A 110,745-nucleotide genomic window follows, 5' to 3' on the forward strand; every position below is an offset into this window, starting at 1 on the left:
GGCTTCGACGAGTGGGGCCTGGACTCCCTGGGGCTCCTCGGCATCGTCGGCGAACTGGAGAACCGGCACAGCCAGCCGCTGCCGGCCGACGCGGACCGGTGCAAGTCCCCGCGCGAGTTCCTCGACCTCGTCAACAACTCCCTGATGTCGGGAGCGTGACGTCCGGCGCGTGACGCCCGGCGCCTGATGCCCCGCGCGCCGACGCCCCCGAGACCGGCTCCGTGCCGGTCTCGGGGCGTTCGGGTGGCGGCCGGCGAGGCGGTGCCGCTGGTCCGGCGGCCGGATCAACCGGGCACGGTGCACTCGAATGCGTGCAGGTACGCGTTGACCGGACGGATCTCGTCGATCACCAGACCGGCGGCCTCCAGGCGCGTGCAGAGGCTCTCCCTGGTGTGCTTGGCGCCCCCGACGTTGAGCAGGAGCAGCAGGTCCATGGCCGTGGTGAACTTCATCGACGGGGTGTCGTCGACGAGGTTCTCGATGACGACGACCCTGGCTCCCGGGCGGGCCGCCGCGACGACGTTGCGCAGGGTGCGGCGGGTGCTGTCGTCGTCCCATTCCAGGATGTTCTTGATGATGTACATGTCGGCCTCGACCGGGATGGACTCGCGGCAGTCCCCCGGGACGATGCCGGTCCGTGCGGCGAGCGGGCCGCCCTCGCGCAGCCGGGGATCGGCCTTCGCCACCACCGCGGGCAGGTCGAGCAGGACTCCCCGCACGGCCGGGTGCCTCTCCAGCAGGCTCGCCAGTACGTGCCCCTGGCCGCCGCCGATGTCCGCGACCACCGCGACCCCGCCGAGGTCGAGGAGCTCCGCGACGTCCAGCGCCGACTGCGTGCTGGAGGTGGTCATGGCCCGGTTGAAGACGTGGGCCGACTCGTGCGCGTCCTGGTGCAGGTAGTCGAAGAACCCCTTGCCGTACAGCTCCTGGAAGACGTTCCCGCCGGAGCGTACGGCGTCGTCGAGCCGTGGCCACGCCTCCCAGGTCCAGGGCTCGGTGCACCACAGGGCGATGTAGCGCAGGCTGTGCGGATCGTCCTCGCGCAGCAGCCGGGACATCTCCGTGTGGACGAACGTCCCGTCCTCGGTCTCCGCGAAGATCCCGTAGCAGGACAGGGCGCGGAGCAGGCGCCGCATGGGCTGCGGCTCGCAGTCCACCGCCGTCGCGAGCTCGGCCGCGGTGGCGGGCGAGTCGCCGAGGGCGTCGGCCACCTTGAGGCGGGCGGCCGCCCGTACGGCCGCGGCGCACGCCGCTCCGAAGACGAGCTCGCGCAGCCGCATGGCCGGCTGGGGGGAGGCCGCGGTGGGGGCGGGGATGGGCGCGGGGGTGGGAGGGGGTGTGGAACTTACCGTGGTCATACGGCCTCGATTCTCCTGGTGAGGGGGAGCACGGTCAGCACATCCCGGCCGGCACGGAGGTCCCGCACTTGTTGCGGAGGAACTCGTTGCCCGTTCCGGTCCCCTGGTTGGCCAGGTCCGCCGGCTGGTTGTCACGCACCACGTTGTCCCGGATGACGTTGTCGGTGTTCTGCGCTCCGACGAAGCTCTTGAAGAGCAGGATTCCGCCCGACAGCGGGGAGGAGCCGACGTTGCCGCGGATGGAGTTCGAACGCACGATCGTCTGCTCCGCCCCGGTGAGGACGATGCCCACGCCCTGGATGTCGGGGAGGCGGGTGTTGCCCTTGCAGAACTTGTTGTTCTCGTGGATCCGGTTGCCGCGGATGGTCATGTCGCCGGCGCCGGGCTCGCCCTCGTCGCCGACGACGAACACGCCGCCGCAGTTTCCGGTGAGGGTGTTGCCGCTGACGGTGAGGTTCCTGACCCGCCTGACCGTCACTCCGATCCGGTTGCCGGTCAGGGTGTTGCTGCGGACGACGGCGCCCAGGGTGTCGGTGGCGCCGCCCTCGCGTTCGACGGTGTTCGCGATGAAGATCCCGGACTCGGTGTTGTCGCGTGCGACGTTGTCGCGGAACGTCCCGCGGGTGGAGCGCTCCTGCGCGATGCCCCAGGTGCCGTTCCTCTCGGAGATCACCCGCTCGACGCTCAGCCGGTCGGTGTAGGAGGCCCAGATGCCGTTCCGCTTGAAGCCGGAGACGGTGAGCGAGCGGATGTTCACCTGGCTGACGGCGTTCTGCGCCGTCCCCATGACACAGATTCCGGTGTCGGCCTGCGAGCAGGCGGTGCCAGCCGCCCGTGCGGGCTTCGCCGGCGTGCTCGGCGGCTTGATCACCGTCTTGGCGCCCCACCCGCGCAGGGTCAGCGGCTTCGTGATCAGCACGTTCTCGTAGTAGGTCCCGGGCAGGACGGTGATGATGTCGCCCGGCCTCGCGGCGTTCACCGCGGCTTGGATGGATTCGCCCTGGTGCACGCGGTGTCCGGCTGCGGCGGCGGGTGGCGCGACGGCCACGCCGAGAGCGGCGGCCATGACGACGGCGGTGCAGGTGAGGGACTTGAGTTGTCGGTTCGTCACGATGCCGAAGTTATGGGCGATTACGACCGCTCGCCACACCGGGTAAGCGGATGGATACATCCCGTGGGCAAACGGTGGCATTTTGAGGTCCGGAGGAGTGGATCGGCGAGTCGGTGGTTGACGGCCGTACGCCATGACGCCGGATCAGCTCCGGCGCGGCGGTGGGCACACGGCGCGGCCGTTGCCTCCCGCTCGGTGATCGCGCAGGTCACAGGGGGTTTCCCGGGTCCTGCCGCGACGGGCAACGGGCAACCCGTCGACCCCGGTGCGCGGCCGGGGCAGCCTGAGAGCGTCCGCTCGATCACGGCAGAACCACAAGGGGAAACCATGCTCAAGATGTTCCGCGGCGCCGCCGCCCTCGCCACCTCGGCCGTCGCCGTCCTCGCGCTCAGCGGTCCCGCCGCGGCCCAGCCGGCCGACGCGTGGGCCGGGTGCCCGGACGGGGCGGTCTGCATCTACCCCCAGAACCAGAACCCCGCCGTCAAGCCGACCCACGTCTTCTACAGCTACGGGGCCCACAACCTGAGCAACCAGTTCGGCAACCACTGGGTCCTCAACAACCAGTACGGCGGTGCGACCGCAAACCTGTGCACCGGCTTCGGTGGCGCGGGCTGCGGCAACCCCATCGCCGCCAAGACCGGTGTCTACGCCGACCTGACACCGATCAACTCGATCCGCCTCAACCCGTAGCACCTCCCCCGGGAGGGCTTTCGCAGCCGCCGTCCGCAGCCGCCCTCGCGACCTGCGCACGGCGGCTGCGGCCGTTCCTGTGCTCGTCATACCGGCCCGAAGAGCGGGCCTGCCGTCCGACCCCCGCTGTAGCCTGGGCACTGCCGTCTCGCTGCCTCGGCGTGCTTGCCATGGGGGATGTTGTGGGGGATCCGGACCGCCCGCGGAAGACCGATCACGAGCCCGCGCCCGACGACGCCGCGATGGCCTTTCCCACCCGGCTGCGACGTCTGCGGGTGCAACGCGGCCTGTCCCTGGCGGACCTCGCCCGGCGGACCCACTACAGCAAGGGCTACCTGAGCAAGATCGAGACGGGTGCGAAGCGTGCCACCGCGGATGTCGCGAGGCGCTGCGACGAGGTCCTGGGCGCGGGGGGCGAACTCGTGCGGATGGCCGGGGAGACGGGACCGCCCGACGGGGACGGCGCCGGCGGCGCCTCCGGCAGCGCGGGCGACGCCGTCGGCGGGCCCGGCGCGCCAGCGCGAGGAGACGGGGCGTGTCCCTACCGCGGACTGGCGGCCTTCACCGCGGGCGACGCGCGGTGGTTCTTCGGCCGCCGGCGGGCGACGGCCGAACTGGCCGAACGGGTCTTCGAGCGGATCGGCAGCGGACCGCTGATGGTGGTCGCCCCGTCGGGCGCCGGCAAGTCGTCCTTGCTGAACGCCGGCCTCGTACCGGCCCTGCGGCGGCGCGGCGGCTTCCCGATGCCGGGCGCCGACGCGTGGCCGGTGGTGCGGTTCACCCCCACCGCTCACCCGCTCGCCGAACTGCTCGACCGCGCCGCCAAGGTCCTGGGCGGCGATCTGGGCATCGGCGCGCGCGAGTTGCGGGAGCGGCCCCACGCCCTGCTGGAGGCCGTCCACCGGGTCTGCGGACCACCCCCGGCCTCCTCCCCCGACCGGCGGCCCCCGCCCGTCCGTCCGGTGCTGATCGTCGACCAGTTCGAGGAGCTGTTCACCCTGTGCACCGACGAGGACGAGCGGCGCGCGTTCGTACGGGTGCTCTGCGCGCTGGCGGTCCCGGGCCCGGCGCCGACGGTTCCGGCTCAGGCGCCGGCCCTCAGGGGCCCGGCGCCGGCCGGTCACGATCCCGCCGTCGTGGTGCTCGGCGTACGGGCCGACTTCTCCGGGAACTGCCTGGAGCTTCCGGAGCTGGCCCCGGTGTTCACCGGCGGCCTGTTCGTCCTGCCCCCCATGTCACCGGCGGAGCTGCGGGAGTCGATCGTCCGCCCGGCGGAGCTCGCGGGTCTGACCCTCGAACCGGGTCTGGTCCCGCTGCTGCTGCGCGACCTCGGGCTGGGCGACGATCCCCCCGCCCGGACGCCGTCCGGTGCGCTGCCCCTGGTCTCCCACGCCCTGCTGGCCACCTGGCGCCACCGCGAGGGGGCCACGCTGACCGTCGCCGGATACGAGCGCACCGGCGGCATCCGGGGGGCGGTGGCCCGGACGGCCGAGGAGGTGTTCGGCCGCCTGTACCCGGCCGAGCAGCGGACGCTGCGCCGCGTTCTCGTACGGCTGGTGCACGTCGCCGAGGGCGCGGGGGCCACCCGGCGCCGGATGAGCCGCACCGCCCTGATGGAACAGCTGGTCGACGCGGGTCCCGCCGCGGCCGCGCTCGACGCCTTCGTACGCGCCCGGCTGATCACCACGGACAGCGACACCGTCGAGATCACCCACGAGGCCCTGCTGCACGCGTGGCCGCGGCTGCGCGGCTGGATCGACGCCGACCGGGCCGGGCTCCTGATCCACCAGCAACTGGCCCACGCGGCCGCCGAATGGGAGCGCGAGGGCCGCGACCCGTCGGCCCTGTACCGCGGGACCCGGCTGGACAACGCCCGTTCCTGGGCCGACGAGCTCGACGGCAGGAGCCGCCTCGGCCCCTCGGAGGCGGCGTTCCTGCGGGCGAGCCAGAGCGCGCAGGACAGCCGCGAGCGGCAGGCGGAACGCCAGGTGCGGCTGCGGCAGCGGATGCTGGCCACGCTCGTCGTCCTGCTGGTGCTCGCCTTGGGCGCCGGGGGTCTGGCGTACCAGCAGCGCGCGGGGGCGCTCGGCCAGGAGCGCACCGCCCGTTCGCGGGCGCTCGCCCTGCAGTCCGCCGCGCTGGCCGCGGGCCAGCCGGAGGCCTCGATGCTGCTCGCCGGTGAGGCGTACCGGACCGCGGCGACCACGGAGGCGCGCGGCGCCCTGCTGAGCACGCAGTCCCAGCCCTTCATCGCCCGCCTGCGCGGGTACGACGGGCCGGTCAACGCCGTGGCCTTCGCGCCGGGGAACGCGTCCCTGGCGACGGCCGGCTCCGACGGCACGGTGACGCTGCGGCAGGTGGCCGACCGGCGCACGACCGCGACCTTCACGATGCCCGGGCGCCTGCGCGCGGTCGCCTTCAGCCCCGACGGCCGGACCCTCGCGGCCACCTCCGAGGACGGGCCGGCGCGGCTCTGGGACGTCTCCGGCCACCGTGCGGCGGCGGTGCTCCCGTCCAGCACGACGGGCGCGCGGGCGGTGGCCTTCGCGCCGGACGGGCGCACGCTGGCGGTCCCCGGCCCCGACGGGACGATCCGGCTGTGGGAGGCCGCCGGGGAGCACCGCGCCCTGGCCACGCTGGCCGGTCACAGCGGGAGGGTGAACGCCCTGGCCTACGCGACGGACGGCTCGACCCTGGTCTCGGCGGGCGCCGACCGGACCGTACGGCTGTGGGATCCGGCGGAGGCCCGGCCGCTGGCCGTGCTCACCGGACACACCGACGAGGTGCTGGGGGCGGCGTTCGCCCCGGACGGCCGTACGGTCGCCACCGGCGGCGTCGACCGGACCGTGCGGCTGTGGGACGTGGCCGGGCGCCGGATGTCCGCGACCCTGACCGGGCACAGCGACGACGTCAACGGCGTCGCCTACACCCCGGACGGAACGACGGTCGTCAGCGCGGGCGGTGACGGGACGACACGGCTCTGGGACGTGGCCGGCGGCCGCCTGACGGCCACCCTCGCCGGGCACACCGACTACGTCCTCGGGGTGGCCGTGGACGGCGCGGGCGCGGTCCTGGCCACCGCCGGTTTCGACCAGTCGGTGGTGCTGTGGGACCTGCGGGGCGCGGTGCTGGCCTCGCGGCCGTTCACGGAGGTCTGGCACGCCGCGTACAGCCCGGACGGAAAGCTGCTGGCCACTGCGGACTCGGATCACTCGGTGCGGCTGTGGGACGTGGCGGGGCGCCGGGTCGTGGCCACGTTCCCGGGGCGCGGCGAGACGGTGCTCTCGGTGGCGTTCTCCCCCGACGGGCGCACCCTGGCCGCGGCCGGCTCGGAGGGCACGATCCGGCTGTGGGACGCCTCCGCGCGCCCGCCGGCCGCGTCCCCGACATCGGCCGTGTCCGCGACGCCGGCCACGCTCGCCGGGGCGGCCGGGACCGTGTTCTCGGTGGCGTTCTCCCCCGACGGGCGCACGCTGGCCTCGGCCGGTTCGGACGGGGCGGTGCGGCTGTGGGACGTGCCGGGGCGCCGCCCCCTGGCGGTCCTCGCCGGGCACACGGACTTCGCCAACGACGTGGCGTTCAGTCCCGACGGGCGCACCCTCGCGAGCGCCGGCGACGATCTGACCGTCCGGCTGTGGGACGTGGCGGGGCGCCGCCCCCTGGCCGCCCTGACCGGCCATACGGGCGCGGTGCGGGGCGTGGCCTTCAGCCCGGACGGGCGCACCCTGGCCAGCAGCGGCAACGACGGCACGGTCCGGCTGTGGGACGCCCGGCGCCAGCGCTTCGAGGCGGCGCTCGCCGGGCACACCGGCTCGGTGCGGGGCATCGCCTTCTCCCCCGACGGCCGGACGCTCGCGAGCAGCGGGAACGACCGTACGGTGCGGCTGTGGGACGTGGCCGGGCGCCGGCCGGTGGCCGCGCTGTCCGGTCACGCGAACGCGGTGTGGGGCGTCGCCTTCGCCCCCGACGGGCGGACGGTGGCCAGCAGCAGTACGGACGGCACCGTGCGGCTGTGGGACCTGGACGTGGGGGCGCGGCTGGCGGTGATCGACCGGCTGCGGACCAACCCGTAGGCGGCGGCCCGGCGTTCGGGGACTACGCGTTCGCGATGACGAGCAGGGTGCGCGCCGGTTCCGGGCCCGAGAGGCGGCAGCGGTGCGGGACCTCACCGCGGTGGTGGGCGCTCTGCCCGGCGCGCAGGGTCAGCGGCTCCTCGCCCTCGACCTCCAGGACGATCTCGCCCTCCAGGACGTAGAGGAAGTCCTCGCCGGGGTGTTCGAACCAGCCGCGCTCGCCCCGGCCGGGCTCGAAGTGGTGCTCGTACGCCTCCATCAGGGTGCTGCGCCCGCCGGGGATCAGCACGCGCGCGACCTGCCCGGCGGCCTCGTCCACCCGGATCACCTGGGGGTCGGCCTCGTGGCTGACCGCGCCGGGACGGCCGGGGGGCCGCAGGAAGGTGCCGGGGGTGACGTCCAGGGCCTCGGCGATCCGGTAGATCGAGCTCAGGCTGGGCGTGGCGAGTCCGCGTTCCAGCTGGCTGAGGAAGGGCTGGGAGAGGCCGGAGCGGGCGGCGAGTACGGCCATGGAGACTCCGCGCTGTTTGCGGCAGCCGCGGATCACCCGTCCGACCTCGATCGCTTCGGGTGTGGGTTCGGGGCGGGACACGCAGGTGAACGTACCTCATCGCGCCGCGCGGGCCGTGGGGTCCCGGAAGGCTCCCGGAAGGCTTCGCACGGCTGCAACACAGCCTTCATAAGCCTGGTCAATTATTGACCTCACTTATCAACGCGCCAGGAACCGACCGAGGAGCCGCCCCGTGCCCGCCACCACCTCACCACCCGGCCAGGCCCCCGGCCGGCTCGGCCGCCTCGGCCCGGCCCTGGGCGCGGCCGGCGTCGTACTAGCCCTCTGGTACCTGCTCGCCCGGTACGGCGGGGTGGCCCCGGGGCTGCTGCCCACCCCGGGCGAGACCGCGGCCGCCCTCGTCGACAGCGCCCGCGGCGGCACCCTGGCCACCGACCTCGGCGCCAGCCTGGCCCGCGCCGGACAGGGCTTCGCGCTGGGCGCCGTCCTCGGCGGCGCGCTCGGCTTCACCACGGGCTACCTGCCGCGGCTGTCCGCCGCCGTCACTCCCGTCATCTCCTTCCTCCGCCCGATCCCGGCCATCGCGCTGGTGCCGCTCGCGACCGCCTGGTTCGGCATCGGGGAAACCGCCAAGCGCCTGCTCATCGCGTACGCCGTCCTGCTCGCCGTCTGGCTGTACGTCCACGACGGGGTGTCCCGGGTGCCGGTCTCCCACCTGCGGGCGGCCCGCTCCCTGGGGGCCCCGCTGCACCGGCGGTTCGCCGAGGTGCTGCTGCCGGCCGCCGCACCGGCCCTGCTCGCGGCGCTGCGGTACGGGGCGTCGGTGGCCCTGCTCGCCCTGGTCGCGGCCGAACTGGGCGGCGCGGACAGCGGGCTGGCGTACCGGCTCCAGGTCGACGGCCAGTTCCTGCGAGTGGACCGGATGTTCGCGGGCCTGCTCGTCCTCGGGCTGCTCGGGGTGGCCGTCGACCTCGTCCTGGCCGCGATCGGCCGGCGGGTCGTGCACTGGAGCGCGTCGTGAGCCTCGGGGTACGGCTGGAGGGGCTGGCGCTGGGCTACGGCGCCTCCGCGCCGGTGCTGGAGCCGACGGACCTGGACCTCCCGGCTGGCTCGTTCACGGCCCTGCTGGGGCCGAGCGGATGCGGCAAGTCCACCGTGCTCAACGCCGTGGCCGGGTTCGTACGTCCCACCGCCGGCCGCGTCACGGCGGGCACCGAACCGGTGCGCGGCCCGGGCCCGCAGCGCGGCGTGGTCTTCCAGCACTACGCCCTGTTCCCCTGGCGCACGGCCCGCGGGAACGTCGAATTCGCCCTCAAGCGTCTGCGCCTGCCGCGTGCGGAGCGGCGCCGGCGGGCCCTGGCCGCGCTGGCCGGGGTGGGACTCGCGGACGGCGCCCACAAGTACCCGGCGCAGCTGTCGGGCGGCATGCAGCAACGGGTCGCGCTGGCCCGCGCCCTGGCCGCCGAGCCCGAAGTGCTGCTGCTGGACGAGCCGTTCGGCGCGCTGGACGCACTGACGCGGACCCGGATGCAGAGCCTGCTGCGGGAGCTGTGGCAGCGCAGCGGCGCCACCGTGCTGTTCGTCACGCACGACATCGACGAGGCGCTGGCGCTCGCCGAGCGCGTGGTCGTCCTCGGCGGGAGCCCGGGGCGGGTGGTCGCCGACCACGCCGTGCCCCCCGGTCCTCCCGATCCGGAGCTGCGCTCCCTGATCGCGCGGCACCTCGGCTCCGCATGACTCCCCCGGAAAGGACCTTCACCATGATCAGACCCCGCGCACTGGCCGTCGTACTCCTCGCGGCCCTGTTCGCCCCGCTCGCCGCATCCTGCGCGGCCCCGTCCGGGCCCGGCGCCGCGCGGCCCGCCGTCACCCTCGCCGCCAGCGACCATCTGGGCGGGGCCCCGCTGTACGTGGCCCAGGAGCGGGGGCTCTGGTCCGCCGAGGGCGTGCGCGCCGCCGTCACCACCCATCCCACCGGCCGCGACGCGCTGAACGCGGTGCTCGGCGGCCAGGCGCAGCTCGGCGTCGTCGGCGACCTGCCCGCCGTGACGGCCGTGCTGGGCGGGCGCGAACTGCGGATCGTCGCCGAGCTGTCCCGGTTCTCCGACTGGCGCCTGCTCACCCGCACCGACCGGCAGATCCCGGATTTCGGCGCCCTCAAGGGCCGCCGGGTGGGGGTCCCGCAGGGCACGAACGTCGAGTACGCCCTGGCGCGGATGCTCGCCTCGGCGCACCTGACGGCGGCGGACGTGCGGGTGGTCAACCTCGCCCCGAACCAGGTCCCCTCGGCGCTGGCCCGCGGGGACATCGACGCCGGTGTCACCTTCCCCGGCTTCTACGGGGCCGCGCGCACCGCCCTGGGCGCCTCCTACGCGGAGCTCCCCTTCACCGGATACACGGCCCGGACCCTCCTGGTCGCGGGTGAGTCCGCGAGCGAGGAGGGCGTCACGGCGGTGCTGCGCGCACTGCTGCGGGCGCAGCGCGAGCTCGCCGCGGATCCGGCGGGCGCGCGCTCGGCCGTACTCGCCCAGTCCAAGGGAGTCCTCCAGGCCGACTACGTCGAGGACTTCCAGCCGCGTTACGCCTACGGCCTCACCCTCACGCCCGAGCTGCCGGCGCAGCTGGAGGAGGAGGCCGCCTGGGCCAAGGCCGCGCAGAAGCTGCCGGGCTCCGCCGACCGCGCCGCACTGCTGCGGCACCTGGACGCCGGACCTCTGACGGCGGTCGACCCGAGCGCCGTCACCCTTCCCTGAACCACCCCGCCCCGCGAACCCGCCCCACTACACCAGGAGACCCTCATGAGCGTCGTCGACCAGAACACCCTGCGCCGCCGCGGCGTGGGCCTGATCGCCCACGACCCCGAGCGCAGCTACGGCGGTTACACCCTCTACACGCCGATCACCAGCGCCGGCGAGATCCACCTCGTCGACATCGAGGGCCGGCCGGTGCACACCTGGAACTCCCCGCACCCGCCCGGCCGCCAGGCCCAGCTGCTGCCCGGAGGAAACCTCTTCTACGCGGCCAAGGACACCACCGGCCCCAGCCTCTTCCCCATCTGGGACGTCTACCACGGCGGCATCCTCCAGGAGCTGGCGCCCGACTCCACGGTGCTGCGCGAGGTCAGGCACCCCTTCCACCACCACGACGCCTCGGTCCTGCGCAACGGCAACCTCGTCATCACGGCGGTCGAGCCGCTGGCCCCGGCCGACGCCGCCCGGATCCGGGGCGGCATCCCCGGCTCGGAGGCACCGGGCGGCGTGATCTACGGGGACGTGGTGTACGAGCTGACCTGGGACGGGGAGGTGGTGTGGCGCTGGGCCGCCATCGAGCACCTCGACCCCGAAGCGGTCGCCCTCGACCCGCACTTCGCCCGCGAGCACTGGCCCATGGCGAACACCGTCAACGAACTCGCCGACGGCGGGCTGGTCGTGGGCTTCCGCAGCGCGTCCACCACCGTGGCCGTAGACCGCACCGACGGCTCCGTCCGCTGGCGCATCGGCCCCGACGTGCTCGCCCAGCAGCACCATCCGCACGAGCTGGCCGACGGGACCATCCTGGTCTTCGACAACGGCACCTACCGCGACACCACCTCGGTGCCGTACTCGCGGGTGCTGCAGCTCGACCCGCGCACCGGCCGGGAGGTGTGGTCGTACGAGGACAACCCTCCGCAGAACTTCTTCAGCCCGTACATGTCCAGCGCGCAGCGCCTGCCCAACGGGAACACCTTCGTCGCCGAGGGCTCCTTCGGCCGGCTCTTCGAGGTGACCCCCGGCGGCGAGGTGGTCTGGGAGTTCGTGGTCCCGCAGTTCCGGTCGTTCGGGGAGGGCGTGGGCCTGGAGTCCTCGGCCGGCGCGCAGAACGCGGTCTTCCGCGCCTACCGGTACGGCGCCGAGGAGCTCCCCTGGCTGTGACCGGGGCGCCCCGCCGGCCGGCGGGGCGCCCCGGTCCGGGCGGGCTCAGGACAGCGTGACCCGGTACTTGGCGAGGGCTTCCGGCACCGGCTGGTAGAACGTCGTGCCGCCGACGGAGCAGTTGCCGCTGCCGCCGGACGTGATGCCGAGGGCCTTCGTGCCGTCGTACAAGGCGCCCCCGGAGTCGCCCGGTTCGGCGCACACGGTGGTCTGGATCATGCCCCGGACCGTGCCGCCGCCGCTGTAGTGGACGGTGACGTCCAGCGCGGTGACGGTTCCGCTGCGCGTGCCGGTGGTGGAACCGCTGCGCTTGACCGCCTCGCCCACGTAGGCGTCCGCGGCGGTGTAGCCGCCCGGGTGGCTGAGCGAGGTGTTGTCGTAGCGGACCAGCGCGTAGTCGTTTCCGGGGAAGCTGGAGCCGACGGTCGGGCCGGCCAGGGTGGTCTGGGAAGAATTGGTGTACCAGGTCTTCACGACGTTCCCGCAGTGGCCGGCGGTCAGGAAGTAGTTCGTACTGCCGCTGACGACGTTGAAGGCCACCGAACACCGGTACCCGCTGCCGTAGATGGCGTCGCCCGGCCCCAGCAGGGGGGTGAAGGTCCCGGCGGTCCGCTCGATCCTGAGGGCGGCCGCGTCGGCGCCGGCCGCTTTCCTGATCTTCGTGAGACCGGCCTCGCTGACGGTGCTGTCGGCGGTCACCACGACCTTCCCGCTCGCCCGGTCCACGTGCCACGCGGTGCCACCGACGTCGGCGCCGAGGACGGCCTGGTCCACCTTGGCGAGCCGGCTCTCGCTGAAGGACTGCGGGGCGGCCGCCTGGGCGGACGGCAGGGGGAGCGCGGCGGCCGCCAGCAAGCCGGCGGCGACGGCGGCCAGGGTGAAGCGTCGTGTGGTGCCGGTGCGGGGAGTGGTGCGCGTGATCCTCACTGGTCTCCTCCTCGGAGCATGGGGGCCCGGTGGGTGGTGGGCCCTGTGAGGCACGGTCAGGACATGGCGTGTTCCTGACAAGTGCGCTGCCGTGAGTATGCGGAGACCGGCGCTGGCGCACAAGACCGACGGGCTCAGCCCCCGTCGCGGACCGCGACGATGCCGTTGAAGACGCCGACGTAGGCCGTGCCGTCGGGTCCGAGGGTGATCGGCGCCCAGTTGTTGTCGTACAGCGGGCCGGTGCCGGTCAGCTGCCGCCAGCGGCGCTCACCGGTGCGGAAGTCCACCGCACTGAGGTACCAGGCGTCGATCCCCCAGGCGTTGGGCTCCTTCTCGTAGAAGTAGAGGAGCCCGTTGGCGGTGGACAGCTTGGGGACGGTGGAGGGGGAGCGGATCGCGCTCTGCCACACCGTGTCACAGCCGCTGCCGTCGGCGCGGACGTCGATGCGGGTGACGCCGCCCACGACGGACTTGCCCAGCAGCAGGGTCGTGGGGTTCTCGTAGCCGTAGTTGTTCTCGACGACGATGCTGTTGCCCCAGGTGATCAGCGAGTTGTCGGTGGTCGAGGCGCCGGAGCCGAAGACGGGCACCTTGCAGACCTGCCGCCGCTCGGCCGGGACGTCGGCGCCCCGCCAGAAGACCAGGACGTTCATCCGGTCGTCGGCGTTGTCGGTGATGGCGACGTAGCCGTCGCCGAAGAGGTCCGGGGTCGTTCCCGAACCCTGGTTGACGGAGCCCGGCTTGGCGGCGCTCCCGCGGTCGTACGTCTGGCGCCACTGCACCTCGGGGGTGCCGTCGGCTGCGGCGCGGAAGCCGTAGAGCGCGTGGTCGGAGACGATGGAGACGCCGTCCGCGGCGACCGAGAAGGAGTTCTGGATCTCCTCCCCCGCCAGCCGGACCGACTTGATCCGCGAGGTCGCCGGGTCCACGGTGCCGACCCGGCCCTGCCGGGTGACCCACCAGATGCGGCCCTCCCAGTCGGGCATCACCGAGGTGACGGGGTCGCACGCGCCGCTGGGCCGCAGGTTGGTCCAGCTCACGCAGTCGTGCGGGACCTGGCCGGTGAGGTCCCAGTCGTCGTCGACGGTGAACTGCCAGCTGCCGTCCGGGCGCTGTGCGTGCGAGAGGCGCAGGACGTGCTGGCGGGAGTCGGCCAGCACGGCCCGGTCCTGGTCGTCCAGGTAGAAGTAGGCGCCGCCCGAGGTGTCCTTGAAGATCTTCGAGAAGTCGAGCGAGGTGATCGCCTCGACCGTCGAGGAACGCTGCGGGAGCCGGTACTCCGCGAGGGTGGCGAGCGTACGGGGCTCCAGGAGCTTGACCTGGAAGCCCGAGAAGGTGCCGCACACCGTGACCAGCCGGCCGGCCGAGTCGAAGGTGGCGGTGGCGCATTCGCCGCCGAGCGCGGCGATCCTCTCGCTCGTCACGCGCGGGTTCCTGCCCAGCGGCCCCGGCCAGGGGGAGGTGGCGCTGCCGCCGGCGTCGGAGTGCATGCCGCTGCGGCCGTTGGGGGCGAGGAAGGGGTGCTGCGCCGGCGCCTCACCGGGCAGCGGTGCGGCCTGCGCCGGGCCGCCCTCGTAGTGACTGATCAGGCGGTGGCCGGGGGCCTTGGGTATCTCCTCGGCCTGGGCCCCGGGGCCGCCGTACATCACCGTGAAGGCGGCGACGACCGGCAGCACGGCGCAGTTCAGCGCTCTTGGGAACATCCGGACTCCTCCGTGTCTCTTCCGTTCTGCTGACGTCGCATCCGCTCGCGTCCGATGGCGTCCAATGACGTCCGATCGCGTCCGGCACCGCGCCGCGGCCAGACGCTAGATCGCCCGGCCGGAGGAGTCCATGGAAGGGCCGGATGATTCACGCGGGCGCAACAGTCGGTCAGGGATCGAGACTGGAGACCACGTTCGCGGTGGCCGTCAGGCCGTTGTGGATGGTCGCCGCCATGCTGCTGCTCGCCAGGTAGAAGCCCAGCAGCACGCAGACGACGGCGTGCGAGAACTTGAGCCCGCCGCTGCGCAGGAAGATCCAGGCGAGGATGAGGAGCAGGACGACCACGGAGAGGGAAATCACCATCGAAACCTCCTTGCTTCGGCGTCATGGTGGCGCAGGAGGGGGTGCCTTCGGGCGAAACACGTGTCCGCCGTACGGGTGTTGACCGTCCGTGACGGTCGTTCGGTCCTTGACGGCCTCACTCCCGCGGCCCGTTGAGGCCGCCAGCCGCGAGCCCGCCGCACGGGGGTTGCCCGGCCCGCCCCCCGCGTGCCATATATGTCTAGACCTTTACGCGGAAGCGGAGGAAGCCACCCCCGTGCACCCCACCCGACGCACCGTCCCGCTCCTCGCCCTCTGCCTGTGCCTCGGCGCGGTGCTCGGCGGCGCGGCCGCGTGCACCGCGCCCGACACCGAACCTCCGCCCGCCCCCGCCGGGCTCACCGCCCAGGCCGGCAGCGCCACCAGCGTGCACGTCATGTGGGACACGGCGGCGGCCCGGGACGGGGTGCGCGGCTACCAGGTCTTCGAGGCCGACCGCCTGGTCCGCGAACTCCCCGCGGACAAGACCATGGTGGACGTCACCGGCCTCGCCCCGCAGACCGGTTACGTCTTCACGGTCCGGGCCAAGGACGCCGCCGGGAACCTCTCCGGCCCGGGCCCCGCCGCCCGGGTGACCACCCCGCCGGCCAGGGCCGAGGACCAGGAGGCCCCCACCGCCCCGGCCACCACCACCGCCCGGGCCACCGGGCCGCGCTCCGCCCAGGTGTCCTGGTCTGCGGCGACGGACGACACGGGCGTGACGGCGTACGACGTCTACCAGGGCGGCGTCCGGATCCACACCGCCGGCCCCGGCGAGAGCGGCACCGTGCTGAGCGGACTGCGGCCCGACACCGTCTACACCTTCACCGTCCGGGCCCGGGACGGGGCGGACAACTCCTCCCCCGACGGCCCCGCGGTGGACGTCACGACCCCGCCCGCCTCCGGCGACGGGCCCGGCACCGCGCCCGCCGGATTCACCGCGGCCGCCTCACCGGGCACCGTCACCCTCGGCTGGAGCGCCCCGAACACAGGCCGCGAGACCACCGAGTACGAGCTGTACGTCAACGGACGGCCCACCACCGTCATCCAGTTCGGCGCGGGCGCCGTGCCCGCCGGCCGCGTGGAGCACCGGCTCACGGTGGCCGAGCCGGCCGGCACCGTATGGGCCGTGAAACTGCGGGCCCGGCTCCCGGACGGCACCTGGGGTGCCTTCTCCGCGGAGCGGCGGATCACCCTCATCGCGTGAAACGAGTCGGCGATCCGGCCTGAACGGCACGGTCGGATAAGAAGATCACGCACAATACATCCGTGTTCGGTGAGTACTCGGTCCATGACAATCAGGCAGATCCCGCGGACGGCGATCCCGGGCCGTGCTCCGGCGCCGCGCTCGGCAACCTGCCCACGGAGCCGGCGAGCTTCGTCGGGCGGGAGCGTGAACTGCACCTTCTCGACGTCCTGTTGCGCGAGCGCAGACTGGTCACCCTCACCGGGGTGGGCGGTGTCGGCAAGTCGCGGCTCGCCCTGCGGGCCGTCACCGACCCCCGGCAGGCGCGCCCCGACGGCGTCTGGTGGGTCGATCTGTCGCCGCTGCGCGATCCCGGTCTGCTCACCGCGACCGTCGCCCACGCCATCGGTCTGGCCGACCACTCCGCCCGTCCCCTCGACGAGGAGCTGTGCGCGTGGATGGCCGACAAGGAACTCCTGCTGGTCCTCGACACCTGCGAGCACCTGGTGGCCGACTGCCGCCACCTCGTCGGTGAACTCCTCCAGTCGGCCCCCGGCCTGACGGTCCTGGTCACCTCCCGGGAACCGCTCGACTGCGCGACGGAAGAGCTCGTCGACGTCCGGCCGCTGCCCTGCGAGGGCCCCGACAGCGACGCCCTCGCCCTCTTCCGCGCCCGCGCCCTCGCCGCGACCCCGCAGGCGGCGGCCGCCTTCGCCGACCCCGCGCGCACGGCGGTCGCGGCCGACGTCTGCCGACGGCTGGACGGCATCCCGCTCGCGCTGGAACTCGCGGGCGCCCGGATGCGGTTGTGGACTCTGGAGGAGATGGCCGAGCGGATCGGCGAGCGCTTCGAGGTCCTGTCGGACCTGCGGGCCGCCCTACCGCCCCGGCACCAGACGATGCGCACCACGATCGGCTGGAGCCACGAGCTGTGCGCGCCGCTGGAGCGCCTGCTGTGGGCCCGGCTCTCGGTCTTCACCGGTGACTTCGACGTGGCCGCGGCCCGCGCCGTGTGCGCGGGCGGTCCGCTGCCCGCCGCCCGCGTGGAGCGCGTACTGGCGGGCCTGGCCGCCAAATCGGTGGTCCTGCACACCACGGAACGCGGGGCCGGCGCCCGCTACCGCATGCTGGACACGATCCGCGAGTACGGGCACGACTGGCTGGACGAGCTCGGCGAGGTCCGGATCGTCACCGACCGGCACGCCCACTGGTACGCGGCCCTGTGCCGAGCCGCCGACCAGGGCTGGCTGGGCCCGGGGCAGGTCGACTGGTACCGCAGGATCACCGCCGAGCACGCGCAGCTGCGCACGGCCCTGGAGCACCTGCTCACCGCGGACCCGACGGCCGCGCTGGAGATGGCCGGGGCGCTGTGGTTCTACTGGTTCGCGTGCGGGCACGTGCACGAGGGCCGGGCCTTCCTGGAGCGGGTCCTGCGGGCCGCCCCGCCCACGGGGGCCGCGTACAACCAGGCCGTGTGGGCTCTGGGGCTCACCGCGCTGCTCCAGGGCGACATGGACACGGCCCAGCGGCTCGGCGAGGAGTGCACCCGGGACGCGGCCCGGCTCGCGGACCCCGAGCGGGAGCTGCGCGCGGCCTACCTCCACGCGGTGTCGGTCCTCATGCCCGGAGACGCCGTACGGGCCCTCGCGCTGGCCGGTCCACGGGCCCGGGCGAGCCACGGCGGGCGGACCAGCGCGCCGGGCTGGCTGCTGTGCAAGCTGGCTTCCGGATACGCCCTGTGCGACCTGGGCCGCTTCGAGGAGGCCACGCAGGAGGCGCGGGCCCTTCGGGAGGCCTGCGCGGAGCTCGGCGAGCGCTGGCTGCGCGCGTACGCGGACTACATCCTGGCGGTGGCCGCGCTGGGCATGGGCGACCACGGCGAGGCCGCCCGGCACGTGCGGGCGATGCTGTCCGGCAAACGGCTGCTCGGGGACCGCTTCGGCATCGCGCTGGGCCTGGACCTGCTGGCGGCGGCGGTGGCGGGGCTCGGCGACGGGGAACTGGCGGCGCGGCTGCTGGGCACCGGGCACGCCTGGTGGCGCACGGTGGGCCGGCCGCAGATGGGCTCGCCCTCGCTGACGGCCCTGCGGGACCAGGGCGAGCGGCAGGCCAGGGCGGCGATCGGCGACGCCGCCTACGAGACGGCGTTCCTGGGCGGTGCGGCGTCGTCCACCGGCTGAGGACCAGCCGATGGACCACGTAAGGCGCGTGCTCCCGTCAGTACGGGAGGGGTCTGCCCGACGGTGTGCGCAGGTCCAGGTCTCGGGGGGCGGGCTTGGGGACGGGCTTGCGGATCAGCTGCTGGCGCATGCTGCCTCCTCGCTCAGACCAGGGCCGGGCGGCGGGGTTCCACCGTACGGCGGTCGGGGAGCAGTTCACCGGTGTCGTCGAAGACCACCACTCCGTTGCACAGCAGGCTCCAGCCCTGTTCGGGATGGGAGGCCACGATGCGGGCGGCGTCGTGATCGGCGCTGTCGGCGGCAGGGCAGGGGGGCTGGTGGGAGCACATGGCGCACCTCCTCGCGTAGTGGGGCGGGAAGGCCGGTGGTCACCCGGTCGAATCCGCGATCCACGGTGGCGGTGAGTATTACTGATCGCCACCCCCGGATGGAACCCATAATCGCCGTCCAGTTCACGGTGTGTATGCCCGCTTACCATGCGCTCATGCCCGTTATCCGGATCATTCACCGCACCTCTCTGGCTCCCTCCGAGGCCTGGCTGCGGCTGACGGACTGGGAGCGCCACGGCGCACAGGTCCCCTTCACCCGGACGGTCATCGAGACGGCGCCGCCGACGCACGTCGGGACGATCTTCACGGCGCGCACGGGAGCGGGAAGGATCACCTTCGACGACCCCATGGAGGTCGTCGTCTGGCGGCCCCCCGCGCCGGGGCCGGCGCACGGACCGGGGGCCGGCTCGGCGGGACTGGTCCGGCTGGAGAAGCGCGGCCGGTCGGTGACGGGCTGGGCCGAGATCGAGATCCGCCGCTCCCCCGCCGGGGGCAGCGAGGTCCACTGGCGCGAGGACCTGCGGGTACGCGGCCTGCCCCGCGCCCTGGACCCCGTGGTCGCGGCGGCGGGCCGGCTCCTCTTCGGGCGGGCCCTCGCCCGGCTGCTGCGCCCCTGAGCCGGGAGGCTAGGGTGCCGTGATCACCGCGCCGATGATCACTACGCGACCGAGGAGATGTCCGTGGCCACTCCGCCACCGCCGCAGCAGGGCGCCGGCCCGTACGGCCCCTACGCCCCCCAGCAGAGCGGCCCCTACGTCCCGCAGCAGGGCGGCCCGTACGGCCCCGCCCCCGCCGGACCCCAGCCGTACGGCGCGTACGGCGCGTACGGCGCCCACCCGGAGCCGGGCCGCTACGGGTGCCGGCTCTGCGGGTCGTGGCCGGCCGCGCCCGCGACCGTACGCGGGCACCAGGGCCTGATCGTGCTGATGCGCTTCCTGAGCGTGCCCGGGCCGCTGTGCCGCGACTGCGGGCTCGCGACGTACCGCCGGATGTCCTCGGACACCCTGTGGCAGGGCTGGTGGGGTCCGCTGTCCTTCTTCATCACGCCGGTGACCCTGCTGCTGAACCTGGGCCCGCGGGCGGCCTTCCGCAAGCTCGCTCCCCCGGCGGGAGGCTTCCGGCCGGCGCTGGACCCGGGCAAGCCGCTGTGGCGCCGGCCGCCCGTGCTGATCGTCCTCGTCCCGCTGCTGCTGCTCTTGCTCGCGATCCCGGCGCTGGCCGTGCTCGGGGCGGTGGTCGGCGACGACGCGCCGCACCCGCTGACCTCCGGGCAGTGCGTGCGCAACAAGGGCGACTGGAAGGACCAGAGACTCGTCGTCGTCGACTGCCTCTCCGTGGCCGCCGAGTACCGGGTGCGCCGGCCGACGGCCACGGCGCCCTGCGGCCCCGGCGACTACCTGGCCCGCCCCGAGTACAGCCCCGACGGCACCCTCAACTGCCTGACCCCGCTGCACTGACGCGCCGAAGGCCCGGACCCTCGCGGGTCCGGGCCTTCGGACGGTGCTAGCGGATCGGCATGCCGGAGAGGGTGCGGGCTATCACCAGCCGCTGGATCTCGCTCGTGCCCTCGAAGATGGTGTAGATGGCGCTGTCCCGGTGCATGCGCTCCACCGGGTACTCACGGGTGAAGCCGTTGCCGCCGAGGATCTGGACCGCCTGGGCGGTGACCTTCTTGGCGACCTCGCTCGCGAAGAGCTTCGACATCGAGCCCTCCGCCGACTCGAACGGCCGGCCCGCGACGGCCATCCAGGAGGCGCGCCACACCAGCAGCCGGGCCGCGTCGATCTGGGTGCGCATGTCGGCGAGCTGGAAGGCCACGCCCTGGTTGTCGATGATCGGGCGGCCGAACTGCGTGCGGGTCCTGGCGTAGTCGAGGGCGACCTCGTACGCCGCACGCGCGGTGCCCACGGCCATGGCGCCGACCGCCGGCCGGGAGGCCTCGAAGGTGGCCATGGCGGCGTTCTTCACGCGCTCGCCCCCGCCGTTGCGGGCCCGCTCGTGGGCGCGGGCCAGCCGCTCGTCCAGCTTCTCCTTGCCGCCGAGCAGGCAGGATCCGGGGATCCTGACGTCCTCCAGCACCACCTCCGCGGTGTGCGAGGCGCGGATGCCATGCTTCTTGAACTTCTGGCCCTGGGACAGGCCCGGGGTGTGGGGCGGCACGATGAAGGAGGCGTGGCCCTTGGTGCCGAGCTCCGGGTCGACGACGGCCACGACGATGTGGACGTTGGCGATGCCGCCGTTGGTCGCCCAGGTCTTGGTGCCGTTGAGCACCCACTCGTCCTTCGCCTGGTCGTAGACGGCCCGGGTGCGCATGGCGCCGACGTCGGAACCGGCGTCCGGCTCGGAGGAGCAGAAGGCGGCGAGCTTCACGTCGTTCTGGTCGCCGTACATCTGCGGGATCCAGGTGCCGATCTGCTCCTCGGTGCCGTTGGCGACGACGCCGATGGCCGCGAGGCCGGTGCCGACGATCGACAGGGCGATGCCCGCGTCACCCCAGAAGAGCTCTTCCATGGCCATCGGGACGCCGAGGCCGGTAGGGTCGAAGAACTGCTGGGCGTAGAAGTCCAGCGAGTAGATGCCGACCTTGGCGGCCTCCTGGATGACGGGCCAGGGAGTCTCCTCGCGCTCGTCCCATTCCGCGGCGGCCGGGCGCATCACATCGGCGGCGAAGCCGTGGATCCAGTCCCGTACCTGCTTCTGGTCGTCGTTCAGCTCCATGGTGAACTCCGCCATGTCCCCTCCACCTGTCTGTGCTCGTACCTGCGAAAGTTACTAGCGGTAACCCCCACCGGGGCACAGTCTGTTACCGGCGAGTAGCCACTGTCAAGCATCAGCCGCACCGGCGGCGGCGACGGGCTGCGGCGACCGTCGACGGCCGCCGAGTCGATCGGCGGGGTGTGCCGGGTGTTACGTTGCGTGTGCGTCAGGCACATCGCAAGGGCGGGGAGAGAAACACGTCATGGAGACCACTCAGCAGGGCGGCGAACCGGGAGCGGGCGAGCGCCGCCGGCGGGAACTGCTCGAGGCCGCCGACCGGGTCGTGCTCAGGGACGGCCCCAAGGCCTCCATGAACGCCATCGCGGCGGAGGCCGGCATCACCAAGCCCATCCTCTACCGGCACTTCGGGGACAAGGCGGGCCTCTACCAGGCGCTGGCCGTCCGGCACACCGACGCCCTGCTCGACTCGCTGCGGGCGGCGCTCGACGCCCCCGCGGAGCGCCGCCGCCGGGTGGAGTCCACCCTGGACACCTACCTGGCCGCCATCGAGGCCCGGCCGCAGGTCTACCGCTTCCTCATGCACCCGGCCGAGGACTCCCACGCGGAGCGCGGCTTCGACGTCGGCCTGCACTCGGCGCCGCTGCTGCGCCGGCTCGGCGAGGAACTGGCGCAGGTGATCGGCGAGCGGGTGGACCTCGGCCCGGGCGGCGAGCGGCTGGCGCGGATCTGGGGCCACGGCATCGTCGGCATGATGCACGCGGCGGGTGACTGGTGGCTCGGCGAACGGCCCTGCGAGCGCGCGGAACTCGTCGCCGGCCTCACGGACCTGCTCTGGGGCCGCCTGTCCACCGCCGGCAACCGCCTGGACGGCCCGGGCTTCTGACCCGGCCCGCCCAGCGGGCCCGGGCTTCTGCCCCGGCCCGGCCAGCCGGACGGGCGGGCGGCGGGGAGAGCCGTCAGGCGCGCGGGGCCTCGGCTCCCCACGGGGTCTTCCGGATGGCCCGTCGCAGGCGACGGGCCCGCAGCCCGGTCACGCGGTCCGCGTAGACGGTGCCGTCCAGGTGATCGCACTCGTGCTGCAGGCAGCGCGCGAAGAACCCGGTGCCCTCGATCCGAACGGCCGCGCCGTCCGAGGTGACCCCTTCCACCACGGCCCGGTCGAAGCGCGCCGTGCCCGCCTCCAGCCCCGGCAGCGAGAGGCAGCCCTCGGGACCGACGAACTCGTCGCCGTCGGCGGCGACCAGGCGCGGGTTGACGACGTGCCCGACGTGGCGGACGTCCTCGTCGTCGGGGCAGTCGTAGACGAACACCCGTTGCCCCACGCCGATCTGGTTCGCGGCGAGGCCCACGCCCTCGGCGGCGTACATCGTCGCGAACATGTCCTCGATGAGCCGGTCGAGCGCGGGGCCGAACGCGGTGACCTCCGCGCAGGGCGAGTGGAGCACCGGATCACCCAGCAGGCTCATGGTGCGGACGATGCCGGTGGTACCGGGGATGAGGCGCTGTCGCATGGCCGTAAGGGTACGACGGGCGACTATATGAGGAGATCTGCGGCGGGGCGGGGGCGCCGCGGTCAAGGCTCCGGCAGGTACTGGATAGGCTGGGGCCGACCGACGCAAGGAGGACAAGGGACGATGGCAGGCAACACAGAGCCGCTTTCGCCGCGGGCCAAGCTGGCCGTGACGGCGGGCAAGGCCGCGGCGGCGGTGTCGCGGGCCGCGGGACGCGGAAGCGGATCGGTGATCGGTGGCAAGGTCGCACTCAGGCTGGACCCCGATCTTCTCGGCGCGCTGGCGCAACACCTCGACGTCGTCCTCGTCTCCGCGACGAACGGCAAGACCACGACGACCCGCCTGATCGCGGAGGCCCTGCGGGCCAGCGGTCCGGTCGTCTCCAACGCGCTGGGCGCCAACATGCCGGCCGGCATCACCTCGGCGCTCGCCGGCGGCTCGGACGCCAAGTACGGCGTCATCGAGGTGGACGAGAAGTACCTGGCCGGAGTGGCCCGGGACGTCACCCCCAAGGTGATCGCCCTGCTCAACCTCTCCCGCGACCAGCTCGACCGCGCCGCCGAGACCCGCATGCTCGCGGAGAAGTGGCGCGAGGGCCTCTCGGGCTCCAAGGCCGTCATCGTCGCGAACTGCGACGACCCCCTGATCGTGTGGTCCGCCTCCTCCTCGCAGAACGTGGTGTGGGTCGCCGCCGGCCAGGAGTGGAAGGACGACGCCTGGTCGTGCCCCTCCTGCGGTGGCGTCATGCAGCGCCCGGGCGACGACTGGTTCTGCGGCGAGTGCGGCTTCCGGCGCCCGGCGCCGAGCTGGGTGCTCTCCGGCGACCACGTGCTCGACCCGCACGGCTCGGCCTGGCCGATCCACCTCCAGCTGCCCGGCCGCGCCAACAAGGCGAACGCCGCCACCTCGGCCGCCGTGGCCGCCGTCTTCGGCGTCCCGCCGCAGGTCGCGCTGGAGCGGATGTACCAGGTGCAGGCCGTCGCCGGCCGCTACGACGTGGTGCAGTTCCTGGGTCGTGAGCTGCGCCTGCTGCTCGCGAAAAACCCGGCGGGCTGGCTCGAAACGTTTTCGCTGATCGATCCCCCGCCGACCCCGGTGGTCCTCTCGGTGAACGCGCGCGGCGCGGACGGCACCGACACCTCCTGGCTGTGGGACGTGGACTACACGCGCCTGGCCGGCCACCCGATCTTCGTGATCGGTGACCGCAAGCTGGACCTCGCGGTCCGCCTCGAAGTCGCCGGCCTGGACTTCCGGGTGTGCGAGACCCTCGACGAGGCCGTGCAGCTCGCGCCGCCCGGCCAGATCGAGCTGATCGCCAACTACACCGCCTTCCAGGACGTGCGCCGCCGCGTCGGCAACTAGTACCCATAAAGGACAAGAGCATGAGCGACAACAGCCTGCGTCTGGTGTGGGTCTACCCCGACCTGCTGAGCACGTACGGAGACCAGGGCAACGCCCTCGTGGTGGAGCGCCGGGCGCGCCAGCGCGGCCTGGACGTGCAGCGCGTGGACGTGCGCAGCGACCAGCCGATCCCCACGTCGGGTGACATCTACCTGATCGGCGGCGGCGAGGACCGGCCCCAGCGGCTGGCCGCCGAGCGCCTGCTGCGCGACGGCGGTCTGGAGCGCGCCGTCTCGAACGGGGCGATCGTCTTCTCCGTCTGCGCCGGCTACCAGATCCTCGGCCAGGAGTTCGTCAACGACCAGGGACAGCGTCAGGAGGGCCTCGGCCTCCTGGACGTGGTGACCCTGCGCGGCGAGGGCGAGCGCTGCGTCGGCGACGTCCTCGCGGACATCGACCCGCGCCTGGGCCTGCCGCAGCTGACGGGCTTCGAGAACCACCAGGGCATCACGCACCTGGGGCCGACGGCGAGGCCGTTCGCCCGGGTGACGATGGGCCGCGGCAACGGCACCGGCGACGGCACCGAAGGCGCGTACAACGACACGGTGTTCGGCACGTACATGCACGGTCCCGTGATGGCCCGCAACCCGCAGATCGCGGACCTGCTCCTGAAGCTGGCCCTCGACGTCAACGCGCTGCCGGCCATAGACGACCGGTGGTACGAGGCCCTGCGCGCGGAGCGCATCGCGGCGGCCACGCAGCCCGCGTAGCGCCCTGCGGGCCGCTCATCGGGGCGACCCCGCGATCATGTGTTCGGCCCGGTTTTCCCTAGGGGGAACCGGGCCGACCTCGTTTCGTACGACGAGTACGACCAGCATGTGGAGGATGGTTCAGGGCACCGCTCCACCGCTTGTAGGGTGGCCGTAGTTCCCACCGGACGACGTGGTCCGGTCGCCGGCCCACGTTGCAAAGGTCTCCCCTGCCATGCGCATAGGTGTGCTCACTTCCGGTGGCGACTGCCCCGGCCTCAACGCCGTCATCCGCTCCGTCGTGCACCGCGCCGTCGTCGACCACGGCGACGAGGTGATCGGCTTCCACGACGGCTGGAAGGGCCTGCTGGAAGCGGACTACCGCAAGCTCGACCTCGACGCCGTCGGCGGCATCCTCGCCCGCGGCGGCACCATCCTCGGCTCCTCCCGGGTCCAGCCCGCGCACCTGCGCGACGGCGTGGAGCGCGCCCGCGGACACGTCGCCGACCTCGGGCTCGACGCGATCATCCCGATCGGCGGCGAGGGCACCCTGAAGGCGGCGAACCTGCTCTCGCAGGCGGGTCTGCCGATCGTCGGGGTCCCGAAGACCATCGACAACGACATCGCCTCGACCGATGTCACCTTCGGCTTCGACACCGCCGTCGGCGTGGCCACCGAGGCGCTGGACCGGCTGAAGACCACCGCCGAGTCCCACCAGCGCGTGATGGTCGTGGAGGTCATGGGACGCCACACCGGGTGGATCGCCCTGCACTCCGGCATGGCGGCCGGCGCGCACGCGATCGTCGTGCCCGAGCGCCCCTTCGACATAGAGGAGCTCACCGCGATCGTCGGCGAGCGCTTCTCGGCGGGCAAGCGGTTCGCGATCGTCGTGGTCGCCGAGGGCGCCAAGCCCCGCCCCGGCTCGATGGACTTCCAGGAGGGCGGCACCGACATGTACGGCCACGAGCGGTTCGCCGGCATCGGCAACACGCTCGCCGTGGAGCTGGAGAACCGCCTGGGCAAGGAGGCCCGGCCGGTGATCCTGGGCCACGTCCAGCGCGGCGGCACGCCCACCGCGTACGACCGGGTCCTGGCCACCCGCTTCGGATGGCACGCCGTGGAGGCGGCGCATCGGGGCGAGTTCGGCATGCTGACCGCGCTGCGCGGCACGGACATCGTGATGGTGCCGCTCGCCGAGGCGACCTCGACCCTCAAGACGGTCCCGGCCGAGCGGTACGACGAGGCCCAGACGGTTCTGTAGCCGTTTGCCCCTTACGGCCGCCCCCGCGCGCAGGAGCGTACGGGGGCGGCACTACTGTGGTGGAGCGCCACAGTCAAGGGAGTGAAGAGATGGACCACAGCGGGCACGGCATGGACATGGACATGGACCTGCCGCCCTTCACTCTCGGACGCGGGCTGGAGTTCTCCTTCGACGCCTTCTTCCTGATCGGCTCGCTGGTGGGGCTCGCCCTGTACGCGTGGGGCGTGACGCGGCTGCGCCGGCGGGGGGACTCCTGGCCGCTGGGCCGGAGCGTGGCGTTCACCCTGGGCGTGCTGACCGTGGTCCTGGTGATGTGCACGAAGCTGAACGACTACGGCATGGTCATGTTCAGCGTGCACATGGTCCAGCACATGGTGATCAGCATGATCACCCCGATCCTGCTGCTGCTCGGCGCTCCGGTGACGCTGGCCCTGCGGGCGCTGCCGCCGGCCGCCCGAGGTCACAAGGGGCCGCGCGAGCTGCTGCTGATGCTGCTGCAGAGCCGCTACATGCGGGTGATCACCCACCCGGCCTTCACCATCCCGATGTTCATCGCGAGCCTCTACGCCCTGTACTTCACCCCGCTCTTCGACTTCCTGATGGAGAGCCGGACCGGGCACGTCGCGATGATGGTGCACTTCCTCGCCGTCGGCCTGATCTTCTTCTGGCCGATCATGGGCATCGACCCGGGCCCGCACCGCCCCGGCTACGTGATGCGGATGCTGGAGCTCTTCGCCGGCATGCCCTTCCACGCCTTCTTCGGCATCGCCCTGATGATGGCGAGCGAGCCGATGATCAAGACGTACGCGCACCCGCCGGCCTCCCTCGGCATCGATGCGCTCCTCGACCAGCAGTGGGGCGGCGGCATCGCCTGGGCGTTCAGCGAGATCCCCTCGGTCCTGGTCCTGATCGCCCTGGTCTACCAGTGGTACCACTCCGAGCAGCGGGCGGCGAAGCGCTCGGACCGGGCCGAGGACCGCAACGGCGACCAGGAGCTCGCGGCGTACAACTCGTATCTCGCCTCGCTGCGCGCGCGTGGCCAGTAGCGGAAAACCGCCTTCGCGCGCCACCATGGGGCATGACCGGATCCGCTAAGGCGATGGCTGTCATGACCTTCGCCGCACTGGTGGCCGTCGCCACGTACTCCGTGGTCCTCGGCAGCAACGGCTGGCTGTGGTTCGGCTGGGTGGTGCTGGGACTGCTGACCGCCGGGATGGCCGCGTCCCGCAATGTCTGAGGGAGCCGGGAAGGTGCCCGCCGCCGCCCCCTCCATCCTGTGACTCACGGTCCGTAAACTGGACGTGACAACGGGACATCGACAGGAGCGGCCTGGTGTTCTACCACTTGCTCAAGCACGTGTTGCTCGGCCCTCTGCTGCGGCTGCTGTTCCGGCCGAGGATCGAGGGCCTGGAGAACATCCCGGAGCACGGCGCCGCGATCATCGCGGGCAATCACCTGTCGTTCTCCGACCACTTCCTGATGCCCGCGATCCTCAAGCGGCGGATCACCTTCCTCGCGAAGGCCGAGTACTTCACCGGACCGGGGATCAAGGGCCGCCTCACCGCGTTCTTCTTCCGCAGCGCCGGCCAGATCCCGGTGGACCGTTCCGGCAAGGAGGCCGGCCGGGCGGCGCTGCGCGAGGGGCTGGCGGTGCTGGCCAGGGACGAGCTGCTGGGCATCTACCCGGAGGGGACGCGCTCGCACGACGGGCGGCTCTACAAGGGCAAGGTGGGCGTGGCCGCGATGGCCCTGGGCGCCGGGGTGCCGGTGGTGCCGTGCGCGATGGTCGGCACCTTCGAGATCCAGCCGCCCGGGCAGAAGATCCCTAACATCCGGCGGGTGACGATCCGCTTCGGCCGGCCGCTGGACTTCTCCCGGTACGCCGGGATGGAGGGGGAGCGGGCCGTGCTGCGGGCGGTCACCGACGAGATCATGTACGCCATCCTCGAACTGTCCGGCCAGGAGTACGTCGACCGGTACGCGGGCGAAGTCAAGGCGGAGCAGGAGGCCGAGCGGAGGAAGGCCGAACGGAAGAACGCCCGGCGCACCTCGCGCTGAGCCTCCTCCCGTTCGCGTGGGCCGGTCCTAGCGGACGGCCGGCAGCTCCTCGGCCGCGGGGAGCGCCGAGGCCTCGGCCTGGGCGTCGGCCGTCAGGGCCTTCGCGGTGGCCGCGGCGGGGGCGACGGGGGTGGCGTGCGGAGCGCACGTCACGTCCTGGGCGTCGACCTTGCCCGTCAGCAGGTAGGTGTCCACCCGCGTGTTGATGCAGGGGTTCAGCAGACTGGTGACACCGTGCGAGCCGGCGTTCTGCTCGGTGATCAGGCGCGAGCCGGCGAGGCGGTTGTGCAGCGAGACCGCGCCCGCGTACGGCGTGGCCGCGTCACGCTCGGACTGCACGATCAGCACGGGCGGCAGCCCGCGCTTGGAGCGCACGTCGATCGGGGTGCTCTGCTTGGCCTTCCAGGTCGCGCAGGGCAGGTTCATCCACGCGTTCGACCAGGTCAGGAACGGGTACTGCTCGTGCAGCTTGGTGTTGTCCGCGTCCCACTTGGTCCAGCTGGTGGGCCACTTGGCATCGGCGCACTCGACCGCGGTGTAGACGGCGTTGCTGTTCTCCGACGCCGCGTTGCCCTTGAGGTCGGACATGTCCGGGGCGATCGCGTCGACCAGCGCCTGCGTGTCACCGGCGACGTAGGCGGCCCAGGTCTTCGCGACGGGCACCCAGGAGGAGTCGTAGTACGGGGCGCCCTGGAAGAAGCCGATGAGCTCGGCCGGGCCGACGACCCCGCCGATCGGGTTGGCCTTCGCCGTGGCGCGCAGCTCCTGGTACTTCGCCTCGACCTTGGCGCGGGTGTCGCCGATGTGGAAGACCGCGTCGTTCTTGGCGACCCAGTCCTGCCAGTCGTTCCAGCGGGTCTGGAAGGCGACGTCCTGGCCGAGGTTGGCCTCGTACCAGATGTTGTCCTGGGCGGGGTCGACCACGCTGTCGACGACCATGCGGCGCACGTGGGTCGGGAAGAGGGTCGCGTAGACCCCGCCGAGGTAGGTGCCGTAGGAGACGCCGAGGAAGTTCAGCTTCTGCTCGCCGAGGGCGGCGCGGATCACGTCGAGGTCGCGCGCGGTGTTCGGCGTGGTCATGTGCGGCAGCATCTCGCCGCTGCGCTGCTTGCAGCCGTCCGCGTAGGAGGCGGCGAGCTTGCGCTGGGCGAGCTTGTCGGCCTCGCTGTCCGGGACCGGGTCCGCCTTGGGGGCCTTGACGAACTCCTGCGGGTCGATGCAGGAGATGGGTGCGGAGTGGCCGACGCCGCGGGGGTCGAAGCCCACGAAGTCGTACGCCTTGGAGGCGTTGACCCACAGCGGGCTCTTGGTGGTGACCCGGCGCGGGAAGCGCATGCCGGAACCGCCGGGGCCGCCGGGGTTGTAGACGAGCGCGCCCTGACGCTCCTCCTTGGTGCCCGTGCTGCCGATCCGGTCGACGGCGATGTCGATGGTCTTGCCGTACGGCTTCGCGTAGTCGAGCGGCACCTTCACCCAGCCGCACTGGATGGGCTTCTCGAAGCCCCAGTCGGCGGGGCAGTCCTTCCAGTCGACCCCGGTGCGGGCGGCGCGGGCGGCGGCGATCTGCACGCCCAGCACCTCCGGGAGGCGGGAGTCGTTGTCGTACGAGGCCGCCGCGGCCGACGGGGCCAGCAGCAGGCTCGCCGCCAGCGTTCCGGTGATCAGTGTGGCGGCGCTCCCCAGCGCCGCGTTGCGTATCACGTGGTTGTTCCCCCTGCGTCAAGTGCCACCATGGGTGGCGGGGTTCGGTCGGGTTCCGGTCATCGACCCGCAGGGGGGATCTTGTCGGCTGACCGGACCCGGCGACAGAGCGGCGCCTACTTCTTTGCCAACCCGATAACCGGAAAGGCGTGTACCGCTGAGCGGTGCCCGATTCGTCGCCCCTTACCGGTGGTAGGTGCGGCAGGCCGCGTCGAGCAACTCCCGCAGCCGCAGGGCGTCCGGGGCCAGGGCCGTCACCAGGACGGCCGGACCGGCCAGCGGCGTCACCGCGGCGAACTCCCCCAGTACCGCGGCCGTCGGCGGGTCCTCGGCGAAGGCGGGATCCACCACGAGGAGTTGGCCGAGGGCCCGGTGACCGGCCAGGCCCGCCGGGCCGTCCCAGCCGCCGGGTGCGCCGGGGCCGCAGGCGAGTTCCTGGTCGAGCAGCGGACGGCCGCCGCGGGTGACGGTGAGTCGGCTGCGCAGCAGGCCGGGGGCCTCGCCCGCGCGCCCCAGGACCTGTTCCTCGCGCAGCAGCAGGCGCGCCGTGGGGGCCAGGTGGACGCGGGTGTGCGCCCGCAGGTCGCTGCCCCGCACGGACACCAGCGGCTCCGGCATCCACCGCACCGACGCCCCGTCCTCCAGGGTCAGGTGTACGTCGTACCGCGCGCTCTCGCCGCCCCGCCCGGGCAGGGCCAGCGTGGCCGCCGCCGAGGCGAGGGCAAGGCGGGCGCCCGGTCCGGCGGTGGCCTCGACGGCGAGGTGGTCCCCGCCGAGCGGGGCGCTCATCGCGCCGACCAGCGTCACCCCGGCCTCGGCGCCGTTCCCCCGGGTGCGGCGCAGCGCGAGCGGCCCCTCCCCCGCCAGCAGCGGCAGGGCGGTGCCGCCCCGCCCATCGGCGACGGCGTGGATGCGGGCGGTGGCCCGCACGGCCGCCGCGGGCGGGGTGACGGGGGGTGCGCTGGTCACCGTACGGTCCAGGCGGCCATCCGCTCGCGCACCCAGGCGGCGACCGGGGCCACTGCCTCGGCGCTGCGCAGCGACTGGAAGACGACGGGGAGTTCACCGCGTTGCTCGGCGGCGTCGCGGGCCATCCGGTCGAGGTCGGATCCGACGTGGGGGGCGAGGTCGGTCTTGTTGACGACCAGCAGGTCGGCGGTGGTGACGCCGGGGCCGCCCTTGCGCGGGATGTCGTCCCCGCCGGCCACGTCGATGACGAAGATCTGGGCGTCGACGAGTCCGCGGGAGAAGGTGGCGGTGAGGTTGTCCCCGCCGGACTCGACGAGGATCAGGTCGAGCGGGCCGCTCTCGCGGAAGGTCTCCTCCAGTTCCTCCACGGCCTCCAGGTTGGCGGAGATGTCGTCACGGATGGCGGTGTGCGGGCAGGCCCCGGTCTCGACGGCGGTGATCCGCTCGGGCGGCAGGACGGCCTCGCGCAGCAGGAACTCGGCGTCCTCGCGGGTGTAGATGTCATTGGTGACGACGGCCATGGAGAGGTCGCCGCGCAGCGCCCGGCACAGGGCGGCGACGGTGGCGGTCTTGCCGGAGCCGACGGGTCCGCCGAGGCCGATGCGCAGGGCGCGCCGGGTGCCGTCGGGCCGTAGCGGGCCGGGGCTGTGGGTGTGCCGGTGGGGGTAGGTCACGGCGTGGTCGAGGTGCACGGGGTGGGTCTCCTTCGGGGGTCAGGAAGCGAAGAGGCGGACCGGCCAGCCGGCATGGGCCTCGGCCGCGATCTCCAGCAGGGGGGAGGAGGCGGCGGGCAGCGCCTGCGTGCCCTCGGTGCGGGCCCGCAGCGCGGCCCGGCCCGCCCGGGCCGCGACGGCGTCGAGGTCGGGGGCGAGCCGGGCCAGGACCCCGCTCGCCTCGAAGGGGTCGAGGCCCAGCAGCCGCACGGTCGCGGTGGCGGGCCCGCTGACGCTCTCGTACGCCGCCACGTGCGCGGCCTCGCGCGGCCCGAGCCCTGCCGCCCGCGCGGTGAGGCCGAGCACGACGGGCTGGTGTGCGCCGCGTGGGAAGCCCGCGGCCAGCGCGTCCAGTTCGGCGGCGGGCCAGGTGGCGCGGGCGGCGCGCAACAGCTGCCGGCCCAGCCGCCGGGCCGCGGTGCGCAGCGCCGGCGAGGGGGTGCGGGCGTCGGCCGCGGCGTCGAGTTCGGCCGGGTCCAGCCCGAGCGCGGCGGCCGCGGCGAGCGACGCGGCGGTGAGTCCGGCGGTGTGGAGCCGGCCCCGGCAGAAGTCCTCCAGGGTGGCGGCGTCGTGGATCCGGCCCGCCTTGCAGGCCGCCTCGGCCCCGCCGGAGTGGGCGTGGCCGCCGGCGGGGAAGCGGCCGTCGGCGAGGACGAGCAGCGCGGCGAGGCTCATCGGACTGCGCCGCCCATCAGAAGAGGAAGTATCTCTGTGCCATGGGCAGTTCCACCGCCGGCGCCGGTTCGACGGCCTCCCCGTCGATGGTGACGGTGAAGGTGTCGGCGTCGACCTCGACCCTCGGCATGGCGTCGTTGTTCCGCATGTCCGTCTTGCTGACCTTGCGGGTGCTCTCGATGGCCGTGAACTGCTTGCCGAGGGCGAGCCGCTCGGGCAGGTGGTCGTCGAGCGCGGCCTGAGCGGTGAAGTTCAGCGAGTTCAGGGAGGGCGCGCGTCCGTAACTGCCGAACATGGGCCGGGGCAGGACCGGCTGCGGGGTGGGGATGGAGGCGTTGGCGTCGCCCATCTGCGCGTAGGCGATCTGGCCGCCCTTGACGACCAGTTCGGGCTTGACCCCGAAGAAGGCGGGGTTCCACAGCACCAGGTCGGCGAGTTTGCCCTTCTCGACCGAACCGATCTCGCGGGCGAGCCCCTGGGCGACGGCGGGGTTGATCGTGTACTTGGCGACGTAGCGGCGGGCGCGGTGGTTGTCGGCGGGTCCGTCGCCGGGGAGGAAGCCGCGCCGCTTCTTCATCACGTGGGCGGTCTGCCAGGTGCGCAGCACGACTTCGCCGACCCGGCCCATGGCCTGGGAGTCGGAGGAGATGATGGAGATGGCCCCGATGTCGTGCAGGACGTCCTCGGCGGCGATGGTCGAGGGCCGGATCCGGGACTCGGCGAAGGCGAGGTCCTCGGGGACGGCCGGGTTGAGGTGGTGGCAGACCATCAGCATGTCGAGGTGTTCCTCGACGGTGTTGACGGTGTGCGGGCGCGTCGGGTTGGTGGAACTGGGCAGGACGTTGGGCTCGGAGACCACGGTGATGATGTCGGGGGCGTGCCCGCCGCCGGCGCCTTCGGTGTGGTAGGCGTGGATGGTCCGCCCGGCGATGGCGGCGAGGGTGTCGCCGACGAAGCCGGCCTCGTTGAGGGTGTCGGTGTGGATGGCGACCTGGGCGCCGGTCGCGTCGCACACGCTCAGGCAGGCGTCGATGACGGCGGGGGTGGCCCCCCAGTCCTCGTGGATCTTGAAGCCGAGGGCGCCGCCGCGCAGTTGGGAGTGCATGGCCTCCCGGGACATGGTGTTGCCCTTGCCAAGCAGGCCGATGTTGACCGGGTAGGCCTCCAGCGCCGCGAACATCCGGGCCAGGTGCCAGGGCCCGGGGGTGACGGTGGTGGCCTTGGTGCCCTCGGCCGGTCCGGTGCCGCCGCCGACGAGGGTGGTGATCCCGGAGGCGAGGGCCTCCTCGATGACGGTCGGGGAGATGAAGTGCACGTGCGCGTCGATGGCGCCGGCGGTGACGATCTTCCCGTTGCCCGCGATGATCTCGGTCTCGGGGCCGATGACCAGATCGGGGTCGACCCCGTCCATGGTGTCGGGGTTGCCGGCCTTGCCGAGGCCGCAGATCCGGCCGTCGCGGATGCCGAGGTCGGCCTTGACCACGCCCCAGTGGTCGAGCACGACCACTCCGGTGATCACCGTGTCGGGGGCGCCCTGCGCCCGGGTGGTGCGGGCCTGCCCCATGGATTCGCGGATCACCTTGCCGCCGCCGAAGACGGCCTCGTCCCCGGCCCGGCCGGGGCCGCCGCAGAGGTCCTGCTCGATCTCGACGAAGAGGTCGGTGTCCGCGAGCCGGATCCGGTCGCCGGCGGTCGGGCCGAAGAGGTCGGCGTACGCCTGGCGGGAGAGCTCAGCCATCGAGCGGCCCCCCGGTCTCGCCACGCAGGCCCGGTACGGTGCGCAGGCCCGCCAGCGGTACGAGTTCCACGGCGACCGGGATGCCCGGCTCGAAGCGGACGGCCGTACCGGCGGCGATGTGGAGCCGCAGCCCGTGGGCGGCGGCGCGGTCGAAGGCGAGGCCCGGGTTGGCCTCGGCGAAGTGGTAGTGGGAGCCGACCTGGACGGGGCGGTCGGCGGCGTTGAGCACGGTGAGGCGGGTGACGGGACGGCCCTCGTTGAGGAGGACCGGGCCGTCCCCGTAGGCGATTTCGCCGGGGATCATGCGGGGCCTCCCTGTCAGACGATCGGGTCGTGGACGGTGACGAGCTTGGTGCCGTCGGGGAAGGTGGCCTCGACCTGGACGTCGTGGATCATCTCGGGGATGCCCGGCATGACCTCGTCGCGGCGCAGGACGGTGCGGCCCGAGGCCATGAGCTCGGCCACGGTGCGGCCGTCGCGGGCCCCTTCGAGGATGTGCGTCGTGATCAGGGCGATCGCCTCGGGGTGGTTGAGGCGCACTCCGCGCGCCCGGCGCTTCTCGGCCACGTCTGCGGCGACGTGGATGAGCAGTCTCTCCTGCTCGTGCGGTGTCAAGTGCACACGTATCACCAAGTTTCCGTGGACCAGGTCAACAGGGGGCGAGGGTGACCCTAGTGGGCCGACAGCACCGTGTTGACCTGCGCGTATCCGTGCCAAGCAGGTCTTGCCCAACGCAGAGGAAGGCTTTCCGTGCCCACCACCGCCGCTTTACCGGATCATGGAGGAGCGGGGGTGCACGGAGGTGACCGCCACGCTAGGCGCCGCGTTTTTCCGTTGGGTTAACCCAGGTTTCGGGCAGGCGCCGCGCTCAATTGCGTTGCCCCGGCCGGCCGGGGTTCCGTATACAGATGCGCGAGCGGATGCCCCACCGAGGAGAGACATGTTCATCAACCCCGTCCGGCACATCACCTTCGACGCTCACGACCCCTACCGGGTCGCCCGGTTCTGGTCCGAGGTCACGGGCTGGCCCGTGCACTCCGACGACGTCGAGGGCGACGACGAGGTCCTGGTGGATCCCGGGCAGCCCGGCGTGCCCGGACTGCTGTTCATCCGGGTGCCGGAGGCCAAGTCCGTCAAGAACCGGGTCCACTTGGACATCCAGCCGCCCACGGGCACGCGGGACGAGACGGTCGAGCGCCTGGTCGGGCTCGGCGCGAGGATCGTGGACGACCAGCGCGCGCGGGACGGGGTCATGGGGTGGGTCGTGCTCGCCGACCCCGAGGGCAATGAGCTGTGCGTCGAGCGCAGCGCGGGGGAACGCGGCCTCGTCTGAGCGGGCCGTGGTTCTGAGCCGGGGCCGTAGCGGTGGGGGTCAGCAGCCGGTGACGCTTCCGGCCGGCGCACCCACGGTCCAGGGCAGGGCGATCCACACGGTCTTGCCCCCGTCCTCGGTCGGGCTCACGGAGAGCCGGCCGCCCGCCTCCGCGGCGAGCCAGCGGATGATGACCATGCCCCGGCCGTTGTCCTGCTGGACGGCGGCGGGGAGCCGCCGGGGCCAGCGGGGATGACTGTCCGTCACCCCGACGCGCAGCCACTCCCCACGCTCCAGCCGGAGGTCGACGGTGAAGGTGGGCGACTGGCCGAACGTATGCTGGACGGCGTTGGTGGCGAGCTCCGAGACGATCAGCCGGACGCTGTCCGCGGTCTCGGCGTCATCGGGGAGTCCCCATTCGGTCAGCACCTCCGCGACGTAGCGCCGGGCGGCGGAGACCGAAGCGGGATCGCTCGGCAGAGTGACGGATGCTTCCTGGTGATCTGCCATGGCGACGGTCCCTTTCCCACCGGGGCGCAGCCGCCCCGGATCTGTGCTGGACGCCAGAGTGCCACCCATCGTGCCGCCGTATCAGCCCTTCTCCCAAGATGTGCATATATCTGTCGCTCGATGCGGTGAACTCTGCTACGGAAGAGCGTATTTGGACGGCAGACTGGTGCGACCTGTGCCGGTGGAAGGAGGCGGACGTGCAGCACGGTCCCGCGGTGCGCCGGCGCAAGCTCGGCGAGGAACTGCGCGCCCTGCGTGACCGGTCCGGGCTCACCAGTGGTGAGGCCGCCCGGATCGTGGGATGGCACCAGTCGAAAATCAGCCGCATCGAGACGGGCCGCAGTGGCGTGAAACCGGAGGACATCCGGTTGCTCCTCGACGCCTACGGGGAGATCGTGCGCCCGGAGCAGCGCGCGCTGCTGGAGGCGCTGTCGGCCTCGGCCGCGGGTCCCGGGCCGGGCGGCGACACCGGGCGGGGCCGCCAGTGGTGGCACGACTACCGCGGACTGCTGCCGCAGGAGTACCGGGACTTCATCAGCCTGGAGGCGGGGGCCCGATCGGCCCGCACCGTGGAACTGTCCGTGGTGCCGGGTCTGTTGCAGACGCCGGGCTACGCCAGGGCCGTGACCAGGGCCGCGCTGGGCGGGCTCCCGGAACCGAAGGTGGACGCGCTGGTCGACGTGCGGCTGGCCCGGCAGGCGGTCCTGCGGGCGGATCCGCCGCTGGAGCTGAGCGCGGTGCTGGACGAGGCGGTGCTGCGGCGGCAGATCGGCGGGCCGGGTGTGATGGCGGAGCAGCTGCGGCACCTGGTGGAGGTGTCACGGCTTCCTCAAGTGCGGTTGCAGGTCCTGCCGTTCAGCGTAGGGGGGCATCTCGGCCTCACCGGGCCGTTCGTCATCTTCTCATTTCCGAACATCGCCGATCTGGATGTGGTGGTACTCGACCATTTGACGAGTAGCCTCTATCTGGAGCGGAAGGAAGACCTAGAGGCGTACAGCGCCGCGTTCCGCACCATCCAGGCGCACGCCCTCCCGCCCCAGGACTCGTCGGATCTCATCAGCTCACTTGCTGGCGACGCGTAAGGAGGCACCCCTGTGTCCGCAACCCCCCATAGTTCCAGCGGACTTCTGACCAGCGCGCGGTGGCGGCGCAGCAGCCGCAGTACCGGAATGAACAACTGCGTGGAGGCGGCCGTCCTCGACGACGGCCTGCTGGCCGTCCGCGACTCCAAGCGGGCGGACGGCCCGGCCGTGCTCTTCACCGGGCCGGCCTGGGACGGCTTCCTCGCCACGGTCCGGGCGCGGCCGCGCCCGTAACTCCGGCCGCACCAGGACCTAGCGGTCCGTGGCACCGGCGGGCGCGGTCCGAAGGATCGTCCCGACGGCCCGCTCGATCTCGTCCCCCGTGAGATCGGCCCGGGCGGTCAGCCGCAGCCGGGAGATGCCGTCCGGCACCGACGGCGGCCGGAAGCACCCCACGGACAGACCTGCCTCGCGGCAGTCGGCGGCCCAGCGCAGTGCCGCCGACGCCGACGGGGCCCGTACCGACACCACGGCCGCGTCCGGCCGGGCCGCGGTCAGGCCGGACGCGGTGAGCCGCCCGTACAGCAGGGCGGCCACCTCGCGGGCGCGGCCCGCGCGCTCCGGTTCGCGCTGGAGCAGGCGCAGGCTCGCCAGGGCGGCGCCCGCCGCGGCCGGGGCGAGCCCCGTGTCGAAGATGAAGGTGCGCGCCGTGTTGACGAGGTGCCGGATCACCTTGGCCGGGCCGAGCACGGCCCCGCCCTGGCTGCCCAGGGACTTGGAGAGGGTCATGGTGGCGACGACGTCGGGCGCGCCCGCGAGCCCGGCCGCGTGCAGCGCGCCGCGGCCTCCCTCGCCCAGGACGCCCAGGCCGTGGGCGTCGTCGACGACCAGGGCGGCGCCCTCGGCGCGGCAGGCGGCGGCGTACTCGGCCAGCGGGGCGGCGTCCCCGTCGACGGAGAACACCGAGTCGCTGACCAGCAGGGCCCGGCCCTCGTGCGCGGCGAGCGTCTTGCGCGCGGTGTCTGGGTCGCTGTGCGCCACCACCGCGGTCCCGGCGCGCGAGAGGCGGCAGCCGTCGACGATCGAGGCGTGGTTCCCCGCGTCGGAGACGACCAGCGTGCCCCGGTCGCTGAGCGCGGTGACGGCGGCGAGGTTGGCCGCGTATCCGGAGGACAGGACCAGCGCGGCCTCGAAACCGCAGAAGGCGGCCAGTTCCCGTTCGAGCTCGGCGTGGAGCTCGGTCGTACCGGTGACCAGCCGGGAGCCGGTGGCGCCGGCGCCCCAGCGCTCGGCCGCCTCCTGCGCCCCGCGGACGGTCTCGGGGTGCCGCGACAGGCCGAGGTAGTCGTTGCTCGCGAGGTCCAGCAGGGGCGAGTGCGGCGGCCGCGGACGGAGCGTGCGGACCAGTCCGGCCCGCTCGCGCGCGGCCTCCGCGGCATCGATCCAGTCGAAGACACCCACCGGGTCGGGAGTGTGCTGGGGCATCGGCATGTCCTCGCGTTTTGTCGGCAGTCCACAGACCTGCCCGAACCCTAGCCGCCGTGACCTCTGCGCCAGGTGTGGCGATACACACACACCCATCCGGCCATGTTGTGCGATCTCTCCTTGGCCGGGAGTGGTCGTGTGGTCCAGGATCGGGTTCATGGACCTGCTGAACACCCTGGTGGACAAGGGGCTGCGGCGCGAGCTGCCGACCCGCGAAGAAGCGCTCGCCGTACTGGCGACTTCTGACGACGAACTGCTCGACGTGGTGGCCGCGGCCGGCAAGGTGCGCCGCCAGTGGTTCGGGCGTCGGGTCAAGCTGAACTACCTGGTCAACCTGAAGTCGGGCCTGTGCCCCGAGGACTGCTCCTACTGCTCCCAGCGCCTGGGGTCGAAGGCCGAGATCCTCAAGTACACGTGGCTGAAGCCGGAAGAGGCCTCCCAGGCCGCCGCCGCCGGTGTCGCGGGCGGCGCGAAGCGCGTCTGCCTGGTCGCCAGCGGCCGCGGGCCGACGGACCGGGACGTGGACCGGGTCGGCAAGACGATCGAGGCGATCAAGGAGCAGAACGAGGGCATCGAGGTCTGTGCCTGCCTCGGCCTGCTCTCGGACGGGCAGGCGGAGCGGCTGCGGGACGCGGGCGCCGACGCGTACAACCACAACCTCAACACCTCCGAGGCGACGTACGGTCAGATCACCAAGACCCACACCTACGCGGACCGGGTCGACACGGTGCAAAAGGCACACGCCGCCGGTCTGTCCGCCTGCTCCGGCCTGATCGCGGGCATGGGCGAGAGCGACGAGGACCTGGTCGACGTGGTCTACGCGCTGCGGGACCTGGACTCGGACTCGGTGCCGGTCAACTTCCTGATCCCGTTCGAGGGGACCCCGCTCGCCAAGGAGTGGAACCTCACCCCGCAGCGCTGCCTGCGGATCCTCGCGATGGTCCGCTTCGTCTGCCCCGACGTGGAGGTCCGCATCGCGGGCGGCCGCGAGGTGCACCTGCGCTCCATGCAGCCGCTCGCGCTGCACGTGGCGAACTCGATCTTCCTGGGTGACTACCTCACCAGTGAGGGCCAGGCCGGCCAGGCCGACCTCGACATGATCGCGGACGCCGGTTTCGAGGTGGAGGGCGCCGGTACGACGACCCTGCCCGCGCACCGCTCCGACGTGGCGGCCGCGGCCCCCGGCGGCGGTTGCGGCTCGAACGGCGGCGCCTCCCTCTGCGGTTCGGGTGCGGACGCGGCTGCGACCGGCGAGGCCCCGGCGGGCTGCGGCTCGGCGTGCGGCGGCTGCTCCGGGCACGGGCACGCGGAGGCGACGCCCGTACGGGCCCAGGCCGAGGCCGGCGAGGTCCGCTCGGACCTGGTGGCCGTACGGCGCCGCGGGGCGGGGACGGACGTCGCCCCCAATGCCTGATCAGCACGACCCGCTGTCGGCCGGCGCGGAACTCCTCGCGCTGGACCGCCAGCACGTCTGGCACCCGTACGGCCCGATGCCCGGCCGGCAGGAACCGCTGGTCATCGCCTCCGCCTCGGGGGTGCGGCTACGACTGGCCGAGCCCTCCCAGGGGCAGGGCCACGCCGAGCTCGTCGACGGCATGTCCTCCTGGTGGTCGGCGATCCACGGCTACAACCACCCGGCGCTCAACGAGGCCGTGACGGCGCAACTGGGCCAGATGTCGCACGTGATGTTCGGCGGGCTCACCCATGAGCCCGCCGTCCGGCTGGCCGCGCGGCTCGTCGAGATCACCCCGGCGGGGCTGGAGCACGTCTTCCTCGCCGACTCGGGCTCGGTGTCGGTCGAGGTCGCGGTCAAGATGTGCCTGCAGTACTGGCGTTCGCTGGGGCGCTCGGGCAAGACCCGGCTGCTGACCTGGCGCGGCGGCTACCACGGGGACACCTGGCAGCCGATGGCCGTGTGCGACCCCGAGGGCGGCATGCACGAGCTGTGGCAGGGTCACCTGCCGCGGCAGGTCTTCGCGGACGCGCCGCCCGGAGGCTTCGACACGCCCGTGGACCCGGCCTACGCCGACCACCTGCGCTCGCTCGTCGCCGCGCACGCGGACGAGCTGGCCGCGGTGATCGTGGAGCCCGTGGTCCAGGGGGCAGGCGGCATGCGCTTCCACAACCCGGGCTACCTGCGGGTGCTGCGCGACCTGTGCGACGAGTACGGGGTCCTGCTGATCCTGGACGAGATCGCGACGGGCTTCGGCCGCACGGGCGCGCTCTTCGCGGCCGACCACGCGGGGATCACCCCCGACGTGATGTGCCTGGGCAAATCGCTGACGGGCGGCTACCTCACCCTCGCCGCGACCCTGTGCACGGAGCGGGTGGCCGACGGGATCTCCCAGGGCGAGGTCCCGGTGCTCGCGCACGGGCCGACCTTCATGGGCAACCCGCTCGCCACCGCCGTGGCGCTCGCCTCCGTCGACCTCCTCCTCGGGCAGGACTGGGCGAGCGAGGTCAAGCGGATCGAGGCGGGGCTGCGCGAGGGGCTGGCGGCCGCGGCCGCGGTCCCCGGCGTGCGGGACGTACGCGTCCTGGGCGCGATCGGCGTGGTCCAGCTGGACCACGAGGCCGACGTGGCCGCGGCGACGCGGGCCGCGGTGCGCGAGGGCGTGTGGGTGCGCCCGTTCCGCGACCTGATCTACGTGATGCCCCCGTTCGTCACCGGCGACGCCGACGTGGCCCGTATCTGCCGCGCCGTGTGCGCGGCCGCGCAGGAAGGCTGAGATGTCCGTATGGGTCGTGTCCGGGACGGGCACGGAGATCGGCAAGACGGTGGTCACCTCGGCGGTCGCGGCCGCCGCGGTGGCGGCCGGCCGTACGGTGGCGGTGCTCAAGCCCGCACAGACGGGCGTCGGGCCGCAGGAACCGGGGGACGCCGCCGAGGCGGTCCGGCTGGCCGGCCCCTCCGTCACGGCGGTGGAACTGGCCCGCTACCCCGAACCCCTCGCCCCCAACACCGCGGCGCGCCGCGCGGGGCTGGCGGCCGTCTCCCCGGCGCAGGTCGCGGAGGCCGCGCGGCGGTTGTCCGCGGACCACGACCTGGTCCTGGTGGAAGGTGCGGGCGGGCTGCTCGTCCACTTCGACGACGAGGGCAACACCCTGGCCGACGCGGCCCGCCTCCTCGGCGCCCCGACCCTGATCGTCGCCCAGGCGGGCCTGGGGACCCTCAACTCCACCGCCCTGACGGCGCAGGCCCTGCGGGCCCGGGACCTGGAGGCGCTGGGCGTGGTGGTGGGCAGCTGGCCGCAGAGCCCGGACCTGGCCGCCCGCTGCAACCTGGCGGACTTCCCCCGCACCTCGGGCCTGCCCCTGCTCGGCGCGGTCCCCGAGGGGTCGGGAGCCCTGCCGCCGGAGCGGTTCCGCACCGAGGCCCCGGCCTGGCTGGCCCCCGGCCTGTCGGGCACCTGGTCGGCACAGGCGTTCCTCGCCGCCTGGTCGCCCCCGGCCTACGCCGCCCCGGCGGACGCCTGAGGCGGGTCCGCGCACCCCGGCCGCACGGCACCCTCAGCCGAGCGGCTTGACCCAGCGCGTCCACTGCTCCTGCGGGCTGTACCCCACCGCGTCCCACACGCGGTGCGCCCGCTCGTTGCGGTCGAGCACCATCGCGTCGCCCCGCCGGCCGCCGAGCTCCGTGAACCGTTGCTCGGCGGCCGCCAGCAGCGCCGCCGCGATCCCCTGCCTGCGGTGCCCCGGGTGGACGGCCAGCCGGTACAGGTGGCAGCGCCAGCCGTCGAACCCGGCGATCACCGTCCCGACGAGCTCGCCGTCGCGCCGGGCGAGCAGCAGCGCGTCCGGGTCCCGGTCGTGGAGGCGCTCGACGCCGGCGAGGTCGTCGCTGATACTCGTGCCCTCGGCGGCGGCCTTCCAGAAGTCCAGGACGGTGTCGAGGTCGGCAGCCGACGCGGGGCCGATATGAAGATCACTCATGTCCGGAATCCCATCACCCGGTCGCGCTCCCCCAAAAGAATGATCCGCTGCCTTTGCCCGTCCTTTACCATGGCTGCAAAGGTCCCCTCAGGTGAAAGGTGTGAGCGTCCGCCCATGGGCGAGCCTCCCAGTCCACGACATACCCGTTCGCGAGATCGCGCGGTCCCCCTCCTCCTGGCCGATCATGGGACGGAGGTGATCGACCGATGACCGAAGTGCTCCTTCTCGTCGTGGCACTGCTGCTCTGCGTCGCCTGCGGGGTCTTCGTCGCGGCCGAGTTCTCGCTGACGACCGTCGAGCGCAGCGAGCTCGAACAGGCCGTCGAGCGCGGCGAGCGCGGGGCCGACAGCGCCTTGGCGGCCGTCCGCACCCTGACGTTCCAGCTCTCCGGCGCCCAGCTCGGCATCACCGTGACCGGCCTGGTCATCGGCATGATCTCCAAGCCCTCGATCTCCACCCTGCTCCAAGGCCCCCTGGAATCCGTGGGTCTGTCGGCCGCAGCAGCGTCCTCCACCGCCCTGGTGCTCGGCACCGTGGTGTCGACGGTCGTCCTGATGGTCATCGGTGAGCTGGTGCCCAAGAACTGGGCCATCTCCTCCCCCCTGGCGATCGCCAAGCGCGTCGCGACGATGCAGCGGGTCTTCAGCCGGGCCTTCAAGCCCCTGATCAGCCACCTCAACACCACCGCGAACCACATGGTGCGCCGCTTCGGCATGGAGCCGGCCGAGGAGCTGGCCTCCGCGCGCACCCCGCAGGAGCTCGTCGCGCTGGCGCGGCACTCCGCGAAGGCGGGCGCCCTGGAGAAGGACACCGCCGAGCTGTTCGTACGGACCCTGAACCTGGCCGATCTGACCGCGGAGAACGTGATGACCCCGCGCGTCCAGGTCACCGCCCTCGACGTGCAGACCACCGCGGGGGACGTGGCGAACGCGACGCTGGCCACCGGCCTGTCCCGTTTCCCCGTCTACCGCGGCAGCCTCGACACCGTCGTCGGCACGGTCCACATCAAGGACGTGCTGGCGCTGCCCGCCGAGGAGCGTTACCGCTATCCCGTGGCGCAGCTGCTGCGCGAGCCCCTCCTCGTACCGGAGTCCCTGACCGTGGACCGGCTGCTGGACCGGCTGTCCGGCAAGCAGACGATGGCCGTGGTCATCGACGAGTACGGCGGCACGGCCGGAGTGGCCACGCTGGAGGACATCGTCGAGGAGGTGGTCGGCGAGGTCCGCGACGAGCACGACCCGCACGAGACCTCGGACCTGGCCCCGGCCGGTACGGACGACTCCGGGCGCCTGCTGTACTCCGCCGACGGCGCGGCGCGCACCGACCAGCTCCAGCGGATCGGCCTGCGGGTGCCGGACGGGCCGTACGAGACCCTGGCCGGCCTGATAGCGACGGAGCTGGGCCGGATCCCGGCCGTCGGCGACCGTCTGGAGCTGGGCGGCTGGCGGCTGGACGTGGTGGACGCGGGCGGGCGACGGGCCGCGCGGGTGCTGCTGCACGCCCCGGCCGAAGCGGCCGACGACCCGAAGGGGGACGCCCGATGACCGCGATCCAGCTGTTGATCGGTCTGGCGACCCTGGTGGTCAACGCCTTCTTCGTCGGCGCAGAGTTCGCGATGATCTCGGTCCGGCGCAGCCAGATCGAGCCGTACGCCGAGCAGGGCGACCGGCGGGCCCGCGCCGTCATGTGGGGCCTGGAGCACCTGTCGGCGCTGATGGCAGCGGCCCAGCTGGGCATCACGCTGTGCACCCTGGTGCTGGGTGTGGTGGCCGAGCCGGCCATCGCCCACCTGCTGACCCCGATGTTCGACGCCGTGGGGGTGCCGGGCGGCGTGACGCACGCCGTCTCCTTCGTCGTGGCCCTGGCACTGGCGACGTACCTGCACATGCTCTTCGGCGAGATGGTGCCGAAGAACGTCGCCCTGTCCGAGCCGGTGCGCACCGCGCTGCTGCTGGGACCGCCGCTGGTGGCCCTGACGCGGGGGCTGCGGCCGGTAATCTTCGCGATCAACGCCTTCGCCAACACCCTGCTGCGGCTGCTGCGGGTCGAGGCGAAGGACGAGGTCGCCGCGACCTTCTCGGACGACGAGCTGGCGCGGATGGTCAAGGACTCCAGTGACGCCGGGCTCATCGACGACCGGGCGAGCGAGCGCCTGCACGACGCCCTGGAGCTGGGCCGCCGGCCCGTGCGCGACGTGGTGTTGCCGCGCGACCGGGTGGTGCCGGCGCGGGAGGGCATCACTCCGGCCGGGCTGGAGCGGCTCGCGGCCGAGTCCGGCTACTCGCGTTTCCCCGTCATCGACGCGCAGCACGGCATCCTCGGCTACCTGCACGTGAAGGACGCCCTGGAGGCGGACGCACGGGACGAGCCGTTCCCGGTCTCGGCGCTGCGGCCGATCGCCCAGGTCAGGGCGGAGACCCCGCTGGACGACGTGCTGACCGCCATGCGGCGCAGCCGTACGCACCTGGCGGCGGTCCTCGGGGCGGACGGCACCATGACGGGGCTGGTGACGATGGAGGACGTACTGCGGGAGCTGTTCGGCAGGCCCGCCTCCGCCTGAGCCGTCCGGGACGCGTGGTGCCCTGGCCCTCCGGGGCTGGGGTACCGCGCGGTAACATCGTTCGGCCATGGAAATCAACGCCTCTTACAGCAGTCTCGTCGCGGTCGGCGACTCCTTCACCGAGGGCATGTCCGACCTCCTCCCGGACGGCTCCTACCGGGGCTGGGCCGACCTGCTGGCCGCCCGCCTCGCCGCGCGGGAACCGGGCTTCCGCTACGCGAACCTCGCGGTCCGCGGGAAGCTGATCGGGCAGATCGCCGAGGACCAGGCACCGGTGGCGGCGGCCATGGGCGCCGACGTGGTGACCCTGGTGGGCGGGCTGAACGACGCACTGCGCCCCAAAGTGGACATGGGCAGGGTCCGGGCCCACCTGGAGTCCGCCGTGGAGATCCTCGCGCCCTCCTGCAAGCACCTCGTCCTGATGCGCTCCCCGGGGCGCAACGGGCCGGTGATGGAACGCTTCCGGCCCCGCATGGAAGAGCTGTTCGTCATCATCGAGGAGCTCGCCGACCGGCACGGCGCCCTGGTGGTGGACCTGTACGGGGCCCCGGCGCTCGGGGACCCGCGGATGTGGGACGTCGACCGGCTGCACCTGACGGCCGAGGGCCACCGACGGGTGGCGGAGGCGGTGTGGCAGGCACTGGGCCTGCCCGCCGAAGAGGAGTGGCGCACGGAACTGCCCGCCGCCGCGCCGCCGGGCTGGGCGGTGCGCCGGACACAGGACCTGAGCTTCGCCCGCCGGCATCTGCTGCCCTGGATCGGCCGCCGCCTGACGGGCCGCTCCTCAGGTGACGGCCGCCCGGCCAAACGCCCCGAGCTGCTCCCCTACATCTCCCACGAGGACCCCGCGGTCTCGTAGCAAGCCACAATCGGGAGCGGTGGCCCTACCTGCGTAAACACACAGCCGGGGCCCAAGTAGAATCACTCCACGTGACAGCCAAGCCCCGCATCCCCAATGTCCTGGCCGGCCGCTACGCCTCCGCGGAGCTCGCCGTCCTGTGGTCCCCCGAGTACAAGGTGACGCTGGAGCGGCGGCTGTGGCTCGCCGTGCTGCGCGCCCAGAAGGACCTCGGTATCGAGGTACCGGACGCCGCCCTCGCCGACTACGAGCGCGTCCTGGAGACCGTCGACCTCGCCTCCATCGCCGAGCGCGAGAAGGTCACCCGGCACGACGTGAAGGCCCGCATCGAGGAGTTCAACGCCCTCGCCGGTCACGAGCACGTCCACAAGGGCATGACCTCGCGCGACCTCACCGAGAACGTCGAGCAGCTGCAGATCCGGCTCTCGCTGGAGCTGGCCCGGGACCGCACGGTCGCCGTCCTCGCCCGCCTCGGCAAGCTGGCTGGCGAGCACGCCGAGCTGGTCATGGCCGGCCGCTCCCACAACGTGGCCGCGCAGGCCACCACCCTGGGCAAGCGCTTCGCCACCGCGGCCGACGAGCTCCTGGTCGCCTACGACCGTCTGGAGGACCTCCTCGGGCGCTACCCGCTGCGGGGCATCAAGGGCCCGGTCGGCACCGCCCAGGACATGCTCGACCTGCTGGGCGGCGACGCCGCCAAGCTCGCCGACCTGGAGCAGCGGATCGCGGCCCACCTCGGCTTCGCCCAGGCCTTCACCTCGGTCGGCCAGGTCTACCCCCGCTCGCTCGACTACGACGTGGTCACCGCGCTGGTGCAGCTCGCCGCCGCCCCGTCGTCGATCGCCAAGACGATCCGCCTGATGGCCGGCCACGAGCTGGTCACCGAGGGCTTCAAGCCCGGCCAGGTCGGCTCCTCCGCCATGCCCCACAAGATGAACACCCGCTCCTGCGAGCGCGTGAACGGCCTCATGGTCATCCTGCGCGGCTACGCCTCGATGACGGGCGAGCTGGCCGGCGACCAGTGGAACGAGGGCGACGTCTCCTGCTCCGTGGTGCGCCGCGTGGCCCTGCCGGACGCCTTCTTCGCCTTCGACGGCCTCCTGGAGACCTTCCTGACCGTCCTCGACGAGTTCGGCGCCTTCCCGGCGGTCGTGGCCCGCGAGCTGGACCGCTACCTGCCGTTCCTCGCGACCACCAAGGTCCTGATGGGCGCGGTGCGGGCCGGTGTCGGCCGCGAGGCCGCGCACGAGGTCATCAAGGAGCACGCGGTGGCCTCCGCCCTCGCCATGCGCGAGCAGGGTGCCGAGCGCAACGAGCTGCTGGACAAGCTGGCCGCCGACGAGCGGATGCCGCTGGACCGGGCCCAGCTCGACGCATTGATGGCCGACAAGCTGTCCTTCACCGGCGCCGCGGGCGACCAGGTCGCGGCGGTGATCTCCCGCATCGAGGCGATCGCCAAGCAGCACCCGGCCGCCGCCGGATACGCCCCGGGGTCGATCCTCTGACTCCCGAAGAGCTCGACGCCGCCCGTGATCGCGTCCTTGCGGACGTGGTCGCGGGCGGTCTGCGTGTGCTGTTCTGCGGCATCAACCCCGGTCTCCTCTCCGCCGCGACGGGCCACCACTTCGCCCGCCCCGGCAACCGCTTCTGGCCCGTCCTGCACCTGTCCGGCTTCACCCCGCGCCGCCTGGCCCCCTCCGAGCAGGAGGAGCTGCTGACCTACCGGCTCGGCATCACCAACGTCGTGGCCCGTGCCACGGCCCGCGCCGACGAGCTGAGCGCCGAGGAGTTCCGCGAGGGCGGCCGCATCCTGACGGCCAAGGTGGAACTGCTGCGCCCCCAGTGGCTCGCCGTCGTAGGCGTCACCGCCTACCGCACCGCCTTCGGCGAGCGAAAGGCCCAGATCGGCCCCCAGGAGCGGACCATCGGCTCCACCCGCGTCTGGGCGCTCCCCAACCCCAGCGGCCTCAACGCCCATTGGACCGCCGAGACCATGGCCCAGGAGTACGCCCGCCTCCGCGCCGCCGCCGAGTCCCCCGACCTCCCGTAGGGCACGCCCACCGGTTCTCACGGCGGGTCGATCACCGTGACTCCTGCCATCAGCACGTAGGGGTCCTCGCGGTCCCACTGCGCCACATAGGCCACCAGCCACTGCTCCTCGGCCCGCCACAGATGCACGTGGTCGGTGGTGTTGCTCACCACGTCCCACGGCGGCGGTATCTCCTCCCCGTCGAGCCCCCGCTCCAGCAGCGACGCGACGCTGAAGACCTGCTGGTCCCCCCACCGGCCGGCCAGGGCCTGGGTGAGCGCCTCGTACTCGGCGGTGATCTGATCGGCCGCCTCGGCCCGGCCCGAACCGTCGTCGTCCCAGAAGTCCCGTGTCCATCCCAGCTGGACGAGGTGATAGCCCGGGCCGCTGATCTGCCCGCCGGACCGGACCGGCTCGGCGGGGAACTCCCCTGCCCGGAGCCGGTCGATCGTGTCGAGGTGCTCTGCCGTGGTCATACCGTCAGTATCCCGACCACCACTGACAACTGGCCCGGCGTCACGCGTCCCTGCGCCGCACCGCGAACCAGCCGGCCACCAGCGCCGCCGTCGCCCACAGGGCGGCCACCCCCAGCCCGCTCCAGGGCCCCAGGGAGCCCTGCGCGTGCATCCGCATCACCATCTGACCGGCCCGGTCGGGCATGAACTGCCCTGCCCCGCCCGCGACCTGGCCGACCACGAAGGGAACGATCAGGAGGAAGGGTATGAGCAGGCTCATCACGAGCGTGCCGCTGCGGACCAGGGCGGTCAGACCGGCCGAGAGCAGCGCGATCAGCATCAGGTAGACACCGCTGCCGAAGACCGCCCGCACCGCGCCCGGGTCGCCCAGGCCGAGTGCATCGGGGCCCATGAAGGCCTGCCCGGCGAGGAACGTGGTGAGGCCGGTGACCTGCCCCACGAGGAAGGCGAGCGCGCCGACCACGGCGACCTTCGAGAGGTACAACCGGGTCCGGTGGGGCACGGCGGTCAGCGAGACCCGCAAGGCCCCCGCCTTGAACTCACCGGCCAGCGCGGTGGCCCCGAAGGTGATGGCCGCTATCTGCCCGAAGTTGATGCCGTAGAACGCGCCGAGCAGCCGATCCTCCCCCAAGGCGCCTTCCTCCCCCGCTCCGATCGCCGCTGCAGTGAGCACGGTGATGCCGGCCGTGGCGACGAACACGGCTATGAGGGAGCCGAGGACCGATCGGGCGGACCGTATCTTGATCCATTCCGAGCGCAGGACGGGGACGGTGGGCAGGGCGGCTGTGGTCATGGCAGGGCCTCCAGGTCGAGTTCGGCGGTGGGTGGCAGACGGCTGAGGTGGACGGAGTCAGCCGGGGGCGGAGAACGGGGCGCGGTCGGCCGTGAGGTCGAGATAGGCCTCCTCCAGCGAGGCCCTTTCGTCGGTGAGCTCGATCATCGGAACCCCTGCGCGGGCGGCGAGGGCTCCGACGGCCTCGGCCTGGACGCCGTCCACGGTCCACCGCCCGTCAGATGCGGCGCTCAGCTTCCAGCCCTCGCCCTCCAGGGCGGCCCGCAAGCGCTCAGGGTCGGAGGTCCGCAGCCGGACCCTGGGGCTGCTGCGGGCTTCGATGAACTCACCTATCGAGGTGTCCGCGAGCAGCCGGCCCTGCCCGAGGACCACCAGGTGATCGACGAACGAGGCGGTCTCCGCCATCAGGTGACTGGACACCAGAACCGTGCGCCCCTCGGCGGCCAGTGCGCGCATCAGCTCTCGAATCCAGATGATGCCCTCGGGATCGAGTCCGTTGGTCGGCTCGTCCAGCAGGAACACCCCGGGGTCACCGAGCAGCGCGGCGGCGATGCCCAGGCGCTGGCGCATCCCCAGCGAGAAGGTCTTGACCCGCCGACGGGCCACCGGGGCTATGCCGGCTTGCTCCAGTACCGCGTCCACCCTTGCCGCCGGAATGTCGTTGCTGGCGGCCAGTATGAGGAGGTGGTCGCGCGCCGTGCGCCCGCCGTGGGCCGCCTGGGGGTCGAGCAGGGCTCCCACCTCGTGCAAGGGGGCCTGGAGTTCGGTGAATCGGCGGCCGCCGATGGTGGCCGTTCCCGAGGTGGCCCGGTCGAGACCCAGCAGCAGCCGCATCGTGGTGGACTTGCCGGCGCCGTTGGGTCCCAGGAATCCCGTGACGCGGCCGGGCAGGACGTCGAAGGTGAGGTGGTCCACGACACGGTGGTTGCCGTAGTCCTTGGTCAGTTCTCGGAGCTCGATGCGGTTCATGACTCCAGAGTCCCGGCCGGCCCGCCCCCTTCCCTCCCCCATGCGGGGGTGGCGTCTCCCCCACGTGGGGGAGACGGCCGTGACCTGCCCGCTGTCACGATGGGGGCATGTACCGACTGCTCCGTGCTCCGTTCCTCCCGGTGACGTACTCGCGCTGGCTGCACCTGTGCGTTCCCCTCCTGCTGCTGGCCATCTGGATGTTCATCAACCCCGCGTGGCCGTGGGTTCCGCTGCTGATCGTCATACCGTTCGGGTTCGTGCCCTGGGTGCGACTGGCCGAGGGTCTGCAGGCGCAGTTCCTGCTGACCCCGGACGAGCGCGACTCGGCCGACAGCGGTATCAGCGCCGCGCCGTCGAAGCGGTGGAGCGACCGGTGGCGGACGCTGCTGTGGCTGGAGATACGGCTGGTCGTCTCGGGCGCGGCCATGTTCGCCACCGTCACCCTGCCGTTGGCGTCGGTCGAGCTCGTCGCGAGGGCGCTCGGGCACACGCCGGCCGGCGATCCAGCGATCTGGTCCGCCCCGCCGCGCTGGGCTGCGGCTCTGCTCGCCCCGGTGCCGCTGATCGTGCTCCTCGTCGTCGTGGTGCTCCTCGGTGAGGTGATCACGCAGATCGCCAGGCGGCTACTCGGACCTTCGGCGGCCGAACGGCTCACCGCGCTGGAGGCGCGCACCGAGCAGCTGTTGGAGCGGACCCGGATCGCGCGGGAGCTGCACGACTCCATCGGGCACGCGCTGACGGTGGCGGTCGTACAGGCCGGGGCGGCGCGGGCCGCGGGTGATCCCGCGTTCACGGACCGGGCGCTGAGCGCGATCGAGGAGACGGGCCGGGCCGCGCTGGAGGACCTTGAACGGGTGCTCATGGTGCTGCGGGAGTCGGCGCAGCAGCCCTCGCAGCGGCCGACGCTGGTGGAGGCGGACCGGTTGCTGGAGTCGGCGCGGGCTTCCGGCTCTGCCGTGGACGCACAACTGACCGGTCCCCTGGAGAGTTTGCCGGGGCCCGTCACCCGGGAGGGGTACCGGATCCTGCAGGAGGCACTGACCAATGTGCTGAGGCACTGCGGCCCCGTGCCGGTCCGGGTGCGGGTGGAGATGGCCGCGGGCCGGCTGGACCTGGAGGTGACGAATCCGCTGCCGCAGCGGCCCGCCGTCGCGGTGGGCGGGGGCAGCGGGCTGCGCGGGATGCGGGAGCGGGCCGCGCTGCTCGGCGGAGACGCGCAGACCGGGCCGTATGAGGGCGGCTGGAGAGTGCACGCCCGGCTTCCGCTGGAACGAATACGCTGACCGGATGCCGGTTACCGTACTGCTCGTCGACGACGAGCCCCTGGTGCGCGCGGGTCTGCGTGCCGTCTTGGACGCCCAGCCCGACATCGAAGTGGTGGGTGAGGCGGCCGACGGGGCGTCAGTGGTCCCGCTCGTGCGGCAGCTGCGGCCCGACGTGGTGGCCATGGACGTGCGGATGCCGCTTCTCGACGGGATCGAGGCGACCCGGGCGGTCCTGCGGACGGTGGACAGCCCGCCGAAGATCCTCGTGGTGACCACCTTCGAAAACGACGAGTACGTCTACCAGGCGCTGCGGGCCGGCGCGGACGGGTTCCTGCTGAAGCGGGCCCGGCCTTCGGAGATCGTGCACGCGGTGCGGCTGGTGGCGGAGGGCGAGACGCTGCTCTTTCCGGCGGCCGTGCGGGCCCTGGCCGCGGAGTACGGGAACCAGCGGGCCCGGGCGGCACTGGAGCGGGCCGCCCTGACCGAGCGGGAGGAGGCAGTGCTGCGGCTCATGGCGCGGGGGCTCACGAACGTGGAGATCGCGTCCGAGCTGATCATCGGCACGGAGACGGTCAAGTCGCACGTCAGCGCGATTCTGGCGAAGCTGGGGGCCCGGGACCGCACGCAGGCGGTGATCGCGGCTTACGAGTCGGGGTTCGTCGCCCCGGCGTGAGGGAGGGGCTGGTCACGGGCGATGGGGGGGCTGCTTCTCGCCGCCGACCGGGGCGCACAGTACGATCCGGCTGACAAGCTCGCTAGCTGGGAGGACACACGTTGGGGCAGCTGACCGGCGGGGATCCCTCTCTGCTCCGGCGGATCAACTCCGCCGTGGTGCTGCGCGCACTGCGCGCGACCGGATCTGCGACCCTCACCGACCTCACCCGGGTGACCGGCCTCTCCCGGCCGACCGTCGAGGGCGTCATGGAGGGGCTGATGGCGACCGGGCTGGTCGTCGAGGCCGACGCGGAGGAGGGCGCGCGGCGCCAGGGGCGACCGGCCAGACGGTTCCGGTTCCGGGTCGAAGCGGGGCACCTGCTCGGCATCGAGATCGGCTCGCACCGCATCGCGGTGCTGCTGTCCGGACTGGACGGCCGCATCATCGGCGCCGGTACCAAGGACGTCGCGGAGACCGCGTCCGCCGACGAGCGGCTGGAGCGGGTGCGGGCGGCCGTCGCCGATCTGCTGCGCCGCGCCGGCGTGCCCCGGGACTCCCTGTGGGCCGTCGGGGTCGCGAGCCCCGGGATCGTGGAGGCGGACGGCACGGTCCGCCTGGGCACCGCGCTGCCCGGCTGGACGGGGCTGCCGCTCGGGGAGCGGCTGCGGCGCTCGTTCCGCTGCCCGGTCCACGTGGAGAACGACGCCAACGCGGCGGCGGTCGCCGAGCACTGGAAGGGCGCCGCCCGGGACACCGGCGACATGGTGTTCGTCATGGCGGGGCTCAGTCCTGGCGCCGGATCGCTGATCGGCGGCCGGCTGCACCGTGGCTTCGGCGGGGCCGCCGGCGAGATCGGCGCGCTCCATCTGCTGGGCCGCGAGGTCACGCCGGAGCGGCTGCTCTCGACCACCAGTGAACCGCTGCATCCGCTGGACGAGCCGGCGGTCGCCGAGGTCTTCGCGATGGCCAAGCGGGGCGACGAGCGGGCGGTGGCCGCCGTCGAGCGGTTCCTGCAGCGGCTGGTGCACGACGTGGCGGCGCTGGTGCTGGCCATGGATCCGGAGCTGGTGGTCGTCGGCGGCTGGGCGGCCGGCCTGGACGGGGTCCTGGAACCGCTGCGCCGGGAGCTGGAGCGCTACTGCCTGCGCCCGCCGCGGGTGGCCCTGTCCCTGCTCGGCGAGGCCGCGGTGGCGACCGGCGCCCTCCGGCTCGCGCTGGACCACGTGGAGGAAGAGCTCTTCGCGGTGGAGAAGACGGTCACGGCCCGCCGCAGTTGACCGTGCGGAACCCCACCCGTACGGCACCCGCCGCACCTCAGCGCCCCGCGCCGCGCTGCACCGCAAGGTACGGGCTTCGGACGTCCCGAAACCGGTACGTCCGAAACCGGACGGCCCGGCGGTGTCAGGAGGCCACGCGCGGCTCGTCGGCGATCTCCACGCCGCCCGAGTCGCCGAAGGTCAGCCGGCAGGTGTCGGCGCGGTAGGTCGCGACCGAGAGCGCGGCCGTGCCCGCGGAGGTGAAGTAGCGCGTGGTGACCAGGAGTACGGGCGCGCCGGGCAGGCGGTCCAGCTCCTTGGCGTCGTCGGCGCGGGCGGAGCCCAGCTCCACCGAGCGGTCCTGCCCGTCGAGGACCAGCCGCTGGAGCTCGCGCAGGACGGCGCGGGCGCGCGCCGGTCCGGTCGGCGCCTCGATGGCCGGCAGTCCGGGCACCGACGCGGCCGGAACGTAGAGCAGTTCTGCGGCGACGGCCTGGCCGTTCGTGACCCGCGTCCGGCGCACCGTGTGGACCGGCTGGTCGGAGGCGAAGCCGCCCCCGGTGCCCAGGAGCTTCAGCACCGCGGCCGACGGCGCGGTCTCCGTCGCGTCCACCGGCTCCCAGCCGTCGGCGCTCTCGCCGGGCCAGCTGTGCCGCGCACTGCCCACGGCGACGCCCACGCGCGGCGGCGCGACGGTGGTGCCCACTCCGCGGCGCCGCTGCAGCCGGCCTTCGAGCTCCAGCTGCTCCAGCGCCTGACGCAGGGTGGCGCGGGCGACTCCGAAACGGGCCGCGAGCTCGCGCTCGTTGGGCAGGACCTCGCCCACGGCGAAGTCCTGGTCGAGCGCCTCGCTGAGGACGGTCTTGAGGTGCCAGTACTTCGGCTCCGGCACCGTTTCGAGCTGCGTGGTCCCCACCCTGACTCCTCCTGCCATCGCTGCACTCGCCGTGTGTTCCAGCGGCAGTTCCGCGCCCTTGTTTATTAAAGGTTCCTGCACTATGCCTGCGACGATAGGACGGCGCACCCCCTTGGTCAAGACCAATGCTCAGGCCTTTGCCGGGCAGATCGGGCATACGTATCAAGCCGTTCACGGGATGTTCTCGTACTCACCGAAGGCTTGTAGTCAAGGGCTACCGGACGGTAATCATGAGGGAAGGCACTACTGACAGCCTGTCTCGCACGTCCTACCGACGAGGAGCAGCATGACCGCCACGGTCTCCTTCCCGATCGACACGCCGGTCGGCCCCCGCACCGCGACCACCACCTACGAGCGCAAGGGCTCCGGCGAACCGCTTCTCCTGCTGCACGGCATCGGCCACCACCTCCAGGCCTGGCACCCGGTCATGGACATCCTGGCCGCCGAACACGATGTGATCGCCGTCGACCTGCCCGGGTTCGGCGCCTCGCAGCCGCTGCCCGACGGGGTCCCGTACAGCCTGGGGACCGTGGCCAGGGCGCTCGCCGGGCTCTGCGCGGCGCTCGGCGTCGAGCGCCCGCACGTCGCGGGGAACTCCCTCGGCGGGCTGCTCGCCCTCGAAATGGGCCGCCGCGACCTCGTCCGCTCCGTCACCGCCCTGTCCCCCGCCGGGTTCTGGACGGAGGGCGAGCGCCGCTACGCCTTCGCCGCCCTGCGCACGATGCGCGCCGGCGCCAAGGCGCTGCCGCTGTCCGCCATGGAGCGCCTCTCGCGCACCGCCGCCGGCCGCGCCGCGCTCACCGGCAGCATCTACGCCCGCCCCGCGCGCCGTTCGCCCGAGGCCGTGGTCGCCGAGACCCTCGCCCTGCGCGGGGCCACCGGCTTCGAGGAGACCCTGGCCGCGGGTGGCTCCGTACGGTTCACCGAGGACGTGCCCGGCCTGCCGGTCACCATCGCCTGGGGCACCCGCGACCGGCTGCTGCTGCGCCGCCAGGGCGTACGCGCCAAGCACACGCTCCCCGGCGCCCGGCTGGTCCGCCTCCCGGGCTGCGGCCACGTCCCGATGAACGACGATCCGGCGCTCGTCTCCCGAGTCGTACTGGACACCGCCCGCAGCACCCGCCTAGCGGCGGCCGCGATCTCGAACGGGTGAGCGGCTGACGGCTGTTCATCCGCGGTTCGCGTGGGCGACGCGGCCGGGCCGGTGTGCGGGGGCACGCTGGTCCGACCGTTCTCGCCACCCCCCTGGAGACGCACCGATGGCACCGACCCCGCACACCCGACGGACCCTCATCGGGGGTTCCCTCGCCCTCTCCTCCGCACTGCTCGCCTCACCGGCGCTCGCCGCCCCCGCCTTCGCCCGCTCCGCCCGGCCGAACGCGCTCTGGGGCGTCCAGTCCGGCGAGATCACCGCCCACTCGGCCACCGTCTGGACGCGTTCGGACCGCCTCGCGCGCATGTACGTCGAGACCTCCCCGAGCGAGTCGTTCCGCTACGCCGTACGCCGCCACCGCGGCCCGCTGCTCGGCCCGTCCGGCGACTTCACCGGAACCACGGTCCTGCGCGACCTCCCGCCCGGGCAGCAGATCCACTACCGGGTCGTCCTCGCCGACCCGGACGACCCCCGCCGCACCTCCGCACCCGTCCAGGGCACCTTCCGCACCACGCCCGCGTCGCGTCGCCACGACGTGCGCTTCCTGTGGTCCGGCGACCTGGCCGGCCAGGGCTGGGGGATCAACCCCGACGTCGGCGGCTACCGCGTCTTCGAGGAGATGCGGCTGCGCGACCCCGACTTCTTCCTCTTCAGCGGGGACACGATCTACGCCGACGGGCCGATCAAATCCTCCGTACCGCTGCGCGACGGCAGTCTCTGGCGCAACGTCACGACCGAGGAGAAGGCGAAGGTCGCCGAGACGCTCGCCGAGTTCCGCGGGAACTTCCGCTACAACCTGCTCGATCGCCACCTGCTCGCCTTCAACGCCCAGGTCCCCGTCCTGGCCCAGTGGGACGACCACGAGGTGCGCAACAACTGGTACCCCGGCCAGCTGATCGACGACCCCCGCTACACCGTCAAGGAGGTCGACGTCCTCGCCGCCCGCGCCCGCCAGGCCTTCGGCGAGTACTTCCCCGTCACCGACCTGCGCGGCGGCGCCGCCGAAGGCCGCATGTACCGCGTGATGCGGTACGGCCCGCTGCTCGACGTCTTCGTCCTCGACATGCGCACCCACCGCAACGCCAACTCCCCGGACACCCAGACCGAGGACCCCCTCGGCATCCTCGGCCCCGAGCAGCTGGCCTGGCTCAAGCGCGAGCTCTCGCGCTCCCGCGCGACCTGGAAGGTCATCGCCGCCGACATGCCCCTGGGCATCGTCGTCCCCGACGGGGCGGCGAACTTCGAGGCCGTGGCGCAGGGCGACCCGGGTGCTCCGCTGGGCCGCGAGCTCCAGATCGCCGAACTCCTGCGCCACATCAAGCACCAGCGCATCACCGGCACCCTCTGGCTCACCGCGGACGTGCACTACACCGCCGCGAACCACTACGCGCCCGAGCGGGCCGCCTTCACCGACTTCGCGCCGTTCTGGGAGTTCGTCTCCGGCCCGATCGGCGCGGGCGGCTTCCCGGCCGGGCGGCTCGACGCCACCTTCGGCCCGCGGACGGCGTACGTGCAGTCGGCTCCCTTCGCCAACATGTCCCCCTCGGAGAACCCGCCGTACTACGGAGAGGTCGACATCGACGGCGGCAGCGGGGAACTCACGGTGCGGTTGCGGCGCCAGGGCGGCGATACCCTGTTCACGCAGACCCTCCAGCCCGGGCGCGTGGGCCAGTAACGCGGACCGGCGACGGCCGGGCGGGCAGGCCGGAACGCGGTAGGTTCCGGCCGGAGCCGGCCGGAACCCGGTAGGAAAACTGGACGAAATCGGCCAGACGGACACTTAACCAGTCGGTCACAGAGCGTTCGTGATCACGCAACACCCCTGCGCCACAGTGGTGTGCATGACTGACCGCAGCCACGCCTCCGCCCCGCGTCCCCACCACCACCACTGGCGCCGCGACCTCGTCGAACTCGCCGCGCTCTTCTGCGCCGTCGCGGTCGCCGACGCCATCGCCAACCTCGTCGTGCACGGTCCGAGGGGCCCCGTCCTGCTGGTCGCCTCGGCCGTCGCACTCCTGGTCACCGCGGCCTTCCACACCTGGTGGGCGCGGCGCCACAGCCATGCGCCGCCGCCGTACGGTACGGCGCCGCCCTCCCGTCCGACGCCGTCGGGCGCCACCCCCACCGCGACCGCGGCCGCCACCCTGTGGCGGATGCGTACGACCGTACGGGACGAGCCCGGCTCCCTGGCCGCCCTCTGCACGGCACTCGCCCGTAACGGCGTCGACATCCTGACCCTCCAGACCCACCCGCTGCCCGAGGGCGGCACGGTCGACGAGTTCCTGCTGCGCGCCCCGCAGCAGCTGGCCTCCGCCGACCTCACCCGGGCCATCGCGGGGGCCGGCGGCCGCAGCACCTGGATCGAACGCGCCGACGCCCACGACCTGGTCGACACCCCGACGCGCGTCCTGGGCCTGGCCGCCCGCACCGCCCTGGACGCCGCGGAGCTCCCCCTCGCGCTGCGCCAGCTGCTCGGCCGCTGCACGATCCACTCGATCCCGGCGACCACCCTCTCCGGCCGCCCCAACGCCGGCGCCGACGCCCCGGTCGAAGGCGTCCTGGAGGCTACGGTCCTGCGCCTGCCCGACCCCTCGGGCGGCGTCATCACCGTGGAGCGGCCCTACCTGCCCTTCACCCCGACCGAGTTCGCCCGTGCCCGGGCCCTCGTCGAGCTCGACACCCGGCTCGGCCCGCGCGTCCCGCGCAGCCAGGACGTCCTGACCTTGCCCGAGGGCAACGAGATCACCGTGCGCCGCGCCGACGGATCCGACCAGGCCGCGGCCCGCGCCATGCACGACCGCTGCTCCGAGCGCACCCTCGGCCTGCGCTACAACGGCCCCGTCTCCGACGCCGACCGCTACCTCGGCCACCTGCTGAGCCCCCGCTTCGGCCGCACCCTCGCCGCCACCACCGCGTCCGGGAAGCTCGTCGCCCTCGGGCACCTGCTGTGGGACGGCGACGAGACCGAGGTCGCGCTCCTCATCGAGGACGACTGGCAGCGCCGCGGCATCGGCTCCGAACTGCTGCGCCGGCTCATCGCGATGGCCGTCGAGGCCGGCTGCGACAGCGTGTACGCCGTCACCCAGGCCTCCAACACCGGCATGGTCGCCGCCATGCGCGGCCTCGGCCTCCCCCTCGACTACCAGATCGAGGAGGGCACCCTGGTGATCACGGCCCGGCTGGACGCTACCCCGGTCCCGTCACGGCTGCCCTACGAGCTCCCCCACGAGCAGCAGGCCGCGCGCCGCCCCCGGCACTGAGCCGCCCGGACCGGACCGGGGCTGCCCCATGCCAGGGGAGGCAGCTCCGGCCGGATCCGGCCATGCTCCGGGCGCTCGGGCCCGCGGATTCCCACCCAGCCCGGGCACCAACTCCCGTACACACCATGTGTGTTGATGAGACAGAGGCGACCCGTCCACCCCTCGGCCACCCAGGACCGCAGGCTGACGGCAATCTGTAATGACGGGAGCAGGTCTCCCGTACGAAGATGGCCGCATGTCAGAGATCCTCCACAACGGCAGCGCATCCCGGCTGCCCCGCCAGGTGGCCGACGCGTACGTCGACGACCTCATCGCCCTCGACCCGATCACGGGCACCTACCTCGGAGACGCCGCGAGCTCCGCCAAGCTCCCGGACTTCTCCCCGGCCGGCCGTGCGGCCGTCGCCGAGCTCGCCCGCGCCACCCTCGTCCGCCTCGACGCCGCCGAGCTGCTGCCCGGCGCCGACAGCGACGCCGAGCGGCGCTGCGCGCGCCTGCTGCGCGAGCGCCTCACGGCCGAGCTCGCGGTCCACGAGGCCGACGAGGACCTGCGCGCGGTCAGCAACATCCACAGTCCCGCGCACAGCGTCCGCGAGGTCTTCAGCCTGACGCCCACCGACACCGACGAGGACTGGGCGGCGATCGCCGAGCGGCTGCGAGCCGTGCCGGCCACGTTCGCCGGCTACCGCGAGAGCCTCGGACTCGGCCTGGAGCGCGGCCTGTACGGCGGTCCGCGCGCCACCGCCACCATGATCGACCAGCTCACCACCTGGGCCGGCCAGGACGGCTCCGGCCCCGCCTTCTTCGCGGACTTCGTCTCCGGCGGCCCGCAGACCCTGCGCGCCGAGCTGGACGAGGCGGCCGCCGGCGCCACCGCCGCCGTCGTCGGACTGCGCGACTGGCTGCGGGAGGTGTACGCCCCGGCCGTCGCGGGGAAGCCCGACACCGTGGGCCGCGAGCGGTACGCCCGCTGGTCCCGGTACTTCAACGGCACCGACCTCGACCTCGACGAGGCGTACGCCTACGGCTGGTCGGAGTACCACCGGCTGCTCGGCGAGATGAAGACCGAAGCGGCCAAGATCCTCCCGGGCGCCGGCCCCTGGGAGGCGCTGAAGCACCTGGACGAGCACGGCACCCGCATCGGCGTGGACGAGGTCCAGGGCTGGCTCCAGGGCCTGATGGACGAGGCCATCGAGAACCTCGACGGCACCCACTTCGAGCTCGCCGAGCGGGTGCGGAAGGTGGAGTCGCGGATCGCCCCGCCGGGCGGCCCCGCGGCCCCGTACTACACCTCACCCTCGGAGGACTTCTCCCGGCCGGGCCGCACCTGGCTGCCCACGATGGGCCAGACCAGCTTCCCGGTCTACGACCTGGTCTCCACCTGGTACCACGAGGGCGTTCCGGGCCATCACCTCCAGCTCGCGCAGTGGACGCACGTGGCGGACCAGCTCTCCCGCTACCAGGCCACCGTCGGCGGGGTCAGCGCCAACTGCGAGGGCTGGGCCCTGTACGCGGAGCGGCTGATGGAGGAGCTCGGCTACCTCAAGGACTCCGAGCAGCGCCTGGGCTACCTGGACTGCCAGATGATGCGCGCCGCGCGGGTCATCGTGGACATCGGCATGCACCTGGAGCTGCGTATCCCCGACGACTCGCCCTTCCACCCGGGCGAGACCTGGACGGTCGACCTCGCGCAGGAGTTCTTCGGGCTGCACAGCGGCCGCCCGGCGGACTTCATCGAGAGCGAGCTGACCCGGTACCTGTCGATGCCGGGACAGGCGATCGGCTACAAGCTGGGCGAGCGCGCCTGGCTGCTGGGCCGGGACAACGCCCGCGCCGCGCACGGTGATTCCTTCGACCTCAAGGCCTGGCACATGGCCGCGCTGTCGCAGGGTGCGCTGGGGCTGGACGACCTGGTGGACGAGCTCTCGAAGCTCTGACCCGGGCCTCGTCGCCGCCTACGCAGGACGGGCCGCTCACCTCCCCGGGGAGGTGAGCGGCCCGTCCTGCACCCCATACCGTTGTCAGCAGCCGCAGTCGTCGGAGTCGGTGGGTGCGGTCAGCGGGTCCGCCTCGGCGCGCTGCTGGTTGCCCTGCCAGGTCTCGACCTCGAAGCCCTCGCGGATCCAGTACTCGATCCCGCCGAGCATCTCCTTGACCTGGAAGCCGAGTTCGGCCAGGGCGAGGGCGGAGCGGGTGCCTCCGTTGCAGCCGGGGCCCCAGCAGTACGTCACCACGGGGATGTTCTTGTCCAGGAGCCGCTCGGCCTGCTCGGGGATGAGGGCGGTCGGCAGGTGGATCGCTCCGGGCACGTGGGCCTGGTCCCAGGACGGGGTGGAGCGGGAGTCGATCAGCTGGAAGCCGAGCTCGGCGCCCTGCTCGCGGTGGGCCTTGTAGGCGGCGGCGACGTCCGACACGTCCGCGTGGAAGGCCAGGCTCGCCGCGAAGTACGCGGCCGCCGCGGCCGGGGAGGCCGGGGGCACCCGGAGCACGGGGTTCGCGGAGGTGGAGGCGGGAGCGGAGGCGGTGGCGGGCGCGGTGCCCGGGGCCGGCTGGTTCACGGAGTGCGTGTGCGTCGTCGTCATGACCCAAAATCTACGATCTGTTGATCTTCTCCGGAAGCGGTTTTTCCCGGCGTTCCGCTTGTCCAGCCGGGAAATCCCCTGCTAGACCTGGGCCATGACCGACTATTCCCCTGACGCCACCGACTGGCGGATCCTCGAAGTCCTCCAGCAGGACGGGCGCGCCAGCTTCACCGAGCTGGCCCGCGCCGTGTCCATGTCCGCGAGCGCCGTGACCGAGCGGGTCCGCCGCCTGGAGGAGGTCGGCATCATCACCGGCTACACGGCGGTGGTGGACCCGGAGAAGCTCGGCAAGGCGATCCTCGCCCTGGTGCGGCTGCGCTATCCGCACGGCAACTACAAGCCGTTCCACGACTTCCTGGAGGCCACCCCCGAGATCCTGGAGGCGCATCACGTCACCGGCGACGACTGCTTCGTCCTCAAGGTCGCCGCCCGTTCGATGGCCCACCTGGAAGAGGTCACGGGCCGCATCTCCGGCCTCGGCCCGGTGACGACGAGCATCGTCTACTCCTCGCCGCTGCCGCGCAGGCCGCTCAGTCACTGAACGCTGCACCCTCAGTCCGTCAGCGCCGCCGTCCGGTGGCGCACCACGGAACCCCCGCGCTGCTTGACGATCTCCAGCTGCGCCTGCACCCGGGTGCGCAGGTCGGCGACGTGGCTCACGATGCCGACGCTGCGGTCCCGCTCGCGCAGGGAGTCCAGTACGTCCAGCACCTCGTCCAGCGCCTGGTCGTCGAGGCTGCCGAAGCCCTCGTCGATGAAGAGGGTGTCCAGCCGCATGCCGCCCGCCTCGTCGGTGACCACGTCGGCCAGACCCAGTGCGAGGGCGAGCGAGGCGAAGAAGGTCTCGCCGCCCGACAGCGTGGCGGTGTCCCGCTCGCTGCCGGTCCAGGCGTCGACCACGTGCAGCCCGAGACCGGAACGCCCCCGCCCGCCGGCGCGCGCGTCGGAGTGGACCAGCGTGTACCGGCCCCCGGACATGCGCAGCAGCCGTACCGTCGCGGCCGCGGCCACCTGCTCCAGGCGGGCGGCCAGCACGTAGGCCTCCAGCCGCATCCGGCGTTCGTTGTCGGCGGAGGTGCCCGCGGTGAGTCCGGCCAGCCGGGCGACCCTCTCGTACTCCTCGCGCAGCGGGCCGAGCGCGCGCAGTTCCCGCTCGGCCTGCAGGGAGAGCCGGTCCAGCTCCTCGCACCGGACGCGGGCCGCGTCCACCGAAGACGCGGCGGTACGAAGCTTCGCCGCGGCCTCGGCTGCGTACACCTCGGCCGCCTCCGGTGCGGCCGGGGGCAGGGCTGCCGCCGCGGCGGCGCCGCTCTCGCCCCGGCGGTCCGCCAGCAGGGCTTCTTCTGCCTGCCAGGCGTCCAGCCGGTGTTGGAGCGCCGTGCGTTCGTACTCGGGGAGCACCGCGTCGGCGGCAGCCTCGATGGTGTCGAAGCCGGCCTTGAAGGCGGCGTCGGCGAGCTGGTCGTCGGCCTCCTTCAGCCGGGCCGCGGTGGCCTCCGCCCGGCGCAGCGAGGCGGCGGCCGCGGAGACCATCCGGACCCGGTCCTCCAGGGTGCGGGCCCGGGCGGCGACCGTGGGCGCGCCGTCCCGCAGGAGCACCAGCTCGGCCTCCAGCGAGGCCTGTTCGCGGTCCAGGGCTTCGCGGCGGGAGGCCCGGGCGGCGGCCCGGGTCTCGGCGCCCTGCCGGTCGGCGCTGCGCGCGGCGTGCTCCCGCTCGGCGCGGGCGAGCTGCTCCCGGGCGGCGTGCAGTCCGGCGGCCGCGGCATGCGCGGCGGCGTGCCCGGCGCTCAGCTCCGAGGTCAGGGCGAGGAGTTCCTCGGTGGTGGCGTCCCCGGCGGCGGCAGCGGCCTCGGCGCGGGCCTCCCGGGCCGCGGCCAGCCGGCGCTCGACGGCCGCGCGGTCCTGCTCGGCCCGTTCGAAGCGGGCGTGGGCCGCGTCCTCGGCGGCGCGGTCCACGTGCCCGGGGGCCGGGCGGGCCGGAGCCGGGTGCTCCGCGGACCCGCACACGGTGCAGGCCTCCCCCGCCACCAGCGCTTCGGCGAGCTCGGCGGCGATCCCGCGCAGCCGGGCCTCCTTGAGCTCCAGCCAGCGCTCCCGGGCGGCGGCCGCGTCCTCGCGCAGGGCGAGCAGTTCGCCCGCGGCGCGTTCCTCGGCGGTGGCGAACTCGTCGCGCCGCCGGGCGGCGTTCAACTGCATGCGGGCGGGTTCCAGCCGGCCCGCGAAGTGCTCGGCCTCGGTGGCGGCCTGCTGGGCGGCCTCCACCCGCTGCTGGAGCGCGGCCCGGGTGCCCTCCCAGCGTTCGAGCCACTCGGCGGACTCCTGGAGCTGTTCCTCGGCCGCACGGGCCTCCCGCTCCAGGTCGGCCCGCTCTCGGCCGATCTCGGCGCTGCGCTGCTCGGCCCGGTGGGCGGCGCCGAGCGCGCCCAGGTCCTCGCGCAGCCGCTGCTCGACGTCGGCCAGCTGCTCGGCGCCGGCCTCCTTGAGCGGGGGCGGCAGTTCCGCCCGGGCGGCCGACTCGGCGTGCGCGGCGGCCAGGTGCGCCGCGAAGGCCGCGCCGCGCAGCTCCAGGGCGGGGGCCACCAGGGCGCCGCGCCGGGCCCGGTCCAGCAGGCCGCGCACGCGCTCGCGCTCGGGCCCGGCCTCGGCGAGCAGGGCGGCCCGGCGGGCGGTCTCCGCGTGCCGGCGCTGGAGCCGGTCGAGCTCGCGCTCGTCCTCGGCGGCCCGCCGGGCGGCGGCGTGCCGGCTCTCCACGGCGGCCAGCGCGTACTCGGCGACCTCGTACCGCTCACGGGCCGCGCACCGGGCGACGGCCGCCCAGGCCCGGATCGCCTCGGCCAGCCCGGGGTCCCCGGGCTGGTGGGCGGGCAGCGGCCAGGCCCGCAGGTCGGCGCTGTCCCCCGCGGCCTGGGCGAGCCGCTGCGCGGTGTGCAGCACCTTCTCGTCCCCGGCCCGGACCTTGGCCTCGGCGGCCCGGCGGCGCTCCCCGAGCAGGGCTTCGACGGCGGCGAAGCGGCGGGTGTCGAAGAGGCGGCCGAGCAGCCGGCCGCGCGCCGCCTCGTCGGCGCGCAGGAAGCGTGCGAACTCCCCCTGCGGCAAGAGCACGACCTGGCAGAACTGCTCGCGGCTCATGCCGAGCAGCTGCTCGATCTCCTCGCCGATCTCCTGGTGGGAGCGGCTGAGCGCCTGCCAGCCCTCGCCGGTGTGCTCGCGCAGCCAGCTCTGGGCCTTGTCCTTGGTCGTGCCGGTGCCGCGTTTCTTGGGGCGTTCCTGTTCGGGGCGCCGGGTGATCTCCAGGCGGCGGCCGCCCGCGGTGAGTTCGAGGGTGACCTCGGTCGGGGTCCCGGCGGAGGCGTGGTCGCTGCGCAGGCTGGTGCCGGGGGCCTGGCGGGGGCCGGGCACGGATCCGTAGAGCGCGTAGCAGACGGCGTCGAGCACGGAGGTCTTCCCGGCGCCGGTGGGCCCGTGCAGCAGGAAGATCCCGGCGCCGGACAGGGCGTCGAAGTCGATCTCCTGGGGCTCGGCGAAGGGCCCGAAGGCGGTCACCGCCAGCCGGTGCAGCCTCATCGGTGGGTCTCCTGACGGCTGTCGTCGGCCCGCACGGCGTCGAAGGCGCTCTGCAGGACGGCCCGTTCGGCGTCGTCCGCGTGGCCGCCGCGCACGTGGGCGACGAAGTCCTCGGCGATCTCCTGGTCGCTGCGGCCGCGCAGGCGCTGGGCGTAGGAGGCGCCGGCCTCCTCGGTACGGCCCTCGGGGTCGAAGGCGAGGGTGAGGGTGTGCGGGAAGCGGGCGGCGAGGCGGGCCATGGGGTCGTCGGGGCGGACCGGGTCGGTGAGGGTGGCCTCGACCCAGGCGTCCTCGTGCGCCGCGTACGCCGGCTCCTCCAGCAGGTCCGCGAGCCGTCCGCGCAGCCGCGCCAGGGCGCGCGGTACGGGGGTGTCGATCCGCTCGGCGCCGGCGATCTCCCCCGCCGCGCCCAGGTCGATCAGCCACATCGTCTTGCGGTGGTCGGCCTCGGAGAAGGAGTAGGCGAGCGGGGAACCCGAGTAGCGGACCCGTTCGTTGATCGTCTGGCAGCCGTGGAGGTGGCCGAGGGCGGCGTAGTCCACCCCGTCGAAGACGGAGGCGGGCACGGCCTCGACCCCGCCGACGGCGATGTCGCGTTCGCTGTCGCTGGCCTGCCCGCCGGTGACGAAGGCGTGTGCCAGGACGACGGAGCGGGTGCCGGGCGCGCGGGTGGCCAGGTCGGCCCGGATCCGGTCCATGGCCGCGCCCAGCACGGCCTCGTGACTGACCTTCCGCGTACCGAACTCTTCCTTGACCAGGGCCGGTTCCAGATAGGGCAGGCCGTACAGCGCCACCTCACCGTGTACGTCGGCCAGCACCACGGGCTCGGCGCAGCCGGCCGGGTCGGTCCGCAGGTGAATCCCGGCGCGGTCGATGAGCCCGGCCCCGACTCCGAGGCGGCGCGCGGAGTCGTGGTTGCCGGAGATCATGACGGTGGGCACGCCGAGCTCCGCGAGCCGGTGCAGGGCCCGGTCGTAGAGCTCGACGGCGGGCAGCGGGGGCACAGCCCGGTCGTAGATGTCACCGGCGACGAGGACGGCGTCGACCTCGCGCTCGCGGACGGTCGCCACGAGGTGGTCGAGGAAGGCCGCCTGGGCGCCGAGCAGGTTCACACGGTGGAAGGCCCGGCCGAGGTGCCAGTCGGAGGTGTGCAGAATTCTCAAAACATCGCTCCGACCTGCACTTCTCCTGCTCCTCCACCTCCGAACCCCACACGGAACCAGCTCGGGCGCCGCAGTCGGTCCCCCACGTCGGCGCCCGCCGGTATCCGCTCCGGCACGGATCTCAGTCTGCCATCGGCGCCGGGGCCGGCTGACCACGGAGGGCGGGAACGAGCCGGGCGGCGGCGCGGGGGCCGCCACCCACCGGCGGGGCCGGCACGGGGTCGCTCGTACGAACGGACCGGGCCCTCATGGCGCGTACGTCTCTCCGCCGAGGGTGAGGGTGGCGCTGCCCGCCGTGCTGTCGGCGAGCCAGGCCTCGAAGGCGGGCAGGTCCGCCTCCGGGAGGGCGACCTCGATCTCCACGGCGGCCCCGTAGCGCAGGTCGACCACGGTCCGGCCGGTGGAGCGCAGGTCGTTCTGGGTCTTGCCGGCCCGCTGGTGGTCGACGGTGACGGTGGCCAGCCGGTAGCGGCGCCGGGTGACGGTCCCGAGCGCGTCGAGGGCCTCGCCGACGACCCCGCCGTAGGCCCTGATCAGCCCGCCGGCGCCGAGCTTCACGCCGCCGTAGTAGCGGGTGACGACGGCGACCGCGTAGCGGATGTCCCGGCGCGTGAGCATCTGCAGCATGGGGACTCCGGCGGTGCCGCCGGGCTCGCCGTCGTCGCTGGCCTTCTGGACGGACGCGTCGGCTCCGATGACGTAGGCGAAGCAGTTGTGCGTGGCGGTGGGGTGCTCCCTGCGGACGCGCGCGATGAACTCCTGCGCCTCCTGCTCGGTCGCGGCGGGCGCGAGCGAGCACAGGAAGCGCGAGCGGTTGATCTCGGACTCGTGCACGCCCTCGCGGGCCACCGTCACGTACTGGTCTGCCTTCACCGCACCACCCTAATCCGTGGTGAAGAGCGGTCCGGCCGGATGAGAAACGGGCGGGCTGTTCGAGCGCCAGGGCTGTCACATCTGGCTCCACCTGGGCTGCGACGCCTTCCCGTAGATCGGTGGGCAGGCCTGGTGCTCGTGGTGGTAGCAATTGCGCGGGCGCCGGGCGGCCGCCTACTGACGCCAGGATCTTTGATCCGGCCTCGGCACACAGCTCGGAGCCCGGCTCCTCGCCGAGATCGGAGACGACCGGCAACGGTTCACCGACGCCCGCGGCCTGGAGGCATACGCCGGCGCCTCGCCCATCACCCGGGCGTCCGGCAAGAAGTCCGGCATCACCCGACGCTGGGTGAAGAACGACCGCCTCAACCACGCCGGCTAGTGGAGGCAGTGGTAGAGCTGGGAGTCATCGATATGACGAGGCACTTGCCTTCCCAGCCCCACCCGACGAGGTGGGCATAGCGGCCGCATAGCCAGGGGCGCATCTCGCCGGCAGCGATCAGGAGCATGCCTAGCGGGACAGGCGGCCCACCACTGCACGGAACCTCTCCCGCCCTGCCGTGACGCTCGCGTCCCACAGGCCTGAAATGTCACCGTCCAGCGAGAGGGACTGGAGCCGGTGTTCCTCAGCGAGAAAGCTGGCACCCGCCACGTTCTGGTCCAGCATGCCCATCGCGGTGAGCGCCGCATGGCCGCAGGACACCGCGGCATCAGCGCTTCCCGAGCCGTGGGCCAGCAGGGCATACCGCAGGCAGAGGGCAGCGAAGAAGGCGTAGGTGTCGGCGACATCCGTGATCCCCTCCTCGGTCGACTGAAGCTCGGGGAACCGCTCCAGCAGGCGCACGCGGTCGGGGGCGTCCCCGAGCGGCCGGTCGGCATACCAAAAATCGCGCACGGACTCCGCATAGAAGTCCATGTCGGCTTCGCGCCCCGGCTCGCCGGCCCGCAGGCCCGCGAACAGCGGCGCCATGCGTTCGGTGCAGGCAGCGACATACAGGCGGATCCCCTCGCCGCCTCCGCCGCGCAGCGCCTCAGCGACGGCCTCCTCCACCAGCGTCTCCATGGCCCACCCATCCCGTTCGAACAGATCGACAGGCTACACAGGGCGTCGAGGTCTACAGCTTGACGAGTCAGGACCCTGAGGTGTCTACGGGGAATCGGACATGTGTCCTTTCTGTTGATCCCGCTGAGCGGCCGGCGACGAGGCCGGCCGCACCAGCACCAGCACCAGCACCAGCACCAGCACCAGCAAGAGGCGGCACACGTGTACGGCGATCCGGCAGCCATCCGCAAGATCCTCACCGAGCTCGGTGACACCTGGGCCGTGGTGGGCCTCTCGAACAACCGGCAGCGGGCGGCCTACGGGGTGGCGCGCGTGCTCCAGCGGTTCGGCAAGCGCGTGGTCCCCGTCCACCCCAAGGCCGAGACGGTGCACGGCGAGCCCGGGTACGCCTCGCTGGAGGAGATCCCGTTCGAGGTGGACGTGGTGAACGTCTTCGTGAACAGCGAGCTGGCCGGCCCGGTGGCCGACCAGGCGGTCGCCGTCGGGGCCGCAGCCGTCTGGTTCCAGCTCGGCGTGATCGACGAGGCCGCCTTCGACCGGACCCGCGAGGCCGGGCTGACCATGGTCATGGACCGCTGCCCCGCGATCGAGATCCCCGCGCTCTAGGGGTGCCGTCCCCTACGGGGTGTCGTGCGGCTCACGCCGGGCGCGCGGCGCCGGCATGGGCGGGACGGACACCGCGAGGGTCATCTCCATCGGTTCGGCACCGTCGTTGCGGTAGGAGTGCGGGAGGTTGGCCTCGAAGGTGGCCGCGGCCCCGGCCGGTACGCGGAACTCCTCCTCGCCGACCACCAGGGTCAGCTCCCCGGCCGTGACGTGCAGCATCTCGATGGTGCCGGAGGGGTGCGGGGCGGACTCGGTCCCCTCACCCGGCACGAGCCGCCAGGTCCACAGCTCCATCGGCCCGCGCTCGTCGGTGCCGATCAGCATGGTCGTCGAGCTGCCGGCCTCGCTCGACCAGATCCGGACGACCTGGTCCGGCGCGACGATCCGGACCTGCGGGCCCCGGTCGTAGTCGAGGAGCGAGGAGATGCTGACCCCCAGGGCGTCGGCCAGTCTGACCGTGGTGCCCACGCTGGGGTTCGTACGGGCCTGCTCGATCTGGATGATCATCCCCCGACTCACCCCCGAGCGGGCCGCGAGCGAGTCCAGGGTGAGACCGCGCTCACCGCGCCACCTCTTGAGGTTGCGGGCGAGCGCCAGGCTGAGCTGTTCGAGATCCGACACCATTGCGTCCAATATCTTGGATGGCGCAGTCCAAGGGACTGCACTACCGTGCTGTGTATTCGATGCTGCACTCCACCGTTCACCGCACTGTACTGCGAGGCCCCCATGACCGCCCTCTTCGCCCTGGCCACAGCCGTGCTGTGGGGTCTCGCCGACTTCGGCGGCGGTCTGCTGACCCGCCGGATACCCGCCCTCACGGTGGTCGTCGTCTCGCAGGTCCTCGCCGTCGCGGTGCTCGGCACGGTGGTGCTCGCCACCGGCGCCTGGCGCGAGGCGGGACCGCAGTTGTGGTTCGCGGTGGGGGCGGGCCTGGTCGGACCGGTCGCCATGCTCAGCTTCTACAAGGCGCTGGCCCTCGGCCCGATGGGCGTGGTCTCGCCGCTGGGTTCCCTCGGGGTGGTCGTGCCCGTCGCTGCGGGGCTGATGCTGGGTGAGCGGCCCGGCCTCGGCCAGTTCGCGGGGATCGCGGTGGCCGTCGTCGGCATCGTCCTCGCGGGCGGCCCGGAGCTGCGCGGCGCCCCCGTGCAGCGGCAGGCCGTCGTCCTCACCCTGGTCGCGGCCTTCGGGTTCGGCGCGGTGATGGCCCTGATCGCGCAGGCGTCCACGACCCTCACGGGGCTGTTCCTCGCCCTTTTCGTACAGCGCGTCACCAATGTCTGCGTCGGCGGCGCCGCCCTGTGGGCCCAGACCCGGCGCGGGGTCCCGGCCCTGCCGTCGGGCGCCGGCCCGCGGATCCTGTGGACGCTGCTGCCCGCGCTGGCCTTCGTCGGCCTCGCGGACGTCGCGGCGAACGGCACCTACTCCATCGCCGCCCAGAACGGCCCCGTCACCTTGGCCGCCGTGCTGTCCTCGCTCTACCCCGTGGTCACCGCGCTCGCCGCCTTCGCCGTGCTCAAGGAGCGCCTGCGCGCCGTCCAGGCGGCCGGCGCGGGCCTGGCCCTGGCGGGCACGGTCCTCCTGGCCGCCGGCTGAAGCCGTCCGGCCCGGATACGGCAGCAGGGCCCGGCCCGCGTATCGCGGTCCGGGCCCTGCCCGTGCGGCGCCGCCCTGGGCGGCGCAGCGTCAGCCCTGTGCGGTGTCGGCGCCCGTCTGCCCGGGGCCTTCGGCTGCGCCCGCCTTCTCGCGCATCTTGCGCACCAGCTCCGCCTTCTGGTCGGCCGCACTGCGGCGGTCGAGGTTGCGGTGCGGGCCGTTGTTCTGCCGTTCGGCGCGGGACAGCTTCTTGCGCTGGCCCCCGCCCATGCCCACGGGGTTGTTGATGTTCTTGCTGACGGTCAAGGGTTCTCCCGGTCGTGATGTGAAGTGATCTGGGGATTCATCGGTGGGGGACGGGCGCGGCGACATCGAAGGACGTCAGCAGGGGCCCGTCACACGCTCACTCGTGAATCGGGGTCTGGAAGAACATGACAAAGACGTTACCCGCTCCCGTCGACCCCGGACGCCAACCCTCGCGCCGTCACGGGACAGCCTCGCGCGGCAGTACGGGGAAGGGCGGCACGGCAAATCCCGCCGTACCCCGCGCGACCCTGCGCCGCTGCCCGTCAGCCGGTCTCGGCCGCCTGGTGCCGGTCCTGCGCCAGTTCGGCCAGCCCGCGCAGCTGCTGCGGGGTCATCCCGTCCGGGATCGGCACCGGCGGCGGTGTACGCAGCGGCGGCTGCCAGCCCGTCTCCGGCTCCCAGCGCCGTACGACGCGCGCCGGGGCTCCCGCCACCACGGCGTGGTCCGGCACCTCGCCCCGTACGACGGCCCCCGCGGCCACCACGACGTTGCGGCCCAGCCGGGCGCCCGGCAGGATCACCGCGCCGGTGCCGAGCCAGCACCCCGGGCCGATCTCCACGGGCGCGCTGCGCGGCCACTGCCTGCCGACGGGCTCGTGCGGATCGTCGTAGCTGTGGTTCGTCGAGGTGATGTAGACCCCTGGACCGCAGAAGGTGTTGGCCTCGATGGTGATCCGGGCGTCGGCTATGACATGGCTGTTGCGGCCTATGACGACGCCGTCACCGAGCACCAGCATCGGCTCGGCACCCAGGTCGAGGTCCGGCATCATCCCGGCGGTGAGGGTGACCTGCTCGCCGATGATGCAGTGCGAGCCGAGCCGGATCCACTGCTCGCCGAAGACCGTGCCCTGCGGGAAGGCGAGCCGGGTGCCGTCTCCGATCGCGCCGAACCGCAGCCGCCCCGGGGTCTGCGCGGTCACCGCGCCGGCCTGCTGCATCCAGCGCCAGCCGGTGTGGACCGCGCGGTTCGCCAGCCGGCGGCGCAGGGCCGTCAGAGAGGAGAACGTGTTCTGGTTCTTCGGCACCCGGCCACGGTAATGGGCCGGGCGCCCCACGGCCGGACCGCGATCCTGTGATCTTCACCCCATCACCGGGGGGCGATCATCCGGGACATGGCACACCGCCACCTCGTCGAGCATGACGTGGGCTTCGCTCATCGGCGGCCGGCCGCGGCCGACATCCAGCGCCGGGTCGCGGGCGAACTCGTCGTCGTCCAGCAGCAGACCGGGCTGTTCGGCGCCGTCGCCGACTATGCCTGGAATCTCCGCGACGAGCTCGGGCTGGACGGATCTCGAAGTCCATGCCACCCCTTCAGCTGGGGCGTTGCAACGGCTCCGTCGCCCTGGGCCGGAAGGGCCGCACGGCGGGCATGGGCGCTCAGTGCGGCCCGAGCACACCTATTCAAGAGACGTGAATTCGTGCTTCTCCGGGCCCGTCTCCCGCCACAGCACGGCCACACCGTCGATCGTTCCGACCCAGAGCGAGCCGAAGCATCCGGTTCCGAACTTCAGCTGGACCCTCGTCACCCCCTGACCCGTATCAAACGACGACCAGCTGCCGGCTCCCGGATCCGGGAACCCTGCATGACAGTCTTCCTTACCGAAGTCGACACCCTTGGATTCGAATGAACCGTCCGCCTTCAGGGCGACTTCGCTTCCACCCGATCCCCAGGAGCGGACCAACGAGTCTCGATCGGCCAAGACGGCCTTCGGATACCCCGCCCCGGCGTCCTCAAGGGCCGCACAGGATGACACGACAGGAGCGGAGAGAGCCAGGAACAGTGCGGCCACTCGAATCGATTTGGAAGTTTTCATTTATCCGGACCCCCGTAGTTGTAATTTCGCGCAATTACCACTCGAAACACGATCGCCATGGCCTGCACCTTCCCCTGCCCCTTAGAAGCCGACATGGTCGACATCCCTGTGCAGAAACTTATCCGCCGGAGTGCCGTAGCCCGTCGGGGCGCGAGCTGATCCACATCGCCCGCCCGCCCTCCAAGCGCCCCCGGCCTCGCGGCGCACTCACGTGGGCGGGGGCGCCAGAGGCGGGACGCCGCCGAGTACTCGACCGGTGGTCGCTGCCGCTTGCGTCGCCGCTTTCCGGTAGCGAGGAATCCTTCTCAGGACGTCACCCGCGACCGGAGCGACCGGCTGGCCCACGCGCTCGGTACCTTGGCGCCGTTCATGTGCGGCCACTGTGGTCTGCCAAGACGTGAAGCGAGCAGGAAACCTGGTGGTTGGCATCCAGGCCGTACGGGATGCTGACAAAGTGATTGAGCGAGATGCCGCGGTGCAGACCGTTGAGGAAGAGCTGGAACGCGCCTACCAGTGGGAGCTGTCGGTTGGGCTCGACCCCATACGCATGGCTGTGTCGCATGTAGAGCAGCATGAGCTGGTATGGATTGTTTCCTGGACAAGTGAGGAGTATCTGCGCACCCGAAATCCAGACTTCGCACTGGCCGGGAATGGGCCGTACCTTGTCGACCGCGTCGACGGAAGCCTGCACCAGATCGGTGTCGTCTCCGCAAGAACGGACGCGTGGGAAGCGGACTACCGAGTCCGCATTCGAGGGCAGGTCACGCGGACCGCAGTGGACGATCTGCACGATGAGGTCCAGGGGGTGGCGGACGCTCATGGGAGGATTTATGCCATGCACATCCTGCGCCAGAAAGTGCCAGCGCTCTCCCCCGCTCAGGTCATCGAGTACGTGACTGCTTTGCAACATGGCGATGCTCCGGCGCACCTTGTAGAAGTCTCTTCCAGGGAGCTGGTACCGCCGACCGACCCGGTTTCGTCCGTGGTGACCATCCGCTGAGCCGAGAACCGTCGAGGTGCCTGACAGCAGCAGCTGTCCTCACTTCCGTGTAGTCGCGCAGCAGGGTGCGGGTACTTGGGTGCCGAGGTCTGGGGTTGACGCTGACGGCGACGATCGCGCGGTCCAGGCGGTGCGTACGGGCACGGTGGCCGGCTGCTGGGCGGCGGACCGCGTGGCCTACCGTGCCGTTAGCGCGGCAGTGGCATGGCAATGGCAATGGCATCGGCAGTGGCGTCCGGAGAGACACCGGTGGCACCGGAGACAGAGGAAGAGAACATGACGCACCAGGCGGCCCAGGCACTCGTGGCGGGTGTCGGCGGAAAGAACCCGGACATCGACCCGACGGCCTTCACGGCGCCCACCTCGGTCGTGGTCGGTGAGGTCACCCTCGGCGCCGGCGCGAGCGTCTGGTATTCGGCGGTGCTGCGCGCCGACTGCGGCCCGATCACCCTCGGCGCCGACAGCAACGTGCAGGACAACTGCACGGTCCACGTGGACCCCGGCTTCCCCGTATCGATCGGGGAGCGCGTCTCCATCGGCCACAACGCCGTCGTGCACGGCTGCACCGTCGAGGACGACTGCCTGATCGGCATGGGCGCGACCGTGCTCAACGGCGCGGTCATCGGCGCCGGGTCCCTGGTGGCCGCGCAGGCGCTGGTGCCCCAGGGCATGGTGGTCCCGCCCGGCTCCCTGGTCGCGGGCGTGCCCGCCAAGGTGCGGCGCGAGCTGACCGACGAGGAGCGCGAGGGCATCAAGGTCAACGCCCTGATGTACGTGGAGCTCGCGAAGCAGCACGGCGCCTCGGTGACCCCGCAGGCCTGATCCCGACGCCTGATCCCGACGCCTGATCCCGTCAGTCCCGGTCAGTCCGAGGCGACGGCCGGAGCCGGCGCCTCGGCCGGCCCGGCCGGTGCCGGTACGCCGGCCGTCCGCGCCGCCTTCTTCATCCGGCTGCGCATCACGAGGGTGACCGCGAGCCCGAAGAGCACGGCGAGCGCGAGCGCCAGCCAGGAGAACCGCTTGAGCCACGGCTCCGCCACGATCCCCACGGAGTAGATGACGGCGGTGGTGCCGCCCGCCCACAGGATCCCGCCGAGGACGTTGGCGATCAGGAACCGCCAGTACGGCATGTGCAGCACGCCCGCCAGGGGGCCGGCGAAGATCCGCAGGAGCGCCACGAACCGGCCGAAGAAGACGGCCCACATGCCCCACTTCTCGAAGGAGCGTTCCGCCACGGCCACCTGCGCCGGGCCGAAGTGCTTCGGGAAGCGCCGGCCGAGCTTCGCCAGCAGCGGCTGGCCGCCCCGGCGGCCGATCGCGTAGCCGATCGAGTCGCCCACGATGGCGCCGGTGATCGCGCAGAGCGCCAGCACCACGGGGTCGATCTCCCCGTGCTGCGAGGCCAGCAGCGCCGAGCTGACCAGGATGATCTCTCCCGGCAGGGGGATGCCGAGGCTCTCCAGCCCGATGACCAGACCCACCAGGAGATAGATGCTGACCGCCGGAATCGTCTCCAGCCATTCCTGGATGTGCACCGGTACGTCCTCCCGTGTCGTCGCCGGCGCGACCCCTGTGACACGCCGGACAGGCAGCCTAGCCGCTGCCCACCACGACCTTTGACCTCAGTGGCAGTTCCCGCGAGGAACGGCCCGCGAACACCTCCCGGCGGCCGGATCCCAGCACCCACGCCCGCCGCTCGGGGTCCCAGGACGACAGCGCCCGGGCGTCGACGTCGACGGTGACCCGCTGCGCCTCGCCCGGCGCCAGGGTGATCCGCCGGTAGCCGGCCAGCGCGCGCACCGGCTGGTCGAGGCGCAGCTCGCGGGAGGGGCCGACGTACACCTGGGCCACCTCGGTGCCCTTGCGGCGGCCGGTGTTGCGGACCGTGAACTCCACGCGCAGGCCCCCGCCTCGGCCGCCCGCGGCGCCGTCCCGGACCGTCAGGCCCTCGTAGTGCCAGCTCGTGTAGGACAGCCCGTGCCCGAAGGGGAACAGCGGGGTCACCTGCTGCGCGTCGTACCAGCGGTGACCGACGTGGACGCCCTCCGCGTACTCCTGGCGGCCGCCGACCCCCGGGTAGCGCAGCGGGTCGCCGCCCACCGGAGTGTGCTGCTCGTCCGCAGGGAAGGTCTGGGTGAGACGTCCACCGGGGTCCACGTCGCCGAAGAGGACGTCGGCGGTGGCTGCCGCGCCCTCCTGGCCCGGGTAGTACATCTGGAGGACCGCCCCGGTACGGGAGAGCCACGGCATGGCCGTGGCGGAGGGCGTGTTGAGCACGACCGTCGTACGGGGATTGGCCGCGGCCACGGCCTCGATCAGCCGGTCCTGGCCGCCGGGCAGCGCCAGGGAGGTCCGGTCCCTGCCCTCGGTGGCGTCCTCGTAGGCGAACAGGACCACGCTGCGGGCCGACTTCGCGGTCCTCACGGCCTCGGCGAGGTCCGCGGCCCGGCTCGTCCCGGTGGTGTACCGGATCCGGAAGCGCTGGCCCCGGGCCCCGCCCTGGGCGTTCACGGCGAGCCGGTGCAGGCCCGCCTTCAGGGTGAGGGTGCGACGGCGGACGGTCATCCCGTCGGGTGCGGAGCCGAGCAGTCCGCCCGCGAAGTGCTCGGCCACGCCCTCGCGGACGGGGAACAGCTCCTGCCCGTCGAGGCGCACACCGGGCCGCTGCCGCCCGGTGTAGTGGACGAGCAGGGTCCACTCGTCGTCCGCCGCGAGGCGGAACTCGCCCGCGTGGCTCCAGCCGCGCCCGGCGTCCACGAACCGGTCGTCCAGGTCGGCGGGCGGGCTCAGCAGCCCGGCGGGCAGCGCCCTGCCGTAGAGGTCCTCGCCGAGGGCGTAGCGCACGGTGGCGCCCTTCCCGGCGCGCCGCCGGATCGCCGTGAGCGGGGCGGCCGCCCCGTCGGGCACCACGTGCGCGCTGCCCCCGCCGCCGACGAAGGGCACCTGCCCGGTGGGGCCGATCACGGCGATGGAGCGGGCGGCGGCGCCCGACAGCGGCAGGGTCCCGTGCTCGTTGCGCAGCAGCACCGCCCCGGCGGTGGCCACCTTGCGGGCCACCCGGGCCCCGGCCGCGGCGTCGCGCGCGGGCCGGGCGGCGGGGCGGGCCGCGAGCAGCCCGAAGCGGTCCATGGTGGTGAGGACGCGGTGGACGGCGAGGTCGACGGCGTCCTGCGGTACGGAGCCGCCGCGCACCGCGTCGCGCAGCGGCCTGCCGAAGTGGGTGCCGCCGGGCATCTCCATGTCCAGGCCGGCGCCGATGGAGGCGACGGTGCTGTGGGCGGCGTCCCAGCCGGAGACCACCCACCCGTCGAACCCCCACTGCTTGCGCAGCAGTGCGTCGAGCAGGGCCTTGCTCTCGCAGGCGTAGACGCCGTCGACCTTGTTGGAGGCGCCCATCACGGCGCCCGCGCCGGCGGCCACGGCGGCCTCGAAGCCCCGTAGCTCGGTCTCGTGCAGGGCCTGTTCGGCGGCGATCACGTCGACGGTGTCGCGGCCCTGTTCCTGGTTGTTGAGGGCGAAGTGCTTGACGGCGGCGATGAGTCCCTCGTCCTGGATCCCGCGGACCAGCTCGCGGGCCAGGTCGGCGGTGAGGCGCGGGTCCTCGGCGAAGGTCTCGAAGGCGCGGCCCGCGTACGGGGTGCGGATGAGGTTGACCAGAGGCGCCAGGAGGACGTCCTGGCCGAGCGCCCGGCCCTCGCGGCCGAGGACCCTGCCGTACTCGCGGGCCAGCGCCGGGTCGAAGGCGGAGGCGAGCATGACGGGGGCGGGCAGCGCGGTGGACCGGGCGGTGACGCGTACCCCGGCGGGGCCGTCGGCCAGGCGCAGCGCGGGGATGCCGAGCCGCGGTACGCCGGGCACGTAGCCGGCCTGTCCGAGGGGGGCGGGGTCCGGGGCGCCGTGCAGCAGGGCGGTCTTCTCGTCGAGGGTGAGCCGCTCCACCAGGGAGTCGATCCGCGCGGCGCTCCCGGGCCCGGCGGCGGCCGGCGCGGCCGGCGGGCCCGTGCGCGATCCGGCGCCCGGCGGCAGGGTGGGCGCGCAGGAGCCCGCTGCGAGGACCGTGCCCACCGCGCCGGCCGAGCCGAGCAGCCGCAGCGCGCTACGTCTGGACAAGGCCTCGCTCATGGGCGCTCCCCGCGGCGGCGTGTTTCGGCGGGAGCGGCCCGCGCCGGACCGCTCCCGCGCCCCACTGTGCACCGCGGGCCGCTGGCGCCCGGCGAGGCGCGCCACCGCCGTCCCCGGTTCAGCCCTCCGGCAGCGGCGGCGGGCCGTCGGGGCTGCGCCGGGGCCCGTCCTGGAGCTGGACCCGCGCTTCGGTGCGGTGCCCGCGCGCGATGTAGTCCCGTACGACGGCCTCCACCGCGTCCTGCGGCGAGCCGACTCCGGCGAGCACCATCACCTCCACCACGAGCTCGGCGTCGAGGCTGATGTTGACCTTGGCCACGGGTGCCCCCTCCATCGTCGTGGAAGGGACTGTAGGGGATGGCCGGCCGTGACCGGCCGGGAACCGCCTACGCGTTCGGACGCAGGGTCCAGACGACCGTCATCTCGCCCGTCACGGCCTCGTCCTCGCGCTGGATGGCGATGGTGACGGGGAACTCGGGGCGGCCGCCCGCGTCGAGTTCGGCGACGACGTCGGCCACCGGGCGGCCGAGGGTCGCGGTGGCGGTCACCACGCCCTTGGCCAGCTTCTTGTAGCCGATCTCGGCCTTCACGGCGAGGGGCACGGCGCGCGAGAGCTGGTCGCCGAAGGCGGCGAGGACGATCGCGCCGCTCGCGGACTCGGCGAGGGTGAACATGGCGCCTGCGTGCGGGCCGCCGACGTGGTTGTGGAAGTCGGGCTGGTCCGGGAGCCGGACGACGGCCCGCTCGGGGGTGGTCTCCAGGAACTGGAGGTTCAGGGTCCGGGCCATCGGCACGGTCGCGGCGAGCAGTTCGCCCACGTTCATCTGGTCTGCGCTCATGAAACGCGATGTTACCCGTGAGTAGATGTTCTTGGCCAGAGCCTGACAGGGGGTGGCCGTGGCTGCCGGGGCTCGCTCCCACTATCGTTACCGGCCATGTGGCCAGGACAGCAGCAGCCGCCCGGGGGCGAACAGAACCCTCAGGACGCGCATCAGAACCCGTACCAGCAGCAGCCGGGACAGCCGAACCCGTACCAGCAGCAGCCCGGTTACGGGTACCCGCAGCAGGGCTACCAGGCTCCCCCGCCCACCCAGCCGTGGGGTCAGCAGGCGGCTCCGGCGGCCCCGCAGGGCGGCGGGTCGAGCCCGTACTCGACCAAGACCGTGGCCATCGTCGCGGCCGCCGCGGTGGTCGTGGCGGCCGCCGCGACCGGCGCGTTCGTCCTGACGCGGGACGACGAGAAGACCGAGGCGAACGACAAGCCGCCGGCGGCGAGCTCCTCCGCGCCGGTCTCCGAGACCCCCGCACCGGCCGGCAGCGGCAGCGCGAACCCGCGCGCGGGCGGCGCCATGCAGCCCGTCATCCCGGGCTGGAAGGTCGTCGTCAACACCAAGTACAACGTCGCCTACGACGTACCGGCCGAATGGAACGTCAACGACTCCGGCGTGTCCCTCGCCCTCCACGACGAGAAGGACGGCAAGCCGGTCATCACGATGTCCGGCACCGCCACCCTGAAGCAGGAGTGGTGCACCGTCGACAAGAACGCGGACGGCACCCTGGAGAAGTATTCGCTCGCGGACACCGGTGTCAAGGGCGCCCAAGGCGCCAAGGACACGGCCCAGGCGGCGACGGACAACACGGGCACCTGGGTCTGGGCGGCCTACGCCCAGAAGGAGCCCAAGGGCACGGTCAAGGTCAGCGAGGCGAAGGAGTACACCACCGCCTCCGGCCTCAAGGGCCACACGGTGGTGGCCACCGCTCCCGGCGTGAAGAAGGAGAACAAGTGCTCCTCGGACGGCAAGGCGGTCGGCTTCGCCTTCAAGAACGCCGTCGGTGACTTCGCCAGCTTCGTGATCGTCGGTGCGGCGGGCGTCAAGGACGAGGTTCCGACCGACGTCTCCGACAAGATCCTCAGCTCCATCCGGCTCTCCGCGGGCTGATGCGGACTTCCCGCCCCCGGCCGGCCATCCGTTCGTCCGTTTGGATTCCGGCCCGGGGGCGGGCGATAGTCCCGGGGTGACCACTCCCCCCGCCGCACCGCCCCGGACCCCCGCACGCCCTCGTCGGCCCGCCTGGGCCGGCCGCAACTACACCCTGCTCACGGGCGCGGCGGTCGTCACGAACCTCGGCAGCCACGGAGCGCTCATCGCGGCCGCCTTCGCGGTCCAGGAGGCCGGCGGAGGCGCCGGCGACCTCGGCCTGGTCGCCGCGGCCCGCACGGTGCCGCTCGTCCTGTTCCTGCTCGTCGGCGGCGCGATAGCCGACCGGCTGCCGCGCCACCGGGTGATGGTGGCGGCCAACGCCCTCAACTGCCTTTCCCAGGCGGCCTTCGCCCTGCTCGTCCTGGCCGGCGACCCCCAGCTGTGGCAGATGATGCTGCTGACCGCCCTGTGCGGGACCGGTACGGCCTTCTTCAACCCCGCGGCCGAGGGCATGCTGCTGGCGACGGTCTCCGGCGAGCACGCCAACCGCGCCTTCGCGCTCTTCCGCATGGCCATGAACGGCGCCGGCATCGGCGGAGCCGCCCTCGGCGGGGCGATGATCGCCCTGATGGGACCGGGCTGGGTGCTGGCCGTGGACGCGGCGGCCTTCGCGGTCGGGGGCGCCCTGCGCGCGTTCCTCGACGTGCGCCACATCGAGGAACGGGCTCCCGGCGGCGGCCTGCTGGCGGACCTGCGCGAGGGCTGGGTCGAGGTGCGCACCCGCCCCTGGCTGTGGAGCATCGTGCTCCAGTTCTCCGTCGTCGTCGCCGTCGTGGGCGCCGCGGAGGCGGTCTACGGTCCGCTGGTCGCCCGGGACCGGCTGGGCGGGGCGGCGCCCTGGGGCCTGGCCCTGGCCTTCTTCGGCCTCGGCACCATCGCCGGGGCCGCCTTGATGATGGTGTGGAAACCGCACCGGCTGCTGCTGGTCGCCACCCTGTGCGTGTTCCCGCTGGCGCTCCCGTCGGCGGGACTGGCCGTGCCGCTGCCCGTCGCGGGGCTGTGCGCGGTGATGCTCGTCAGCGGAACCGCCATCGAGGTGTTCGGCGTGAGCTGGATGACGACGATGCACCAGGAGATCCCGGAGGAGAAGTTCTCCCGGGTCTCCGCCTACGACTGGTTCGGCTCGGTGTCGATGCTCCCGCTGGCGACCGCCCTGGCGGGCCCGGCCGAAGCGGCCTTCGGCCGCACCGAGGCCCTGTGGGGGTGCGCGGCCCTGGTCGTCCTGGCCACCGCCCTGGTCCTGCTCGTCCCGGACGTCCGCCGCATGACCCGCCGCAAGGACGGCCCCGCCGGCGTGTGAGGCGCGGGTCTGCGGCTTGGACCCGGGAGGCACCGGACCGGGCCGCTCACCCGACGCTGAACGCGCCCTCCGGCGGCGCCGGGGAGGGAGCCGCGTCCGCGTCGGCCACCGTCGCGGCCCCGCGCATGAACCGGGCCAGCCCGTCCCCGTACTCCACGCGGGCGGGAAACGGGTCGGCCGCGCACCGCCGCGCCACCGGCGCCACCTCCAGCGGGGCGTCCGAGGCGAGCAGCACCGCGTTCCCGAAGCGCCGCCCGCGCAGCACCCCCGGTTCCGCGATCAGCGCCAGTTCCGTGAAGGCCGCCCGGAAATTGGCCAGTTGTGACCGCAGGAAGGCGAACGGCGCCCCGTCGGCCAGGTTCGCCACGTACAGCCCGCCCGGCCGCAGCACCCGCGCGGCGGCCCGCGCGTACTCCACCGAGGTCAGCTGCGCCGGCACCCGCGAGCCGCCGAAGACGTCCGCCACCACGACGTCCGCGCTGCCCGCCGCGGCCGACTCCAGCCAGGCCCGCGCGTCGGCCGTGTGCACGCGCACCCCGCAGTCCTGCGGCAACGGCAGGTGCTCGGCGACCAGCTCGACCAGGCCCGCGTCGAACTCCACCACGTCCTGCCGGGAGCCCGGCCGGGTCGCCGCGACGTAGCGCGGCAGGGTGAGCGCGCCGCCGCCCAGGTGCAGGAGGTCCAGGGGCCGCCCCGGCTCCGCCGCGCAGTCCAGGACGTGCGCGAGGCGGCGCGCGTACTCGAATTCCAGGTGCTGCGGATCGTCCAGGTCCACGTACGACTGCGGCGCCCCGTCCACGGTCAGCAGCCAGGCCCGTTCGCCGTCCACGTCCGGCATCAGCTTGGCGGTGCCCTGGTCCACGTCCCGGATCACCGGAATCTGTTCGTCGCTCACCCCACCATTGTCGGGCCGCCTCAGTCCGCCCAGACCGCCCGCGCCTCGGATGCGTGCGCGGCGGCCTGCGCCAGGCCCGCCCGCGCCGCCGGGTCGCGCCGGGCGGGGTCCAGTACGTTGCGCCCGATGGCCCTGCGGGCCGCCGCCGACGGGGTGATCAGCAGGACCTTCGACCCCGCTTCGCGCAGGCGGGCGGCCTGCGCGGCCGGGGCCGGGACGAGCCCGGAGCCGAGGGAGACCGGTGCGATGATCACCACGCGGGCGTAGCCGGCGGCCAGGTCGGCGTTGGTGGCGGAGCGGACGCCCCCGTCGATGAACCGGCGTCCGTCCACCGTCACCGGCGGCCACACGCCCGGCACCGCGCAGCTCGCCGAGACGGCGTCGACGAGCCCGCCGCCGCCCTCCGCGTCGAACGCCTTGAGGTCACCGCTCAGCGCGTCCACCGCGGTCACGACGAACCGCCGCTGCGGCCACGCGTGGGAGACCAGCCGGGCCGCCAGCACCTCGCGCCGCTGCGACTCCTCGCCCGTCGCGGCGGCCAGCGCGAGGGCGCCGACCCGCTGCCGGTAGTCCGTGGCCGAGCGCGAGCGCGCCATCGCGAGGGCGTAGCGCGCGATGACACCGGCCCCGATCCTCGCGACGGGCTCGCCCCGCGCGTCGCCGAGCTGGCGCTCGTACAGCTCCTGCACGGACAGCAGGCCGGAGGTCAGCTGCGCGCCGACCACCGACCCGGCGGAGGTGCCGACGACCAGGTCGGCGGTGGTGAGGTCGACGCCCTCGCGGGCGAGCCCGTAGAGGATGCCGCACTCCCAGCCGATGCCGGTCAGGCCTCCGCCGCCGAGCACCAATGCCGTGTCGCCGCCCATCTCCGCCCGCCCCTCCGCGCATGCCTGTGGTGACGGCAGTCTGGCGCAGCCGCGCCGCCGTCACCACAGGGGGGTGCGGACCGATCCGGCCGGATCAGCCCAGCACGGCCGTCACCGTCCCCGCGCCGACGGTCCGCCCGCCCTCGCGGATCGCGAAGCCGAGCCCCGACTCCAGCGGGACGTCCCGTCCGAGCTCGACGGTCATCGTGACCGTCTGCCCGGGCCGGGCCACGGCGGCCTCCCCCAGGTCCACGTCGCCCACCACGTCGGCGGTGCGGATGTAGAACTGCGGCCGGTAGCCGGTGGCGACCGGTGTCGTACGGCCGCCCTCGCGCGCCGACAGGACGTACACCTGCGCGGTGAAGCGCCGCTGCGGCGTCACGCTGCCGGGAGCGGCCACCACGTGCCCGCGGCGCACCCCGTCGCGCGGCACTCCGCGCAGCAGCAGCGCGACGTTGTCCCCGGCCTCGGCGGACTCCATCGGCTTTCCGAAGGTCTCCAGGCCGGTGACCACCGTCTCCACCGGCTCTCCGTCGCCGCCCAGGACCGCGACGCGGTCGCCGAGGCGGACGCTCCCGCGCTCGACGGCGCCCGTCACGACGGTCCCGCGCCCGGTGATGGTCAGCACGTTCTCCACCGGCAGCAGGAACGGCGCGTCCGTGTACCGCACCGGCGTGGGCACGTACGTGTCCACCGCGTCCAGCAGCGCCCGGATCGCCTCGGTCCACCGCGGGTCGCCCTCCAGCGCCCCGAGCCCGGAGACCCGTACGACCGGCGCGGCGTCACCGCCGTAGCCGTGAGCGGTGAGCAGCTCGCTGACCTCCAGCTCGACGAGGTCGGTCAGCTCGGGGTCCCCGGCGTCGGCCTTGTTGAGCGCCACCACGATATGGTCGACGCCGACCTGCCGGGCGAGGAGCACGTGCTCGGCGGTCTGCGGCATGACCCCGTCGAGCGCGGAGACGACGAGGATCGCCCCGTCGAGCTGCGCGGCGCCCGTGACCATGTTCTTGATGTAGTCCGCGTGCCCTGGCATGTCCACGTGGGCGTAGTGCCGGGTGTCGGTCTCGTACTCGACGTGCGTGAGGTTGATGGTGATGCCGCGGCGGGCCTCCTCGGGCGCCCGGTCGATGCGGTCGAAGGGCACGAAGGAGGCGCCGCCGCCCTCGGCGAGGACCTTGGTGATGGCGGCGGTGAGGGTGGTCTTGCCGTGGTCGACGTGACCCATGGTGCCGATGTTGAGGTGCGGCTTGGTCCGCACGAAGGCCGTCTTGGCCATGATGTCTTTTCCCGTGGCTGGAAGCTGGACGGGACCCCTGAACCGAACCGACCCTCCCCCTGCGGGGTCCGCCGGACGATCCGGGAAGGGTCAGCTTCGTGCGCCGTCGAATGCGGCGGGGACAGGTGCGCCTGCCAGTGCGGCGAAGAGCGCTGCTGCGTACACGGCAGCCTTCGGCGCGTCCGCGACTGCGGACGGCGCTGCGAGGAAGGCGAACCGGGACATGCCCCCGATCCTGCCGGACCGGGCCGGGGCCGTCGAATGATTTTCCGCGCGGGAACTTCCGCGTACGCCGGGACCGTTGGGCGGACGGGCGGCGCCCGGGGGCCACCGGCCGTCCGCCCGCGTGAGACCCGGATTACGGTGCGCCGTCACACGGGTCGGCTAGTCTCCCCGGGTGTCCCTCCTCCTGGCGCCGTGGATCCGGCTGTCGCTGCTCGTCGTGCTGCTAGTCGCGGCCGGCGTGTGCGTGCTGCTGTACGAGCCCCAGCGCATCCTCTCGGAGGGCTGGCCCCCGGGACTCCCGGTGGGCGCCGCGGTCCTGCTGTTCGCCGCCGCGTACGGGGTGTGCGCGGCGGCCTTCGTGCCGCGCCCCCTGCTCAACCTGGCCGCGGGTGCCGTCTTCGGCACCGCGTTCGGCCTCCTCGCGGCGGTCGCCGGCACCGTCCTCGGCGCCGCGATCGCCTTCGGCCTCGGCCGGATCATGGGCCAGGAGGCGCTGCGCCCGTACCTGCGCGGCCGCTGGCTGGAGGCGGCGGACGGCCAGCTCAGCCGGCACGGCTTCCGCTCCGTGCTCGCCGTCCGGCTCTTCCCCGGCGTGCCCTTCGTGGTGGCCAACTACGGCGCCGCGCTGTCCCGCTGCCGCTGGGGTGCCTTCCTGCTCGCCACGGCGGTCGGCGTCGTCCCGAACACGGCGGCGTACGTGATCGCCGGAGCCAGCGCCTCCTCCCCCGGATCGCCCGCCTTCCTCGTGTCCTTCGGCTTCATCGTCGTCTCCGTGGTGGGCGCCGGAGCCGTCGCCTGGCGCAAGAGGCACCGCCTGGCGCCGGCGCGCACCGGCGCCCCGGCGTGCGAACTGGCGCCCCGGCACCCCCCAGTGGTCAGCGGCGCTTCGCACGGGCCCTAGCATCGGACGCGAACTGCCCGACGATCACAAGGACGAGCGCACCCCGACATGAGCTGGTTCGAATCCCTAATCCTCGGTCTCGTCCAGGGGCTTACGGAGTTCCTCCCGATCTCCTCCAGCGCCCACCTGCGGCTGACCGCGGCGTTCGCCGGCTGGGAGGACCCGGGAGCGGCCTTCACCGCCATCACGCAGATCGGCACCGAGGCCGCCGTACTGATCTACTTCCGCAAGGACATCGCGCGGATCATCTCCACCTGGTTCCGGTCGCTGTACACCAAGGCGCTGCGCTCCGAGCAGGACGCGAAGATGGGCTGGCTGGTGATCGTCGGCTCGATTCCGATCGGCGTCCTCGGCCTCACCTTCAAGGACCAGATCGAAGGCCCGTTCCGCGATCTGCGACTGACCGCCACCACCCTCATCGTGATGGGCATCGTGCTCGGCGTCGCCGACCGGCTGGCCGCCCGTGACGAGGAGGGCGGACGCCACCGCGCCATCCGCGAGCGCAAGACGCTCAAGGAGCTCAGCGTCAAGGACGGCCTGATCTTCGGTCTCTGCCAGGCCATGGCCCTGATCCCGGGCGTCTCCCGGTCCGGCGCGACGATCTCCGGCGGCCTGCTGCTGGGCTTCACCCGCGAGGCGGCGGCCCGTTACTCCTTCCTCCTGGCCATCCCGGCCGTGCTGGCCTCGGGCGCCTTCGAGATCAAGGACGTGGTCGAGGACCCCGGTCACATCTCCTGGGGTCCGACGGTCTTCGCGACGGTCATCGCCTTCTTCGTCGGCTACGTCGTCATCGCGTGGTTCATGAAATTCATTTCCAGCAAGAGCTTCATGCCCTTCGTGATCTACCGGATCGTGCTGGGCGTCGCCCTGTTCGTGCTGGTCGGCACGGACGTGCTGAGCCCGCACGCCGGCGAGTCCGGGCAGTAGGCACCACCGCCCCCGCCACGCCCCCCTCACCACTCCGCGTGAACCTCGAGCCGCCCGGGAACGTTCCCGGGCGGCTCGTGCGTCGTTGTGCCTGAAGAGACGGAAAGAGGCCGGAAGGCAAACAGCAGGGGGTGTCCCATGGGTCGAGTGGTTCTGGAGCGTTTTCCGGCCGGAAGTCCGCGGGGGAGCTGGCCCGCCGAGGAGTACGCCGCGCAGCGCCTGCGGGAGGGGGTGGCGGCCGAGGTGGTCATGGATCTCGACAGCGACGCGTTCCTCGTCGTGGTCCGGCAGCGGGAGTCCCGTTCCGGTCACTGACCGGCCGCGCGCGGATCCGTCCGGCGCACGCCCCTTGGCCTGGCGCCCCCGCAGCCCCACACTGGCGCGATGACGCAGCGTGTGGACCTCGCGACGGTAATGGACCGGCTGGCGATCGACGAGGTGGTGTCGGGTTACGCGGTGGCGGTCGACGACGGCGACTGGGCCGCCTACCGCGCCCTGTTCACCGCCGGCGGCCGGGTCGACTACACCTCGGCGGGCGGGATCGAGGGCCCGGTGGCGGAGGTCGCCGACTGGCTCGCGGAGACCATGCGGCTCTTCCCCGTGCGCCAGCACCTGATCGTCAACCGGCTGATCCGGCTGGAGGACCTGGGCGGTTCGCCCGGTGACAGCGCGGAAGTACAGGCGGACTTCCTCAATCCGATGCGTCTGGAGGGGGCCGGGGCCGAGAGCGGTACGGTCACCGCGCCCAACTTCGTCGCCGCCGGCCGCTACGCCTTCGCCCTGGCCCGCACCGGCGAGGGCTGGCGGCTCACGCGCGTCACCGTGCACGAGAAGTGGCGCCACCTCGCCGTCTGAGCCCGTGCGGCCGGCCCCGGCTCCCCTGCCTGGCCCGGCCGCCCGTGACTACACACACTGGAAGCGGAGGCGCCATGGTCCCGATGCGCAATGGGCTGGTACGGCGGTGGCGCGGGCCCGCGGCGGCCGCCGCCGGCGCACTGCCCGCCCTCGCCTTCCCCGCCCCCGCGCTCTGGTGGTTCGCCTACGTCGCCCTCGCGCCGTGGATGCTGCTGCTGCGGTCGGCCCCCACCGGGCGGCGGGCGGCCCTGGAGGGCTGGCTCGGCGGCGCCGCCTTCATCGTGGCGGTCCACCACTGGCTGCTGCCCAGCCTGCACGTCTTCCTGGTGCCGGTGGCCGCTCTGGTCGGGCTGGTGTGGATCCCCTGGGCGCTGCTGGTGCGGCACCTGCTCGGCGGGCAGCCCGATGCGGGCCGGGCGGCGGCCGCGCTGGTCCTCGTACCGGCGGCGTGGCTGCTGTCGGAGCTGGTCCGGTCCTGGCAGGGGCTGGGCGGGCCGTGGGGACTGCTGGGGGCCAGCCAGTGGCAGGTGCCGCCCGCCCTGCGGCTGGCTTCGGTGGGCGGCGTGTGGCTGGTCAGCCTGCTGGTCGTGGCCGTGAACTGCGCGCTGGTGCTGCTGATCGCGGCGCCGGGGGCGCGGCTCCCCGCGCTGGCCGGGATGACGGGGTGCGCGGTGCTCACGGGGGCGGTGTGGGTGTGGGCCGAGCGCCCGGAGCACTCGGGCTGGCTGCGCGTGGCCGTCGTACAGCCGGGGCCGGTGGCGGACGGGCCGGACAGCGCGGAGCGGCGGTTCGCGGCCGGTGAGCGGCTGACCCGGAGCCTGGCCGGCCGGCCCGTCGACCTCGTGGTGTGGGGCGAGAGCAGCGTCGGCGAGGACCTGGCGGCCCGCCCGGACCTGGCCCGGCGGCTGGCCTCGCTGTCCGCGGAGGTCGGGGCTCCGCTGCTGGTGAACGTGGACGCGCGGCGGGCCGACCGCCCCGGGATCTACAAGAGCGCGGTGCTCCTGGGCCCCCAGGGGCCCACCGGCGACCGGTACGACAAGATGCGGCTCGTCCCCTTCGGGGAGTACGTACCGGCCAGGGCGCTGCTCGGCTGGGCCACCTCGGTCGGCAAGGCCGCGGGCGAGGACCGCATGCGCGGCGAGGCTCCGGTGGTGATGGACCTGCCCGAGCGGACCGGCGGCGGCCCCGGCCTGCGCCTGGGGCCCCTGGTCTGCTTCGAGTCGGCCTTCCCGGACATGAGCAGGCGCCTCACCCGCGACGGGGCCGCCCTGCTCGTCGCCCAGTCGGCCACCTCGACCTTCCAGGACAGCTGGGCGCCCGCCCAGCACGCCTCGCTGGCCGCGCTGCGGGCGGCCGAGAACGGCCGCCCGATGGTGCACGCCACCCTGACGGGCGTCAGCGTGGTGCACGGCCCGTCCGGCGAGCGGATCGGCTCCGCCCTGCCCACGACCGCCGCCGCGGCGGCGGTGTACGAGGTCCCGCTGGCCCGTGGCACGACCCTCTACGTCCGCTTCGGGGACTGGCCGGTGGCCGCGTCCCTGGCGGTCCTGGCGGCCTTCTGCGCGGCGGCGGGCGTACGGTCGCTCAGGAGGCCTGCTCCAGAGCCGAGCGCACCACCCGCTCACACAGTTCGTGGGTGAGGAGCGCGTCCCGTGCGCTGAGCACCTCGCCCGCCTCGACCGACTCCAGGAACCGGTCCACGACCTGCTCGATTCCGCGCTGCCGGGCGACCGGGACCCAGTCCCCCCGGCGGCGGACGGTCGGCTGCCCCTTGTGGTCGATGACCTCTGCGAGGTTGACGACCTGCCGCTTGGTGTCCCGGCCGGACACCTCCAGGATCTCCTCGGTGGAGCCCGACAGGCGGTTCATGATGCCGAGCGCGGTGAAACCGGCACCGGAGAGCTGGAGCACCACCTGGTGCATCAGCCCCTCGCGCACCACGGCGCGGACGTCGACGTGGTCGGTTTCGCCGGGCAGCAGGAAACGCAGGGTGTCGACGACGTGGATGAAGTCGTCGAGCACCAGGGTGCGAGGGTCCTCCGGCAGTCCGACGCGGTTCTTCTGCATGACGATGAGGTCGCGCGGGTGGTCGGCGCACTGCGCGTAGCCGGGGGCGTGCCGGCGGTTGAAGCCGACGGCGAGGGAGACCCCCCGTTCCTCGGCCAGTTCGACCAGCCGCCGCGAGTCCGCGAACTCGTAGGCGAGCGGCTTGTCCACGTACGTCGGGACGCCGGCCTCCAGCAGCCGCGTGACGATCTCGGGGTGCGCCACGGTGGCGGCGTGCACGAAGGCCGCGTCGAGCCCTGCCGCGAGCAGTGCGTCCAGATCGGTGTGCCGTTGCCGGGCCGGGACGTGGTGGACGTCCCCGACGCGCTCCAGCGTGGCGGGGGTCCGGGTCTGCAAGTGCAGTTCGACGCCCGGGCGCGTGGTGAGGACGGGCAGGTACGCCTTCTGCGCGATGTCGCCGAGTCCGATGCAGCCGACCTTCACCGGGAGCCTCCTGGTTCGTGCCTGGTGGGATTCCCGCAGCTTAATCCCTGGTGGCACGGGCCCGGTTCCCCGAGGATGTCCCCCATGACCACCAGTTCCGGATCACATCGCAGCGAACCCTCCACCACCGCCGACGAGCGGGACATGCTCGACGGCTGGCTCGACTACCACCGCTCCACCCTCGTCTGGAAGTGCGAGGGGCTGGGGGACGAGCAGCTGCGCCACACGCCGTTGCGGCCCTCCGAGTTGAGCCTCCTGGGCCTGGTGCGGCACATGGCGGAGGTGGAGCGGTACTGGTTCCGGGAGATCATGCTGGGCGAGGACCTCCCCGAGCTGTACTGCACGAGCGAGGACCCGGACGGGGACTTCCACCTCACCGACAAGGACACCTGGACCGAGGCCCACCGGGTGTGGCAGACCGAGGTGGAGCTGGCGCGCCAGGCAGCCGGGGGCCGTTCGCTCGACCTCCTCTCGCAGGCCGAGAACCACCACCGCGGCGAGGTGTTCAGCCTGCGCTGGGTCTACACCCACATGATCGAGGAGTACGCGCGCCACAACGGCCACGCGGACCTGCTGCGCGAGCAGATCGACGGCGCGACGGGCGACTGACGGCCGGGGCGTACGCGGCGGTTGGGGCAGGCACCCCACAGACGCCCGCGGCGGTGTCCGGCGGATCGGCCGTCACCCGTGCGGGGTCAATATCCGCCCAGGGTTTTCGCAACGGGGTGCTCGCACAGCAGAGTTGCGCGAGTGCATCCAACCCGAACCACGACAACGCTGCTGCTCGGAGTCGCCTGTGCCGTCTCGGCTGTCTCCGGCTGTGTGAGCGTGAGCCCCGGTCCCGTCCAGCCGACGGCCGCCCCCGCGGCCGGGGTGCCGCCCCGGCACGAGCCGCGCACCGGGCCCGGGTCCGCCCCGGTGGTCGTCCAGGCGCCCGCCCTGGAGGCGCTGCGGGCGGCTCCGGAGCAGCCCGCGCGGCCCGCGGCCTCCGCCCCCGCCCCGCGCTCCGCCCAGCGCCCCGAACGGGGCGCCCCCGACGGGTCGGCGCCGGACGCGCTGCCGGTGCCGGACATCCCGGAGCCGCACCGGCACGCCGGCCCGGCCTCCGGGCGTCCCGACGGCCGTCCACCGCGCTCCCGGCCCGACGCCGAGGTCGAGCGCGAGCTGCTGCGCAAGCTGCCGGTGCGGCCGGCCGACGTGTGCGTGCTGGGCCGCCGGCACGGCCGCTGGCACCCGGACAGCCCGGAGGCCCGTATCTGCGGCGGGGTCCAGGGGAACTGATCCAGGGATCCAGGGACCCAGGGATCCAGGGGAACGGACCCACAGCGCTCACGGGGACTCGCCGGCACTCACGGGGACTGTTCCGGGAAGGGCCGGGGGCCTCCGTCCGGCTCCGTGGCCAGGCGCCGCTCCAGCCGGGCGATGGCCGCCCGTACGCCGTTCCCGTATCCGTCGTCGGACAGCGCGCCGGTGGCCGCGCGGGCCCGCGCCAGGTGGACCCGGGCGGCCTCCGGGCGCCCCAGTTTCACGTAGTCGGCGGCCAGGCTCAGGTGCAGCGAGGGGTAGAACACGCGCATCGCCGGATGCGGTTCGCGCGGCCCGCCCGCTCCCTCCCCGGGACCGGTACCGGCGCCGTCCCCGGCGCCCAGCACGTCGGCCGCCCGCAGGGCCCTCAGGTCCCAGGCCAGTTCGTCGGCGGGATCGTCCTGGGCGTCGGCCATGTAGTGGGCGAGCGTGCACCGGTGCAGGGAGTCGCCCTCCTCGCCGATCTCGGACCAGATCTCGCCGAGCCGGTTGCGGGCCTCCTCGCGGTCCCCGGCGTGCAGCAGGATGACCGCTTGGCCGATCCTGGTCATGACGGCGTCCTCCGACGTCTCCTGCTGCTCCGTCATCGCGGCCTCCGGCTAGCTCTGCCAGACCTGCTCCGGTCTGATCATCCAGACGCTAGCCGGAGGTACCGGTATTGGCGCCGAGGCGCGGGGGTGCGTCAGCCGAGGTCCGGGATCCGCCAGTCGATCGGCTCATGGCCCTGCGCGGCGATGGCCTCGTTGATCTGCGTGAAGGGCCGGGACCCGAAGAACTTCTTGGCCGACAGCGGGGAGGGGTGGGCGCCCTTGACGACCACGTGCCGCTCCTCGTCGATCAGGGGGATCTTCTTCTGGGCGTAGGCGCCCCACAGGACGAAGACGGCCGGGTCGGGGCGCTCGGACACCGCGCGGATCACGGCGTCGGTGAACTTCTCCCAGCCCTTGCCCTTGTGCGAGTTGGGCTCGGCCTCGCGGACGGTGAGCACCGCGTTGAGCAGCAGCACGCCCTGCCGGGCCCACGGCATGAGGTACCCGTTGTCCGGGATGGGCAGGCCGAGCTCCTCCTTCATCTCCTTGTAGATGTTGCGCAGCGACGGCGGGGTCTTGACCCCGGGCTGCACGGAGAAGCACAGGCCGTGACCCTGGCCGGCGCCGTGGTAGGGGTCCTGGCCCAGGACGAGCACCTTCACCTGGTCGAAGGGCGTGGCCTCCAGGGCCGCGAACACCTGCTCGTGGGGCGGATAGACCGGCCCGTTCGCCCGCTCCTTCTCGACGAACTCGGTGAGTTCCTGGAAGTAGGGCTGGTCCAGCTCCCCGCCGAGGACGGGGAGCCAGGACTCGGGCAGCATCTGGGTCACGGTGAAAACCTCCGGTACAAGTTCGTGCGACTGCTCCAGAACCTACCGGGGGCCACTGACAACGCGTCGGGCGGCCGGGGCGGCCGGCCGCACGCCCGGCGCGCCTACCAGCTGGTCTTGCGGTACAGCTCCCACATCTGCATGGCGGTCTGCGGGTCCAGCGCCCGCTCGGCGCCCGCGATGTCCTCGCGTGCGGCGACGTACAGCTTGCCCTGCCACAGGGGCAGCAGCCGCACGTCCTCGGCGAAGATCTGCTGCGCCTTCTCGAACTCGCGCACTCCCGACGAGCGGTCGCCCTCGCGGCGGGTCTTGGGCAGCAGCTCGTTGAGGATCTCGGCCTGCTCGTACGGGGTGCCGACCGCGTTCTCCTTGCCGACGAACGGCGCGATGAAGTTGTCCGGGTCCGGGAAGTCGGGGAACCAGCCGCGGCCGAAGACCGGGTACTGACCGCTCTTGTAACCCTCCTGGAAGGCCTTCCAGGGCTGGCTGCGCAGCGTGACCTTGAAGAGGAGGCTCTCGTCCAGCTGCCGCTTGAGCTCGGTGAACTCGTCGGCGGTGGAGGAGCCGTAGCGGTCGGTGGTGTACCAGAAGGTCAGCTCGACCGGCTGGGTGATCCCGGCGTCGCGCAGGATCTTCTTGGCCTTGGGGACGTCGGCGGGGCCGTACTTGTCGTGGAAGGGCGTCTTGTGGCCGACGACCCCCTTGGGGACCATCGAGTACAGCGGCTCGGCGGTGCCCTGGTAGACCTTGGAGACGAGCGTGCCGCGGTCGATGACCTGGGCGATGGCCTGGCGGACCGCGAGCTTGTTGACCGCCGGGTCCTGCGGGTTGAAGACCAGGTAGCGGATCTCGGCGCCGACGTTCTCGACCACCTGGACGCCCAGCGCGTGCGAGGCGGGGGTCTGCAGGTCGGTGATCTCCGGAGCCGACAGGCCTCGGTAGGTGGCGTCGATCTCCTTCGCCTTCAGGGCCGCGACCATCTTCGGGGAGTCCGCGAAGTAGCGGATGGTCACCCCGTTGTTGCGGCGGTTGGCGAAGCCCGCGTAGCTGCCGTTGCGGCTGAGGACGGCCTCGCCGCCCTCCTTGTACGAGTCGAGCACGTACGGTCCGGAGCCGGTGACCTTGCCGTCCTCGCGCACCTTGTCGGCCGGGTAGTCCTTGGGCGCGACCAGCGAGGCGGCGGGCGAGCCGAGGACGTACGGGAAGGTGGCGTCCGAGGTCTTCAGGTGGAAGACGACCGTCAGCGCGTCCGGGGTCTCGATCTTGTCGAGGCTGCCGAAGAGGTCCTTGGGGCCGACCTTGGAGCCGATGGTGCGGATCCGGTCCAGGGAGTGCTTGACGGCCTTGGCGTCGAGCGGCTCGCCGTTGGAGAACTTCAGGCCCTTGCGCAGGGTGCAGCGGTAGGCCTGGCTCGCCCCGTCCGTGAAGTCACAGCTCTGGGCGGCGTCCGGCTGGGGCTTGGTGGAGCCCGTGGGGAAGGCCAGCAGGGTCTGGTAGACGTTCCGGTACAGCTCCCAGGAGCCGTCCCAGGCCGCCGCGGGATCGAGGGTGCTCGGTGCGCTGGTGGTACCGACGACGATCCTCTTCATATCGTCGCCGTCGTCCTCCGACAGCAGGCCGCATCCGGCGAGCAGGGATATGGACGCAACGGCCGCAGAGATCTGCAGGCATCTGGTCCGGTTGAACACGTGCACGCTCCTCGATCAGCCAGGGGTGCGGCAGACCCTACCGCAGTGCCTCACGAATCCAATGGGGTGGTTTCGTGAGGCACTTGACCGGTTCCGTGCATATTCGATACACATTTACCTCCCTTTCGGAGGCGAATGTGTCCGATTATCGGTCAATGCACTCCAGCATTGAGGAACATCCCTCCGTCGACGACCAGAGTTTGGCCCGTCACCCATTCCGCTTGTGCGGATGTGAGGAACGCGGCGGCCCCTCCGATGTCCTCGGGCAGCCCCAGCCGCCCGAGCGGATAGGCGGCCGCCGCCTCCTGCTCCCGGCCCTCGTAGAGCGCCTGCGCGAACTTGGTCTTGACCACTGCCGGGGCGATGGCGTTGACCCGGACACCGGGTGCCATCTCGTGGGCGAGCTGGAGCGTGAGGTTGATCATGGCGGCCTTGCTCATCCCGTACGCCCCGATGAAGGGCGAGGCGGAGACCCCGGCGATGGAGGCGATGTTCACGATCGCACCGCCGTTGTCCTTCTGCCAGGCGTGCCAGGTCCGCTGGGCGAAGCCGAGCGCCGAGATCACGTTGGTCTCGAAGACCTTGCGGGCGACCCCGAGGTCCAGGTCCGCGATCGGCCCGAAGACCGGATTGGTGCCCGCGTTGTTGACCAGGAAGTCGACGCGGCCGAAGGCCTCCATCGTCCGCTCGACGGCGACGGCCTGGTGCTCCTCGTCGTGCGCCTTGCCCGCGACGCCGATCACCCGGTCCGCGCCGAGCCGCTCGACGGCCTCCTTGAGGGCCTCCTCGCTGCGCCCCGTGATGCAGAGCCGGTCACCGCGCGCGACCAGCGCCTCGGCGATGCCGTAGCCGATGCCCCGGCTCGCGCCGGTGATCAGCGCGACCTTGCCGCTGTCCGTTCCGTTGTACGTCATGGCGTGCGCCCTGCCTCTCGTGGACTCGTCAGTTGAGCGGGCCGCCGGCCACGTACAGGACCTGGCCGGAGACGAAGCCCGCGGCCTCGCCCGTGAAGAAGGCGATGGCGTTGGCGATGTCGTCGGGACGGCCGACGCGCTGGACGGGGATCTGGGTGGCCGCGGCCGCCTGGAAGTCCTCGAAGCCCATCCCGACGCGGGCGGCCGTCTGCGCGGTCATCTCGGTGACGATGAAGCCGGGGGCGACGGCGTTGGCGGTGACGCCGAACTTGCCGAGCTCGACGGCCAGCGTCTTGGTGAAGCCCTGCAGGCCCGCCTTGGCCGCGGAGTAGTTGGCCTGGCCGCGGTTGCCGAGCGCCGAGCTGCTGGAGAGGTTCACGATGCGGCCGAACTTGGCCTCCACCATGTACTTCTGACAGGCCTTCGACATCAGGAAGGCCCCGCGCAGGTGCACGTTCATGACCGTGTCCCAGTCGGTCTCGCTCATCTTGAACAGCAGGTTGTCGCGCAGCACGCCCGCGTTGTTGACCAGGATGGTCGGGGCGCCCAGCTCGTCGGCGACGCGCGCGACGGCAGCCTCCACCTGCGCCCCGTCGGAGACGTCGCAGCCGACCGCCAGGGCCTTGCCGCCGGCCGCGGTGATGGCCTCCACGGTGTCCTTGCAGGCCGCCTCGTCGAGGTCGAGTACGGCGACGGCCCGGCCCTCGGCGGCCAGGCGCACGGCGGTGGCCGCGCCGATGCCCCGGGCCGCCCCGGTCACGATCGCGACGCGCTGCTCGGTGGTGGACATGCTGGATCTCCTCGCCCTAGAGAGGCGGCCGCCCAGAGGTGAGCAACCGCTTAGTAGCTTCAGCTGAGGAGACGCTAGGAGCCCTGGCACCCCGTGTCAACGGCGCGGCCCCGCACGTCAGCGCACCAGCAGGTCCAGCAGCCGCTCCAGCTCCGCCGCCGGATCGGCCGTCAGGCCGGTGTGCACCGGTCCCGGCTGCACCACGGTGCTGCGCGGCGCGATCAGCCAGCGGAACCGGCGCCCCGGGTCGTCACCCGCCGCCTGTCCCGCGGCCTCCCCGCCCGCGCACACGCCCTCGACCCCGCGCAGGGCGGCCCGTACGCCGGCCACGTCGGCCCGGGGGTCCAGCGCGAGGAGCTTCGCCTCGTCGAGGTGGGTGCGCGCGGCCACGTAGGAATGCGCCCGGCAGTAGACGATCACGCCGGCGTTGAAGCACTCGCCGCGTTCCATCCGGGGCACCACGCGCACCAGCGCGTACTCGAACACGTCCCGCTCGGTCACTCGTCGTCGCTCTTCTTCTTGGTCTTGTGCGGCCATTCGGGCAGGTGGTCGGTGAGCCAGCCGGGCGGTCCGGCCGGGGCCTTGACCTCGGCCTCCAGCGAGATCCTCTCGTGGATCGTGGCCGCCCGCGGCAGCAGCGCCTCCACATAGGCGCGGCGCACGGCGTCGGTGGTGTCGAAGCCGGGCTCGTCGACCAGCCACTCGTCGGGGACGTCGGCGGCGACCTCCGTGAGGAGCTCCTCGGTGACCAGCGGCGCGAGCGCGGCCGCCGCGGCCGCGATGTCGGGGCCCACGGGGGCCAGGACGTGGTCGGAGGCGTTGTAGGGCTTGGCGGCCGCGGCCGCGGCGGTCGGCCAGTTGTGGTGCCAGATCATGGTGGCGCCGTGGTCGATGAGCCAGACGTCGCCGTGCCAGACCAGCATGTTCGGGTTGCGCCAGGACCGGTCGACGTTGTTGATCAGGGCGTCGAACCAGACCACGCGCCCCGCCTCGACCGGGTCCACCTGGTACGCGAGCGGATCGAAGCCGATCGAGCCGGGCAGGTAGTCCATGCCGAGGTTGAGTCCGCCGCTGGCCTTGAGCAGCTCCTGCACCTCCTGGTCGGGCTCGCCGAGCCCGATGACGGGGTCGAGCTGCATCTGCACCAGCCGCGGGACCCGCAGGCCCAGCCTCTGGGCCAGGCGGCCGCAGACGACCTCGGCGACCAGGGTCTTGCGGCCCTGCCCGGCGCCGGTGAACTTCATGACATAGGTCCCGTAGTCGTCGGCCTCGACGATTCCCGGGAGCGAGCCGCCCTCACGCAGGGGCGTGACGTAGCGCGTCGCGATCACTTCGGACAACATCCGCCCAGGTTACGGCGATCAGGACGCGGGAGCCCACTGATTGAGCAGCGCTTCGGCCGTGGTGATCACCGCCACCAGCGCGAGGGAGTTGCGGATCACCTCGGCGGTGCAGGAGGTGGGCACGCCGGCGATGGCGTCGGCCGGGACGACGACCTGGTAGCCGAGGTTCACGGCGTCGAAGACGGTGTTCGGGATGGCGATGTTGGAGGAGACCCCGGTGACGACCAGGGTGCGGACGCCGAGGTTGCGCAGCAGGGCGTCGAGACCGGTGCCGGCCATCGGGGAGAGCCCGTGCAGCCGGCGGACCACCAGGTCCTGTGCGGCCACGACGATCGGGGCGGCGACCTCGACCGCCGGGCTCCCGGTCAGCTGGCGCACGGGCAGCCTGCCGGCGGCGCGGAACAGCCGCGCGTTGCTGTTCGCGCCGAGCCCGTCCGGCCGCCGTTCGGCGATCGCGTGCAGCACCTGTACGCCGGCCCCGCGCGCCGCGTCGGCCAGCGCGGCCACCCGCTCCAGCATGCCGGAGTCCCGGGCCTCCTTGGCCAGCTCGGGCAACGCGCTCTCCTCGCCGACCACGCCGTTCTGGCATTCGACGGTGAGCAGCGCGGTGGTGGCGGGGTCCAGATCCGGCATGACTCCCCCTGGCGTGGCGACGGAAGAGCCCTCATGATTCCTGACACACAGTCAGATGTGAAGGGGTGCGGGACGGATGGACGAGGCACGGGTGAGCGAGACGCAGCGGCGGGGCCGCCGCATCATGATGAGCGACGCGGAAGTGGACGCCTTCCTGCGCGAGCAGAGGACCTGTCGGGTGGCGACGGTCTCCCCGGACGGGCGCCCGCACGTGGGCGCCCTGTGGTTCGCCTGGGACGGCAGTTCGCTGTGGCTGTACTCGATCACCCGCAGCCGCCGCTGGTCCGACCTGCGCAAGGATCCGCGGATCTCGGTGGTCGTGGACGCGGGCGAGTCGTACGACGAGCTGCGCGGCGTGGAACTGTCCGGCAGCGCCGTCTTCGTGGGCGAGGCCCCGCGCACGGGCGAGCCCTGCCCCGAGCTGGCCGAGGCCGAACGGATCTTCCCGGCCAAGAACTTCGGGATCCCGCAGATGCCGCACGACGGACGGCACGCCTGGATCCGCCTCACCCCGGAGTCGGTCGTCTCCTGGGACTTCCGCAAGCTGTAGGCGCCTTGCGCGAAACCGCGCGGGGTGCGGCCGGGGTGCGGCCCGCGCGCGGCCGCTACCGCGCGGCCACCTCGCGCAGGGCCTCGACCGCGGCCCGGATGGAGGGCCGCCGGTCGGCGTCCGCGCGCCAGACCGCGTACACGTGGCGCCGCACGGTGTCGCAGACCGGCAGGAGCCGTACGCCCGGGGGCACCGGGCCGCGGCCCAGCCGGGGCGCCACGCACACCCCGAGCCCGGCCTCCACGAAGGCCAGCTGCGTGTGGTGCTCCTCGGCGATGTGGGCGATGCGCGGCTCGCTGCCCGTACCCCGCAGGGTGAAGACCAGCCACTCGTGGCAGAACTGTCCCTCCTTCCAGGAGATCCAGTCGTCGTCGGCGAACTCGGCGAGGGAGATCTCGGACCGGTCGGCGAGGCGGTGGCCGGCCGGGACCGCGATGTCGACGGAGTCGTCCAGCAGGTGCGTCCGGGTGAGCTCGGCGGGCACCGGCATCCGCTTGTTGTACCAGTCGATCGCCAGGGCCAGGTCGAGGTCCCCGCGCACGACGGCCGCCATGCTCTCCTCGGGCTCCTCCTCGCGCACGCGGACCCGCAGCTCCGGATGCCCGGCGCGCAGCGTGGACAGCACCTGGGGCAGCAGCCCGCGCATGGCGGTCGCGAAGGCGCCGATCCGCAGTTCGCCGACGGCGCAGCCCCGCTGCGCCTCGACGTCGGCCTGGGCGAGCTCCACCTGGGAGATGATCCGGGCCGCGTGATCGGCGAGCAGCCGCCCCGCGTCGGTGAGCCGGACGCCGCGTCCGTTCCTGGCGAGCAGCGGCTGGCCGACCTCGCGCTCCAGCTTGGCCATCTGCTGGGAGACGGCGGAGGTGGTGACGTGGAGGCCGTCGGCCGCGCCGCTGACCGAGCCGTGGCGGGCGAGGGCGTCGAGGGTGCGCAGGCGCTCCAGGTTCAACATGTAAGCGATGCTACGCCGACCCGCGGAGAAACTCTCGCTTGTCCTACGAAGTTGATACGAGCACAGTAAGGGCCATGAGCGCACCCACGACCGCCCGCCCGGCCACTCCCTCCCTCTCCCCCACGGTCACCCCCACCCGGCGGGGCGGTCTGTGCGACTGGCGCGTCCGCTTCGCGATCCTCTCGGTCGTCTGGGGCTTCAGCTTCCTCCTGATCAAGGTCGGCACGGAGGCGTACGCGCCCTTCCAGGTGGCTCTGGGCCGGGTGCTGTTCGGGGCGCTCGCCCTCCTCACCGTGCTACTGGTCCGCCGCGAACCGCTCCCCCGGGGGCTGCGCACCTGGGGCCACCTCAGCGTGGCGGCGCTCCTGCTCAACACCGCCCCGTTCTCGCTCTTCGCGTACGCGGAGCTGAGCATTCCGTCCAGCCTGGCGGGCATCTGCAACGCCACCTCGCCGCTGTGGGGCATGGCCCTGTCGATGGTCGCCCTGTCCGAGGACCGCCCGACGCGCCGCCGCTTCGCCGGCCTGGGCCTGGGCTTCCTCGGCGTGCTCACCGTCCTCGGCGCCTGGCACGGCTTCTCCGGCGTCGACGCCAAGGGCACCGCGTTCGCCCTGCTGGCCTCGCTCTGCTACCCCGTCGGCTGGATCTACGTCCGCCGCACACTGGCCGGCACCCCCGGCTCCCCGGTGGCCCTGACCGGCGGCCAGCTGATCGTCTCCACGCTCCAGCTCGCCCTGGTCAGCGCCCTGTTCACGACGACGCCGGGCTCGTTCCCGCTCTGGCCGACCCTGTCGGTCATCGCGCTGGGGGCGCTCGGCACGGGGATGGCCCTGCAGATGCAGTACGGACTGGTGACGGAGGTCGGGCCGACCACCGCCCAGATGGTCACCTACTTCATCCCGGTCATCGCCACCACGGCGGGCGTGCTGGTGCTCGGCGAGCAATTGCACTGGAACACCCCGGTCGGCGCCGCCATCGTGCTGGCGGGCGCCGCCCTCACCCAGGCCCGCCCCGGCCCCCGCAAGCCCGCGTAGCCCTCGCGGGCGCTGGAGCGCCGGGCCGACAGCAACGCCACACTGCAACGTCGCACGGCGCATGCGGCTGGGGTCACACGTACCGGACCCCGGCCGCGCCCGGCCGGACCGCCGCCGCCACGGCGTCGGCCAGGCCCGGCACCTCCCCGGCCGCCAGCTGCGACACCGTCAGCCGCACGCCCGGCGGCGACTCGACCCGGAACCGGGCTCCGGCGGTCACCGCCCAGCCCGCGGCCAGCAGCCGCGTCACCACTCCCGTCTCGTCGGCCACCGGCACCCACACGTTCATCCCACTGCGCCCGTACGCCCGTACGCCCCGCTCGCGCAGGGCCGCGACCAGCCCGTCGCGCCGTTCCCCGTACGAGCGGGCCACCGCGGAGCGGTCCACCGCGCCCGAGGTCCACAGCTCCACCACCGCGTACTGGAGCAGTCGGCTCACCCATCCGGGACCCAGCCGCTGCCGCCCCCGTACGCGGTCCAAGGTCACCGCGTCCCCCGTCAGCACCGCCAGCCGCAGGTCCGGCCCGTACGCCTTCGCCACCGAGCGGACCAGCGCCCAGTGCCGGGTGACCCCGCTCAGCGGCTGGAGGGGCAGGTCCACGATCGCGTGCCCGTGGTCGTCGTCGATCACCAGCACCTCGGGGTGGCCCGCCAGCAGGGCGCGCAGCTCCCCCGCCCGCTCCGCGCTCACCGCAGCCCCCGTCGGGTTCTGGGCCCGTGCGGTCACCACCAGCGCCCGCGCCCCGGCCTCCAGGGCCCGCGCCACCGCGTGGACCTGCGGCCCGTCGTCGTCCACGGCGACCGGCAGCACCCGCAGCCCGAGCGCCGGGACCAGGTCCAGCACGCTCCCCCAGCCCGGGTCCTCGACCGCGACGGCGTCGCCGGGGCGCAGGTGCGCCGCCAGGACCCGTTCGATCCCGTCCAGCGCGCCGGAGGTCAGCGCGACGGGCCCGGCGGGCACCCCGTCCGCGTCGAGGCCGGCCCGGGCCAGCCGGGCCAGTTCCGGGTCGACCGGGTCCTGCCCGTAGAGCGGAGGGGCCTGCGCGTACCGTCGGGCGGCCGCCGCCAGCGGCCCCTCCAGCGACGGGAGCAGGGACACGTCCGGGTTGCCCTCCGTGAGGTCCCGCACCCCCGCCGGCACGGCCATCCGCAGGGCGTCGCGCGGCGCGCTCGACGGGCGGGCGCGCACCCGGCTGCCGCGCCGCCCGTCGGTCTCGATGACCCCGCGCTCGCGCAGCGTCCGGTACGCGGCCGCCACGGTGTTGGGGTTCACCCCCAACTCGGCCGCCAGCTCCCGCATGGGCGGGAGCAGCGCGCCCGGCGCGAGCGCGCCCGCTCCGACGCCCGCCTCGACACTGGCCGCGATATCAGCTGCACGACGTCCGACGATCCGATAGTCTCCTAGCACAAACCACATTATGCACTAGTGCAACGGAGTTCGCATCATGACCGCTACGCCCGCCACGCAAGCGCCCGCGTCGTCCGGGCCGGCCACCTCCTCCGACGCGTACGCGCCCACCGACCGCACGGTGCCGACCCGCTCCCGGGACCGGGCGCGCTACGACCGCGAGACGGTGCACGCGATACTCGACCAGGCCTACATCTGCCACCTCGGCTTCATCCGCGACGGCGCCCCGGTGGTCCTGCCCACGCTCTTCGCCCGCGTCGGGGAAGCGCTCTACATCCACGGGTCCACCGGCTCCCGCCCGCTCCTCGCGGCCGGCAAGAGCGACCCGGGCCTGGCCGTGTGCGTGACCGTGACCCACGTCGACGCCCTGGTGCTGGCGCGCTCGGCCTTCCACCACTCGCTCAACTACCGCTCGGTCGTCGCCCACGGCATCGCCTACGAGGTCACCGACGAGGCGGAGCGCCGGACGGCCCTGGACGCCCTGGTCGACTCGGCCGTCCCGGGCCGCTCCGCCGACGTCCGGCCCGCCTCGGCCAGGGAACTCGCCGCCACCGCGGTGATCCGGCTGGACCTGACCGAGGTGTCCGCGAAGCTGCGCAACGGCCCGGTGAACGACGACGCCGAGGACCTGGACCTGCCCCACTGGGCGGGCCTGGTCCCGGTCGCCCCGGCGTACGGGACGCCCGTGCCCGACGCGCACCTCGCGCCCGGCACGGAGCTCCCCGGTTACCTCACCGCGCTCTGAGGACGCGACCGCGCGGCGGCGGGCTCCGGCCTCGGCCGCTGCGCGGGACGGCGGGTCTCGGCGACGATCAGGGCGCCCACCGCCGCCAGCAGCAGGACGGTGCCCAGCACCACGGCGCCGGTCAGCCGCTCCCCCAGGAGCAGTACGGCGATCACCGCCGCGCTCACCGGCTCGATCAGCATGATCACCGACACGGTGGCGGCCCGTACGGCCGCGGCCCCCGTGAAGTAGAGCGCGTACGCCAGCGCCGTCGGCACCGTGGCGACGTACACCAGCAGCCACAGCACCCGCACCGGCTCGCCGGTGTGCGGCAGCAGCCCCTCCACCGCGGCGAGCGGCAGCAGGCAGACCGTGCCCACGGCGACCGACCAGGCGGTGGTCACCAGCGGGTCCCCGCCCGCACCGCGCTGCCCGAGCCAGCGGGCGCGCAGGGTCATCGCGGCGTACCCGGCGGCCGAGAGCAGCGCCCAGCCGACGCCGAGCGGGCGCACCTCGGCCCCGCCGCCGCCCAGGACCAGTACGGCGAGCCCGGCCAGCGCCCCGAGGACGGCGGCCGCGCCACCGCGGCCGAGCCGCTCGCCCATCCAGTGCCGGGCGCCCAGCGCGATGAGCACGGGTCCGGCGCCCAGGGTGACCACGGTGCCGACCGCGAGGCCCGTCTCGCGCACGGCGGCGAAGTACGCGGCCTGGAAGAGCGTGAACATCAGCCCGGTCATGATCAGCGAGCCCGCCGAGGGCCGCGTCCGCCCGGGCTCGCGGCGGTTCCGCCGGACGGCGAGCACCCCCAGCAGCACGACCAGCCCGCCCGCGCACCGCCAGAACGACAGGGCGAGCGGGCCGAGGTCACTGGCCAGGAAGAGGAGCGACGCGGCCGCCCCGGCGGTGCCCCAGGCGGCTCCGGCGATGACGAGGTACAGCAGACTGCGCCCGGCAGCGGGCGAATGGTTCGACACGAGAGGTCTCCGCGCATGCGTGAAGGATGAGAGAAGCAGGTCATCGCTTCGCGGGCAGCGCGGACCCGCCCGGGGACTCCCGGGCCGGGTCGGACCAAGGTGGAGGCGCCGCCCGCGCTAGGCGGCGGGAGGCGGAAGCACGGTCGAAGGCATGATCGCCACCCTAGGCTCTGGTCGTCTCGCGGTCCAGGCCCGCCGCGTCGGCTTCGGGAGTGACGGGTGCTTCCGGAGTGACTGGTGCTTCCGGCGTCGCGGGGGCCGCCGGCGTCGGCTGGGCCGCGGGGCCGGACCGGGAGGACTGCGCGATGAAGGCGCCGCCCAGCACCAGCCCGCCGCCGACGATCTGCCAGGTCGACAGGTGCTCGCCGAGCAGGATCCACGCCAGCACGGTGGCGACGACCGCCTCCAGGACGGCCACCACACCGGCGACCTGCGGCGACAGCTTGCGCACGGAGACCACGCCGGTCAGATAGGCGAAGACCGTCGCGATCAGCACGACCCAGCCGAGCAGCACCGGCGCCGGCACCATCGTGTCGCCCAGGGCCGCCCGCCCGCCGAGCACCTGCCAGTCGATCTCCCACGGCCGGGCGATCACCGTCATCACCACGGTTCCGACGAGCATGCCGTACGCGATCACGCCGAGCGGGTCGGGGACCTCGTCCCCGTCCGCGCCCTGATCGGCGAAGACGAAGTAGAAGGCCTGGCAGCAGGCGGCGGCCAGACCGAAGAGCACGCCGAGCAGGTCCAGGCTCAGCCCGGCCCAGATCTCGACCACGCAGGCCAGGCCCGCGACGGCCACGGCCGCGCCGGCGGCGGCGCCCCGCGTCACGGGCTTGCGCTGCACGAAGCGGATGTAACCGAGGAGCAGCGCGGGGCCGAGGTACTCCAGCAGGAGGGCCACGCCGACCGGGATCCGGGACAGCGAGGCGAAGTAGAAGGCCTGCACACCGGCCACGGCGATCAGCCCGAAGCCCGCCACCAGCGCGGGCCTGCGGCGTACGAGACCGCGGTGGCGCCAGGCGAGCGGGGACAGCACGAGCGCTGCCCCGGCCACCCGGAGCCAGACCATGTGGAGGGGGTCCAGACCCGCCTCGATCAGCGGCTTCGCCGCCACGCCGGAACCACCGAACGCGAACGCCGAGACCAGGGCGAGGCCCAGTCCGGCATGTCTCCCTGACGCTTGCATCGGGCCATCATCGCAGGGGTGGGTCAGGAGCGTCACGAGGGTGACACCTGTTGAGACGCACGCGGTATGCCGCCCGCCGCGCACCGCGATATCTGACAGGTCGTCAGTATTGAATGTTGCACCCGCCCCGGCTACCTTCCGCCGCACGTACCCGACGAGAAGGGGTGGTCGCATGGCTGAAGTCACCGCGGAATCACGCATCGAGGCGTCCGCCGCGAAGCTCTGGTCCCAGCTGACGGACTGGGACGCGTACGGCCAGTGGAGCATGACCCACACCGACTTCCCGAAGGGCGGGCCCGAGACCCTCGCGGTCGGCTCCACCTTCGCCGAGAACATGAAGATGATGGGCTTCCCGGCCGAAGTGCTCTGGACCGTCTCGGAGCTGGAGGAGGAGCGCCTCTTCGCCATCACCGGCAAGGGCCCCATGGGCGTGGCCGTCCTCACCCGCTACACCCTGACCCCGGACGGCGCGGGCACCACGGTCCGCATCGACGGCGAGTTCACCGGCGCGGCCGTCTCGCTGATGGCGGGCAAGCTCAAGGACTCGGCCACCGCCGCACTGAACGAGTCCCTGCGCAAGCTGGCCGCCCTGGTCGCCTGACCGTCCCCACCCCTGCGGAACGGCGACCCCCCGCGCACATGACGGCGCGCCCCGCGAGCGGACTCGCGGGGCGCGCCGTCACACACCGGGGGCTGCGGCCCTCAGTGCTCGTCGGCCAGGATCAGGTAGAGCTTCTTGCGGGCGTCGTTGATGACGCCGAGCGCCTTCTCCCGCTGCTCGGGCGAGCCGGTCTTGAAGACCTGCCCGAAGGCCTCCATCAGGCCGATGCCGGCCGTGCGGACCTCGTGCATCGCCTCGACGTCGAAGCCCCGCCCGGCGTCCGCCCACGGGGCGTCCGGCCCCGACGCGGCCTCGGCCCGGCCGGCCTCGGTGAGCGTGAACAGCTTCTTGCCGCCCTCGCTCTCATTGGTGATGAGCCCCTCGTCCTCCAGCAGCTGGAGGGTCGGGTAGACCGAGCCCGGGCTGGGCTTCCAGGCCCCGCCGCTGCGCTCGCCGATCTCCTGGATCATCTCGTACCCGTGCATCGGCCGGTCGGTGAGCAGCGCCAGGATCGAGGCGCGCACGTCACCGCGCCGCGCCCGGCCCCGCGGCCCCCCGCGTCCGCCGCGCCCACCGAAGGGGCCCTGCCCGAAGGGCGGCCCGAACGGCCCGAAGGCGGCGCGCAGCCCCTTGAACCCCTCCCGGCGATCGGGCCCGCAGTGACCGTGGCCCCGCCCGTGCTCATGTCCGTGACCGTGGCCGGGCTGTCCCGACGGTCCGTGCTGTCCATGTGAACGCATGCCTGCGCTCCTTTCACCGTTGTTTCTCGCGGATCGGTTGTCCGATGTATCCACTATCGATGATCCATCGCGATGCGTCAACGATATATCGGAAACTAGTCCGGCGAACAGGCCGGGCCGGTGCTGGGCCGGTGCTGTCGGCAAGGGAGTCGCAGCAAGGCCAGTCACCCCGGATTGGCCTTTGTCGTCGATCGAGAAATCCCCCTACCGTCGGGGGATGCGCATCCGAACCGTCGACGCCTTCACCGACCGCCCCTTCCACGGGAACCCCGCCGGAGTCCTGCTCCTGGACGGCGCGTTCCCCCCGGACGCCTGGCTCCAGCAGGTCGCCTCCGAGATGAACCTCTCCGAGACCGCCTTCGCCCACCCGCTGCCGCCCGGCGGGGACGCCGACTGGGCGCTGCGCTGGTTCACACCCGCCGCCGAGGTCGACATGTGCGGTCACGCCACGCTCGCCACGGCGCACGTCCTGAGCGAACAGGGCCTGGCCACGGGGCTGATCCGCTTCACCGCCCGCTGCGGCATCCTCACCGCCGAGGCCGCCGCGGACGGCGCGATCACCCTGGACTTCCCGACGTCCTCACTGACCCCGGTCCCGGTCCCGCCCGCCGTGGACCACGCACTCGGCGGGGCGCCGATCCTCTCCGTGCACGACACCGCCGCCCACATCGGCGACGTGCTGATCGAGCTCGCCGACGAGAGGACCGTCCGCGAACTGGAGCCGGACCACGCCGCCCTGCGCGCCTTCGCCAAGCGCGGGGTCATCGTCACCGCGCCCGCCGAGGATCCCTCACGCGGGTACGACTTCGTCTCCCGCGGCTTCTTCCCCGCCTTCGGGATCGACGAGGACCCGGTCACGGGCAGCGCCCACACCGCGCTCGCCCCGTTCTGGGCGCAGCGCCTGGGCCGCACCGAGCTGACCGGCCTCCAGGGCGGGGCACGCCAGGGGCTGGTCAAGGTCACCCTGACCGGGGAGCGCACCCTGCTGACCGGGCACGCGGTCACCGTCCTCGACGGGGAGCTGCTCACCGCCCCCTGAGCGCGGCCGGGCCGTTCACGGCGTCGGCAGCCAGCCCACCTTGCCCGCGAGCAGGGCGTACCCGACGAAGGCCACGACGTCGAGCAGCGCGTGCGCCACCACGAGCGGCCCCACCCGCCCCCAGCGCCGGTAGGCCAGGACGAACACGACGCCCATCACCATGTTGCCGAGGAAGCCACCGATGCCCTGGTAGAGGTGGTAGGAGCCGCGCAGCACCGAGCTGGCCAGCAACGCGGCCGTCGGCGACCAGCCCAGCTGGTCGAGGCGGCGCAGCAGGTAGGCCAGGACGATGACCTCCTCCACCACGGAGTTCTGCAGCGCGGAGAGGATCAGTACGGGGAACTTCCACCACACGTCGGGCAGCGCCTCCGGCACCACCGTCAGGTTGAAGCCGGTGGCCCGCGCCGCCAGGTAGAAGGCCAGGCCCGCGCTGCCGATACCGGCGGCGACCAGCGCGCCCCGGCCCAGGTCCCACCCGGGCCGGGTGCGGTCGAAGCCGAGCGCCCGCAGGCCGGGGGCGCCCTCACGGGTCAGGAAGTGCGCCACCAGCAGCACGGGCACCAGCGCGGTCGACGTGCCGAACAGCTGCCAGGCCAGGTCCAGCCAGGGCCGGCCGGGCGCGTACGAGCCGTTGAGCGTGGCGGCCTGGTCCTTCAGTCCGCCCGGCTTGGTGAGCGAGCCGATGAAGCTGATCAGGGCCGACACCGCGCTCGCGCCCAGCGACAGCGCCAGGACGAGCAGCGTCTCGGTGCCCAGGACACCCCGCCGCCGCCCGTCCTCGCCCAGCCCCACGACCACCGGCTCCGGCTCCGCCCGCACGCCCGACTCCCGTCCTGCCATCCCGTTGCGACCACCCCATACTGCCTCCTCGGGCGGCTCGGAGGATCACCGCGGGGGTCCCGGACGCCTCTGCGGCGCCCGACGGCTCCGGACGGCTCGGGACGGCTCGGGCGTCTCAGCGCGCCGCCGGCACCGGAGCGCTCACCTCCCCGAGCCCGACGGGCCAGGTGTGCACGGGGTCGCCCTTGTGCATCAGCTCGCTGTACCGCCGGGTGGTCGCCGCCAGCGCCTCGTCGCGCTCCAGACCGGACGCCAGGGCCCGGTGGTAGGTGTCCACCTGCCAGGTCGCGCCGTTCACCCGCCGCCGGCAGCGCTCCTCGATGATGCCGAGGTAGTGGTCCCGGTCCGCGGGCTCGATGCCCCAGGCGTCCAGGCCCGCCGCCGCCATGGGCAGGAGCTCGTCCAGGACCAGCCGCACGGCGGGCACGCTGGCCAGTCCCCCGGCCCGGCCCCGGCGCGGCCACCGCAGCCGCGCGTCGATCCCGTACCGGCACGCCGCGTCGAAGTTCGCCTCCGCCTCGGCGAAGGGCAGCCGGCTCCACACCGGGCGCGGCTCGTCCGCGAGGGTGCGGACCAGCCCGTAGTAGAAGGCGGCGTTCGCGACGACGTCGGCGACCGTCGGCCCGGCGGGCAGCACCCGGTTCTCCACCCGCAGGTGCGCCACCCCGTCCGCGACCCCGTACACGGGCCGGTTCCACCGGTAGACGGTGCCGTTGTGCAGGACCAGCTCCTGCAGCCCGGGCACCCCGCCGGCGTCGAGCACCCGCAGGGGCTCCTCCTCGTCGCAGATCGGCAGCAGGGCCGGGAAGTAGCGGACGTTCTCGGCGAAGAGCTCGTACGCCGAGTCCACCCACCGCTCCCCGAACCAGGTGCGCGGCCGCACCCCCTGGGCCTGGAGCTCGGGCGGCCGGGTGTCGGTGGCCTGCGTGAACAGCGGCGGCCGCGACTCCCGCCACAGCTCGCGCCCGAACAGGAAGGGCGAGTTGGCGCCGACGGCTATCTGGGCGGCGGCCACCGCCTGCGCCGCGTTCCACACGTCGGAGAAGCGGGCCGGCGTCACCTGCAAGTGCAGCTGTACGGAGGTGCAGGCGGCCTCCGGCACGATCGACCCGCAGCTCCACACCAGCCGCTCGACCCCGTCGATGTCGAGCGTGAAGTCCTCCCCGCGCATCATCAGGATCTGCTCGTTCAGCAGGGAGTAGCGGTCCACCGCCGAGAGGTTCGCGGTGACCAGGTCCGCGCGGGAGACCGTCGGCAGAATACCGATCATCACGACTCCGGCGTCGATCTCCGCGGCCTGCCGGTGGGCATAGCCCAGCCCCGCACTCAGTTCCTCGGCGAGCTGGTCGAATACCCGGCCGCCGAGCCGGTGCGGGAGAACGTTCACCTCCAGATTGAACATTCCGAGTTCGGTCTGGAAATCAGGGCTCGCAATCCGCTCCAGCACCTGCGCATTCAGCATTCTCGGCAGCCCGTCGGCGCCCGCGAGATTCAACTCGATCTCCAGCCCCATCATGTTCTTCGGGCGATCGAACCTCTTCTCCGCCAGCAGCCGCTCCAGTCCCTCCAGACACTCGTGAAGTTTCCTTCGATACCGCTGCCGATCGGACAGGTCGAATCCGCCCGCCACGACCTTCTCCCCCATCGAAGCGTCCCCTCCTCGAGTGGGCCCGGCTCGGAACATCCAGGCACGCATTACGGTCGATGATGCCCCGGCAGCGTGATCCGTAACGCCCGGGGGGCGTGCGTGGCGCGGAGCGCGCGCCGGTTTGGCCGAACGGCGCTTCGGCACATTCACCTGGCAAGTCGCTCTGCGCAAATTCCGCTCCGACTTTGCCGTTTCTGGATAACCGGTGCTTTCCAGCCGAGCCCCCGTCCGGTAACCTCCGAGGTCAGCGCGGCATGTCCGCGCGCATCCGGCATGAATGCCATGCCAGTGGGACCGGTAAGCGCCTTGTCCGCAATAGGCGGGACAGCTAGCCGAAACACTGGGTGAACACATGTCGTATAAACTCCGCAAACGAGGCAGAGAGTTGGCGCGCGGCCATTGCCCCTCGGCCCCCCTCTGGCCCCAGAATGCGACAGCTCCGTCCGCACCTGCCCCCGATCCACAGGTCTCCCAAGTGAGAGGCGACCCACCATGCCGCTGCATGTCCCCCCGGCTCCCGCGCCCGCCCTGCGCAGCGTCCTCGCGGCCCTCGGTTCCCCCACCGCCGTGCACGAGGCACGCACTCCGGCCCTGCGTGCGGCCCAGGGGCCGCTGACCCCGGAACTGCCCCTGCCGGTCCACGTCCTCGACCGGCTGAACGTCTCCGGTCTCGCGGCGGGCGGCAGGCCGCCGCGCACCCGGCTCACCGGCTGGCGGTTCCTGATCCGCGGCGGGGAGCGTCACGTCGCGGCGGCCGACACGCGGCTGACACCGGACGGGTGGGTGTTCTCCCACTTCTTCGAAGGGCCCTACGTCGCCGCGACCGAACGCGCCCTGCGCCAGGCGGAGTCGCTCCCGGGGAACTACCAGCCGCGGCTGCTGTCCGTACCGGAGCTCTACATGCTGACCCTGTGGCTGCACGGGGCGGTGGGCGCCGACGCCTCCGCCGGGCTGCCCGCCGGCGCGGACCTGCTGGTGCCGCTGGCACCGGCCCCGCCCGGCATCGCCGCGTACCGGCCGCATCCGGTGTCGGAGCTGCTGCCCGTACTGACCCACCGGCTGACCCCCGCGGCGCCCCCGGCACCCCCGGTCCCGCCGACGCTGGCCGCGCCCGCCGCGTAGGCCCCGGACGGCCGCCCGGCTCGGATGACCCATTCGGCCTAGCCCGGTTGGGTCATCGGCGAACCATCCGAAATGACAGGGGAGTTGGCCTGAACCGCCCGCACGAGTGATGCGTCCTCACTCTATGAGGACAGCTGCCGGGAAATACCTGCGAAGCGGCTGTCGTGGGGGAAGACTGAGGACAAGCTCCCCGCGGGTGCGGGGATGACCCAGGGGGACGGCCATGAAACACCCGTCGAGCCGTAGCACGCAGACCACACCGCAGCGAAAGAACGCATCCATGTGCCAGCACCAGCCTGCCTGCCCGTCAGCCGAATCCGCCGACCGGGAGGCCGCACGCCCGGTGGCCAACCACCCGGAGCAGGGCTGGAGCCTGCTGTGCAATGGCGTCCTGCTCTTCGAGGACACCGGTGAACTGCTGCCGGACGGTCAGATCATCGCCCCGCACCGCCCGCTCGCGGCGGCGTGAGCGATCCGGACCACGACGAAGGGGCCGGCCCGGGAGAACCTCCCGGACCGGCCCCTCCTTCATGAGGTCACGCGCTCACGCACCCGCGAGCTCACGCGTCGGCGCTCAGTTGTCGTACTCGTCCAGCGGCGGGCAGGAGCACACCAGGTTCCGGTCGCCGAACGCGCCGTCGATGCGGCGCACCGGCGGCCAGTACTTCTCGGCGGCCGTGACCCCGCCCGGGAAGACGGCCTCGTCGCGGGTGTACGGGTGGTTCCACTCGCCGCCCAGCGCCGCCGCGGTGTGCGGGGAGTTCGCCAGCGGGTTGTCGTCCACCGGCCACTCGCCGGCCGCGACCCGCTCGATCTCACCGCGGATGGCGATCATCGCGTCGCAGAAGCGGTCGATCTCGGCGAGGTCCTCGGACTCCGTCGGCTCGATCATCAGCGTGCCGGCGACCGGGAAGGACATCGTCGGGGCGTGGAAGCCGTAGTCGATCAGGCGCTTGGCGATGTCGTCCACGCTCACGCCCGTGCTCTTCGACAGCGGGCGCAGGTCGATGATGCACTCGTGCGCGACCAGGTTGCCCGGGCCGGTGTAGAGCACCGGGTAGTGCGGCTCCAGGCGCTTGGCGATGTAGTTGGCGCCCAGCACCGCCACCTGGGTGGCGCGCTTGAGGCCCTCGCCGCCCATGAGGCGCACGTACGACCAGGAGATCGGCAGGATGCCGGCCGAGCCCCACGGCGCGGCCGAGATCGGGCCGACGCCCGTCTCGGGGCCCGCGGTCGGCTGGAGCGGGTGGTTCGGCAGGTACGGG

At 73.0% G+C, this 110,745-nt stretch carries 113 protein-coding genes and 1 pseudogene (2 of these 114 only partly in view); 58 read left to right on the forward strand and 56 right to left on the reverse strand.

Annotation, left to right across the window (positions count from 1 at the left end; translation table 11 throughout):
* Positions 1–159, forward strand: partial view of an acyl carrier protein gene (locus ACF059_RS07450; RefSeq protein ID WP_392052662.1) — the 3' portion only. It extends 99 nt beyond the left edge of the window; only the last 159 of its 258 coding nucleotides appear in the window; its start codon lies off the left edge, out of view; the stop codon is at positions 157–159.
* Positions 160–284: 125 nt separating this feature from the next.
* Here ACF059_RS07450 and ACF059_RS07455 read toward each other — a convergent pair whose 3' ends face one another.
* Positions 285–1,358, reverse strand: coding sequence for a methyltransferase (locus ACF059_RS07455; RefSeq protein WP_392052665.1), 1,074 nt, complete (start codon positions 1,356–1,358; stop codon positions 285–287).
* A gap of 34 nt (positions 1,359–1,392) precedes the next feature.
* The gene (locus ACF059_RS07460) at positions 1,393–2,424 is read right to left on the reverse strand and encodes a nitrous oxide reductase family maturation protein NosD (RefSeq protein ID WP_392053132.1); all 1,032 of its coding nucleotides are present in this window, start codon (positions 2,422–2,424) and stop codon (positions 1,393–1,395) included.
* 372 nt (positions 2,425–2,796) lie between these two features.
* On the opposite strand from ACF059_RS07460, the gene ACF059_RS07465 reads away from it, so the two are divergent.
* Complete coding sequence (locus ACF059_RS07465; protein ID WP_392052668.1) at positions 2,797–3,159, forward strand: hypothetical protein; 363 nt, start codon at positions 2,797–2,799, stop codon at positions 3,157–3,159.
* 170 nt (positions 3,160–3,329) lie between these two features.
* Complete coding sequence (locus tag ACF059_RS07470; RefSeq protein ID WP_392052670.1) at positions 3,330–7,232, forward strand: helix-turn-helix domain-containing protein; 3,903 nt, start codon at positions 3,330–3,332, stop codon at positions 7,230–7,232.
* A 22-nt stretch (positions 7,233–7,254) separates the two neighbouring features.
* Here ACF059_RS07470 and ACF059_RS07475 read toward each other — a convergent pair whose 3' ends face one another.
* Entirely contained in the window at positions 7,255–7,824 is a 570-nt protein-coding gene (locus tag ACF059_RS07475) for a helix-turn-helix domain-containing protein (RefSeq protein WP_392052673.1), read from the reverse strand.
* A 151-nt stretch (positions 7,825–7,975) separates the two neighbouring features.
* Here ACF059_RS07475 and ACF059_RS07480 point away from each other — a divergent pair, with 151 nt between their 5' ends.
* The 4 genes from ACF059_RS07480 to ACF059_RS07495 are packed head-to-tail and all read left to right on the forward strand — an operon-like array spanning position 7,976 to position 11,654.
* On the forward strand, positions 7,976–8,764 hold the full coding sequence (locus ACF059_RS07480; RefSeq protein ID WP_392052676.1) for an ABC transporter permease: 789 nt from the start codon (positions 7,976–7,978) through the stop codon (positions 8,762–8,764).
* A complete protein-coding gene (locus ACF059_RS07485) occupies positions 8,761–9,480 on the forward strand; it encodes an ABC transporter ATP-binding protein (protein ID WP_392052679.1) in 720 nt (239 codons plus the stop codon). Before ACF059_RS07480 ends, ACF059_RS07485 begins: the two co-directional genes overlap by 4 nt.
* A 23-nt stretch (positions 9,481–9,503) precedes the next feature.
* Entirely contained in the window at positions 9,504–10,496 is a 993-nt protein-coding gene (locus ACF059_RS07490) for an ABC transporter substrate-binding protein (protein ID WP_392052682.1), read from the forward strand.
* A 45-nt stretch (positions 10,497–10,541) separates the two neighbouring features.
* Positions 10,542–11,654, forward strand: a complete 1,113-nt coding sequence (locus ACF059_RS07495) for an aryl-sulfate sulfotransferase (protein ID WP_392052685.1) — start codon at positions 10,542–10,544, stop codon at positions 11,652–11,654.
* Positions 11,655–11,699: 45 nt separating this feature from the next.
* Here ACF059_RS07495 and ACF059_RS07500 read toward each other — a convergent pair whose 3' ends face one another.
* The 3 genes from ACF059_RS07500 to ACF059_RS07510 form a co-directional block, all read right to left on the reverse strand.
* On the reverse strand, positions 11,700–12,581 hold the full coding sequence (locus ACF059_RS07500; RefSeq protein ID WP_392052688.1) for a S1 family peptidase: 882 nt from the start codon (positions 12,579–12,581) through the stop codon (positions 11,700–11,702).
* Between the two features lie 134 nt (positions 12,582–12,715).
* Positions 12,716–14,227 (reverse strand): hypothetical protein, encoded by a 1,512-nt coding sequence (locus ACF059_RS07505; protein ID WP_392053135.1) that lies wholly within the window; start codon positions 14,225–14,227, stop codon positions 12,716–12,718.
* A gap of 226 nt (positions 14,228–14,453) precedes the next feature.
* A complete protein-coding gene (locus ACF059_RS07510) occupies positions 14,454–14,648 on the reverse strand; it encodes a hypothetical protein (protein ID WP_361945864.1) in 195 nt (64 codons plus the stop codon).
* Between the two features lie 235 nt (positions 14,649–14,883).
* On the opposite strand from ACF059_RS07510, the gene ACF059_RS07515 reads away from it, so the two are divergent.
* Complete coding sequence (locus tag ACF059_RS07515) at positions 14,884–15,852, forward strand: fibronectin type III domain-containing protein (RefSeq protein WP_392052691.1); 969 nt, start codon at positions 14,884–14,886, stop codon at positions 15,850–15,852.
* A 62-nt stretch (positions 15,853–15,914) separates the two neighbouring features.
* Entirely contained in the window at positions 15,915–18,011 is a 2,097-nt protein-coding gene (locus tag ACF059_RS07520; RefSeq protein WP_392052694.1) for an ATP-binding protein, read from the forward strand.
* A gap of 143 nt (positions 18,012–18,154) precedes the next feature.
* Here the strand turns inward: ACF059_RS07520 and ACF059_RS07525 are convergent, their stop codons facing one another.
* A complete protein-coding gene (locus ACF059_RS07525; protein WP_361945873.1) occupies positions 18,155–18,340 on the reverse strand; it encodes a DUF5999 family protein in 186 nt (61 codons plus the stop codon).
* 155 nt (positions 18,341–18,495) lie between these two features.
* On the opposite strand from ACF059_RS07525, the gene ACF059_RS07530 reads away from it, so the two are divergent.
* Together ACF059_RS07530 and ACF059_RS07535 are read left to right on the forward strand one after the other, a co-directional pair.
* Positions 18,496–18,957 carry an SRPBCC family protein gene (locus ACF059_RS07530; RefSeq protein ID WP_392052697.1) on the forward strand — a complete coding sequence of 154 codons (462 nt, stop codon included), beginning with the start codon at positions 18,496–18,498 and terminating at the stop codon, positions 18,955–18,957.
* Positions 18,958–19,020: 63 nt separating this feature from the next.
* Positions 19,021–19,797, forward strand: a complete 777-nt coding sequence (locus tag ACF059_RS07535) for a hypothetical protein (protein WP_392052700.1) — start codon at positions 19,021–19,023, stop codon at positions 19,795–19,797.
* Positions 19,798–19,843: 46 nt separating this feature from the next.
* Here ACF059_RS07535 and ACF059_RS07540 read toward each other — a convergent pair whose 3' ends face one another.
* Positions 19,844–21,073 carry an acyl-CoA dehydrogenase family protein gene (locus ACF059_RS07540; RefSeq protein ID WP_392052703.1) on the reverse strand — a complete coding sequence of 410 codons (1,230 nt, stop codon included), beginning with the start codon at positions 21,071–21,073 and terminating at the stop codon, positions 19,844–19,846.
* Positions 21,074–21,299: 226 nt separating this feature from the next.
* On the opposite strand from ACF059_RS07540, the gene ACF059_RS07545 reads away from it, so the two are divergent.
* Positions 21,300–21,941, forward strand: coding sequence for a TetR family transcriptional regulator (locus tag ACF059_RS07545; RefSeq protein ID WP_361945885.1), 642 nt, complete (start codon positions 21,300–21,302; stop codon positions 21,939–21,941).
* A gap of 73 nt (positions 21,942–22,014) precedes the next feature.
* On the opposite strand, the gene def is transcribed toward ACF059_RS07545, so the two are convergent.
* Complete coding sequence (gene def, locus ACF059_RS07550; RefSeq protein ID WP_366868946.1) at positions 22,015–22,569, reverse strand: peptide deformylase; 555 nt, start codon at positions 22,567–22,569, stop codon at positions 22,015–22,017.
* 123 nt (positions 22,570–22,692) lie between these two features.
* Here def and ACF059_RS07555 point away from each other — a divergent pair, with 123 nt between their 5' ends.
* The 6 genes from ACF059_RS07555 to ACF059_RS07580 all read left to right on the forward strand — a co-directional run bounded on the left by ACF059_RS07555 (position 22,693) and on the right by ACF059_RS07580 (position 27,978).
* Positions 22,693–23,931 (forward strand): MurT ligase domain-containing protein, encoded by a 1,239-nt coding sequence (locus ACF059_RS07555; protein ID WP_392052707.1) that lies wholly within the window; start codon positions 22,693–22,695, stop codon positions 23,929–23,931.
* Positions 23,932–23,951: 20 nt separating this feature from the next.
* The gene (locus tag ACF059_RS07560) at positions 23,952–24,680 is read left to right on the forward strand and encodes a glutamine amidotransferase (RefSeq protein ID WP_366868949.1); all 729 of its coding nucleotides are present in this window, start codon (positions 23,952–23,954) and stop codon (positions 24,678–24,680) included.
* Positions 24,681–24,894: 214 nt separating this feature from the next.
* Positions 24,895–25,920, forward strand: a complete 1,026-nt coding sequence (locus ACF059_RS07565) for a 6-phosphofructokinase (RefSeq protein WP_360898428.1) — start codon at positions 24,895–24,897, stop codon at positions 25,918–25,920.
* A gap of 89 nt (positions 25,921–26,009) precedes the next feature.
* Positions 26,010–26,966 (forward strand): cytochrome c oxidase assembly protein, encoded by a 957-nt coding sequence (locus tag ACF059_RS07570; protein ID WP_392052711.1) that lies wholly within the window; start codon positions 26,010–26,012, stop codon positions 26,964–26,966.
* 32 nt (positions 26,967–26,998) lie between these two features.
* Positions 26,999–27,157 (forward strand): hypothetical protein, encoded by a 159-nt coding sequence (locus tag ACF059_RS07575; RefSeq protein WP_392052714.1) that lies wholly within the window; start codon positions 26,999–27,001, stop codon positions 27,155–27,157.
* A 95-nt stretch (positions 27,158–27,252) separates the two neighbouring features.
* Positions 27,253–27,978: a lysophospholipid acyltransferase family protein gene (locus ACF059_RS07580; protein WP_392052717.1), complete on the forward strand. Its 726-nt coding sequence runs from the start codon at positions 27,253–27,255 to the stop codon at positions 27,976–27,978.
* A 27-nt stretch (positions 27,979–28,005) separates the two neighbouring features.
* Here ACF059_RS07580 and ACF059_RS07585 read toward each other — a convergent pair whose 3' ends face one another.
* The 7 genes from ACF059_RS07585 to ACF059_RS07615 all read right to left on the reverse strand — a co-directional run bounded on the left by ACF059_RS07585 (position 28,006) and on the right by ACF059_RS07615 (position 34,395).
* A complete protein-coding gene (locus tag ACF059_RS07585; RefSeq protein WP_392052720.1) occupies positions 28,006–29,679 on the reverse strand; it encodes an alpha/beta hydrolase in 1,674 nt (557 codons plus the stop codon).
* A gap of 183 nt (positions 29,680–29,862) precedes the next feature.
* Positions 29,863–30,648 carry an urease accessory protein UreD gene (locus ACF059_RS07590; RefSeq protein WP_392052723.1) on the reverse strand — a complete coding sequence of 262 codons (786 nt, stop codon included), beginning with the start codon at positions 30,646–30,648 and terminating at the stop codon, positions 29,863–29,865.
* Positions 30,645–31,340: an urease accessory protein UreG gene (gene ureG, locus ACF059_RS07595; protein ID WP_392052726.1), complete on the reverse strand. Its 696-nt coding sequence runs from the start codon at positions 31,338–31,340 to the stop codon at positions 30,645–30,647. Before ureG ends, ACF059_RS07590 begins: the two co-directional genes overlap by 4 nt.
* Positions 31,341–31,361: 21 nt before the next feature.
* Positions 31,362–32,036: an urease accessory protein UreF gene (locus tag ACF059_RS07600; RefSeq protein WP_392052729.1), complete on the reverse strand. Its 675-nt coding sequence runs from the start codon at positions 32,034–32,036 to the stop codon at positions 31,362–31,364.
* Between the two features lie 16 nt (positions 32,037–32,052).
* Complete coding sequence (locus ACF059_RS07605) at positions 32,053–33,774, reverse strand: urease subunit alpha (protein WP_392052732.1); 1,722 nt, start codon at positions 33,772–33,774, stop codon at positions 32,053–32,055.
* Positions 33,767–34,078, reverse strand: coding sequence for an urease subunit beta (locus ACF059_RS07610; RefSeq protein WP_360898410.1), 312 nt, complete (start codon positions 34,076–34,078; stop codon positions 33,767–33,769). Before ACF059_RS07610 ends, ACF059_RS07605 begins: the two co-directional genes overlap by 8 nt.
* A 14-nt stretch (positions 34,079–34,092) precedes the next feature.
* A complete protein-coding gene (locus ACF059_RS07615; RefSeq protein WP_361945920.1) occupies positions 34,093–34,395 on the reverse strand; it encodes an urease subunit gamma in 303 nt (100 codons plus the stop codon).
* Positions 34,396–34,714: 319 nt separating this feature from the next.
* Here ACF059_RS07615 and ACF059_RS07620 point away from each other — a divergent pair, with 319 nt between their 5' ends.
* A complete protein-coding gene (locus ACF059_RS07620; RefSeq protein ID WP_392052735.1) occupies positions 34,715–35,107 on the forward strand; it encodes a VOC family protein in 393 nt (130 codons plus the stop codon).
* A gap of 39 nt (positions 35,108–35,146) precedes the next feature.
* On the opposite strand, the gene ACF059_RS07625 is transcribed toward ACF059_RS07620, so the two are convergent.
* A complete protein-coding gene (locus ACF059_RS07625; RefSeq protein ID WP_392052738.1) occupies positions 35,147–35,596 on the reverse strand; it encodes an ATP-binding protein in 450 nt (149 codons plus the stop codon).
* A 197-nt stretch (positions 35,597–35,793) separates the two neighbouring features.
* Here ACF059_RS07625 and ACF059_RS07630 point away from each other — a divergent pair, with 197 nt between their 5' ends.
* Both ACF059_RS07630 and ACF059_RS07635 read left to right on the forward strand, forming a co-directional pair.
* Complete coding sequence (locus ACF059_RS07630) at positions 35,794–36,678, forward strand: helix-turn-helix transcriptional regulator (RefSeq protein ID WP_361945929.1); 885 nt, start codon at positions 35,794–35,796, stop codon at positions 36,676–36,678.
* Between the two features lie 12 nt (positions 36,679–36,690).
* Complete coding sequence (locus ACF059_RS07635) at positions 36,691–36,912, forward strand: DUF397 domain-containing protein (RefSeq protein WP_392052741.1); 222 nt, start codon at positions 36,691–36,693, stop codon at positions 36,910–36,912.
* An 18-nt stretch (positions 36,913–36,930) separates the two neighbouring features.
* Here the strand turns inward: ACF059_RS07635 and ACF059_RS07640 are convergent, their stop codons facing one another.
* Positions 36,931–38,103, reverse strand: coding sequence for an 8-amino-7-oxononanoate synthase (locus ACF059_RS07640; protein ID WP_392052744.1), 1,173 nt, complete (start codon positions 38,101–38,103; stop codon positions 36,931–36,933).
* Positions 38,104–38,260: 157 nt separating this feature from the next.
* On the opposite strand from ACF059_RS07640, the gene bioB reads away from it, so the two are divergent.
* The 3 genes from bioB to bioD are packed head-to-tail and all read left to right on the forward strand — an operon-like array spanning position 38,261 to position 41,580.
* Positions 38,261–39,517 carry a biotin synthase BioB gene (bioB, locus tag ACF059_RS07645; RefSeq protein WP_392052747.1) on the forward strand — a complete coding sequence of 419 codons (1,257 nt, stop codon included), beginning with the start codon at positions 38,261–38,263 and terminating at the stop codon, positions 39,515–39,517.
* Positions 39,510–40,832, forward strand: coding sequence for an adenosylmethionine--8-amino-7-oxononanoate transaminase (locus tag ACF059_RS07650; RefSeq protein WP_392052750.1), 1,323 nt, complete (start codon positions 39,510–39,512; stop codon positions 40,830–40,832). Before bioB ends, ACF059_RS07650 begins: the two co-directional genes overlap by 8 nt.
* 1 nt (position 40,833) lies before the next feature.
* Positions 40,834–41,580, forward strand: coding sequence for a dethiobiotin synthase (gene bioD, locus ACF059_RS07655; RefSeq protein ID WP_392052753.1), 747 nt, complete (start codon positions 40,834–40,836; stop codon positions 41,578–41,580).
* 33 nt (positions 41,581–41,613) lie between these two features.
* On the opposite strand, the gene ACF059_RS07660 is transcribed toward bioD, so the two are convergent.
* Positions 41,614–42,036: a GNAT family N-acetyltransferase gene (locus ACF059_RS07660; RefSeq protein ID WP_392052756.1), complete on the reverse strand. Its 423-nt coding sequence runs from the start codon at positions 42,034–42,036 to the stop codon at positions 41,614–41,616.
* Between the two features lie 206 nt (positions 42,037–42,242).
* Between ACF059_RS07660 and ACF059_RS07665 the strand changes: the two genes are divergently transcribed.
* The 5 genes from ACF059_RS07665 to mug all read left to right on the forward strand — a co-directional run bounded on the left by ACF059_RS07665 (position 42,243) and on the right by mug (position 47,505).
* Positions 42,243–43,580: a hemolysin family protein gene (locus tag ACF059_RS07665; protein ID WP_392052759.1), complete on the forward strand. Its 1,338-nt coding sequence runs from the start codon at positions 42,243–42,245 to the stop codon at positions 43,578–43,580.
* Positions 43,577–44,596: a hemolysin family protein gene (locus ACF059_RS07670; RefSeq protein ID WP_392052761.1), complete on the forward strand. Its 1,020-nt coding sequence runs from the start codon at positions 43,577–43,579 to the stop codon at positions 44,594–44,596. Before ACF059_RS07665 ends, ACF059_RS07670 begins: the two co-directional genes overlap by 4 nt.
* Before the next feature lie 67 nt (positions 44,597–44,663).
* Positions 44,664–45,455 (forward strand): SGNH/GDSL hydrolase family protein, encoded by a 792-nt coding sequence (locus ACF059_RS07675; protein ID WP_392052764.1) that lies wholly within the window; start codon positions 44,664–44,666, stop codon positions 45,453–45,455.
* Positions 45,456–45,526: 71 nt separating this feature from the next.
* Positions 45,527–46,960, forward strand: a complete 1,434-nt coding sequence (gene purB / locus ACF059_RS07680; RefSeq protein ID WP_366868971.1) for an adenylosuccinate lyase — start codon at positions 45,527–45,529, stop codon at positions 46,958–46,960.
* A complete protein-coding gene (gene mug, locus ACF059_RS07685; protein WP_392053137.1) occupies positions 46,957–47,505 on the forward strand; it encodes a G/U mismatch-specific DNA glycosylase in 549 nt (182 codons plus the stop codon). Before purB ends, mug begins: the two co-directional genes overlap by 4 nt.
* Positions 47,506–47,522: 17 nt before the next feature.
* Here mug and ACF059_RS07690 read toward each other — a convergent pair whose 3' ends face one another.
* From ACF059_RS07690 to ACF059_RS07700, 3 genes are read right to left on the reverse strand one after another with little or no spacing between them, the layout of a single operon-like run.
* Complete coding sequence (locus ACF059_RS07690; protein ID WP_392052767.1) at positions 47,523–47,960, reverse strand: hypothetical protein; 438 nt, start codon at positions 47,958–47,960, stop codon at positions 47,523–47,525.
* Positions 47,961–48,000: 40 nt separating this feature from the next.
* On the reverse strand, positions 48,001–48,753 hold the full coding sequence (locus tag ACF059_RS07695; protein ID WP_392052770.1) for an ABC transporter permease: 753 nt from the start codon (positions 48,751–48,753) through the stop codon (positions 48,001–48,003).
* 57 nt (positions 48,754–48,810) lie between these two features.
* Positions 48,811–49,722, reverse strand: a complete 912-nt coding sequence (locus ACF059_RS07700) for an ATP-binding cassette domain-containing protein (protein WP_392052773.1) — start codon at positions 49,720–49,722, stop codon at positions 48,811–48,813.
* 107 nt (positions 49,723–49,829) lie between these two features.
* Here ACF059_RS07700 and ACF059_RS07705 point away from each other — a divergent pair, with 107 nt between their 5' ends.
* The 3 genes from ACF059_RS07705 (at position 49,830) to ACF059_RS07715 (ending at position 52,919) form a co-directional block, all read left to right on the forward strand.
* Positions 49,830–51,005: a sensor histidine kinase gene (locus tag ACF059_RS07705; protein ID WP_392052776.1), complete on the forward strand. Its 1,176-nt coding sequence runs from the start codon at positions 49,830–49,832 to the stop codon at positions 51,003–51,005.
* A 4-nt stretch (positions 51,006–51,009) separates the two neighbouring features.
* Positions 51,010–51,660 (forward strand): response regulator, encoded by a 651-nt coding sequence (locus ACF059_RS07710; RefSeq protein WP_392052778.1) that lies wholly within the window; start codon positions 51,010–51,012, stop codon positions 51,658–51,660.
* Between the two features lie 101 nt (positions 51,661–51,761).
* The gene (locus tag ACF059_RS07715; RefSeq protein WP_360898370.1) at positions 51,762–52,919 is read left to right on the forward strand and encodes an ROK family protein; all 1,158 of its coding nucleotides are present in this window, start codon (positions 51,762–51,764) and stop codon (positions 52,917–52,919) included.
* 124 nt (positions 52,920–53,043) lie between these two features.
* Here ACF059_RS07715 and ACF059_RS07720 read toward each other — a convergent pair whose 3' ends face one another.
* Positions 53,044–53,814 (reverse strand): GntR family transcriptional regulator, encoded by a 771-nt coding sequence (locus ACF059_RS07720; RefSeq protein WP_392052781.1) that lies wholly within the window; start codon positions 53,812–53,814, stop codon positions 53,044–53,046.
* A 286-nt stretch (positions 53,815–54,100) separates the two neighbouring features.
* Between ACF059_RS07720 and ACF059_RS07725 the strand changes: the two genes are divergently transcribed.
* The 4 genes from ACF059_RS07725 to ACF059_RS07740 all read left to right on the forward strand — a co-directional run bounded on the left by ACF059_RS07725 (position 54,101) and on the right by ACF059_RS07740 (position 60,163).
* A complete protein-coding gene (locus ACF059_RS07725; protein ID WP_392052784.1) occupies positions 54,101–54,967 on the forward strand; it encodes an alpha/beta fold hydrolase in 867 nt (288 codons plus the stop codon).
* A gap of 106 nt (positions 54,968–55,073) precedes the next feature.
* Positions 55,074–56,642 (forward strand): alkaline phosphatase D family protein, encoded by a 1,569-nt coding sequence (locus ACF059_RS07730; RefSeq protein WP_392052787.1) that lies wholly within the window; start codon positions 55,074–55,076, stop codon positions 56,640–56,642.
* Positions 56,643–56,808: 166 nt separating this feature from the next.
* Positions 56,809–58,227, forward strand: coding sequence for a GNAT family N-acetyltransferase (locus ACF059_RS07735; protein ID WP_392052790.1), 1,419 nt, complete (start codon positions 56,809–56,811; stop codon positions 58,225–58,227).
* Between the two features lie 235 nt (positions 58,228–58,462).
* Positions 58,463–60,163: a DUF885 domain-containing protein gene (locus tag ACF059_RS07740; RefSeq protein WP_392052793.1), complete on the forward strand. Its 1,701-nt coding sequence runs from the start codon at positions 58,463–58,465 to the stop codon at positions 60,161–60,163.
* An 84-nt stretch (positions 60,164–60,247) separates the two neighbouring features.
* Here the strand turns inward: ACF059_RS07740 and ACF059_RS07745 are convergent, their stop codons facing one another.
* Positions 60,248–60,808 carry a rhodanese-like domain-containing protein gene (locus tag ACF059_RS07745; protein ID WP_392052796.1) on the reverse strand — a complete coding sequence of 187 codons (561 nt, stop codon included), beginning with the start codon at positions 60,806–60,808 and terminating at the stop codon, positions 60,248–60,250.
* A gap of 94 nt (positions 60,809–60,902) precedes the next feature.
* Here ACF059_RS07745 and ACF059_RS07750 point away from each other — a divergent pair, with 94 nt between their 5' ends.
* Positions 60,903–61,349 carry an Lrp/AsnC family transcriptional regulator gene (locus ACF059_RS07750; RefSeq protein WP_392052799.1) on the forward strand — a complete coding sequence of 149 codons (447 nt, stop codon included), beginning with the start codon at positions 60,903–60,905 and terminating at the stop codon, positions 61,347–61,349.
* 11 nt (positions 61,350–61,360) lie between these two features.
* On the opposite strand, the gene ACF059_RS07755 is transcribed toward ACF059_RS07750, so the two are convergent.
* From ACF059_RS07755 to ACF059_RS07765, 3 genes are all read right to left on the reverse strand, one after another.
* On the reverse strand, positions 61,361–64,372 hold the full coding sequence (locus ACF059_RS07755) for an AAA family ATPase (protein ID WP_392052802.1): 3,012 nt from the start codon (positions 64,370–64,372) through the stop codon (positions 61,361–61,363).
* Positions 64,369–65,535, reverse strand: a complete 1,167-nt coding sequence (locus ACF059_RS07760; RefSeq protein ID WP_392052804.1) for an exonuclease SbcCD subunit D — start codon at positions 65,533–65,535, stop codon at positions 64,369–64,371. The genes ACF059_RS07755 and ACF059_RS07760 overlap by 4 nt, the downstream gene beginning before the upstream one ends.
* 246 nt (positions 65,536–65,781) lie before the next feature.
* Complete coding sequence (locus ACF059_RS07765) at positions 65,782–66,408, reverse strand: YigZ family protein (RefSeq protein ID WP_392052807.1); 627 nt, start codon at positions 66,406–66,408, stop codon at positions 65,782–65,784.
* A gap of 199 nt (positions 66,409–66,607) precedes the next feature.
* Here ACF059_RS07765 and ACF059_RS07770 point away from each other — a divergent pair.
* Positions 66,608–66,787 (forward strand): annotated as a pseudogene (locus ACF059_RS07770) (transposase); the annotation flags it as partial.
* A 132-nt stretch (positions 66,788–66,919) separates the two neighbouring features.
* On the opposite strand, the gene ACF059_RS07775 reads toward ACF059_RS07770, so the two are convergent.
* The gene (locus tag ACF059_RS07775; protein WP_392052809.1) at positions 66,920–67,471 is read right to left on the reverse strand and encodes a hypothetical protein; all 552 of its coding nucleotides are present in this window, start codon (positions 67,469–67,471) and stop codon (positions 66,920–66,922) included.
* Between the two features lie 201 nt (positions 67,472–67,672).
* Between ACF059_RS07775 and ACF059_RS07780 the strand changes: the two genes are divergently transcribed.
* Entirely contained in the window at positions 67,673–68,077 is a 405-nt protein-coding gene (locus tag ACF059_RS07780; RefSeq protein ID WP_392053140.1) for a CoA-binding protein, read from the forward strand.
* A gap of 12 nt (positions 68,078–68,089) precedes the next feature.
* Here the strand turns inward: ACF059_RS07780 and ACF059_RS07785 are convergent, their stop codons facing one another.
* The gene (locus ACF059_RS07785) at positions 68,090–68,698 is read right to left on the reverse strand and encodes a helix-turn-helix domain-containing protein (protein ID WP_392053143.1); all 609 of its coding nucleotides are present in this window, start codon (positions 68,696–68,698) and stop codon (positions 68,090–68,092) included.
* Positions 68,699–68,803: 105 nt separating this feature from the next.
* Here ACF059_RS07785 and ACF059_RS07790 point away from each other — a divergent pair, with 105 nt between their 5' ends.
* Complete coding sequence (locus tag ACF059_RS07790) at positions 68,804–69,670, forward strand: EamA family transporter (RefSeq protein ID WP_392052812.1); 867 nt, start codon at positions 68,804–68,806, stop codon at positions 69,668–69,670.
* A 90-nt stretch (positions 69,671–69,760) separates the two neighbouring features.
* Here the strand turns inward: ACF059_RS07790 and ACF059_RS07795 are convergent, their stop codons facing one another.
* The 3 genes from ACF059_RS07795 to ACF059_RS07805 form a co-directional block, all read right to left on the reverse strand.
* Complete coding sequence (locus tag ACF059_RS07795; protein WP_392052815.1) at positions 69,761–69,976, reverse strand: DUF6243 family protein; 216 nt, start codon at positions 69,974–69,976, stop codon at positions 69,761–69,763.
* A 263-nt stretch (positions 69,977–70,239) separates the two neighbouring features.
* Entirely contained in the window at positions 70,240–71,001 is a 762-nt protein-coding gene (locus ACF059_RS07800) for an acyltransferase (protein ID WP_392052818.1), read from the reverse strand.
* A gap of 54 nt (positions 71,002–71,055) precedes the next feature.
* A complete protein-coding gene (locus ACF059_RS07805; RefSeq protein WP_392052821.1) occupies positions 71,056–71,283 on the reverse strand; it encodes a hypothetical protein in 228 nt (75 codons plus the stop codon).
* 925 nt (positions 71,284–72,208) lie between these two features.
* Between ACF059_RS07805 and ACF059_RS07810 the strand changes: the two genes are divergently transcribed.
* Entirely contained in the window at positions 72,209–72,790 is a 582-nt protein-coding gene (locus tag ACF059_RS07810) for a YrhB domain-containing protein (protein ID WP_392052824.1), read from the forward strand.
* A gap of 276 nt (positions 72,791–73,066) precedes the next feature.
* On the forward strand, positions 73,067–73,612 hold the full coding sequence (locus ACF059_RS07815) for a gamma carbonic anhydrase family protein (RefSeq protein WP_361947193.1): 546 nt from the start codon (positions 73,067–73,069) through the stop codon (positions 73,610–73,612).
* A gap of 41 nt (positions 73,613–73,653) precedes the next feature.
* Here ACF059_RS07815 and ACF059_RS07820 read toward each other — a convergent pair whose 3' ends face one another.
* The 4 genes from ACF059_RS07820 to ACF059_RS07835 all read right to left on the reverse strand — a co-directional run bounded on the left by ACF059_RS07820 (position 73,654) and on the right by ACF059_RS07835 (position 77,736).
* The gene (locus ACF059_RS07820) at positions 73,654–74,325 is read right to left on the reverse strand and encodes a DedA family protein (RefSeq protein WP_392052827.1); all 672 of its coding nucleotides are present in this window, start codon (positions 74,323–74,325) and stop codon (positions 73,654–73,656) included.
* Positions 74,326–74,383: 58 nt separating this feature from the next.
* Positions 74,384–76,912 (reverse strand): beta-glucosidase, encoded by a 2,529-nt coding sequence (locus ACF059_RS07825; protein WP_392052829.1) that lies wholly within the window; start codon positions 76,910–76,912, stop codon positions 74,384–74,386.
* A 118-nt stretch (positions 76,913–77,030) separates the two neighbouring features.
* Positions 77,031–77,231, reverse strand: coding sequence for a type II toxin-antitoxin system VapB family antitoxin (locus ACF059_RS07830; protein WP_366868847.1), 201 nt, complete (start codon positions 77,229–77,231; stop codon positions 77,031–77,033).
* A gap of 67 nt (positions 77,232–77,298) precedes the next feature.
* Positions 77,299–77,736: a DUF4442 domain-containing protein gene (locus tag ACF059_RS07835; RefSeq protein WP_267726011.1), complete on the reverse strand. Its 438-nt coding sequence runs from the start codon at positions 77,734–77,736 to the stop codon at positions 77,299–77,301.
* A gap of 111 nt (positions 77,737–77,847) precedes the next feature.
* Here ACF059_RS07835 and ACF059_RS07840 point away from each other — a divergent pair, with 111 nt between their 5' ends.
* Complete coding sequence (locus ACF059_RS07840; RefSeq protein ID WP_392052832.1) at positions 77,848–78,852, forward strand: hypothetical protein; 1,005 nt, start codon at positions 77,848–77,850, stop codon at positions 78,850–78,852.
* A 76-nt stretch (positions 78,853–78,928) separates the two neighbouring features.
* The gene (locus ACF059_RS07845) at positions 78,929–80,194 is read left to right on the forward strand and encodes an MFS transporter (protein WP_392052835.1); all 1,266 of its coding nucleotides are present in this window, start codon (positions 78,929–78,931) and stop codon (positions 80,192–80,194) included.
* A 46-nt stretch (positions 80,195–80,240) separates the two neighbouring features.
* Here ACF059_RS07845 and ACF059_RS07850 read toward each other — a convergent pair whose 3' ends face one another.
* From ACF059_RS07850 to tuf, 3 genes are all read right to left on the reverse strand, one after another.
* The gene (locus ACF059_RS07850) at positions 80,241–81,032 is read right to left on the reverse strand and encodes a spermidine synthase (RefSeq protein WP_392053146.1); all 792 of its coding nucleotides are present in this window, start codon (positions 81,030–81,032) and stop codon (positions 80,241–80,243) included.
* A 77-nt stretch (positions 81,033–81,109) separates the two neighbouring features.
* Entirely contained in the window at positions 81,110–81,955 is an 846-nt protein-coding gene (locus ACF059_RS07855; protein ID WP_392052838.1) for a patatin-like phospholipase family protein, read from the reverse strand.
* A 94-nt stretch (positions 81,956–82,049) separates the two neighbouring features.
* On the reverse strand, positions 82,050–83,231 hold the full coding sequence (gene tuf, locus ACF059_RS07860; RefSeq protein WP_392052841.1) for an elongation factor Tu: 1,182 nt from the start codon (positions 83,229–83,231) through the stop codon (positions 82,050–82,052).
* A 397-nt stretch (positions 83,232–83,628) separates the two neighbouring features.
* On the opposite strand from tuf, the gene ACF059_RS07865 reads away from it, so the two are divergent.
* The 5 genes from ACF059_RS07865 to lnt all read left to right on the forward strand — a co-directional run bounded on the left by ACF059_RS07865 (position 83,629) and on the right by lnt (position 87,779).
* Positions 83,629–84,357 carry a TVP38/TMEM64 family protein gene (locus ACF059_RS07865; protein WP_392052843.1) on the forward strand — a complete coding sequence of 243 codons (729 nt, stop codon included), beginning with the start codon at positions 83,629–83,631 and terminating at the stop codon, positions 84,355–84,357.
* A gap of 48 nt (positions 84,358–84,405) precedes the next feature.
* On the forward strand, positions 84,406–85,284 hold the full coding sequence (locus ACF059_RS07870) for an undecaprenyl-diphosphate phosphatase (RefSeq protein ID WP_360898320.1): 879 nt from the start codon (positions 84,406–84,408) through the stop codon (positions 85,282–85,284).
* 138 nt (positions 85,285–85,422) lie between these two features.
* Positions 85,423–85,599 (forward strand): hypothetical protein, encoded by a 177-nt coding sequence (locus ACF059_RS07875; RefSeq protein ID WP_360898318.1) that lies wholly within the window; start codon positions 85,423–85,425, stop codon positions 85,597–85,599.
* Between the two features lie 69 nt (positions 85,600–85,668).
* Positions 85,669–86,139 carry a nuclear transport factor 2 family protein gene (locus tag ACF059_RS07880; RefSeq protein ID WP_392052847.1) on the forward strand — a complete coding sequence of 157 codons (471 nt, stop codon included), beginning with the start codon at positions 85,669–85,671 and terminating at the stop codon, positions 86,137–86,139.
* Positions 86,140–86,222: 83 nt separating this feature from the next.
* A complete protein-coding gene (lnt, locus tag ACF059_RS07885) occupies positions 86,223–87,779 on the forward strand; it encodes an apolipoprotein N-acyltransferase (protein WP_392052850.1) in 1,557 nt (518 codons plus the stop codon).
* Here the strand turns inward: lnt and ACF059_RS07890 are convergent.
* Positions 87,724–88,629 (reverse strand): Gfo/Idh/MocA family protein, encoded by a 906-nt coding sequence (locus ACF059_RS07890; protein WP_392052853.1) that lies wholly within the window; start codon positions 88,627–88,629, stop codon positions 87,724–87,726. The genes lnt and ACF059_RS07890 overlap by 56 nt on opposite strands.
* Before the next feature lie 84 nt (positions 88,630–88,713).
* Between ACF059_RS07890 and ACF059_RS07895 the strand changes: the two genes are divergently transcribed.
* Together ACF059_RS07895 and ACF059_RS07900 are read left to right on the forward strand one after the other, a co-directional pair.
* Positions 88,714–89,238 carry a DinB family protein gene (locus ACF059_RS07895; protein ID WP_366868859.1) on the forward strand — a complete coding sequence of 175 codons (525 nt, stop codon included), beginning with the start codon at positions 88,714–88,716 and terminating at the stop codon, positions 89,236–89,238.
* 141 nt (positions 89,239–89,379) lie between these two features.
* Entirely contained in the window at positions 89,380–89,910 is a 531-nt protein-coding gene (locus ACF059_RS07900) for a hypothetical protein (RefSeq protein ID WP_392052857.1), read from the forward strand.
* Between the two features lie 68 nt (positions 89,911–89,978).
* Here the strand turns inward: ACF059_RS07900 and ACF059_RS07905 are convergent, their stop codons facing one another.
* From ACF059_RS07905 to ACF059_RS07940, 8 genes are all read right to left on the reverse strand, one after another.
* Entirely contained in the window at positions 89,979–90,521 is a 543-nt protein-coding gene (locus ACF059_RS07905; protein ID WP_392052860.1) for a hypothetical protein, read from the reverse strand.
* Between the two features lie 95 nt (positions 90,522–90,616).
* Entirely contained in the window at positions 90,617–91,285 is a 669-nt protein-coding gene (locus ACF059_RS07910; RefSeq protein ID WP_361947222.1) for a uracil-DNA glycosylase, read from the reverse strand.
* 113 nt (positions 91,286–91,398) lie between these two features.
* On the reverse strand, positions 91,399–92,982 hold the full coding sequence (locus tag ACF059_RS07915) for an ABC transporter substrate-binding protein (protein WP_392052863.1): 1,584 nt from the start codon (positions 92,980–92,982) through the stop codon (positions 91,399–91,401).
* Positions 92,983–93,134: 152 nt separating this feature from the next.
* The gene (locus tag ACF059_RS07920; RefSeq protein WP_360898302.1) at positions 93,135–93,896 is read right to left on the reverse strand and encodes an SDR family oxidoreductase; all 762 of its coding nucleotides are present in this window, start codon (positions 93,894–93,896) and stop codon (positions 93,135–93,137) included.
* Positions 93,897–93,924: 28 nt separating this feature from the next.
* Positions 93,925–94,686, reverse strand: a complete 762-nt coding sequence (gene fabG, locus ACF059_RS07925; protein ID WP_392052867.1) for a 3-oxoacyl-ACP reductase FabG — start codon at positions 94,684–94,686, stop codon at positions 93,925–93,927.
* Between the two features lie 117 nt (positions 94,687–94,803).
* The gene (locus ACF059_RS07930) at positions 94,804–95,187 is read right to left on the reverse strand and encodes a DUF3037 domain-containing protein (protein WP_361947126.1); all 384 of its coding nucleotides are present in this window, start codon (positions 95,185–95,187) and stop codon (positions 94,804–94,806) included.
* Positions 95,184–96,029: a HipA family kinase gene (locus ACF059_RS07935; RefSeq protein ID WP_392052870.1), complete on the reverse strand. Its 846-nt coding sequence runs from the start codon at positions 96,027–96,029 to the stop codon at positions 95,184–95,186. The genes ACF059_RS07930 and ACF059_RS07935 overlap by 4 nt, the downstream gene beginning before the upstream one ends.
* Before the next feature lie 18 nt (positions 96,030–96,047).
* Positions 96,048–96,662 (reverse strand): cysteine hydrolase, encoded by a 615-nt coding sequence (locus ACF059_RS07940; protein WP_392052873.1) that lies wholly within the window; start codon positions 96,660–96,662, stop codon positions 96,048–96,050.
* Positions 96,663–96,753: 91 nt separating this feature from the next.
* Between ACF059_RS07940 and ACF059_RS07945 the strand changes: the two genes are divergently transcribed.
* Complete coding sequence (locus ACF059_RS07945) at positions 96,754–97,212, forward strand: pyridoxamine 5'-phosphate oxidase family protein (protein ID WP_392053149.1); 459 nt, start codon at positions 96,754–96,756, stop codon at positions 97,210–97,212.
* A gap of 55 nt (positions 97,213–97,267) precedes the next feature.
* Here ACF059_RS07945 and ACF059_RS07950 read toward each other — a convergent pair whose 3' ends face one another.
* Positions 97,268–98,164, reverse strand: a complete 897-nt coding sequence (locus tag ACF059_RS07950) for a LysR family transcriptional regulator (RefSeq protein ID WP_392052876.1) — start codon at positions 98,162–98,164, stop codon at positions 97,268–97,270.
* A gap of 38 nt (positions 98,165–98,202) precedes the next feature.
* Here ACF059_RS07950 and ACF059_RS07955 point away from each other — a divergent pair, with 38 nt between their 5' ends.
* Complete coding sequence (locus ACF059_RS07955; RefSeq protein ID WP_392052880.1) at positions 98,203–99,198, forward strand: DMT family transporter; 996 nt, start codon at positions 98,203–98,205, stop codon at positions 99,196–99,198.
* Positions 99,199–99,271: 73 nt separating this feature from the next.
* On the opposite strand, the gene ACF059_RS07960 is transcribed toward ACF059_RS07955, so the two are convergent.
* Entirely contained in the window at positions 99,272–100,606 is a 1,335-nt protein-coding gene (locus ACF059_RS07960) for an aminotransferase class I/II-fold pyridoxal phosphate-dependent enzyme (protein ID WP_392052883.1), read from the reverse strand.
* Between the two features lie 37 nt (positions 100,607–100,643).
* Here ACF059_RS07960 and ACF059_RS07965 point away from each other — a divergent pair, with 37 nt between their 5' ends.
* Positions 100,644–101,351 (forward strand): pyridoxamine 5'-phosphate oxidase family protein, encoded by a 708-nt coding sequence (locus ACF059_RS07965; RefSeq protein ID WP_392052886.1) that lies wholly within the window; start codon positions 100,644–100,646, stop codon positions 101,349–101,351.
* Here the strand turns inward: ACF059_RS07965 and ACF059_RS07970 are convergent.
* Together ACF059_RS07970 and ACF059_RS07975 are read right to left on the reverse strand one after the other, a co-directional pair.
* Positions 101,333–102,304: a DMT family transporter gene (locus ACF059_RS07970; RefSeq protein WP_392052889.1), complete on the reverse strand. Its 972-nt coding sequence runs from the start codon at positions 102,302–102,304 to the stop codon at positions 101,333–101,335. The genes ACF059_RS07965 and ACF059_RS07970 overlap by 19 nt on opposite strands.
* Positions 102,305–102,467: 163 nt before the next feature.
* Positions 102,468–103,490 (reverse strand): DMT family transporter, encoded by a 1,023-nt coding sequence (locus tag ACF059_RS07975; RefSeq protein ID WP_392052892.1) that lies wholly within the window; start codon positions 103,488–103,490, stop codon positions 102,468–102,470.
* A 172-nt stretch (positions 103,491–103,662) separates the two neighbouring features.
* Here ACF059_RS07975 and ACF059_RS07980 point away from each other — a divergent pair, with 172 nt between their 5' ends.
* Positions 103,663–104,091 (forward strand): SRPBCC family protein, encoded by a 429-nt coding sequence (locus ACF059_RS07980; protein ID WP_392052894.1) that lies wholly within the window; start codon positions 103,663–103,665, stop codon positions 104,089–104,091.
* Positions 104,092–104,192: 101 nt separating this feature from the next.
* Here the strand turns inward: ACF059_RS07980 and ACF059_RS07985 are convergent, their stop codons facing one another.
* Positions 104,193–104,831, reverse strand: a complete 639-nt coding sequence (locus ACF059_RS07985) for a PadR family transcriptional regulator (RefSeq protein ID WP_392052897.1) — start codon at positions 104,829–104,831, stop codon at positions 104,193–104,195.
* A 217-nt stretch (positions 104,832–105,048) separates the two neighbouring features.
* Between ACF059_RS07985 and ACF059_RS07990 the strand changes: the two genes are divergently transcribed.
* Positions 105,049–105,870: a PhzF family phenazine biosynthesis protein gene (locus ACF059_RS07990; RefSeq protein WP_392052900.1), complete on the forward strand. Its 822-nt coding sequence runs from the start codon at positions 105,049–105,051 to the stop codon at positions 105,868–105,870.
* A 15-nt stretch (positions 105,871–105,885) separates the two neighbouring features.
* On the opposite strand, the gene ACF059_RS07995 is transcribed toward ACF059_RS07990, so the two are convergent.
* On the reverse strand, positions 105,886–106,710 hold the full coding sequence (locus tag ACF059_RS07995; RefSeq protein ID WP_361954250.1) for a type II CAAX endopeptidase family protein: 825 nt from the start codon (positions 106,708–106,710) through the stop codon (positions 105,886–105,888).
* A gap of 115 nt (positions 106,711–106,825) precedes the next feature.
* Positions 106,826–108,355, reverse strand: a complete 1,530-nt coding sequence (locus tag ACF059_RS08000; protein WP_392052903.1) for a glutamate-cysteine ligase family protein — start codon at positions 108,353–108,355, stop codon at positions 106,826–106,828.
* Between the two features lie 495 nt (positions 108,356–108,850).
* Here ACF059_RS08000 and ACF059_RS08005 point away from each other — a divergent pair, with 495 nt between their 5' ends.
* Positions 108,851–109,480, forward strand: a complete 630-nt coding sequence (locus ACF059_RS08005) for a hypothetical protein (protein ID WP_392052906.1) — start codon at positions 108,851–108,853, stop codon at positions 109,478–109,480.
* A gap of 280 nt (positions 109,481–109,760) precedes the next feature.
* The gene (locus tag ACF059_RS08010) at positions 109,761–109,949 is read left to right on the forward strand and encodes a DUF5999 family protein (protein WP_030009772.1); all 189 of its coding nucleotides are present in this window, start codon (positions 109,761–109,763) and stop codon (positions 109,947–109,949) included.
* Positions 109,950–110,054: 105 nt separating this feature from the next.
* Here the strand turns inward: ACF059_RS08010 and gcvP are convergent, their stop codons facing one another.
* Positions 110,055–110,745: the final stretch of an aminomethyl-transferring glycine dehydrogenase gene (gene gcvP / locus ACF059_RS08015; RefSeq protein ID WP_392052909.1), read on the reverse strand. It continues 2,195 nt past the right edge of the window; the window shows 691 of its 2,886 coding nt (coding positions 2,196–2,886); its start codon lies off the right edge, out of view; the stop codon is at positions 110,055–110,057.

This window comes from Streptomyces sp. NPDC016562, from assembly GCF_043076955.1.
Classification (GTDB): Bacteria; Actinomycetota; Actinomycetes; order Streptomycetales; family Streptomycetaceae; genus Streptomyces.

What these genes read in the sequence shown, in the direction of transcription:
- ACF059_RS07455 (WP_392052665.1), bottom strand. Translation starts at nt 1,358, where the DNA reads ATGACCACGGTAAGTTCCACACCCCCTCCCACCCCCGCGCCCATCCCC.
- ACF059_RS07460 (WP_392053132.1), bottom strand. Translation starts at nt 2,424, where the DNA reads ATGGCCGCCGCTCTCGGCGTGGCCGTCGCGCCACCCGCCGCCGCAGCC.
- ACF059_RS07465 (WP_392052668.1), top strand. Translation starts at nt 2,797, where the DNA reads ATGCTCAAGATGTTCCGCGGCGCCGCCGCCCTCGCCACCTCGGCCGTC.
- ACF059_RS07470 (WP_392052670.1), top strand. Translation starts at nt 3,330, where the DNA reads ATGGGGGATGTTGTGGGGGATCCGGACCGCCCGCGGAAGACCGATCAC.
- ACF059_RS07490 (WP_392052682.1), top strand. Translation starts at nt 9,504, where the DNA reads ATGATCAGACCCCGCGCACTGGCCGTCGTACTCCTCGCGGCCCTGTTC.
- ACF059_RS07495 (WP_392052685.1), top strand. Translation starts at nt 10,542, where the DNA reads ATGAGCGTCGTCGACCAGAACACCCTGCGCCGCCGCGGCGTGGGCCTG.
- ACF059_RS07505 (WP_392053135.1), bottom strand. Translation starts at nt 14,227, where the DNA reads ATGTACGGCGGCCCCGGGGCCCAGGCCGAGGAGATACCCAAGGCCCCC.
- ACF059_RS07510 (WP_361945864.1), bottom strand. Translation starts at nt 14,648, where the DNA reads ATGGTGATTTCCCTCTCCGTGGTCGTCCTGCTCCTCATCCTCGCCTGG.
- ACF059_RS07525 (WP_361945873.1), bottom strand. Translation starts at nt 18,340, where the DNA reads ATGTGCTCCCACCAGCCCCCCTGCCCTGCCGCCGACAGCGCCGATCAC.
- ACF059_RS07530 (WP_392052697.1), top strand. Translation starts at nt 18,496, where the DNA reads ATGCCCGTTATCCGGATCATTCACCGCACCTCTCTGGCTCCCTCCGAG.
- ACF059_RS07540 (WP_392052703.1), bottom strand. Translation starts at nt 21,073, where the DNA reads ATGGCGGAGTTCACCATGGAGCTGAACGACGACCAGAAGCAGGTACGG.
- ACF059_RS07545 (WP_361945885.1), top strand. Translation starts at nt 21,300, where the DNA reads ATGGAGACCACTCAGCAGGGCGGCGAACCGGGAGCGGGCGAGCGCCGC.
- def (WP_366868946.1), bottom strand. Translation starts at nt 22,569, where the DNA reads ATGCGACAGCGCCTCATCCCCGGTACCACCGGCATCGTCCGCACCATG.
- ACF059_RS07555 (WP_392052707.1), top strand. Translation starts at nt 22,693, where the DNA reads ATGGCAGGCAACACAGAGCCGCTTTCGCCGCGGGCCAAGCTGGCCGTG.
- ACF059_RS07560 (WP_366868949.1), top strand. Translation starts at nt 23,952, where the DNA reads ATGAGCGACAACAGCCTGCGTCTGGTGTGGGTCTACCCCGACCTGCTG.
- ACF059_RS07565 (WP_360898428.1), top strand. Translation starts at nt 24,895, where the DNA reads ATGCGCATAGGTGTGCTCACTTCCGGTGGCGACTGCCCCGGCCTCAAC.
- ACF059_RS07570 (WP_392052711.1), top strand. Translation starts at nt 26,010, where the DNA reads ATGGACCACAGCGGGCACGGCATGGACATGGACATGGACCTGCCGCCC.
- ACF059_RS07575 (WP_392052714.1), top strand. Translation starts at nt 26,999, where the DNA reads ATGACCGGATCCGCTAAGGCGATGGCTGTCATGACCTTCGCCGCACTG.
- ACF059_RS07600 (WP_392052729.1), bottom strand. Translation starts at nt 32,036, where the DNA reads ATGAGCCTCGCCGCGCTGCTCGTCCTCGCCGACGGCCGCTTCCCCGCC.
- ACF059_RS07605 (WP_392052732.1), bottom strand. Translation starts at nt 33,774, where the DNA reads ATGGCTGAGCTCTCCCGCCAGGCGTACGCCGACCTCTTCGGCCCGACC.
- ACF059_RS07610 (WP_360898410.1), bottom strand. Translation starts at nt 34,078, where the DNA reads ATGATCCCCGGCGAAATCGCCTACGGGGACGGCCCGGTCCTCCTCAAC.
- ACF059_RS07620 (WP_392052735.1), top strand. Translation starts at nt 34,715, where the DNA reads ATGTTCATCAACCCCGTCCGGCACATCACCTTCGACGCTCACGACCCC.
- ACF059_RS07625 (WP_392052738.1), bottom strand. Translation starts at nt 35,596, where the DNA reads ATGGCAGATCACCAGGAAGCATCCGTCACTCTGCCGAGCGATCCCGCT.
- ACF059_RS07640 (WP_392052744.1), bottom strand. Translation starts at nt 38,103, where the DNA reads ATGCCCCAGCACACTCCCGACCCGGTGGGTGTCTTCGACTGGATCGAT.
- bioB (WP_392052747.1), top strand. Translation starts at nt 38,261, where the DNA reads ATGGACCTGCTGAACACCCTGGTGGACAAGGGGCTGCGGCGCGAGCTG.
- ACF059_RS07650 (WP_392052750.1), top strand. Translation starts at nt 39,510, where the DNA reads ATGCCTGATCAGCACGACCCGCTGTCGGCCGGCGCGGAACTCCTCGCG.
- bioD (WP_392052753.1), top strand. Translation starts at nt 40,834, where the DNA reads ATGTCCGTATGGGTCGTGTCCGGGACGGGCACGGAGATCGGCAAGACG.
- ACF059_RS07660 (WP_392052756.1), bottom strand. Translation starts at nt 42,036, where the DNA reads ATGAGTGATCTTCATATCGGCCCCGCGTCGGCTGCCGACCTCGACACC.
- ACF059_RS07665 (WP_392052759.1), top strand. Translation starts at nt 42,243, where the DNA reads ATGACCGAAGTGCTCCTTCTCGTCGTGGCACTGCTGCTCTGCGTCGCC.
- ACF059_RS07670 (WP_392052761.1), top strand. Translation starts at nt 43,577, where the DNA reads ATGACCGCGATCCAGCTGTTGATCGGTCTGGCGACCCTGGTGGTCAAC.
- ACF059_RS07675 (WP_392052764.1), top strand. Translation starts at nt 44,664, where the DNA reads ATGGAAATCAACGCCTCTTACAGCAGTCTCGTCGCGGTCGGCGACTCC.
- ACF059_RS07690 (WP_392052767.1), bottom strand. Translation starts at nt 47,960, where the DNA reads ATGACCACGGCAGAGCACCTCGACACGATCGACCGGCTCCGGGCAGGG.
- ACF059_RS07695 (WP_392052770.1), bottom strand. Translation starts at nt 48,753, where the DNA reads ATGACCACAGCCGCCCTGCCCACCGTCCCCGTCCTGCGCTCGGAATGG.
- ACF059_RS07700 (WP_392052773.1), bottom strand. Translation starts at nt 49,722, where the DNA reads ATGAACCGCATCGAGCTCCGAGAACTGACCAAGGACTACGGCAACCAC.
- ACF059_RS07705 (WP_392052776.1), top strand. Translation starts at nt 49,830, where the DNA reads ATGTACCGACTGCTCCGTGCTCCGTTCCTCCCGGTGACGTACTCGCGC.
- ACF059_RS07710 (WP_392052778.1), top strand. Translation starts at nt 51,010, where the DNA reads ATGCCGGTTACCGTACTGCTCGTCGACGACGAGCCCCTGGTGCGCGCG.
- ACF059_RS07725 (WP_392052784.1), top strand. Translation starts at nt 54,101, where the DNA reads ATGACCGCCACGGTCTCCTTCCCGATCGACACGCCGGTCGGCCCCCGC.
- ACF059_RS07730 (WP_392052787.1), top strand. Translation starts at nt 55,074, where the DNA reads ATGGCACCGACCCCGCACACCCGACGGACCCTCATCGGGGGTTCCCTC.
- ACF059_RS07735 (WP_392052790.1), top strand. Translation starts at nt 56,809, where the DNA reads ATGACTGACCGCAGCCACGCCTCCGCCCCGCGTCCCCACCACCACCAC.
- ACF059_RS07740 (WP_392052793.1), top strand. Translation starts at nt 58,463, where the DNA reads ATGTCAGAGATCCTCCACAACGGCAGCGCATCCCGGCTGCCCCGCCAG.
- ACF059_RS07745 (WP_392052796.1), bottom strand. Translation starts at nt 60,808, where the DNA reads ATGACGACGACGCACACGCACTCCGTGAACCAGCCGGCCCCGGGCACC.
- ACF059_RS07750 (WP_392052799.1), top strand. Translation starts at nt 60,903, where the DNA reads ATGACCGACTATTCCCCTGACGCCACCGACTGGCGGATCCTCGAAGTC.
- ACF059_RS07755 (WP_392052802.1), bottom strand. Translation starts at nt 64,372, where the DNA reads ATGAGGCTGCACCGGCTGGCGGTGACCGCCTTCGGGCCCTTCGCCGAG.
- ACF059_RS07775 (WP_392052809.1), bottom strand. Translation starts at nt 67,471, where the DNA reads ATGGAGACGCTGGTGGAGGAGGCCGTCGCTGAGGCGCTGCGCGGCGGA.
- ACF059_RS07790 (WP_392052812.1), top strand. Translation starts at nt 68,804, where the DNA reads ATGACCGCCCTCTTCGCCCTGGCCACAGCCGTGCTGTGGGGTCTCGCC.
- ACF059_RS07815 (WP_361947193.1), top strand. Translation starts at nt 73,067, where the DNA reads ATGACGCACCAGGCGGCCCAGGCACTCGTGGCGGGTGTCGGCGGAAAG.
- ACF059_RS07825 (WP_392052829.1), bottom strand. Translation starts at nt 76,912, where the DNA reads ATGAGCGAGGCCTTGTCCAGACGTAGCGCGCTGCGGCTGCTCGGCTCG.
- ACF059_RS07835 (WP_267726011.1), bottom strand. Translation starts at nt 77,736, where the DNA reads ATGAACGTGGGCGAACTGCTCGCCGCGACCGTGCCGATGGCCCGGACC.
- ACF059_RS07840 (WP_392052832.1), top strand. Translation starts at nt 77,848, where the DNA reads ATGTGGCCAGGACAGCAGCAGCCGCCCGGGGGCGAACAGAACCCTCAG.
- ACF059_RS07850 (WP_392053146.1), bottom strand. Translation starts at nt 81,032, where the DNA reads ATGCCGGACGTGGACGGCGAACGGGCCTGGCTGCTGACCGTGGACGGG.
- ACF059_RS07855 (WP_392052838.1), bottom strand. Translation starts at nt 81,955, where the DNA reads ATGGGCGGCGACACGGCATTGGTGCTCGGCGGCGGAGGCCTGACCGGC.
- tuf (WP_392052841.1), bottom strand. Translation starts at nt 83,231, where the DNA reads ATGGCCAAGACGGCCTTCGTGCGGACCAAGCCGCACCTCAACATCGGC.
- ACF059_RS07870 (WP_360898320.1), top strand. Translation starts at nt 84,406, where the DNA reads ATGAGCTGGTTCGAATCCCTAATCCTCGGTCTCGTCCAGGGGCTTACG.
- ACF059_RS07875 (WP_360898318.1), top strand. Translation starts at nt 85,423, where the DNA reads ATGGGTCGAGTGGTTCTGGAGCGTTTTCCGGCCGGAAGTCCGCGGGGG.
- ACF059_RS07880 (WP_392052847.1), top strand. Translation starts at nt 85,669, where the DNA reads ATGACGCAGCGTGTGGACCTCGCGACGGTAATGGACCGGCTGGCGATC.
- lnt (WP_392052850.1), top strand. Translation starts at nt 86,223, where the DNA reads ATGCGCAATGGGCTGGTACGGCGGTGGCGCGGGCCCGCGGCGGCCGCC.
- ACF059_RS07895 (WP_366868859.1), top strand. Translation starts at nt 88,714, where the DNA reads ATGACCACCAGTTCCGGATCACATCGCAGCGAACCCTCCACCACCGCC.
- ACF059_RS07905 (WP_392052860.1), bottom strand. Translation starts at nt 90,521, where the DNA reads ATGACGGAGCAGCAGGAGACGTCGGAGGACGCCGTCATGACCAGGATC.
- ACF059_RS07910 (WP_361947222.1), bottom strand. Translation starts at nt 91,285, where the DNA reads ATGCTGCCCGAGTCCTGGCTCCCCGTCCTCGGCGGGGAGCTGGACCAG.
- ACF059_RS07920 (WP_360898302.1), bottom strand. Translation starts at nt 93,896, where the DNA reads ATGACGTACAACGGAACGGACAGCGGCAAGGTCGCGCTGATCACCGGC.
- fabG (WP_392052867.1), bottom strand. Translation starts at nt 94,686, where the DNA reads ATGTCCACCACCGAGCAGCGCGTCGCGATCGTGACCGGGGCGGCCCGG.
- ACF059_RS07935 (WP_392052870.1), bottom strand. Translation starts at nt 96,029, where the DNA reads ATGTTGTCCGAAGTGATCGCGACGCGCTACGTCACGCCCCTGCGTGAG.
- ACF059_RS07940 (WP_392052873.1), bottom strand. Translation starts at nt 96,662, where the DNA reads ATGCCGGATCTGGACCCCGCCACCACCGCGCTGCTCACCGTCGAATGC.
- ACF059_RS07950 (WP_392052876.1), bottom strand. Translation starts at nt 98,164, where the DNA reads ATGTTGAACCTGGAGCGCCTGCGCACCCTCGACGCCCTCGCCCGCCAC.
- ACF059_RS07965 (WP_392052886.1), top strand. Translation starts at nt 100,644, where the DNA reads ATGACCGCTACGCCCGCCACGCAAGCGCCCGCGTCGTCCGGGCCGGCC.
- ACF059_RS07975 (WP_392052892.1), bottom strand. Translation starts at nt 103,490, where the DNA reads ATGCAAGCGTCAGGGAGACATGCCGGACTGGGCCTCGCCCTGGTCTCG.
- ACF059_RS07980 (WP_392052894.1), top strand. Translation starts at nt 103,663, where the DNA reads ATGGCTGAAGTCACCGCGGAATCACGCATCGAGGCGTCCGCCGCGAAG.
- ACF059_RS07985 (WP_392052897.1), bottom strand. Translation starts at nt 104,831, where the DNA reads ATGCGTTCACATGGACAGCACGGACCGTCGGGACAGCCCGGCCACGGT.
- ACF059_RS07990 (WP_392052900.1), top strand. Translation starts at nt 105,049, where the DNA reads ATGCGCATCCGAACCGTCGACGCCTTCACCGACCGCCCCTTCCACGGG.
- ACF059_RS07995 (WP_361954250.1), bottom strand. Translation starts at nt 106,710, where the DNA reads ATGGCAGGACGGGAGTCGGGCGTGCGGGCGGAGCCGGAGCCGGTGGTC.
- ACF059_RS08000 (WP_392052903.1), bottom strand. Translation starts at nt 108,355, where the DNA reads ATGGGGGAGAAGGTCGTGGCGGGCGGATTCGACCTGTCCGATCGGCAG.
- ACF059_RS08005 (WP_392052906.1), top strand. Translation starts at nt 108,851, where the DNA reads ATGCCGCTGCATGTCCCCCCGGCTCCCGCGCCCGCCCTGCGCAGCGTC.
- ACF059_RS08010 (WP_030009772.1), top strand. Translation starts at nt 109,761, where the DNA reads ATGTGCCAGCACCAGCCTGCCTGCCCGTCAGCCGAATCCGCCGACCGG.